Raw genomic sequence first — 105,525 nt, 5'->3', positions numbered from 1 at the left:
AGGTGCTGGTGACCGCAAGGTCGTGGAAGTTCGAGTCTTCTTCTGGGCACCAATTCAAGCTTCAAGGTAATTATCTTGAACCTCACAGAAACCCGCGAAAGCGGGTTTTTGCGTTTCCGGGTTCTGGAAATATTTGAGTCGCTGAAGTCGCTATCGCGAGCAAGCTCGCTCCCACATCGGATCTCTGTTCACTGCGATCCTTGCGGGAGCGAGCTTGCTCCGGGCGGCAATCCGACGATGAGGCCTGCCCAGCCGCCCGATCAAGCCCGGAACTGCCCCAGGCTCGCCTTCAACTGCGCCGCCAGGCTGTCCAGCACCTTGCCGCTGGCCGTGGTCTCGACCACTGCCTGGGCCGCCTTCTCGGCCTGGGCATGGATGGTCTCCACTCGCCCGCGCACCGCTTGCGCGCCCTGAGCTTGATGAGCCGCCGCCTGGGTCGCCAGGCCAATGGCCGCATGCACCTGTTCCACGGACGCCTGTACCGCTTGCTGCAGGCGCGCACTGTCGCGCAACACCAACAAACCTTCGCTGGCCTGCCGTCCGGCCTGGCCGATGGCGGTTACCGCCTCGCGAGCACCCTGCTGCAACGCCACGATATGGGCCTGGATGTCGCCGGTCGAGCTCTGGGTCTTGCTCGCCAGCGCCCGCACTTCGTCCGCCACCACGGCAAACCCGCGCCCGGTTTCCCCGGCACGCGCCGCTTCAATGGCTGCGTTCAACGCCAGGAGGTTGGTTTGCTCGGCGATGCCATGGATCACCGTCAACACCACTTCGATCTGCTCACTCTGCTGCGCCAGCCGCTCGATGACCTTCGCCCCCGTGTCCACCTGCACGGCCAGCGCCTCGATCAGCCCGCCGACCTTGGCCGACGTGCGCGTGTTTTCATCAGTGGCCTGGCGAATCTCCACCACTTGCTGCAAGGCGGCCTGCATCGCCTGGCTTTCCGACTGCGCCTCATCAGCCATTTGCGACAGCGCACGCAAACTCTCGGCCACTTCATCACGCTGCATCCCGGCAGCCGCATCGGCTCCCGAGTTGCGCAAGGTCATCGCCCCGATTTCCACGCCCGTGCGCTGAGCCACATCCCCCGCCTCCCGGACGATGGGTTGCAACTTATCCACAAAGCGGTTGACCGCCGAAGCCATGTCGCCGATTTCGTCCTTGCTGCTGATCTGCACACGCTTGGTCAGGTCACCCTCGCCCGCTGCCAGATCGTTCATTGCAGCAATCAACAGTTTCAGGCGATTGACGACTCGCCGCCCCAACACCACCGCCAACAGCAACAACACACCGAAACCCACCAGCGCCAGGCCAAGGCCGATGCGCCAACGCAAGGTGCCGGCGGCCTCCTGCACGGTCGACGCGGTATTGGTCTGCATTTGTGTCGCCGTGGCCTGGGCCGATGCCAGCCGGCCGCGCATGGCCGTGGCGCTGTCCGCGGCGGCACCCTTGAGACTGTCGCCGACCAGCTGGTCACTGCTGGCGATCAACGCCGAGAATCGCTGATCCAGCGCCTTGAGGTCGGTTTCCACCGACGCCGTGGAGACCCCCATCAGCACTTTGCCGATTTCCACGCCGTTAGGGTTGATGGACGCTTCAAGGTAATACACCGACGGATCGCTCTTTGCCGCGTCCAACACCTTATCGAGCGCCCGCTCACCCTTGCCTTTTTCCAGCAAGGCCTTGTTGATCGGGTTCTCCCGGTTCAGATAACGCGTCAGGTGCTCGCCCGCAGCGTCGTCATAGATGACGAACAGCACGTTAGGGTTGCGCTGGGCTCGACGGGCGAATTCGGAAAGGGTCGGCACATCGCCGTCCCACATCGCACGCGGTGCGACCGACGCCAGGAGCTGCGCCATATCGTTGGCAGAATCCTTCAGGTCCTTCTCCAACGCGCCACGCAACTGCGCCTGCTCGTCTTTCAGACGCGAGGACAAACCGACGTTCAGCCGCTGGCGAGTATTGGCAGACAGGCTGTCCAGGCTCGACGTCACCTCACGCCCTGCCTGCTCCAACTCGCCGGACAGCTTCTGGCTGTCCACGCCAAGACGGCTGCCCAAATCGGCTTCCAGTGCCGTGACCGTGCTGCGGGTCAGCGCAACGGCCACCAACACCTGCACCAAAAGGGCGATACCGAGAGTAACGAACACGGGCCGTAATAAACGGCTTTGTAACAGTGAGAGAACGGCCGACACGTGAAATCCCTCTACCAAACGCCATTAAATTGATAGCACTCATAAAAGCGGTGCCTTAACGCAGATGCGTAGCAAGTGTCGTGCCGGTAGGCAGGCAGAAACGACAAAGGGCCCCAACAGGGGCCCTTTGTGTTTTACATCAACAAGTTATCAGGCGAATGGATGACGCAGAACGATGGTTTCGTTGCGGTCCGGCCCCGTCGAAATAATGTCGATCGGCGCGCCGACCAACTCTTCGAGGCGCTTGATGTAGTTGCGCGCCGCCACTGGCAGCTCTTCCAGGGTCTTGGCCCCGACCGTGGATTCGGTCCAGCCCGGCATCTGCTCGTACACCGGCTCCAGGCCGATGTAGCTGTCGGCGTCGGTCGGTGCGTCGATGACGGCGCCGTCCTGGTTCTTGTAGCCCACGCAGATGTTGATGGTTTCCAGGCCGTCCAGCACGTCCAGCTTGGTCAGGCACAGGCCCGAGATGCTGTTGACGTCGATGGCGCGACGCAGGATGACAGCATCGAACCAGCCGCAACGACGGGCACGGCCGGTGGTGGCACCGAATTCATGGCCGCGCTTGGCCAGGAAGGCACCGATGTCGTCGAACAGTTCAGTCGGGAACGGACCCGAACCGACACGGGTGGTGTAGGCCTTGGTGATACCCAGGATGTAGTCCACGTACATCGGGCCGAAGCCCGAACCGGTGGCGATACCGCCGGCGGTGGTGTTCGAGCTGGTGACGTACGGATAGGTACCGTGGTCGATGTCCAGCAGCGAGCCCTGGGCGCCTTCGAACATGATGTCCTTGCCGGCGCGACGCAGCACGTGCAGCTCGGCGGTGACGTCGAGCATCATCGGCTTGAGCAGCTCGGCGTACTCCATGCATTCGTCCAGGGTCTTCTGGAAGTCGATGGCCGGCTCTTTGTAGTAATTGACCAGGACAAAGTTGTGGTAGTCCAGCAACTCGCCCAATTTGGCGGCGAAGCGCTCGCGGTGGAACAGGTCACCGATGCGCAGGCCACGGCGGGCCACCTTGTCTTCATAGGCCGGGCCGATACCGCGCCCGGTGGTACCGATCTTCAACTCGCCACGGGCTTTTTCACGGGCCTGGTCCAGCGCCACGTGATAGGACAGGATCAGCGGGCAGGACGGGCTGATACGCAGGCGCTCGCGCACCGGCACACCCTTCTCTTCCAGCTTGACGATCTCTCGCAGCAGGGCGTCGGGCGCCACTACCACACCGTTGCCGATCAGGCATTGCACGCCTTCGCGCAGCACGCCCGACGGAATCAGGTGCAGGACGGTTTTTTCACCGTCGATCACCAGGGTGTGGCCTGCGTTGTGGCCACCTTGGTAGCGCACTACGGCGGCAGCATGTTCGGTCAGCAGATCAACGATCTTGCCTTTGCCCTCATCACCCCACTGGGTGCCCAGGACTACGACATTCTTACCCATAACACTTGTCCTCATTCGCGCAAACTTGGTGCCGGCAGCCGCCGGCAGGAAAACTCAAGAAGCCAGCGGCAGTACCTGCCAAAGCCCATTCTGCAGAATCAATTGCCGGTCGCAGTCCGCTTCACGGGCGGCGGCCAGAGGTTGTCCAGGCAAGGCCTGGACGACGCGCTGACCCTCACTGCGCAACTGGCAGACTGCCTGCCAGAGTGCCGCATCCGTACTGTCAGGCATCCAGATACCGCCAGACGGTAGCTCGATCTCAGCACGCCCCAGGGTCACCAGGGTTTTCAAATCGGTGGAGAAACCCGTCGCCGGGCGGGCGCGACCAAAATCGGCGCCAATGTCGTCATAACGACCGCCCTGGGCGATGGACTGGCCCACGCCTGGCACGAACACGGCGAACACGACACCGGTGTGGTAGTGATAGCCGCGCAACTCGCCGAGGTCGAAGTACAGCGGCAACTGCGGGAAACGCACCGACAGGCGCTCGGCAATCGCCAGCAAATCGTCCAGCGCCGCCAGCACAGGCGCCGGGGCATGGGCCAGGCGTTGACGGGCCGCCGCCAGCACTTCACGACCGCCGCACAGGTCAACCAGCGCCCGCAACATGGCGGACAGGTCGGCCGGCAGGCCTTCGGTCAGGCTGATGACTTCGTCGATAGCCTTGCGCTGCAGGGCGTCGAACAGTTGTTGCTCCACTTCCCCGGACAGCCCGGCCGCGCGCGCAAGGCCGCGATAAATGCCGACATGTCCCAGGTCCATGTGGACATCCGGTACGTCCGCCAGTTGCAGCATGGCCAACATCAGGCTGATGACTTCCACGTCGCTGCTCGGGCTGGCGTCGCCATACAATTCGGCGCCCAACTGGATCGGACTGCGGGAAGAGGACAGCGCACGCGGCTGGGCGTGCAGCACGCTGCCGGCGTAGCACAGGCGGCTCGGACCTTCCCGGCGCAGGGTGTGGGCGTCGATGCGCGCCACTTGCGGCGTGATGTCGGCGCGAAAGCCCATCTGCCGGCCCGACTGCGGGTCGATCACCTTGAAGGTACGCAGGTCCAGGTCCTGGCCCGCGCCGGTCAGCAGGGATTCCAGGTACTCGATATGAGGGGTGACGACAAACTCGTAACCCCAGCTCTGGAACAGATCCAACACCTGCCGACGCGCTACTTCGATACGCGCAGCTTCCGGTGGCAGTACTTCTTCGATGCCATCTGGCAGCAGCCAGCGGTCTACCGTTGCCATTACGCCATTCCCCTATGGTCCGGGCGGCCAGCGTTCGGGCTGGCCCTGAGTGAAGCAGAAAATGCCTGCGCCCTGCGTAAAACACGCGCAAGAGCGACGTGACGAATGACCTGCAACCGGCCCCGCCCTGCACTTTCCTCGAAAAACCTGCCGGGTCATTCAACCCGACGCCTGCCGCAAAAACCGCAATCGAACGTGCAGACGCAAAAAAGCCGGGAATTTCCCGGCTGCCGCATCATACACACGTTTTCCCAAAGGATCACCCCGCCCGACGCTTTAGCCGCCGGGCGGAGTGTCTCAGGTCAACGCCGCATCAAGGCTTGGCCTTTTCCAGGAAGCGGAAGAACTCGCTGCTGGGGTCCAGGACCATGACATCGGATTTGTTCGCAAAGCTTTCACGGTAGGCGCGCAGGCTACGGTAGAACGCGTAGAACTCCTGGTCCTGGCCGAAAGCCTTGGCATAGATCGCAGCCGCCTGGGCGTCACCGTCACCGCGAACCTCTTCCGATTCACGATACGCCTCGGCCAGCAGCACACGACGCTGACGATCGGCGTCGGCACGAATGCCTTCGGCCAGCTCGTTACCCTTGGCGCGGTGCTCGCGAGCCTCACGTTCACGCTCGGTGCTCATGCGCTCGAACACGCTGCGGTTCACTTCCTTGGGCAGGTCGATAGCCTTGACCCGGACATCGACCACTTCGATACCCAGCTCTTTTTCCGCCATGCCGTTCAGCGAACGGGTGATATCGGCCATGAGCGCATCACGCTCACCGGACACCACTTCATGCAGCGTACGCTTGCCGAACTGGTCACGCAGGCCCGACTCCAGACGACGGGACAGGCGCTCGTCGGCGATCTGCTTGAGGCCGGAGGTCGCGGTGTAGAAGCGCTCGGCATCCTTCACACGCCACTTGGCATAGGCATCCACCATCACGGCTTTCTTTTCCAGCGTCAGGAAACGCTGCGTCGGCGCATCCAGGGTCATCAGGCGGCCATCGAATTTGCGCACCTTGTTGACGTAGGGCACTTTCACGTGCAGGCCCGGCTGGACATCAGGCTGGACCACGCGACCGAATTGCAGCAGCACCGCACGCTCGGTCTGAGCCACGATGTAGAAGCAGTTCCAGGCAGCGATCGCAACGACGACACCGACAATAAGGGCGATCAGTGATTTATTGCTCATCAGCGACTCTCCCTGGTACGCGTTTGCTGTTGCTGCAAGTCCGCCGCAGCACGGGCATTGGCTTCATTGCTGGCGGCAGCCGCGCTGCTCGGCGGCGCACTGGTGCTGCGACCACCCTCGACCATCTTGTCCAGCGGCAGGTACAGCAGGTTGCTCTGGCCGTTCTTGTTGCCGGTCACGAGGACCTTGCTGGTATTGCTGAAGACTTCCTGCATGGTGTCCAGGTACAAGCGCTCACGGGTCACTTCAGGGGCCTTGCGATATTCGGCCACCAGCTTGGTGAAGCGATCAGCCTCACCCTTGGCACGGGAGACCACTTCGCCGCGGTAACCGTTGGCGTCCTCGATGATCCGCTGCGCCTGGCCACGGGCTTCCGGCACCACGCCGTTGGCGTAGGTCTCGGCCTGGTTGCGCGAACGCTGCTCGTCTTCACGGGCACGGATCACGTCGTCGAAGGCTTCCTGGACTTCACGCGGCGCCGCCGCGCTCTGGACGTTGACCTGGGTGACGGTGATACCGGTGCGATAGGTGTCGAGGAAGCGCTGCAGGCGTTCCTTGATTTCGCTGGCCATCAGTTCACGACCCTCGGTCAGCACCTGGTCCATGGCGGTGGAACCCACCACGTGGCGCAGGGCACTTTCGGTCGCGTGTTGCAGGCTCACTTCCGGCTGGTCGACGTTCAGTACGAAGTCCTGCAGGTTGGTGATCTTGTATTGCACGGTCAGCGGCACTTCGACGATGTTCTCGTCTTCGGTCAGCATCTGGCCCTGCTTGGTGTACGCACGCTCACGCGTGACGTTTTCCAGGTATTTCTGGTCGATCGGCGGGAAATAGATATTCAGGCCCGGGCCGACGGTTTCGTAGTACTTGCCGAAGCGCAGCACCACGGCCTGCTCCTGCTCGTCCACGACATAGACCGCGCTGTACAGCCAGACGGCCGCAAGCACGACGAGACCGATGCCGAGCAGGCCGAAACCACCGCCATTGCCCGGGCGACCGCCACCGTCGTCGCTGCGTTTCTTACCACCGCCGAACAAACCGTTCAGGCTTTCCTGCAGCTTGCGGAAGGCCTCGTCGAGATCCGGTGGCCCCTTGCGGTCGCCGTTGTTACGACGCTTGCCACCCCAGGGATCCTGATTATTCGAGTTGCCACCCGGCTCATTCCAAGCCATAGCGCTCTCCATCTGATAAAGCTAAGACGCACCCACGGCGCGCCGGCCAATGCTACAGAATGCCTGACACAGCGTTCTCAGGCTTTTATTGCAAAGTGTGTTGCTCGATGAATTCCGTCGGCTGCAGCCCTTCGCGACTGACCAGTCGGTTCAACTCCGACCGGGGCAGGCGCACGGCCAGCAGGCACAGACCCTCTTCGTCGTGCTCCTCCTTCTGTACCGCCCCCAGCTCGAAGAACTGGGCTCGCAGCCGGGCAAAGCGCTGTGGCAACTTCAAGGTGCCCACAAACAGGTCGTCGCCCAACAGTTCCGCCACGGCCTGCTTGAGCAGGTCCAGGCCGGTGCCGTCGCGGGCCGACAGCCAGACCCGCTGCGGCTTGCCATCGGCATCGCGCTGGATCTGCGGTTCCACGCCTTCGAGCAAATCGAGTTTGTTGTATACCTCGAGGATCGGCAAGTCCTGGGCTCCGATCTCCCCCAGCACCACCATCACCTGCTCGATCTGCAGCATCCGGTCCGGCTCGGCGGCATCGATCACGTGCAGCAGCAGGTCGGAGTTGCTCGACTCTTCGAGCGTAGCCCGGAAAGCCTCGACCAGCTTGTGCGGCAAGTGACGGATGAAGCCCACGGTGTCGGCCAGCACGATCGGCCCGAGGTCGTCCAGGTCGAGCCGGCGCAGGGTCGGGTCGAGCGTGGCGAACAACTGGTCGGCCGCATAGACGTCGGAGTGGGTGATGTTGTTGAACAGGGTCGATTTGCCAGCGTTGGTGTAGCCCACCAGTGAAACCGTCGGGATCTCCGCGCGCTTGCGGCCGCGCCGCGACTGCTCGCGTTGGCTGCGGACCTTTTCCAGGCGTCCCTTGATCTGCCGCAGGCGAACCCGCAGCAGGCGCCGGTCGGTTTCCAGTTGGGTTTCACCCGGGCCGCGCAGGCCGATACCGCCCTTCTGCCGCTCCAGGTGAGTCCAGCCGCGAACCAGCCGGGTACTCATGTGCTCAAGCTGGGCCAGTTCGACCTGGAGCTTGCCTTCATGGGTACGCGCGCGCTGGGCGAAAATATCGAGAATCAGCCCCGTCCGGTCGATCACGCGACACTCGAACACACGTTCGAGGTTACGCTCCTGACTGGGCGTGAGGATGTGATTGAAAATCACCAGGTCGACGTGCTCGGCCTTGATCAGGTCGCGCAATTCCTCGACCTTGCCACTGCCGATCAGGAACTTGGCCGTTGGCCGATGACGCGGCACGTTGAAAAACGCGACGGTCTCGGCGCCGGCCGACAATGCCAGTTCCTGAAACTCCTGCGGATCTTCGCGCGCCTCAGGGTCCTGTCCTTCCAAGTGAACGAGAATAGTTCGTTCACCACCACCGTGGCGCTCAAAGAACAAAGGAGGCTCCTATCAGGCGTTACCCGGCTCAGCGTCACCGCCTTCGGATTCGGTTGCGCTAGGCAGACGGATTGGACGAACAGGCACGACGGTGGAGATTGCGTGCTTGTAGACCATCTGGCTGACGGTGTTCTTCAGAAGGATGACGAACTGGTCGAAAGACTCGATCGTGCCCTGCAGCTTGATCCCGTTTACCAGATAGATGGACACCCCAACTTTCTCTTTACGTAAAGTGTTCAAGTAAGGGTCTTGTAGCGAATGCCCTTTTGACATGTGCCGCACTCCTTTAAGGATCAATTATAAAAATCGGAATCAGATGGCTTGGGCCGTCACACCCCCAAGGATAGACGGCAATTGCAAGGACTCAGCTCAATATGGAGATGGTCCCGAGGTATTTCAAGGCGCGTGGCAGATTGTCGCAATCGAGGCTATCGAGCCAATGCAGGTCAGTCCAGCTACGCAGCCAGGTGAACTGGCGCTTCGCCAATTGGCGCGTGGCAATGATCCCACGCTCCTGCATCTCGGCTGACGTCAGCTTGCCGTCCAGGTAATCCCAGACCTGTCGATAACCCACCGCACGTATAGACGGCAACCCGGCATGCAGGTCACTTCTGGCGCGCAGGGCTACGACCTCGTCGATGAATCCCTGTTCCAACATTAATGTGAATCTTTGTTCAATTCGCCGATGCAGCACTTGCCGGTTCGCCGGGGCGATGGCCAGATTCGCGACAGTATAGGGCAATTGTTGCAGTCCCGAAGCGGCTGCTTCAGTACTTTGCGCAGATTGTCGCTGGCGCAGGGCGGTCATGCTCTGACCGCTGACCCGATAAACCTCCAGGGCCCGACTGAGGCGCTGCGGGTCGTTGGGGTGGATGCGCGCCGCCGACTCCGGATCGATGGCCGCCAATTGCTCGTGCAAAGCCTGCCAGCCAAGGCGCGCAGCCTCTTCCTCGATCTGCGCACGCACCTGCGGATCGGCCGCCGGCATGTCCGCCAGCCCATCGATCAGCGCCTTGTAATACAGCATCGTGCCGCCCACCAGCAGCGGAATCTTGCCCCGCGCGGTGATCTCGGCCATGGCCTGGAGTGCATCGCGGCGAAAATCCGCGGCCGAATAGGCCTCGGCCGGGTCGAGGATGTCGATCAGGCGATGCGGGAACTCGGCCAACAGTTGTTTCGACGGTTTGGCGGTGCCGATGTCCATGCCACGGTAAACCAGTGCCGAATCGACACTGATCAGCTCGCAGGGCAGGACCTTGGTCAGCTCGATGGCCAGGTCGGTCTTGCCGGCGGCGGTCGGGCCCATCAGGAATATTGCAGGAGGCAACTGGCTCATCAACGACCGCGCAGGAACAGTTTGTCCAGGTCGTCCAGGCCCAGCTGGGTCCAGGTCGGCCGGCCATGGTTGCATTGACCGCTGCGTTCGGTGTTTTCCATGTCCCGCAGCAGGCCGTTCATTTCCGGCAAGGCCAGGCGCCGATTGGCGCGAATCGCGCCGTGGCAGGCCATGGTGCCGAGCAGTTCGTTCAAATGCGCCTGGATCCGGTCGCTGGTGCCGTACTCCATCAAGTCGGCCAGCACGTCGCTGACCAGGCGATTGGCCTCGGCCTGCTTCAGCAAGGCCGGGATCTGCCGGATCGCCAGGGTTTCCGGCCCCAGGCGTTGCAGCTCGAAGCCCAGGCGCTGGAACCAGCTCATATGTTCTTCGGCGCAATCGGCTTCGCGCTGGCTGACAGCCAGGGACTCGGGAACCAGCAACGGCTGACCGCTCAGCCCTTCGCTGGCCATGGCGATCTTCAGTCGCTCGTACATGATCCGCTCGTGGGCTGCGTGCATGTCCACCAGGACCAGGCCCAGGGCATTTTCCGCGAGGATGTAGATGCCCTTGAGTTGCGCCAGGGCATAACCCAGCGGCGGGATATCGCCCTGGCCATCAGGCAACGCCGCCGGGCTGCTGTCCGACAACGGCTTGAAGAACTCGCGATAGGCCGCCTGGGCCTCGGCTGCCGGCACACTGGATTGCGGGCGCGGCGTGTATTGATACTGATAGCCGCTGCCAGCAGCACTGCCGGCCGTGTTGTAGCTCGGCTGGGGCTGGGGTTGTTCCAGCTGCGCATGGGCAGCCAGGCGCATTTCGCCCTGGGGCCCGAATTCGCCCGCTTCCAGCCCCGTTGGCCGGACCATGCCGCCCACCGCCGCCGGCGCCGCGAGTTGATCTTCGGGGCGCACATCGCCCAAGGCGCGGTGCAAGGTGCCATAGAGGAAATCGTGCACCATGCGCCCGTCGCGGAAACGCACTTCGTGCTTGGTCGGGTGCACGTTGACGTCCACCACCGACGGATCGACTTCGAAGAACAGCACGAAGGTCGGGTGCCGGCCGTTGAACAGCACGTCGCGATAAGCCTGGCGCACCGCGTGGGCCACCAGTTTGTCGCGTACCGCTCGGCCATTCACGTAGAAGTACTGCAAGTCGGCTTGGCTACGGGAAAAAGTCGGCAGGCCGACCCAACCCCACAGGTGCAGGCCATTGCGCTCCACTTCGATGGGCAACGCCTGCTCCAGGAAACCTGCGCCGCAGACCGCACCCACGCGCCGGGCACGGGCCGCGTCGTCGCGGGCCTCATGCAGGCTAAGGATGGACTTGCCGTTGTGGCGCAAATGAAAAGCCACGTCAAAACGCGCCAGGGCCAGGCGCTTGATGACTTCTTGCAGGTGATCGAACTCGGTCTTCTCGGCCTTGAGGAACTTGCGCCGGGCCGGGGTATTGAAGAACAGGTCGCGCACTTCCACCGAGGTGCCCACCGGATGGGCCGCCGGCTGGACGCGAGAGGCCATGTCGCGCCCCTCGGTCTCGACCTGCCAGGCCTGTTCGGCATCACGGGTACGCGAAGTGAGGGTCAGGCGCGACACCGAACTGATGGACGCCAGCGCCTCCCCACGAAACCCCAGGCTCATGACCCGCTCCAGGTCTTCCAGGTCACGGATCTTGCTGGTGGCGTGGCGCGCCAGGGCCAGCGGCAGGTCATCGGCGGCAATACCGCGACCGTCGTCGCGCACCCGCAGCAGCTTGACCCCGCCCTGCTCGACATCCACGTCGATGCGCTTGGCGCCGGAGTCGAGGCTGTTTTCCAGCAGCTCCTTGATGACCGACGCCGGACGCTCGACCACCTCGCCGGCGGCGATCTGGTTCGCCAGCCGGGGGCTGAGCAGCTCGATACGAGCGTTGCCAACGTTCACTTCGTCATCGCTCATTGCTGGGCCGCCACTTCATTGCCGGGAATGGTCAGGGTCTGGCCGATCTTGAGCTCGTCGCTCTTGAGGTTGTTGGCGCTGCGCAACAAGGCAGGCGACACCTGGTAGCGCACGGCGATCATGGCCAGGGTTTCACCTGGGCTGACCCGATGGTCCCGCGGGCCCTGGGCGATCTTGCCGGAGTCGCGCAGCCAGGCGATGTAGGTGCCTGGTGGCGGATTCTGCTGGAAGAACTGCCGCACGCCGCTGCTGATGGAGCGGGCCAGGGCTTGCTGGTGACTTGCCGAGGAAAGCTTGGAGGCTTCATTGGAGTTGGAGATGAAGCCGGTTTCCACCAGGATCGACGGGATGTCCGGCGACTTGAGCACCATGAACCCGGCCTGTTCGACGCGCTGCTTGTGCAGCGGCGTGACGCGACCGATGTTGCTCAGGACTTTCTGGCCGACGTTTAGGCTGGAGGTCAACGAGGCGGTCATCGACAAATCGAGCAACACCCCGGCAAGCATCCGGTCCTTGTCGTCGAGGCTGACGTTGCCGGCGCCGCCGATCAGGTCGGAACGGTTTTCGCTGTCGGCCAGCCAACGGGCGGTTTCGGAGGTCGCACCACGGTCGGACAGGGCGAACACCGAGGCCCCGAACGCCGCCGCCGACGGTGCCGCGTCAGCGTGGATCGAAACAAACAGGTCGGCGCCTTTCTTGCGGGCGATTTCGGTACGGCCGCGCAGTGGGATGAAGTAGTCGCCGGTGCGCGTCAGCTCGGCGCGGAAACCTTTCATACCGCTGACCTGGCGCTGCAATTCACGGGCGATCGACAGCACCACGTCTTTTTCCCGTTGCCCGCGCGAGCCCGAGGCGCCCGGGTCTTCGCCGCCGTGGCCGGCATCGATCACCACGATGATGTCGCGTTTGCCGGCCGGGGCCGGTGGCAGCTTGATCGCAGGTTCGGTCGGCGTCACCGGAACGGCTGGCACCGTGGCGACATTGGTCGGAGGTGGCGGCGTCGGGGCCGCATCAGCCGCGTTGTCGAACAGATCCACCACCAGCCGGTTGCCGTACTGGGCATTCGGGGCCAGGGTGAAGCTTTTCGGGGTCACGGCTTTTTTCAGGTCGATGACCACCCGCAGGTCGGTCGGTGTACGCTGGGCCGAACGCATCGCGGTGATCGGCGTATTGGCCGTGGCGACGTTCAGCGGCGCACCCAGGGTCGCGCCGTTGATGTCGATCACCAGGCGATCCGGGGCAGTCAGGGTGAATACGCTGTGTTGCACCGGCCCCGTCAGGTCGAAGACCAGCCGGGTGTTATCCGGCGCCCGCCAGAGGCGAACGCTGTTGACCTTTGTCTCGGCCACAGCATCGACGGCCAGTGCCGTAAGCAACAGTCCTACGACAGCAACCACCGCGCGAAAGCGCATACCAAACCCCATCATCAAATAGTTTCCAATGCCAAAGCGGCACACCACGACTCGCCACGCGAGCCTTGTGGTGTCAGTTTCAGCGAACGCCCGCCGTTATGGGCGCCAATGGTAATGGTCAGGTCAGGCTTTGGCAAAAAGCCTGCACCCTTTCGGGGCCATTCGATCAGGCACAGGGCGTCATCTTCGAAATAATCGCGAATACCGAGGAATTCCAGCTCCTCAGGATCCACCAGGCGGTACAAGTCGAAATGAAAGGCGCGGATGTCGCCGATTTCGTAGGGTTCGACCAGGGTGAACGTCGGACTCTTGACCGCGCCGGCGTGTCCCAGGCCACGAATGATGCCCCGCGACAGCGTGGTTTTCCCCGCGCCAAGGTCGCCCTCAAGGAAAATCAGGCCATGGCCTGCGGTGATTCGCGCAATGCGCCACCCCAAATCCGTCATGGCGGCTTCATCCGCCACGTACAGGGTTACTTCAGACACGGTGAATGCTCCTCCAACAACAAACGAATGACCGGGATCAGGTCGGTGGCCGCCAATCCTCGGCCCGACCGGCCGACTCGCGCGCCCGCGCTGGCATGCAGCCAGACCGCCAGGCACGCGGCTTCAAAATGCTCCATGCCCTGGGCCAGCAAGGCGCCCACCACGCCGGCCAGCACATCCCCCAGGCCCGCCGTGGCCATGGCCGGATGCCCCTGGCGGCACACCGCCAGGCGGCCGTCCGGGCTGGCAACCAGGCTGCCGGCCCCCTTGAGGATCACCGTGGCGGCGAATTTCTGGCTCAAGGCATGGGCCGCGGCCGGGCGGTCGGCCTGCACCTGGGCGATGGACATCCCTAACAGTCGCGCCGCCTCACCCGGGTGCGGCGTGATCACACAATGCTCAGGCAGACTGACCCCGCCGTCGCTCAGCAGGTTCAGCGCATCGGCGTCCCACACTTGCGGCAGCGCGGCATTGGCCGCCGCCGACAACAGGCTACACCCCCAAGCGGCCCGCCCCAGGCCCGGCCCGACCACCAGCACGCTGGCCTGCTGGAGCAAGCCCATCAGCTGATTCGCCGAATGGGTGCCCTGGACCATCACTTCCGGCAGACGCGTCAACGCAGCGGCGACGTGCTCGCTGCGGGTCGCCATGGAAACCATGCCCGCTCCGCAGCGCAGCGCGCTTTCGGCGCTCATCTGGATCGCGCCGCCAAAGCCCCGGTCGCCACCGATCAACAGCACATGACCGAACTTGCCTTTGTGGGACGTGGGCGCGCGCGGTGCCAGACGTGGCAGATTCTGCGGCGAGAGCAATCGGGCGCTGAACGGCGCCGACTCGACGATATCCGGGTCGGCGTGCAGGTCATTGAATACCCACTCGCCCACCCGGTCGGCCGCATCACCTGTGAACAACCCCAGTTTCAAGCCGATGAACGTCACCGTCAGGTCGGCCGTCACCGCCGTGCCCAACACCCGCCCGGTGTCGGCACACAACCCTGAAGGGATGTCCACGGCGACGACCGGCAGGCCACTGACGTTGATCGTGTCGATGGCCCGCACGTACGGCTCGCGCACCTCGCCACTCAGGCCCGTGCCGAGCAAGGCATCCAACAGCACGCCGCGCAGCTCGGACTCATCGGACCAATCATCAGACCAAGGCTCCACCGGCACACCGACCGCCACCGCCTCGGCGTGGGCATTGGCCGCGTCGCCCTGCAGATGCCGGGGTTCACCGACGGTCAGCACCCGCACCGACCAACCGGCGCGACGAGCCAGGGTCGCGACCAGGTAACCGTCACCGGCATTGTTGCCATGGCCGGCCAGGACCGTCAGCTCACCGGCCTCGGGCCAGCGCCGGACGATCGCTCGCCAGGTCGCGCGGGCGGCGCGCTGCATCAATTCGAAGCCCGTGGTGCCCGCCGCGATCAGTTGCGCATCGAGGGCTCGGACCTGCGCAGCACTGTACAGCGCGTCGGGAAAATCATCTTTAGTGTGCGGCATGCGTCTTCAGGCTCCGATGTCTGGCAGAATTATACCCATCTCAGCTCCGGTTTCTCTCGCCTCATGCCTGCTATCGCCACTGATCTCGACACCCTCGCCCAATCCATCAAGGAATGGGGCCGCGAGCTGGGTTTCCAGCAGGTCGGCATCAGCGGCCTGGATCTGGCCGAGCATGAGCAGCACTTGCAACGCTGGCTCGATGCCGGCTACCACGGCGAAATGGACTACATGGGTGCCCATGGCAGCAAACGCTCGCATCCCGAGGAACTGGTGCCAGGCACGCTGCGGGTGGTATCGCTGCGCATGGACTACCTGCCGGGCGATGCACAGATGGCGCAGATGCTAGGCCAGCCGGAGAAGGCCTACATCTCGCGTTATGCGTTGGGCCGCGATTACCACAGATTGATCCGCAAACGCGTGCAACAACTGGCGGAAAAAATCCAGGCCGTCATCGGCCCTTTCGGCTACCGCGCCTTCGTCGACAGCGCGCCGGTCCTGGAAAAGGCCATCGCCGAAAAGGCCGGGCTGGGCTGGATCGGTAAAAACACCCTGGTATTGAACCGTAAGGCCGGCAGCTATTTTTTCCTGAGTGAACTGTTTGTCGACCTGCCGCTGCCAACGGACCCGCCCCATGCCACCGGGCATTGCGGAAAATGCACAGCCTGCCTGGACATCTGCCCGACGAATGCCTTCGTCGGGCCCTATGTGCTCGATGCCCGCCGCTGCATTTCCTACCTGACCATCGAGCTGAAGAACGCCATCCCCGAAGAACTGCGCCCCTTGATCGGCAACCGGGTGTTCGGCTGCGATGATTGCCAGATCGTCTGCCCATGGAACCGCTTCGCCCGACCGTCCGGGGAAGGCGACTTCAAGCCGCGACACAACCTGGACAATGCCGGGCTGGCGCAACTGTTCCTGTGGGACGAGGCGACATTCCTCAGCAACACCGAAGGTTCGCCGCTGCGCCGCGCCGGCTACGAGCGCTGGCTGCGCAACCTGGCGGTGGGCCTGGGTAACGCGCCGTCAACGATTGCGGTGCTGCAAGCGCTCCAGGCGCGAAGCGACCATCCGTCGGAGCTGGTGCGCGAGCATGTGCAATGGGCGCTGCGCCAGCACGCAGAGCGTCAAACCTCGTCGTTGTAGACGAACTTGGGCATTTCCCAGTGAAAGCGAATCGCCAGGAGCCGCAGCAGGAAGCCGCCGAACAAGGTGATGAGGATGGCCTGTTCGCCGGGCAATTGCAGGTAGACACAGAATAGGTAACACCACGCGGCGGCAAACGAGACGCTGGCGTAGAGTTCGCGACGGAAGATCAGCGGAATATCGTTGCAAAAGATGTCCCGCAGGATACCGCCGAACACCCCGGTGATGACACCACTGACAGAGGCCACCAACATGCCATGGCCCATTTCCAGCGCGGTCATACAGCCGATCAAGGTAAATGCCACCAGGCCTGCGGCGTCGAGCACCAGGAACAACGAGCGCAAGTGGCGCATCCAGCGCGCCAGGAACACCGTCAGCATCGCCGCTGCGGTGGTCAGCACCAGGTATTCCGGGTGCTTGACCCAGGTGAGCGGGTAATGGCCCAGCAGCACGTCACGCACCGAACCGCCACCCAGCGCCGTCACGCACGCGATCAGCACCACGCCAAACCAGTCCATGCCCCGACGCCCGGCAGACAGGGCGCCGGTCATGGCTTCGGCGGTGATGGCGATCAGATAAAGCAACAACAGCATGATGGCGGTCCTTACAAAAAGGCGCGCAGTCTAGCCATTTCGGGCGGGCACCAAAAGGGGGCGACTGTTGACCCTGCCAAACACGGAACCTGTGCCCATGAGAACTGTGGGAGCAAAGCTTGCTCGCGAAACAGGCACCTCGATTCCTGAAAGACCGCATTGCCTTCATCGCGGGCAAGCCTTGCTCCCACAAGCGTTGCTCTCACCTTTGCCTGCAAGAGCGCCGCGAGCTTCAATCAGAACTTGATGAAGTGCTTGCGGTAGTGCTGCAACTCGGCAATGGACTCACGAATGTCGTCCAGGGCCAGGTGGCTGCCGCCCTTCTGGAAGCTGTCGCGCACCTGCGGGGCCCAGCGGGCAGCCAGCTCCTTGAGGGTGGAGACGTCCAGGTTGCGGTAGTGGAAATAGCTTTCCAGGGATTTCATGTGGGTATAAAGGAAGCGCCGGTCCTGGCAGATGCTGTTGCCGCAGATCGGCGACTTGCCTTTCGGCACCCACTGTTCCAGGAAAGCGATGGTCTGGGCTTCGGCCTCGGCCATGCTGATCTTGCTCTCGCGCACCCGCTGGGTCAGGCCCGAGCCGCCGTGCTGGCGAGTGTTCCATTCGTCCATGCCGGCCAGGATCTCGTCGCTGTGGTGGATCGCGATCACCGGGCCTTCGGCGAGGGTGTTGAGGTCACTGTCGGTGACGATAGTGGCCATTTCGATGATGACGTCGGTGTCCGGGTTCAGGCCGGTCATTTCCAGGTCGATCCAGATCAGGTTCTGCGGGTTTTGCATGGGGAGGCTCCTCGGCGTAGCCACGCAGTTTAGCCTAGCCAGCTCCTTGGGCGTGCTAAACTCGCGGCCGTTTTACCCTATTCGCAGCATTTCTTCATACGGAACACCCATGGCCAAACGCCAACTCAATCGTCGCCAGAACTGGCGCATCGAAAAGATCCAGGGCGAGCGCGCCGCCCGCGCCGCCAAGCGTGAATCCAGCGCGGTCGAAGCCCTGGAAGGTGGCGACCTGGGCCCGGAACAGACCGGTCTGGTGATCGCGCACTTCGGGGTGCAGGTCGAGGTCGAGGCCCGGGAGGGCGAACTCGCCGGCCAGGTGTTCCGCTGCCACTTGCGCGCCAACCTGCCAGCGCTGGTGACGGGCGACCAGGTGGTCTGGCGCGCCGGCAACCAGGGCATCGGCGTGATCGTGGCGCAATTGCCGCGTCACACCGAGTTGTGCCGCCCGGACAGCCGCGGCCAGCTCAAGCCCGTGGCGGCCAACGTCGACATGATCGTCATCGTGTTCGCCCCGCTGCCCGAACCCCATGCGAACCTGATCGACCGTTACCTGGTGGCGGCCGAGCACGCCGGCATCCGCCCGTTGCTGCTGCTCAACAAGTTCGACCTGATCGACGAGCACAACGCCCCGGCGCTGAACGCCTTGCTGTCGGTCTATCGGCAACTGGGCTACCCGGTGCTGGAAGTGTCTGCCCACCACGGCAACGGCATGGAGCAATTGCAACGGCAACTGGACGGGCGCATCAGCGTGTTCGTCGGCCAGTCCGGCGTCGGTAAGTCATCCTTGGTCAACAGCCTGCTGCCGGATGTCGAAACCCGCGTCGGGCCGCTGTCAGAGCTGTCCGGCCAGGGCACCCACACCACCACCACGGCGCGGTTGTTCCACTTCCCCGGCGGCGGCGAGTTGATCGACTCCCCGGGCATCCGCGAGTTCGGCCTGGGCCATGTCAGCCGGGCCGACGTGGAAGCCGGCTTCATCGAGTTCAACGACCTGATCGGCACCTGCCGCTTCCGCGACTGCAAGCACGACCGCGAACCCGGTTGCGCGCTGCTCAAGGCCCTGGAAGACGGCCGCGTGCAACAGCAACGGATGAACAGCTACCGCTCGATCATCGCCAGCTTGCCGGAGAATAGTTACTAAGCCGCACGCTCATTTGCGGCCAAGCGCAATTGTGGCGACAGGCCCTGTGGGAGCAAAGCTTGCTCGCGAAACAGGCAACTCGGTTTCTGATAGACCGCATCGCCTTCATCGCGGGCAAGCCTTGCTCCCACAGACTCCCTCGCCACAAAGGCAAGTCAGACTCATGTGAACAGTGACCTACAAAAAAGCCGACAGTGATGTCGGCTTTTTTGTAGGTCACGGTGCAGGTGAGCCACCCGGTTTCGGCGCAGCATCGTCGAACAAGTTCAAACGCTCGCGCAACTCGTGGGCCGGCACCGGCTGCTGGTTCGCCGGCAGGGCGTTCGGATCCGCCGCAGCACCTGGCGTTGCCGCCGGCGCTTCGCCGGGCGCGCCCTGGCCCTGGGCAGGGTCTGGCGCCGGGTCGTTGGTCTGCGAACCTTCGATGGCCTGCTGGGCCTTCTTGGTCAGGACCACGATATCGATCCGTCGGTTGACCGGGTTGAGCGGGTTCTTGCGGTCGAACAACGCCGACGACGCATAACCGACCACCCGCGCGACCTGCTCATCCGGATAACTGCCAGCCACCAGGGCACGACGTGCCGCGTTGGCGCGGTTGGCGGACAACTCCCAGTTACCGAAATCACCTTTGCCGGCATACGGCTGGGCATCGGTGTGGCCGCTGATGCTGATCTTGTTCGGCACCGCCTTGATGGTGTCGGCCATGGCCAGCAGGATGTCTTCGAAATACGGCTTCAGGCGCGCGCTGCCAGAGTCGAACATTGGACGGTTCTCGGCGTCCATGATCTGGATGCGCAAGCCGTTCGGTGTGATCTCGAACAGGATCTGGTCCTTGAACTTCTGCAGTTGCGGGTTTTCCTCGACCTTGTTCTGCAACTCCTGCAGCAGCAACTCCAGGCGCTCGCGCTCGATCTGCTCGGCCATGCCTTCGGCTTGGTTGACATCCACCGTCGACTTGTCGGGCTGGGGCTGGGATTTGACTTCAGGGTTGAGGGTCGTGTCCGGCGCCAGGGTCGGCGAACCGCCCAGGTCGATGATGTACGGCGTGCCGCTTTCGGAGAAACCGACCGGGTCCTTGAAGTAACCGGCAATGGCTATCTTCTGTTCCGGCGTGGCGGTGGACAGCAGCCACAGCACCAGGAAGAACGCCATCATCGCCGTCGCGAAGTCGGCGAAGGCAATTTTCCAGGCGCCGCCATGGTGCCCGCCGGCAATGCGCTTGACGCGCTTGACTATGATCGGCTGGTTATTTTCCATGACTTAACGACCGCGAACCGCTTGTTCCAGCTCGGCAAAGCTTGGACGGTGCGCCGGGTACAGGACCTTGCGGCCGAACTCCACCGCCAACGACGGCGGCATGCCCGAAGCCGAGGCCACCAGGGAAGCCTTGATGGCTTCGTAGGTGTTGAGTTCTTCCTTGGCGTCATGGGACAGCGAAGTGGCCAGCGGCCCGAAGAAGCCATAGGCGGCCAAAATACCGAAGAAGGTACCCACCAGGGCCGCACCTACGTGCAGGCCAATGGACTTCTGGTCGCCCTCGCCCAGGGACGCCATGGTGACCACGATACCCAATACCGCTGCGACGATACCGAAGCCGGGCATGGCATCGGCGACACCGGTGACGGCGTGGGAAGGGTGCTCCAGGTCTTCCTTGAGGCTGTACAGCTCCATGTCGAACAGGCCCTCGAGTTCATGAGGCGCCATGTTGCCGGACGACATGATGCGCAGGTAATCGCAGATGAACGCCGTCATGCGGTCGTCCTTGAGCACTGCCGGGTACTTGGCGAAGATCGGGCTGGCGGCGGCGTCTTCGATGTCGCCTTCGATCGCCATCATGCCTTCACGGCGGCTCTTGTTGAGGATCTCGTAGATCAGCCCCAGCACCTCGAGGTAAAAGGTGTGATTGAAGCGCGAACTGAACATGCCCAGGGATTTCTTGACCACGTGCATGGTCATATAGCCAGGGTTGGCCTGGAGGAAGGCGCCGAGGGCCGCACCGCCGATGATCATCACCTCGAACGGTTGGATCAGGGCGGCGATCTTGCCATGGGAAAGCACGTATCCGCCGAGCACGCTCGCGAACACGACAATGATGCCGATAATTTTAGCCATAGATAGAAGGTACTTACTTAAGTCGGGTTCAAGGTCATATTCGGAAGCTGAAAATCTCTTCTTCTACTTATCGGCAAAACTGCGCCAGACTATAGCCAGTTCTGGCGAAAAGCCAATTTGCCCCGCTCCGGGCGTAGACCTCATATGATGATCGCGTCCAACCATGGCTAATAAAACCAACGCTCCAATGCCCCGTCCCGCCACGCTCGAAGGCTGGGTAAAACTGCTCGAAGGCGTGCACTTGCCGGTGCCCCAGGCCAGTCACGACCTGGTCTGCAAGGCCATCGGCGACAGTCGACGGTCAATGCGTGACATCGCCGAGCTGATGCAGGACAGTCCCGCCCTGGCGCTGAGCGTCATCCGCGAAGCCAACCATCATACCCATGGCAGCCTTGCAGAGCCTGCAGAAAACCTCGAGGTGGCCATCAACCGCCTCGGCCTCAAGCGCACAGAAGAACTGCTCGCCCGCCTGCCCTCGTTGCCCGAATCACAGATACCCGTTGCCCTGCGCCAACTGCAATTGATCAGCCAGCACGCCACGCAACAGGCCAATGGTTTCTTTGCCAGCCGCCTGGCGCGGCTGTGGCAAGACATCCACTGGGGCAGCCTGCTGTTCCTGTCGCCGCTCTGGCCGCTGGCCCTGACTCACCCGCGCCTGCTCGCCGAGTGGGAGCTGCGGGTCATTCATAAAGGCCAATCAGCCAGCAAGGTGGAGCGTGAACTGTTCGGGGTTCCCTTGTTGAACATCTGCCTGGCCCTGGTAGAAGCCTGGCGCCTGCCGATCTGGGTCGTACAGGGTTATCGCCTGCTGCTCAATGAACGTCGCGAACTGGTTAAAGTGCTGCGCATCGCCCGGGACAGCGAACACCCGCTGCGCCAGCAGAACCGCCTGGACGACGACCCGACACTGCGGCGCTGGCTCAATCAACCGGCCAACACAGTGCTGCTGGCCAATGGCTTGGCCCTGTCGGCGCACCAGGCCTGGGACTGCCCGCACAGCACCCGTTGGCAATACCTCACCAGTTTGTACCTGCAGATATCGATGGACGAGGTCCAGCAGCAACTGCACCAACAAGCCGCCAACAGCGCCCGTCATCACGCCATGGCGGACCTGTGGCATCCGGCACAGGCACTGATCTGGCCCTGGGGCTGCCGACGCGTCCATCCGGACTTGCTGCCGGCCCCGCCGCCGAGCGCCCAAGACCTGACCCAATGGCGCAAACAGTGTTCGGCACTGCTGGTGGAACCGAGCCCGTTCAGCAACGCCATGCACTTGACCACCTCGGCACGCGATGCCCTGGCAGCGTGCGGCATGCGCCGGGTCATGATCCTGATGGCCGACCGCAGCCAGACCAGTGTCCGCGTACATCAAACCGCCGGCCTGCCCCAAGAGGCCGCGGCCATGAGCTTTCCCATCGGCCAAAGCAAGGTCTTGCAACGGCTGCTGGCCCAACAGGCCCAAGTTCGCCTGACCCCGCAGAACACTGCACAGTTTTCCGCGCTGCTGCCGCCAGGCTTGCGCAGCCTGTTCCGGGGCGAACACCTGCTGCTACGCTCCCTGGCCTGCAACGGCCGGGTGATCATGCTGGTGGTCGCGGATCAAGGCGGCGGACCGTTCTCGGACGTGACCGTGCAGGCCTTCGGCAAGACCGTGCAATGCATCGAGCGCGCCCTGCATACCTTTACCAACCGCGGCCGCTGAACTTGCTACAATCCCTTCCCTTTGCGCCCCTGGAGACCTCACATGCCTGACTTCTCTGGCTTGCCATTGGTGATCGAGCCGAGCGAGCTGCTCCCACGCCTCGACACCCCTGAACTGATCCTGGTGGACCTGACCAGCGCCGCCCGCTACAGCACCGGGCATATTCCCCGGGCACGCTTCGTCGACCCCAAGCGCACCCAACTGGGCCTGCCCCCGGCGCCGGGCCTGCTGCCGGCGAAAACCGATCTGGAAACGCTGTTCGGCGAACTCGGGCACAACCCGGATGCGGTCTACGTGGTCTACGACGACGAAGGCGGCGGCTGGGCCGGACGCTTCATCTGGCTGCTGGATGTGATCGGTCACTCGAATTATCACTACCTCGACGGCGGCCTGCTGTCGTGGCTGGACGAAGGCCTGCCAGTCTCCACCGAGGTACCTGCGCCCGTCGGCGGCCCGGTGAGCGTCACCCTGCTCGACGCGCCTACCGCCACCCGCGAGTACCTGCAAAGCCGCCTGGGTGCCGCCGACCTGGCGATCTGGGACGCGCGCGGCCCGCTGGAATATTCCGGCGAGAAAGTCGTGGCAGCGCGGGGCGGACACATCCCCGGCGCGGTCAATTTCGAATGGACCGCCGGCATGGATCCGGCGCGCAACCTGCGCATCCGCAAAGACATGCCGCAGATCCTCGAAAAACTGGGCATCACGCCCGACAAGGAAATCATCACCCACTGCCAGACTCACCACCGCTCTGGCTTCACCTACCTGGTGGCCAAGGCACTCGGTTATCCGCGGGTCAAAGGCTATGCCGGTTCCTGGGGCGAATGGGGCAATCACCCCGACACCCCTATCGAGCTTTGAAGGTTCTTAAGGACAGTTCATGAAAAACCGTTTGTTCATCATCTCCCAGTACCTGCTGCCCCATCACTTGCTGTCGCGGCTGGCCGGCTGCATTGCCGAATGTCGCGTGCGCTGGTTCAAGAATGCCTTCACCGCCTGGTTCGCCAAGCGCTACCAGGTGGACATGTCCCAGGCCCTCGTGGAAGACGTAACGGCCTACGAGCACTTCAACGCGTTCTTCACCCGCGCCTTGAAAGAGGGCGCCCGCCCGCTGGACGAAACCCCGGGCGCGATCCTCAGCCCTGCCGATGGCGCCATCAGCCAGCTCGGCCCGATCGAACACGGCCGTGTCTTCCAGGCCAAGGGCCACAGCTTCAGCGTGCTGGAACTGCTGGGCGGTGACGCGGCCAACGCAGCGCCGTTCATGGGCGGCGATTTCGCCACCGTCTACCTCTCCCCCAAGGACTACCACCGCGTGCACATGCCGCTGGCCGGCACCCTGCGGGAAATGGTCTATATCCCTGGACGGATTTTCTCGGTCAACCAGACCACCGCCGAAAACGTCCCCGAACTGTTCGCCCGCAACGAACGCGTGGCGTGCATTTTCGACACCGAGCGCGGACCGATGGCCGTGGTGCTGGTGGGCGCGATGATCGTTGCCTCCATCGAAACCGTCTGGGCCGGGCTGGTGACGCCGCCCAAGCGCCAGCTGAAAACCTTCCGCTACGACGAAGCCGCCCGTGCGCCGATCCATTTGGAAAAAGGTGCGGAACTGGGACGCTTCAAGCTGGGTTCGACCGCCATCGTGCTCTTCGGACCGGACCAGGTGAAATGGGCCGAAGGCTTGGTGGCAGGCTCGCCCGTGCAAATGGGCCAGGGCCTGGCGCTGCCCAAGGCCTGAGCCAAGCTGGACCTTTGAAGCAGGCCTCTAGCCAGAGGCTTGCAGGAGCAAGGCCGGTGGGAGCAAGGCTGGCCCGCGACGAACGATAACGCGGACGGGAAAAACCGCATCGTCGGCATCGCGCGCGATGCTTGGCTCCCACAGCCTATGAACATTCAGGACCACGCATTTCCCCATCAGCTGCTAGAGTTTGGAAACATCATTTTCATTTCCCGCCGGAGCCCGTCCACGGCATGAATGAGACCAGCCCTCTCCAGCTATTGCGCGTCCTGAACCCGACACAGCCCCGCCTGTCGTTCTGCGACGCTACGCCCCGCGATCTCAAGCGATGGATCGCCAACCTGCCCAAGGCCAACATTGGCGAGACCGCCCGCCTGTTGTATCAGGCCCTGGGCGAACTCAACCAACTGCTCACGCCCAGCGACAATCGCCTGCAACTGCTCGAACTGCTAAGGCCGGAGGTGCATTACGTCTGCAAGCACCTGGAGCGGCATTTCCTACAGCAGGCCATCGTGCTGGACGACCGCTCACGCAAGATCGTCAACCTGTGCCAGGCCCTGCAAAGCCATCTCGCGATGGGCTACAAGCAGGTCGTGGCCCGTATCGTGCCGAAATTCAGCAAGGACCGCGCCCGCCTGCTGAGCACCGCCCTGCAACGGGCAATGCAGGCGCTCAACGGTCCGCTGCTGCGCGCCAGCCAGCTATACAGCCCGGTGCCTGAAAGCTTGTGGCTCGATTTGCACCAGCTGTACCGGATCGCCTGCCAGTTGCGCCTGGAGCACCTGAGCGTGAGCGATGACCTGGCCAGCCAGGTCCATCAGTTGAACGTCGAACAGACTTACGTCGTCGCCCTGCTGCTGGGCGCGTCCCGGAGCAATCAACTGCGCCAAGGGCAAATCGCACGGCTGGCCGAAGTGCTCGAAGCCTGGAGCACATGGGTCAAGCTGGACCCACCCAGGGCCGCCGCGAACCTGTTCGCCGTGTCACCAGAACTGGATGTCGGGCCACGCTATCGCTCCAAGTTCCGGGCCGAGCAGCAGCCGACCCTGCAAGGGTTCGATCCGCAACCTTTGGTGCAGGCCATCGCCAGCTACCTGGAGCAACCGAACGACTCAACCCTGTCGGTTCCAAACGGCATGAGCAGCGACACGTTGCATCACCTGCAAGCCGCCTGGGGCGAAGCAGCCGAGCGCAGTTTCCAGCGCACCGAGGGCAACGGCATATTGACGCTGTGCGTAGGCATGAGCGCGTTGCACTATTACCTCGGCGGCGAACGCTCTTTCAGCGAGATTCTCAAGACCTCCGCGACGCGCAAGGCCCGCTTCGACGTCTCGCCGGGCAAATCGAACGACACCTGGAATCAAGCCTTCGATGCGACCCCCTCGGGCGAAAGCGACCTGCTGCCCTACGAGGAAATCGAGTACCCGGCCAATCCAAGCGATGACGACGGCACCGGATCGGACAACCAGCATCATTTTCCAACCTACGACCTGCCGATCATCAACCATAGCCCCGGTGGCTACTGTCTCGGCTGGCCGAAAGAGGTTCCGGAACAACTCCAGGCAGGGGAAATGGTCGGCATCCGCGATGCCAGCGAGCAAGCCTGGAGCATCGCCGTGGTGCGCTGGATTCGGCAAGTGCGCAACGGCAGCATGCAAATGGGTATCGAGCTGATCGCGCCCCACGCCCAGCCCTGCGGATTGCAGCTGGTGCGCGAGGAGAAAGAACAGAAGCACTACCTCAGGGGATTACTGCTGCCGGAAATCAGCGCCATCGACCTGCCCGCCACCATGATCGCCCCTCGCCTGCCGTTCCAGGAAGGCCAGCACGTCATGATCAATACCAATGGCGAAGAACATCGCGTGGGCCTGGACCGGCGGGTTACCAGCACCCACAGCTTCAACCAGTTCGCTTATCACCAGGAGGATGCAAGCACAGGAAGTGGCAGCGAAGCCGAGGGGGATTTTGATTCGTTGTGGAAGTCGCTTTAGGCAGCGCACTCCCCTTTGTGGTGAGGGGGATTATTTGTGGCAGAGGACTTTCTGTGGTGAGGGGATTTATCCCCTCACCACAGATATCTCAAAGCTGCCCGTCACGGTCCCTGAAGCCCAGCAGGTACAGCACCCCATCCAACCCCAAGGTTGAAATGGCCTGCCGGGCCGACTGCTTGACCAGTGGCTTGGCGCGGAACGCCACGCCCAACCCGGCAATGGCCAGCATCGGCAAGTCATTGGCACCGTCGCCCACGGCGATGGTCTGCTCCAGGCGCAGGCCTTCCTTCGCCGCCAATTCGCGCAGCAGGTCGGCCTTGCGCTGGGCGTCGACGATGGGCTCGACGGCCACACCGGTCACCTTGCCATCCACCACTTCCAACTCGTTGGCGAACACATAGTCGATGCCGAGCTTGGCCTGCAATTGCTTGGCGAAATAGGTGAAGCCGCCGGACAGAATGGCGGTCTTGTAACCCAGGCGCTTGAGTTCGGTGAACAGGGTTTCGGCACCTTCGGTCAAGCGCAGCGAAGCACCGATGGAGTCCAGCACGCTGACGTCCAGGCCTTGCAGCAGCGCCAGGCGCTCCTTGAAGCTGGCCCGAAAATCCAGCTCGCCGGCCATGGCCCGTTCGGTGATGGCCGACACCTTGTCGCCCACGCCTGCCGCCTTGGCCAGTTCGTCGATGACCTCGGCTTCGATCAGTGTCGAATCCATGTCGAACACCGCCAGGCGACGGTTGCGACGGAACAGCGAATCTTCCTGGAAAGCGATGTCGACATTCAGCTCCTGGGCCACGCTCAGGAATTCGGCACGCAACGCCTGCGGGTCGGCCGGCTCGCCGCGCACCGAAAACTCGATGCAACCCTTGCCCTTGTCAGCTGGCGTGTCCAACGGCATACGCCCCGACAGGCGGTCGATATGATCGATGTTCAGGCCGTATTGGGCCGTGATCGCACTGACACGCTGCAATTGTTCGGCGGTGACCTTGCGGGTCAACAACGTAACGATGTGGCGCTGCTTGCCCTGCCCGGCCACCCAATGCTGGTAGTCGGCTTCGGAGACTGGCGTGAAGCGCACCTGCTGTTCGAGTTCATGGGCGGCGAACAGGATATCCTTGAGCACCGACTTGCTTTGTTCGGCGTCCGGAATTTCGACCAGGATGCCGAATGACAGTGTGTCGTGAATCACCGCCTGACCGATGTCTAGAATGTTCACACCACCCTGGGCCAGAACGCCGGTAATGGCCGCAGTCAGACCCGGACGGTCGCTGCCAGTGATGTTTATCAGGACGATTTCGCGCAAGGCGCACCCCCGCAGGTGAAAAAAAACGCATTCTACCCACATTCAGTGACCATCGGGCACCGCCAATGCTTTGCCGGCCTTGGGCCTGTCGCTATACTGCGCGTCAATTTCACGGACAAAGAGCCGAGCTCAGTGAACCGGCCCACGCCAGTCAAAACCGACAATTTCTTCCTGCTGATCTTCCGTGCACTGCGCCACCGTCGCGTGCCGATTGCATTGCGCATTGCCAGCCATAACGTGATCCTGGTCGCCCTGGCCCTGGTCATCTATGCCTGCGTGATGGGCCTGCAGTTCAAGCAGGCCATGCATGAGCAGGCCGACGCCCTGGGTGAGAGCCTGACCACCCAGACCGCCACCTCCGCCACCGAGCTGCTGGTGTCCAACGACATCCTCAGTCTCAACGTGCTGCTCAACAACCTGACCAAGAACAAGCTGGTGGCCCACGCCGCCATCTACAGCGTGGACAACCGCATCCTCGCCGAAGCCGGCCAACGGCCCAAGCCAGGCCTGTTGGGCGAATCCGGCGGCATGTACCAGAGCAAGATCACCTTCCAGGACGTGACCGCCGGGCAACTGCGCATCAGCCTGGACATGGACCAGTTCCAGCAGCCGATGACCATCAGCCTGCAAAGCATGGGCATTCTCAGCGCCATATTGCTGGCACTGGCCCTTGCCCTGAGCCTGCGCCTGGGACGGCACCTGTCCACGCCGCTGTTGCAATTGCGCCTCTGGCTTCGGGACATCGACGAACACACCCCGGCCACGCTGCGCCAGGATGAAATCGGCGACCTGGCCCGGCAGCTGCACGCCAGCTTCGCGCCGGAACCTGCGCCGCTGCCCGAGCCGGAAGAGATCGACTACGTTGACGACGATGCCGAACCGGGCTTCGAAGTGCGTAACCTGCGCGATCCGGGCTTCGACGAAAGCCCGCCGATGCCGACTTCCAGGCCGGCGCCACGCCACGTGGTACGCACTGCGCAAGACGATGAAGACGACGACGCCTTTGCCGACCTGCGGGACGAGTCGATGAGCGGCGCGCCAACGCCAGCAGCCCAGGCCGTCGTTTCGAACGTTCCCCAGCACAGCGCCGTGCTGGCCATTCAACTGGGCGCCCAGGATCAGCTGCGTCGCCTGCCCCAGGCCCGCCTGAAGGAACTGCTCGAACGCTACCGCGACTGCCTCGACCAGGCCGCATCGCTCTATCAGGGCCATTTGCACACCCTGAACGACGGCAGCACGCTGATGCTGTTCCACACCGAAGACAGCGGCGACGATTACCTGACCAACGCCATCTGCTGCGGCGAACTGCTCCGGGCCCTGGGCCATCAGTTGCAGATCGAAGTCGCCGACAGCGGCATTACCCTGCAACTGCAGTTGGGCCTGACGCTGGGTGACGAACTGTTCGGCCTGAGTCAGATTGACCTGCTGCTGACCGAAACCGCCCAGGACGCCCTGGCCTTGTCGCAACACAGCCGCAACCTGCTGCTGGTTGAGCGCAAGGTCAACGACGACGCCCTGATCCGCCAGCGCGCCCGTATCCGCCCGATCGCCAGCCCCGAAGGTGCGTGCTGCGTGGAACGGCTGATGGAGCCCTATCCGTCGATGCTGGAGCGGCAATTGGCACGGATGCACGAACGGCAGGCCTGATATTCAGCAATTGAAACAAACCAAAGCCCGCAGATGAGTGATCAATGCGGGCTTTTTTATGGCCTTTGTCCCGTCCTGAATAAGGTTTACACCTTCTGACCTATCTTCAGGAGGAACCAATGGATTCAGGAAAAAAGCGCAGTCAACGCGATTACACGCTGGGCTTTAAATTGGCGGTCGTCGATCAGGTTGAAAAGGGCGAACTGAGTTATAAAGAGGCTCAACGGCGTTATGGGATTCAGGGGCGATCGACTGTGTTGGTGTGGTTACGCAAACATGGACGGCAGGACTGGAGCCAAGGCGCCTCCATTCGTGCCCAGAGGAACCGACCGATGGCCGAGCCAAATTTGCCGCTGACACCAGAGCAGCGAATCAAGGAGCTAGAAGAGAAGCTGGCCCTTGCCAACCAGAAAGCCCAATTTTTTGAAGCTGTCGTTGACGTGCTGAAGAACGATTACGGTGTTTCTGTCGTAAAAAAGCGATCCGGCAAGTCCTCACCCAAGGGCAAATCGAAGGCCTGAGCATTACCAGGGCTTGCCAGTTTCTAGGCATCTCGCGGCAGGCATACTACAAGCGCAATCGAGCTTACGACGCGCAAGCCAGCCATGCGCAAAGGGTGCTGGGATTTGTGTTGGAGACACGCCTTGAAATGCCCCGGCTGGGTACCCGCAAGCTGCACGGCCTTATGCAAGCCGAACCTGAGCTGACGCAAACGGTAGGCCGCGATCGGTTGTTCGATATTTTGCGAGACCATCGACAACTGGTCCCACGCAAACGTGCTTATCACAAGACTACCGACAGTCATCATCGCTTCCGTCGACATCCGAACCGGCTCAAACCCGGCCCTGATCAAGTCACTGCCACGGGGCCTGAACAGGTCTGGGTTGCAGATATAACCTACTTGCCGACCGAGCAAAGCGTCGCTTACGTAAGTCTGATCACTGATGCATTTTCGCGCAAAATAGTCGGCCATCATGTGCATGAAAGCCTGCATACCGAATCAGTCATCCAGGCGATGACGAAAGCTCTCCGACACCGAAGAACCAACCAGCCGCTGGTGCATCACTCAGATAGGGGCTCGCAATACTGCTCTGACCTTTACCAAAGGCTGCACGCCAAACACGACGTCAGGTGTTCGATGACTGATGGCTATGACTGTTACCAGAATGCTCTAGCGGAACGGGTGAATGGGATTTTGAAAACGGAGTTTCTTTTGCACCGCCCCAAAGACCTTGCCCAAGCCAAACGCATGGTCGAGGAGTCGATAGAAATTTATAACCGTAAGCGACCTCATCTGTCCCTTGAATACAAAACGCCCGATGCGGTGCATTGGGCGCTTTGAGACTGAAACAGGTGTAAACCTATTTCAGGACTAGACACAAAAAAAAGACCGCCAAGCAGCGAGCCAACATCATTCGGCGTTGGTATGACCTGATTGTCGAGAACAGGGAAGACCTGGCGTATCTGATCACCCTGGAGCAGGGAAAACCCTTGGCGGAGTCTCGGGCTGAAGTCGATTATGGTGCTGCCTACGTTGAGTGGTTTGCGGAGGAGGCCAAGCGCGTCAATGGCAATGTCATTCCTGGCCCTGCCGAAGACCGTCGCGTCGTTGTTGTGAAGCAGCCTATTGGTGTAGTCGCCGCTATCACACCCTGGAATTTCCCGGTTGCCATGATTACGCGAAAAGTGGCTCCAGCACTCGCAGCCGGCTGCACGATCGTGGTGAAGCCAGCAGAAGACACACCACTGGTTGCTTTGGCGGTGGCTGAGCTCGCTCTGCAGGCCGGAATCACGCCAGGTGTTTTCAACGTCATCACCGCAGCTCGTGGTCATGAAGTGGGCGAAGTGCTCACGACTCATCGCGATGTGCGCAAGGTTTCGTTCACTGGATCGACCCAAGTAGGCCGAATTTTGCTTCGCCAGTCTGCAGACACCATCAAGAAGGTATCGCTTGAGTTAGGCGGGAATGCTCCGTTCATTGTCTTCGACGATGCTGACATCGACGCAGCTGTCAGCGGGGCAATGGCTTGTAAGTTCCGCAACGGTGAACACTGGGCTGATTTCGAATGAGATGGCGCCGTTCGGGGGGATCAAGCATTCCGGCCTTGGGGGGGAAGGCTCGATGTACGGAATCGAGGATTATCTCGAGATCAAGTACATGTGTGTCGGCGGTATTTGATTGCCTGTGGGATAGCGTGTCACTCGGTTTCCCTCATCCCTGCCTGGGCAAGTAAGGACGGGCGCCAGGCCGTCGGCCTCGCGCCCGCCAAGGGAAGGATTACTTTAGCTTGCCAGAGCGCTTGGCTTCTTCGTACCGGGCCTTGTTCTCCTCGTTGGCCGGATACAGACCAGGCAAGGCTGCGCCACTTTTGACCTCTTCCATGATCCAGCCCTCCAGGCGCTCCTGCTCGACGGCGGCATCGACGACGTCATTCAGCAGCGCGGCAGGGATCACCACTGCGCCGTCAAGGTCGGCCACGATGACGTCGCCAGGGAAGACCGCTACACCGCCACAGCCAATGGGCTGTTCCCAGTCAACGAAGGTCAGGCCTGCCACCGAGGGCGGAGCCGCAATGCCACTTGCCCAGATAGGAAGTTCGGTCGACTGGACGCCAGCCATGTCGCGAACGGCGCCGTCGCTGACCAGTGCGGCCACGCCTTTCCTGGTCATGCGGGCGCAGAGGATGTCACCCCAGAAGCCGGCGTCCTTTACGCCGTTGGCGTCGACCACGGCGATGCAGCCTTCAGGCATGTGCTCGATCGCAGCACGGGTGGATTTCGGCGAGCTCCAGGACTCCGGAGTGGCCAGATCCTCACGCGCGGGGATGAAGCGCACAGTGAAGGCACGGCCAACGATACGGTGGGAGGCGGCGCTCAACGGGGATGCACCTCGGATCCATACGTTGCGCAGCCCTTTCTTGAGCAGCACGGTGGTAAGGGTCGCGGTGGTGACACCGGCCAGCGCTGCAAATGCTTGTTTGTCATTCATCGTGGACATGTCAGTCTCCTGGGCTTTAGATGCTTTGGATCAGGCCACCGTCCACACGGACGGTGGAGCCGGTTACATAGGCAGCGCGGTCGCTGGCCAGGAAGGCCACGACGTCGGCATATTCTTCTGGCTTGCCGTAGCGCCCCACCGGAATACTCGCGGCGCTCTCTGTTTCTACAGCTTCGACTGCGCGGTTTTCACGCTTGGCGCGAGCCTCGTCGAGGAAGCGAGTCCGGCGAGTTCCGATGCGACCTGGGATCACGATGTTCGAAGTGATGCCGTCACGCGCCACGTCTTTGGCCAGGGTCTTCGACCAGCCCAGGAGGGAGGCACGGGCGACGTTCGACATGGCCAGGTTAGCGATTGGAGCGACGACGCCCGAGGAAGTACTGGTGATCACGCGACCCCAACCACGCTCACGCATCCCCGGCAGCAACATATCGGTGATACCGATTACGGAGACCACCATGGCCTCGAACGCGGTTCTCCAACTTTCGGATTCGTGGCCGAAGGCTGGGCCAGGTTGCGGGCCGCCGGTGTTGTTGATCAGAATGTCGATGCCACCGACTTTCGCGAGCACTTGCTCCACGCCTGCTCGCCATTGCATCTCGTCAGCCAAGTCCCAGGCGAAGGTGTGGCAAGTGCCGCCAGCTTCCTGGATACGATTCGCGGCAACCTCCAGGGACTCCTGGTTACGATCTGCCAGGCTGACGATTGCGCCTTCTTTGGCGAGCGCGAGCGCGATCGCGCTACCCAACCCACCCCCCGCGCTCAGCACAAGAGCACGTTTACCTTTGATGCCAAGATCCATGTGTCCTCCGATATTTCAGTTGAGTTGTGCGCAGGCCTGACGGATGCGCCGACAGGCTTCTTCCAGCCGTTCAGTGGCTGTGGCGAATGAGATGCGGAAGTAGCCTTCAAGACCGAAAGCACTGCCCGGCACGACGGCCACTCGCGCCTGCTCCAGCAGATAGCGACTTACATCCAGATCGTTTTCCAGGGAAACGCCGGCAGGCGTCTTCAATCCATAAAGGCCGCTGCAGGAGGGGAACAGGTAGAAGGCCCCCTCAGGCCGGCGGCAACTGAGGCCTTGCGTGCCATTGAAGGCGTCGAGGCAGAGATCCCGACGTTCCCGGAACACCTCATTGCGATCAGCAAGAAAGTCCATCGGGCCGTCCAGGGCAGCGATCGCTGCCGCTTGGGAAACCGAGCAGGGGTTGCTGGTGCTTTGCGACTGGATGGTGGCCATGGCCGCGATCAGCTCACGGGGGCCACCGGCATATCCGATGCGCCATCCGGTCATCGAATAGGCCTTGGAGACGCCGTTGACGGTTAGCGTGCGAGCAAGAAGTTCCGGCACCTCGGCTGCAATTGTGGAGAACTGCCAGCCGTCGTAACGCAGGTGCTCGTACATGTCGTCGGTGAGCACATAGACGTGCGGATGTTTGAGCAACTCTGCGCCAATACTCTTCAGTTCATCAGCGGAGTAGCCGGCCCCGGTGGGGTTGCTGGGCGAGTTGAGGATCACCCATTTGGTGCGCGAGTTGATGGCTGCACCGAGCTGCGAGGCAGTGATCTTGAAACCCTGGGCTTCCGGGCAGGCAATCTCAACCGGCGTGCCTCCTGCAAGACGCACCATATCCGGGTAGGACACCCAGTAGGGGGCCGGAATGATGACTTCATCACCTTGGTTGAGGGTGGCCAGAAGCGCATTGAACAGCACTTGCTTGCCGCCTGTCCCGACACTGATCTGCGAGGTTGCGTAGGTGATTCCATTCTCGCGTTCGAACTTGCGAGCGATGGCCGCCTTCAGTTCAGGGGTGCCGTCGACATCGGTGTACCGAGTATTGCCATTGTCGATGGCTTGCTTTGCGGCATTACGAATGTGATCTGGCGTGGGGAAGTCGGGTTCTCCTTGGGAGAGGCCGATGATGTCGATGCCTTGGCGCCGCAATTCGGCGGCCTGTTTTGTGATTGCCAGCGTTGGTGACGGTTTGACTGCGTCCAAAAGCTTGCCGAGCAACTGCATTTCGGGCCTCTCTGATTTTGTTGAAGTGGGGGAGATTCTAGGGCGGTCAATGAAGTAAAAAAATCAATATATATTTCTTTAAATGATAAATAATATTTGTTGATTGGTCGCTGGCGAGATTAGGCAATCCAGGCTGGGGGTGAGCAGGATCGATACATGGGATAAAGGAATATTTGGAGGTTGGTTATAGGTTTGTAGGCGGTATTAGAACGTGTGTTGAAGTTGTGATCGGCTTTCGGGGTGAAATGATCTTTGGTTAATCAAATTGTTTTGTGTTTATCGAGAAAAATAGGAAAACGGGGCAGCTAGAGCTGCCCCGTATCCGTGGTTTAACGTTTCGGTGTCTTTTGAATCAGCCTCGCTCAGGCAAGGGTTTTGTGAGCCCCATGCCCTCCCAGCGAGCAATAACCAGAGGGGCTACAGCGTTGCCTAGAACGTTGAGTGTAGTTGTACCGCTATCGATTACGCGGAAAATACCCGCTACTAACGCCACGGCTTCAAGTGGAAGTCCTGCGGACGCCAGTGTGGCGGACAGGATGATGATTGCAAACCCAGGTACACCCGCTGCACCTTTGGAGGTCAGCACCATGGTTACGACCAGCAAGATTTGCTGACTGAGAGATAGATCAATCCCGTAGAGTTGAGCAATGAAGATAGTGGCGACGCCGAGGAAAATCGATGCACCATCAAGGTTGAATGCATAACCCACCGGTACGACAAAACTCACAATTCGCCGCGGGACTCCATATTTTTCGAGTTTCTCCATCAATTGCGGCATGACCGCAGCCGATGCGGCGCTGGAGCAAGCGAGAATGAGTTCATCTTTAAAGTAGCGAATCAGCTTAAAGACGTTCTCGCCCATCAGGTAGCAGATCCCACCAAGCACCACGAGTGCGAATAGAATCAGGGCAAGATAAACCACCCCAATCAGTTTGAGCAGGGGGAATAACGAGGCGAAGCCGAAAGTAGCTACCGTGGCGCCTATCATGCCGAATACACCGATGGGTGCATACGCCATAACATAATTAACCAGCTTGAACATTGCGTCCGCAGTTCCCTGTAGCGTTGCAATTACAGGAGCGCTTTTTTCGCGCGGCAGGGAATTGAGCGCCATGCCGAACATGACAGCGAAGAAAAGAATCGAAAGAAGCTTACCTTCTGAAAGCGATTGAAATAGATTGTCCGGCACAATATTTTGCAAGATGATCAATGCGCCTTTTGAAGGCTCCGCTTTCACAACGGTATCGGCGTGAGCCATGCCTGCAATCTGAGTCCCTGCACCAGGCTCCAGCAGATTACCCAGCGTCAGGCCCACAATAATGGCCAGCGTCGTGATTGCGAAAAAATAACCCAGCGACTTGGCGCCCATGCGACCGAATGATTTGTTGTCACCCCCTCCTGCGATACCAAGTACCATGCAGCAGAAAACGATGGGGACTACAATCATCTTCATCATTTTTATGAAGATGTCACCAAGTGGTTTAAGGATTTCGGCACTCACCCATTGCTGATGCTCGGGGTTAGTATTGAAGTAGCAACCTATCAGGATGCCGAGGAGCAGTCCGGCAACGATTTGCCAGACAAGTGGAAATTTTTTCATGACTCTAGCCTTTTTTTATAAGAAGGTGTGCTGCTTGGACGGCAGTAGCTAGATGCGTGAGCTACCCGCTCACGCGAAGGCAGGCATGCTCACTTGAACATGCCTGCTGCACGCTTACTTGGCGAATATTTGACTCATGTCCTTGAACGCTTTGAACTCCAATGCGTTACCACATGGGTCAAACAAGAACATGGTTGCCTGCTCACCAACTTGGCCCTTGAAGCGGATGTAAGGCTCAATTACAAACTTGGTTCCGAGGTCAGTCAGGCGTTTCGCAAGAGTTTCCCACTCACCCCACTTCAGGATGACACCAAAGTGTGGTGCAGGCACATTGTGACCATCAACCGGGTTACTCAGGGCGTTTTCCTGATAGGACATTTTTGGATGTTCATGGATGACCAGCTGATGGCCGTAGAAGTTGAAATCTACCCATTGGGCCGCCGAACGACCTTCTTCAAGGTTAAAGACTTCACCGTAGAATTTACGGGCTGCTGGGATATCGTAAACTGGGATCGCAAGGTGGAATGGGGAGAGACTCATCAGGAACTCCAAATAGCTATTATTAATATGGATTAAAGCGTGTCGCTTATAACGCGTTGATAACGTGAAACTCTGTCGAGTTACGCAAGCCAAACGATTTGTGGCAAATGGCCCGATCCCTTAGCCGCTCCATGCCCGACTTATTTCATTGAATACTCGCAGACACAGATCTCACGCAGGTACGACTGTGCTCTTGATATGAAATTTTCCAATAACCAACTGAAGTACTGCGTGTCAGTGCCATCGCACCTGCATGGCTGTCAAACGCCTGGGGTGCGCCTGGAGCGGAAGTTCTGATCCGTTCGGCTTACCCGCTGCTGGCTTGTCAATCCCACGTGCTGGGCGCTTTTTCGCCATTTCATGTGGGTTTCCTGGCTGCGGCCTCTGCCACCTCTTTTGTCGTTGGTTGAGATGATTTTAGAGCTGTATAATCGTAAAAAAAATCAATGTATTTTTGTTGATGTCACAAAGAGAATTTATTAATGATAAAAGAGCTCAAGACGCTTATCGCCGTTGCTCGAGAAGGTACGTTCGCCGCTGCGGGCACCAAGATAAATCTGACCCAAGCCGCCGTAAGCGCTCAGATGCAGCGACTTGAAGTTGAGCTGGGCTTCGAGATTTTTGAGCGAAAAGGGCGAAACGCTCATTTGAATCGCCGTGGTCAGCAGATTTTGCTGCAGGCGCAAGAGGTGATTCAGATGTACAACAACTTGGGCTCGACGGAGCCTGGGGCTGCGCCCTCCATTCAAGTGAATATCGGGGCCATCGCATCTATTCAGCGATCCTTGCTTCCGAGCGCCATGGCCCAGTTTCATCGGGCGCGGCCTGAATGCCGTACCCGGGTTATTCCAGGGGTGTCTCTGGAGCTGCTCAGTGCCGTCGACTCCGGTGAGATCGACTTGGCAGTAATCATCAGGCCGCCGTTCACTCTTCAAAGTGATCTGTGCTGGACTACCCTCGCAAGAGAGCCGTATCGGCTTATCGTGCCGCGAAAGCTGCCTGATGCAGACTGGAGCGAAATACTCACTTGCCAGCCGTTCATTCGTTATGACCGCTCTTCATTCGGAGGACGTCAGGTTGACCGCTTCCTGCGTCAAATGCACTTCAAGCCCAGAGAGGTTTGCGAGTTGGATGAGCTGGACGCCATCACGGAACTGGTGGGGAAGGGGGTAGGTGTTGCTCTGGTGCCTCAGACCTTAATGCGAAAGCGCTGGCCGTCGTCGGTCAGGGCGCTTGACTTGGGTAATAACACCTTCCACCGGGACATCGGGCTCGTTCATCACGCCAACATTATTTTGAGCGAGCAGGTCACACTCCTTGCGAGACTCATTGAGGGAATGGTGACCTTGGAAGAGGACGAGGATGTATCCAGCGAGGAAGGATAATCGAACCGAATGCGGCTCACTGCTCTTGGTTGGCTCGATGTGGTGATACTCCAGCTAAAGCGCGCTTTTCCATATGGCCGAGCTGTCGGTTCCTGGTGTGTAGACCGATACATTGGAGACCTGTCTTTTTTCAGTGGGAGCCCCTGCCATGAATGAGCTAGCAACGTATATCAAGGACGTCTTTGCCCCCTTCGGAGCTGTCTCCCTGCGACGAATGTTCGGGGGGCACGGTATCTTTCTTGAGGGTGTGATGTTCGGTCTGGTGTATGACGGAATGCTCTATCTGAAAACCGATGAACGGAACCTTCCGGCGTTCGAGAGAGAAGGGCTTGAACAGTTTGAATATACCCGCCAGGGAAAACGCATCGGTCTTTCGTATTATCGGGCACCCGATCAGCTCTACGAGGAGCCGGAAGAAGCGTTGCGCTGGGCTCGAAGTTCATTCGAAGCGGCACGGCGCGCCGAGGCTCAGCGTACCAGGCGCACCAGGTGCGCTGGTTCGCGATAAAACAACGCCTCGACAATGCTACAGGCTCGTATCTGTTCGGTGAGTCATTGGTCAGCACCTTCACTGCACTGAAAAATTGAGAGTACCGGGTAGTTGTCAAGGCGACCGCCGACCCTCAGCGGGGCAGTCGCCTCTCAAGTACCTGGGCCACGGTCAAGTAATAGTTTCTTGCAGTCGCGTTACTCTGGCGTTCACCCAATGCCCTCAGCGCGCTTATCTTGATGCCCAGTGCACGTGGTTCGTCCGGCTGCACGGCAAGCACATGATCGACTTGTTCAGCTGCCCACTGGAAATCCTGGTTCTTTATCGAGAGTTGGGCGCTGTCCAGCAATTTTTGCATGCCGCCAGCCATGGTGATCATGTGATTTGCTCTGTCCTTTTCGGAGAGGGGAAAGATATGGGTAGGATTGCCATCGAACCATCCGGCCTTCTGTGCATAAATGCCACGCACTGCCCATGCGACAGTCCCGTAGTACTCTTGCAGATACGGATGTTTCGCCAGATTCGGCGGGAGTTTTACGCGCTCCACCAGTTCGTCAGGAGTCATACCTGCGCTGATGCCTTTCAGGGTCTCGTCGTAGACGAACTTGATCCCGTCTCGGTAAGCCGCAAGTGTACTTTGTACCTGCCCGACCCCGCTAATAGTGCCCATGTGACCGGGTACCAGCACCTGAGCTCGCAGTGTCATGAGCCTCTCCAGGTTTTCTATCCATTTGTCTACTGGGCGAGTGGGCAGGCCTCGCAGCGGCGCTATGTTGGGAAACGTCTCGAGCAGGATGTCACCGGCCACGACGGTTTTTTTGTCGGGCAACCAGATCGCGATGTTTTCATCCGCTTCACCCGGCGTGTGAACGAACTGCATCCGCACGCCGGCAACGCTCAAGACTTCATACTCGCCGTCAAAAGTCTTCGTGGGCTGGAGATAGCCTTCTCGTGTTGGAGGTGTTTTCCTGCCGTATTCGAGCTGGGTACCTGCATTGATGAATTGCTCGTTTGATAGCGCCATCCCGAAGGCATCGCCGCCGTCCCGCTGGCCGCGGCCCTTTTCCGGCTTCGCCGTCACTAGCGACGCATGGCTGTAGATATCAGGCCTGTCTTCACCTGCGAACACCGTCGCCCCGCCGGAGTGATCAGGGTGGTTGTGGGTGTAGATGATTGCGCGGACCGGCCTGACCAGGCGGTCGCCGAATGCCTTCACGATCGCCTGCGCATCCACCGGGTTGGCCGAGGTGTCGACAATGATCGAACCTGACTCAGCCTGGATCAGGGTCACGTTGCTGGCTGAGTAGCCGATCGCCACGTAGACACCGTCGGCCACGTGCTCGATACGTTCATTGAAGGCTTTGGAGTGTGCTTCCAGCACAGCGCGAGCAGTCTCGGGACCTTCATGTGCCTGCACTGTGCAGGTCACAGTCGTTGCAAGTGTCATCAGTAAAGCCCCAATGGTCGTACGAGATTTCATTACGTCGATATTTCCTTCATCAGTATTCATAACCCTCGAGGCGCACATCCATCTGCTCGTCAAACGGTAACACATTGATGGCTGACGCCTCAGTCGGTCCTTTCGGTGCAGAATGCACATTGTTACCCTGATGATCAGCAGTGCCACCTTGAGGCGGTGGCGCTGCGTCGGAGACGGAGCGAACTCCGCGGGGGATGGGCGAGGTCAGTTATAGATATCGAACGTGAAGTATTTCTTCTGAATGGCGTCGTAGGTGCCGTTCTTGTGTATTTCGGCCAATGCGCCATTGATCGCCTGAATCAGTTCCAGGTCATCCTTGCGCAGGCCGATAGCGCCCCCTTCACCCAGCATCTTTTCATCCTTGACGACATCGCCGGCGAAAGCGAAACCGGTGTTCTGGGGCGTCTGCAAAAAGCCGATGTCCGCTGCGACGGCGTCTGTAAAGTTGGCATCGATGCGGCCACTCGCCAGATCCGGATACACCAGGTCCTGGTTTGCATAAGTCACCATGGCGACGCCGTGGGGTTCCCAGAGGGCCCTGACGTACGCTTCCTGGACAGTGCCTTGAGCAACGCCGATACGCTTGCCTTGTCAGTGACTCTACGATGGGTAGCAGGCCGCTGTCTTTCTTGGCTATCAAGCGACTAGGCGCGTTGTATAGGCGGTCCGAAAACGTGACATGCTCCCTGCGTTTCTCGTTGGCGCTCATGCCCGAGAGAATACCATCGAATTTTTTGCCATGAGTGCCGGGATAATGCTGTCGAAAGCCGTTTTGACCCAGACGCACTTGACTTTTAGTTCCGCGCAAATGGCTTTGCCCAAATCGATGTCGAAGCCTACCAGTTCTCCACTTGGGGCTTTTGACTCAAAAGGGGCATAGGTCGGAACTGCTCTTTGCTTAAGGAAAACTAAAGCATGAAAGAGAGAAGTTCTAACGGAGCATCCGCTTCGAGACAGACTTTCTGTCGGAGATCCAAATTTGGAAGGACGTGTGGAAAGTACAATTTTGGCTCTGGAAGGTGCATTTTTCAGCGGACTCGCTCTCTGCATAATCGCCCTGCATCCATTGCCGTTCCTCAATGTCAGGAGGCCAATGGACATCCGATAATAAAAGGGCCTCGTCCATGAAAAAGCCAAATCCGCTGCTCGAAGACCTCAAGCCCCTCCTGCCGGTCATTGCCGCCAACGCCTTCCAGGCGGAACAAGACCGTAGCGTGCCAGCCGAGAACATCGCCTTGCTCAAACGCATCGGCATGCACCGGGCCTTCCAACCAAAGAAGTACGGTGGCCTGGAGATGTCCCTGCCACAGTTCACCGATTGCATCGCGCTGCTGGCCGGTGCTTGCGCGAGCACGGCCTGGGCCATGAGCCTGTTGTGCACCCACAGCCATCAACTGGCGATGTTTCCGGCCAGGGCTCAGGATGACGTTTGGGGAAGCGATCCCGACGCCACTGCCAGCAGCAGTATTGCGCCGTTTGGCCGCACTGAAGAAACCGAAGGCGGCGTGATGTTCAGCGGCGAAATGGGTTGGAGCAGCGGCTGTGACCATGCCGAATGGGCGATCATGGGCTTTCGCCGCAAAAATGCCGAAGGGACCCAGGACTATTGTTTCGCGGTGCTGCCGCGCAGCGATTATTCGATCCGCGATGATTGGTACGCGGTCGGCATGCGTGGCAGCGGCAGCAAGACATTGATTGTCGAGCATGTTTTCGTGCCGGAGCACCGGATCCAGAAAGCCAAGGACATGATGGAAGGCAAGTCCGGCGGGTTCGGCTTGTACCCCGACAGCAAGATTTTCTACACCCCGTATCGCCCGTATTTCGCCAGCGGTTTTGCCACCGTGAGCCTGGGCGTGGCCGAGCGCATGCTGGAGGTTTTTCGCGAGAAAACCCGCAACCGGGTGCGGGCCTACACGGGTGCGGCAGTGGGGGCCGCGACCCCGGCCTTGATGCGCCTGGCCGAGTCTACCCATCAGGTGGCGGCGGCCCGGGCCTTCCTGGAGAAAACCTGGCAGGAGCACGCCGAGCATGGCGAGCGCCAGGAATACCCCAGCCGCGAGACCCTGGCGTTCTGGCGGACCAACCAGGCCTATTCCACCAAGATGTGCATCCAGGCGGTGGATCGCCTGATGGAAGCGGCGGGTGGCGGCGCCTGGTTCGAGACCAACGAACTGCAACGGCTGTTCCGTGATGCGCACCTGACCGGTGCCCATGCCTACACCGACTACGACGTCTGCGCGCAGATCCTCGGTCGCGAGCTGATGGGCCTTGAGCCTGATCCCACCATGGTTTGAGCATCTGCCTGCTGAACCTTAGAACAATAATCGAGGCCGTCGCTTGAGGCGGCCGGGAGTCTTGCATGTCCAATAGTTGCGCTACCGCTTTCGACACCCGCGCATTCCGCCGGGCCCTGGGCAACTTTGCCACCGGTGTGACCGTGGTCACTGCCGCCACTGAAGATGGCCGCAAGGTCGGTGTGACGGCCAACAGTTTCAACTCGGTGTCCCTGGACCCGCCGCTGATCCTTTGGAGCATCGATAAACGCTCCAGTAGCCACGGCGTGTTCGAAGTCGCCAGCCATTTTGCCGTGAACATCCTGGCGGCGGACCAGATCGACCTGTCGAACAACTTCGCCCGCCCCAGGGAAGATCGGTTCGCCGAAATCGAATACGACGCCGGCGAAGGCGGCGCTCCGGTGTTCGCCGACTGCTCGGCGCGTTTTCACTGTGAAAAGTACCAGCAGGTTGACGGCGGCGATCACTGGATCATGATCGGCAAGGTCGTGGCGTTCGATGATTTCGGACGTTCGCCGTTGCTCTATCACCAGGGCGTCTATTCGATGGTCTTGCCGCATACCCGCATGACCAGACGAGAAGAGGGCCAGGCCCCCAGCAGTCATTTCCAGGGCCGCTTGAGCCATAACCTGTATTACCTGATGACCCAGGCATTGCGGGCGTACCAGGCCAGTTACCAGCCGCGCCAGTTGTCTACCGGGCTGCGCACCAGCGAAGCGCGGATGTTGATGGTGCTGGAGAACGATGCCGGCCTGAACCTGGCGGACCTGCAACGGGAAGTGGCAATGCCGGTGCGCGAGATTGAAGAGGCCGTGGCCAATCTCAAGCGCAAGGGCCTGGTCACCGATGAAGGTGAACGGGTACGCCTGACCGTCAAGGGCATCGATGAAACCGAAGGGCTCTGGGCAATAGCCAGGGAACAGCAGGACAAGGTATTCGGTCAGTTCGGCGAAGCGCAGGTCGAGCATTTCAAGACCGTGCTCAAGGGCGTGATCAAGGACGCTTGAGCGCCCGGTGGCAGCGAGCTTGCTCGCGATGGCGGTGGACCAGCCAATATTGATGTCGACTGGCTGGGCCCTGTCGCGAGCGAGCTCGTTCCCACAGGTTTACGTGTGCGGTCCAGATTCGGATTCTGTGAACGGATAGTCCGGCAAGGGTGGAAGCTGTTAAGATTTAGTTAACTCATTAACTAAATCTTCCTCGCGAACGCATCCATGCTCAAACCCCGCCCATCTTTGACGTTGACCCTGCTACAGGCCCGTGAAGCGGCCATGGGTTTTTTCCGACCTTCCCTCAATCAGCACGGCTTGACCGAACAGCAATGGCGGGTCATCCGTATTCTCAGCCAGCACGACGAGCTGGAAATCAATCGCCTGGCCGAACTGGCCTGCATCCTCAAGCCCAGCATGACCGGCGTCCTGGTGCGCATGGAAGCGGCCGGCATGGTGGTGCGGCGCAAGGCCGAACAGGATCAGCGGCGGGTATTGGTCCGGCTGGCGACCCAGGGGCAGGCCTGCTTCGATTCGATGAGCCAGAGCATGGAGGAGAACTATCGGCGGTTGCAGGAGAAACTGGGGGAGGAAAAGCTGCAGACGTTGTTGGGGTTGCTCAATGAGTTGAAGACGATCAGGCGCTGAAAGCTCAGAGGCTTTTGTGGCGAGGGAGCTTGCTCCCGCTGGGCTGCGCAGCAGCCCCCAAGATCTTGGCATCAGTCAAGTACTTTAGGGCCGCTGCGCGCCCCAGCGGGAGCGAGCTCCCTCGCCACGGGGTTTGGGCGTGCCTGTGTCAGTAGACCCCGCCAGTCGCTGGCTTCGGCGCATCCTTGAACGTCGAGGCCAGTGCCTGCAAGCCGCGCATCAACACGGTCGTGTCCACACCCACCGCAACAAACGCCGCGCCGAGTTCGATATAGCGCCGAGCCAGCTTTTCATCGGCGCTGAGAATCCCGGCGGCCTTGCCGGCCCTGCGGATGCGAGCGATGGCGTCTTCGATGGCCGCTTGCACGTCCGGGTGACCGGGGTTGCCACGAAAACCCATGGACGCGCTCAGGTCCGCCGGACCGATGAAAACGCCGTCGACGCCTTCAACGGCGGCAATGGCATCCAGGTTCGCCAAGCCTTCGCGGTTCTCGATCTGCACCAACAGGCACATTTGCTCATCGGCCTTGTCGAGGTAGCCGGGGATGCTATTCCAGCGCGACGCCCGGGCCAGTGCGCTGCCGACCCCGCGTACACCGTGGGGTGGGTAGTGGATGGCGCGCACCAGTTCGCGGGCCTGGTCGGCGCTTTCCACCATTGGCACCAGCAGGGTTTGCACGCCGATGTCGAGCACTTGCTTGATCAATGCCGTGTCGCCGATCACCGGGCGTATCACCGGTTGGCCGGGGTAGGGCGCCACGGCCTGGAGCTGGCCGAGCATTGCGCGCAAGTCGTTGGGCGCGTGCTCGCCGTCGATCAGCAACCAGTCGAAGCCGGCGTTGGCGGCCAGCTCGGCGCAGTAGGCATCGGCCAACCCCAGCCACAGGCCGATTTGCGCTTCGCCGCTGCGCAGGCGTTGCTTGAAGGTATTGATGGGCATGTCCATGAACCGGTCTCCAGTCAGACGAAACGGCAAGCGATGGAACCGAGCATGTCGTAGTCGACATGGAAGGTATCGCCCGGCCTGGCCGCCACGGGGCGGGTGAAGGAACCGCCGAGGATGACCTGTCCCGGTTGCAGGGTGACGTCGTAGGCCGCCAGTTTGTTCGCCAGCCAGGCCACGCCTTTGGCGGGGTGATTGAGCACGGCCGCCGAGACGCCGGACTCTTCGATCACACCGTTGCGGTAGAGCACCGCCGGCACTTTGCGCAGGTCGATCTCGGTCGGACGTACGGCGCGACCGCCCATGACCACGCCAGCGTTGGCGGCGTTGTCGGAAATGGTGTCGAAGACCTTGCGGGTCGCCTGGGTCTGCGGGTCGACCTGCTGGATGCGCGCATCGATGATTTCCAGCGCCGGGATCACCCATTCGGTGGCGTCCAGCACGTCGAACACGGTCACGTTCGGGCCTTTCAACGGCTTGCCGAGAATGAACGCCAGTTCCACTTCCACCCGTGGCACGATGAAGCGCTCGAACGGGATGTCGGTGCCTTCGTCGAAGAACATGTCATCGAGCAGCGCACCGTAGTCCGGTTCGGTGATGTTCGACGACACCTGCATGGCTCGGGAGGTCAGGCCGATCTTGTGGCCGACCAGCTTGCGTCCGTCCTGGATTTTTTGCACCACCCAGGCTCGCTGGATGGCGTAGGCGTCCTCGAGGGTGATGTCTGGGTGGTCGAGGGAAAACTGCCGCACCTGTTCCCGGGAGCGCTCGGCGTGGTCGAGGCGGGCGGCGGCTTGCTGGATGAAGTTCTGGTCGAGCATGGCAAGGGGCTCTTGTTGAGAGTTGACGTGGGCGGCTCGGGTGCGCGGTACAGGCTTTGGGAGGCGGAGGCAAAAAGGGATTAACTCGCCTGCGCCTTGAGGAAGGCGTGGACGTTGTTGGCCTTGAAGTTGAGCTGTTCATGCAGCTCGATCATCTCGAACGACAGGGCCAGCAGGCGCTGGGCCTGGAGGTCGGAGAAGTGCTCGGTGATCACCTCGAAGAGTTGTTCCGCGACTTTGTGCCGGGTCGCCAGGTCGCGACCGTGGCCGACTTTCAGCGTCATATGGACGAAGGCGTAGTCGTGCTTGCCGTCGGCCATGCGCCAGGTGTCCAGGCGCACGCCACGGCTGCGGATGCCGCCCAGGGGAAACACGCCGCTGTCGCCCAGCAGGGTATGGACCTTTTCAAACAGGCCGGGCAGGTCGGCCTGTTGTTCGAGGTTGTCGGTGTATTCAGCGATGAAGTGGGGCATGAGGCCTCCTGCGTCGGCAGCTTTGAGTGGCGAGCTGCAAGCGGCAAGTTGAAAGCGATCGGCTTGTAGCTTGCGGCTTGCAACTGTTGTTCAGACTGGGAAAATGGCGTTGATCTGGCCGGTGCCGGAGCTGCCGAAGGGCTCGGTGATGATCTCGGCCGGCTTGTCGTAGTCCGGTCCGCCGAGCAGCCCCAGCAACATCGCGGTGTCATGCATCTTGCCTTCGCCGAAGCAGTGTTCGGCGTAGTCCGGGAGCATGGCGCAGAACTCCTTCCAGCGACCTTCGCGCCACATCTGCACCACGTGCAGGTCCACCTGCTTGTCGAACTCCCGGGTCCAGTTGTGGATGTTGGCTTCGGCGTTGCGATCATCGGAAAACCGGTGGGACAGCGAACCGGAGGCGAGCACCAGCACCTTGCGGTCGCTCTTCTCGATGGCCCGGCGCACGGCGGCGCCGAAGGTGAAACTGTCTTGCAGACGGTGCCAGGCGCACCAGGCGGCAATCGACACGACGTTGAGTTTCTGTTCCTGAGGGACGTCCATGTGCATGTAGCGCATGGGCACCAGCGTGCCGTATTCCAGCTCCAGGCTGGGGATGTTGTGGGCCAGGGTGCGGACGTCGGCGGCGTTGGCCTCGGCGGCGATCAACTCGCCCAGCTCCGGGGCACCCGAATATTCGTACGCCATGTTCTTGATGAAGTGCGGCAGTTCGTTACTGGTGTAGATGCCCTTGAAGTGCTCGCCACTGTTGACGTGGTAGGCGCTGTTAACCAGCCAGTGCACGTCGAACACCACGGCGGTATCGGCTCCCAGCTCACGGGCGCGGCGACCGATTTCTTTGTGCCCGGCGATCGCCGCTTCGCGGCAACCGTGGTGCTTGCCGGGCAGTTCGGACAGGTACATCGAGGGAACGTGGCAGATCTTCGCAGCCAGGACGACTTCGCCCATGATGATTCTCCTGAAAAATTGTTCTTGTTGAATCTCGGTTGTGGGAGCAAAGCTTGCTCGCGATGCAGGCGCCCCGATTTCTGAAAAACCGCATCGCCTTCATCGCGGGCAAGCCTTGCTCCCACAGGAACAGGGATAAATCCCCTCGTCACAGGGTTCATCACTTACCTTGGGTCATACCCCCCAACGCGGTATGTGATGACTGCCCATGGAAATACACACGTTCTTGATCTCGGCAAACACCTCAAAGCTGTACTGTCCGCCTTCGCGGCCGGTTCCGGAACCCTTCACGCCGCCGAAAGGCTGGCGCAGGTCGCGCACGTTCTGGCTGTTGATGAACACCATGCCAGCCTCGATACCATGGGCCAGGCGATGGGCCTTGCCGATGTCCTGGGTCCAGATGTACGAGGCCAGGCCGTATTCGGTGTCGTTGGCCAGTTGCAAGGCTTCGGCTTCGTCCTTGAACGGGATCAGGCACACCACCGGCCCGAAGATTTCTTCCTGGGCGATGCGCATCTTGTTGTTCACGTCGGCAAACACCGTCGGCTGGATGAACTGGCCACGGCTCAGATGCGCTGGCAGGTTGGCCGGGCGTTCCAGGCCGCCGGCCAGCAGGGTGGCGCCTTCTTCCAGGCCGATCTTGATGTAGCCAGTGACCTTGTCGTAGTGGGCCTGGGTGATCATCGAGCCGACCTGGGTTTTCGGGTCCTGCGGGTCGCCGACGATCAGGCGCTTGGCGCGGGCGGCAAACTCGGCGACAAACTGCGGGTAGACGCTTTCTTGAATGAAGATCCGACTGCCGGCGGTGCAGCGTTCACCGTTGAGCGAGAAGATGGTGAACAGTGCCGCGTCGAGGGCGCGTTCCAAGTCGGCGTCTTCAAAAATCAATACCGGCGACTTGCCGCCCAGTTCCATCGAGTACTTTTTCAATCCGGCGGTCTGCATGATTTTCTTGCCGGTGGCGGTGCCGCCGGTAAAGGAAATCGCCCGTACATCCGGGTGGCGTACCAGCGCATCGCCCGCCGTGGCGCCATAGCCCTGAATCACGTTGAGTACGCCGTTGGGAATACCGGCCTCGACGGCCAGACGGCCCAGCTCGTTGGCGGTCAGAGGAGACAGTTCGGACATCTTCAGCACGGCGGTGTTGCCCAGTGCCAGGCACGGCGCAGTCTTCCAGGTCGCGGTCATGAACGGTACGTTCCAGGGCGATACCAGGCCACACACGCCAACCGGTTGGTACAGGGTGTAGTTGAGCATCTGGTCGTCGACCGGGTAGGTGTGGCCGTCCATGCGGGTGCAGACTTCGGCGAAGAAATCGAAGTTATGGGACGCCCGCGGAATCAGCACATTCTTGGTCTGGTGGATCGGCAAACCGGTGTCGAGGGTTTCCAGTTCGGCCAGTTTCGGCACGTTCTGGTCGATCAGCTCACCGAGCTTGCGCATCAGCCGGGCACGTTCCTTGGCCGGGGTGTTGGCCCACTTCGGGAAGGCGTCTTTGGCGGCGGCCACGGCCTGGGCGACTTCCTCGGCGCCGCCGCTGGCGACTTCACCGATGGCTTCGCCGGTGGCCGGGTTGTAGTTGACGAAGACGTCTTTGCTTTCGACCTCACGGCCGTTGATCCAGTGTTTGATCATGGGGCTCAAGCCTCTTTACGGGATGCGAAGAACTCGGCTTCGCTGACAATACGGTTGACCAGGCGGCCGACGCCTTCCACTTCCACCACCACTTCATCGCCGGGCACCACGTCGGCCAGGCCTTCGGGCGTGCCCGTGGCGATCATGTCGCCCGGTTGCAGGGTCATGAAGCTGGAGAGGTATTCGATCAGGTAGGGGATGTCGAAGATCATGTCCTTGGTGCTGCCTTCCTGGCGCAACTCGCCGTTGATCCAGGTGCGCAGCGTCAGGTTGCTCGGGTCCGGCACATCGGCGACGTCGACGATCCACGGGCCGACGGGGGTGGTGGCGTCGCGGTTCTTCACCCGCAGGTTGGGACGGTAGTAGTTTTCCAGGAAGTCGCGGATCGCGTAGTCGTTGCACACGGTGTAGCCGGCCAGATAGTCCAGTGCTTCCTCGCGCTTGACGTTGCGGGCGGGTTTGCCGATGACCGCCACCAGTTCGCACTCGTAGTGCATGTAGGCGACGTTGTCCGGACGCCAGGTGACCTGGTTGTGACCGGTGTAGGTGCCGACAGACTTGACGAAGGCCAGCGGCTCGGTCGGCGGTTTGAAGGCCAGTTCGGCGGCGTGGTCGGCGTAGTTCAGGCCCAGGGCGAACATGCTGCCGGTGGCCGGTGGCAGCCACTCGACCTGGTCTTCTGCCAGCAGGCGACCGTCGGACAGGCGCACAGTGTTGTCAGCTTCGACAGTGACGGCGTGGATCTGGTCTTCGAAACGAATGCGCGCATGCTTCATGAACGAGCTCCCGTGTCCTGGGCCACAACGGTATTGACGAGACGGCCCACGCCGCTGATGTCCACTTCGACGCGATCGCCGGGCAGAACATCGACCCGGCCTTCGGGCGTGCCGGTGATCAACACGTCACCGGTATGCAGGGTCATGAATTCGCTGATCTCGGCGATCAGTCGGGGAATGTCGCGGACAAAATTGGCGGTGTTGTTTTGCTGGCGAACCTCGCCGTTCACATACAAGGTGATCGCCAGGTTATGCGGGTTGGCAACCTGGGCGACGGGCAGCAGTTCGGGCCCGATGGCGCAGAACCCGTCCCGGCACTTGGCCTTGACGGCAGGGCGGTAGTAGCTGTCTTCCGGCAGGCTGAACTCGTTGACGACGGTGTAGCCGGCCACGTAGTCCAGGGCCTCGGCGGCGCTGACGCGACTGGCCGACTTGGCCATCACCACGCCCAGCGCAGGCCCCGGTTGCAACCGTTCGCCGTGACCAGGATGAACCACTTCGCCGCCATGCCCGTTACGGGTATTGGGCGTCTTGATGAACAGCACCGGTTTGACCGGCGGTTTCTGATAGGGCGGTTGCTCGAACTCGGCGAGGCGCTGTTCCAGCAACCCCCGGTAGTTCAGCGCGACTCCGAACAGAGTGCCGGTCGCGACGTCATGCAGGGCACGGCTCATGCTTGTCTCCTGGCTGCGGCAGAGTGAGGAGGGCCCTGGCGCATTTTGTTAATGTGTTAACAGTTATAATTAAGATGTTAACTATCGTCAAGCGTGGCAGAATCGTCAGTGCTGGTTGCTTTGTCGAAACCGGCGCAGGATGCATATCGGGCCGTTGCCTGAACCAGAACAAGAACGAGTAATGCGTGATGACTGACCGCCCGCCGATTCCGAACATCAACATTGGCCAGGTGTACGACCAGCGCTACAGCGATGCCGAAGTGCACTACGACCGGCTGGCCAACCTGGCCGGTTTTTTTGGTCGAAACATGCCGGTTCACCGTCACGACCGTTTCTTCCAGGTGCACTACGTCAAGAGCGGCACCGTGCGGGTGTATCTCGACGACCGGCAGTACGTCGAGTCCGGCCCGATGTTCTTTCTCACGCCACCGACCATCCCTCATGCCTTCGTGACCGAGGCCGACAGTGACGGGCATGTGCTGACGGTGCGCCAGCAACTGGTGTGGCAGTTGATCGATGCCGATTCGAACCTGGCGCCGGCCGGCGCGCAGATGCCCGCGGCCTGTGTTGCCTTGGGACACGTGGCGCCAGATCAGGCGCAGGAGGTGCGACGGCTGGATTACCTGTTCGAGGTGCTGAGCGAGGAGGTGGCGGCCAGCAGGCCGGGGCGCAGCGTGGCATTGGATAGTTTGACGCGACTGATCATGACCAGCCTGCTGCGCCTGTGTTCCAACTCTCTGGAGGCCCGGCCGGCACGGCATGAAGACCTGAAGATCTTTCACCGCTTCAACGAGTTGATCGAGGCGCACTACCTGCAGCATTGGCCCCTGTCGCGCTACGCTGAGGGCATCGGCGTCACCGAAGCGCGCCTCAACGACGTGTGCCGGCGCATCGCCGACCTGCCATCCAAACGCCTGATCATGGAACGGCTGATGCAGGAGGCCAAGCGCCTGTTGTTGTTCACCGGCAGCTCGGTCAATGAAATCTGCTACCAGCTCGGCTTCAAGGACCCGGCCTATTTCAGCCGGTTTTTCCAGCGCTATGCCCAACTTACCCCGGGCGAATATCGCCAGCGGCAATCGGGGTTGCGCTGAGCGCTCTTGCTTCTTGCAGCAGCCTGGCGACGCCACTAAGCTGCCGGTTCGTTCCTTGAAACCATCCGAACATGGCCAACCCCAGACCTTCATTGACCCTGACGCTGTTGCAAGCCCGCGAAGCCGCGATGGCTTTTTTTCGCCCCGCGCTCAACCAGCATGACCTCACGGAGCAGCAGTGGCGGGTGATCCGTATCCTGCATCAGCAAGGGGAACTGGAAAGCCACCAGCTCGCTCACCAGGCGTGCATCCTCAAGCCAAGCATGACCGGCGTACTCAGTCGCCTGGAGCGCGATGGCCTGGTGCGTCGGCAGAAATCCAGCCAGGATCAGCGTCGGGTTTTCGTCGGCTTGACCGAGCAAGGGCAGCAGTGTTTCGTGTCCATGAGCGAAGGCATGGAAAGCAATTATCGGCGGATCGAAGAACAGTTTGGCGCGGAGAAAATGCAGCAACTGCTGGAACTGCTCAATGAACTGAAGAACATCAAGCCCTGACCGTTGCCCGGGGGTGTCCAGTGCGTGGCGAGGGGTGATATCCGTTTTCGGCACACTTGAGCGAGCGGCCGCCAAGGCGGAATGGAACTTGCCTGACCTTTGACCCATTAGCCCTGGAATCATCGAAGGTCGGGTCAATGAACCACTCCAATATGGCACCGCCAGCGGTTTCGTCGGACGTGCCGCCGGTGTTGCCGATCAATCGGTTCCGCACCGCAGACATCGACGAGCATGCCCGGAACATGGGGGGATGGCAGGTTTGCTATGACCAGTTGACCCCCGGACGCTTCGAAGGCGAGCTGGTCGAGTTTCGTTCAGACTGGATGCAACTGGTGCGCGACCGCTCTAATCAGGCCATGACCAAGCAAGGCATGGCTTGGGAAGGCGCCATTACCTTCAGCGTACCGTTGAGTGCCGATGGACCGGTGTTTTGCGCCGGGCATCCGATCAACGAGCCGAGCCTGCTGGTGGCTCGCGGGCAGAACCTGCCTGAGCTGCGCACGCCCCAACACATGGACCTGCTCGGGCTGGCGGTGGAGGAGCAGGCCCTGGAGCATGTGCTGGAGCGCCAGGGTAGCCGCTTTCGAATTACCGATCTTCCCAAGTGTTACCGCCTGGGCGACTCAACACTGCCGGCCGAACTGGCGGCGCTGTTCGATGAACTCGGCGGCGGCGAACAGGGGCGTGAATCCTTGCTGGCCTACGAGTCGATCCGTCGTGGCTTGCGCGATACGGTCATGTTGCATGTGCTGGAGCTGGTTGCGCCGGACCAGGCGCCCCCCTTGAACCCCACCGCTCGCAAGCGCATGGTCGATCGCGCCCGGGAGTACGCCCTGGCCCATGTCGATGAGCCGCTGTCGATCCTCGACCTGTGCAACCACATCGGCGCCAGCCGGCGCAAATTGCAGTACTGCTTCCAGGAAACCCTGGGTATCAACCCGGTGGCTTATTTGCGTGCACTGCGCCTCAATGCCGTGCGTCGTGAACTGCGCAACAGTGAGCAGGTCCAGGGTGTGCAAGAGGTGGCGGCACGCTGGGGGTTCTGGCATTTGAGCCGGTTTTCCAACGACTACCGGGTGCTGTTCGGCGAAACCCCGTCACAAACCCTGCGTCGCACGCATCTGTGCTGAAAACGGATAACGGCTGACAGGCCGGCTCCCTAGGATGACCCTCACAACACTTGGTTGGCAGGGGCATTCGATGAATCAGAATAATAAAACCTACGTCTTGCGCTGCACGTGGCTCACCCTCGGGTTGATCGGCTTTTGTGCCGGCGCCCAGGGCACCGAAAACGGCGCGCCGACCACTGCGGTCGGGGTCTATGATTTCGGCGCCGGCATGATGCCGCCGGCCACGCCCTTCGGCACGGTCGGGCTGCGTACGGCGTTCTACTCGGCCAACGTGCAGAAGGACCGCCACGGCAAATCGCTGGACAACAACTTCTCCCTGGACGTGCTGTCGATCGGCGTGGCCTACATGCGCATGACCGATTACACCGTGCTGGGCGCCAAGTATGGCTTCGGCACGGTGGTGCCGTTCTTCCAGATGGACGCCTCGGTGCAGGTGCAGACCCCGGTGGGCCCGTTGGATCTTGAGGCCGATCCGTTTCGCCTGGCCGACGTCCAACTGTTACCGGTGATCCTGCAATGGACGCTGTCGCCGAACCTGTTCGTCAACACGCAATTGCAGATCCAGGCGCCGACGGGGGACTACGACAAGAATCGCCTGATCTCCCCAGGGCTCAACCACTGGACGTTCTCCCCGATCGTCAACGCTACCTACATTTCCGACACCGGCTTTGAAGTGTCCTCGAGCTTTGAAGTCGACGTGAACACTCGCAACCACGCCACCGATTACAAGAACGGCGTCGAATACCGCCACGAATTCGCCATGGGCCAGCACGTTGGGCCATGGACCGTGGGTATGGGCGGCTATTACTACCGCCAGTTCACCGATGACGATGCGCCAGGGCTGGAGGCTGGCAATCGTGCCCGGGTGATGGCGGTCGGGCCAGCGGTGAGCTACTTCAAGCCCGGCATGCCACCGGTGTGGCTGCATGTCTACAAGGAGTTCGACGCGCACAATCGCGCCGAGGGCTATACCACGGCATTGCGCATTTCTCACAGTTTCTGAAGGGGCCCGTCATGAACCGATCAAACTCCGTTTCAACGGCTGCGGCCCCCTTGCGTCAGGCCAGTGGCCGGCGTGAAGGGCTGGTGCTGATGTTGGGCAGCAGCCTGACCATCATGGGCTCGGTGATGGTGGCGCCGATCCTGCCACGATTAGGGGCCGAATTCGGCCCCGTCGAGCCGCGTGCCGAGTTGTTGGTGCCGTTGGCGATCACCGGCCCGGCCCTGGCCATTGCGCTGTGTGCGCCGCTGGCAGGGTGGCTGGCCGATCGAGTAGGGCGCAAGGCCTTGCTGGTGCTCGCTACGCTGCTTTACGCCTTGCTTGGCGCACTGCCGGCGATGCTCGACAACCTCCCGGCGATTGTCGGCACGCGATTGTTGTTCGGTTGCGCCGAGGCGGCGGTCATGACCTGTTGTGCAACGCTGATCGCCGACTATTGGCATGGGGAGGAGCGCCTGCGCTACGTCAACCGGCAGGTGGTCACCATCGGCCTGGTGGGGGCGCTGTTCTTTGTGGTGGGCGGTGCGCTGGGTGAGCAATCGTGGCGTGCGCCGTTCCTGCTGTACCTGCTGCCGTTGTTGCTGGTGCCGGCGATGATAAAGGTGCTGTGGGAGCCACCGGTGGCGCGGCGCCAGCCGCTTGAACAGCCAGTCGAACCGGGTGCTTGCAAGGTTGCCGTGCTGCCGCTGGTGATCGGCTACCTGATGATTCTGGGCGGCATGGTCCTGACCTTCGTCGTGCCGATCCAGGCGCCCATGCTGTTGGTCAGTATTGGCGTCACTTCCAGCACGCTGATCGGCCTGGCGGCGGGATTGAGCTTGTTGGCCACCCTGGGCGGCTCGTTGATGTGGCCGTTGCTGCGTCGTCGCTTCGGCATCGCCGGTTGCAATGCGCTGATGCTCGGGCTGATGGGGCTCGGGCTGTGGCTGTTGATGCGCGGGCAGAGCTACAACGCGGTCCTGGTGGCCGTGCTCGTCCAGGGCCTCGGGGCCGGGCTGTTGGTGCCCAATGTGATGGCGCCGGTGATGAATGCCTTGACCGCCACCACTCGGGGGCGAGGCTTGGGTGGGTTCACCTCGTGCCTGTATATCGGCCAGTTCGCCAGCCCGCTGGTGGTGGCCTTCGTCGGCACCGTCGCCGGTGACCTGCGCCACTCCATTCAATGGCTGGCCCTGGCCAGTTTCATCCTCGCGCTGCTTTGGGTCGCGGCCGGCCTGCGCGCTCGCGGTGATGGTTCGGCCAGCACCGTCGAATCCCGTCAATCGTCATGAAATAAGGAAACGCAAGCATGGGTATGCAAGACATCCACCAGTTGATGGACTCTGAAGATGCCACGGCGCTGGCCGAGTGGGTCAGGCGTGGCGAGGTCCGCCCCGGTGAGTTGCTGGAAACGGCCATCGAGCGCCTGGAGCGGGTTGAACCGCAACTCAATGCGGTGGCCGAGCGCTTGTACGATTCGGCGCGGGAGGCCGCCGGTACGTCGCAGGTCGGGCAAGGATTGTTGGCCGGTGTGCCGACCTTGATCAAGGACCTGTTTTCGCCCGTCAACGGCGCGGCGATGACCAACGGCTCCCGCTCCCTGGGAGACTTTCGTGCGGATTTCGAATCGGAAGTCGTGACGCGCCTGCGGCGTGCCGGATGCCAGGTGATGGGCACCAGCACGTCACCGGAATTCGGCACGTCCTACTCCACCGAGTCCGCACGTTTTGGTGCGACCCGTAATCCGTGGAGTACCGACCATAGCCCTGGCGGATCCAGTGGCGGCGCGGCGGCCTTGGTGGCGGCCCGCGTGGTGCCGTTCGCCCATGGCAATGATGGCGGCGGTTCGTTGCGGGTGCCGGCGTCTTGTTGTGGTGTGTTCGGCTTCAAGCCCAGCCGTGGTCTGCTGCCGTCGGGCCCGATGGTGGGCGAGGGCTGGGCCGGCATGGGCACGCCCCATGGGATCACCTTGTCGGTTCGCGACAGTGCTGCGCTGCTGGACGCCACCGCCGGGATGGACCTGGGCGCTCCCTATGCCGCACCGGTCCAGGCGCAGCCCTACGTGAGCGCGTTGCAGCGCGATCCAAAACCGCTGCGCATTGCGTTGGTCGAGCAACTGGGCCCCTGGCCTACCTCACCGCAAAGCCTCGTGGCGGTGGGCGAGGCCGCGCGGCTGTGCGAGTCGTTGGGACACCGTGTCGAACCGGTCAGCCTGCCGGTGGTGTTGCCGGAGTTTCTGGATCAGGTCTTCACCATTATCGGCGCCAGCACGCGGCATTACGTCGACCTGCTGGGCCAGATGCGCGGGTGTGCGGTCCAGGCCGAGGAACTGGAAGTGCGCACCCGGATCATCCTGCGCGACAAGGGCAACGTCAGCGGTGCCCAGTACGCCGCTGCGGTGGAGTGGATTCATGCCCTGGGCCGGCAACTGGCGGGGTTCATGCAGGATTATGACGTGATCCTGACCCCGGTCCTGACCCGTGAGCCGATGCCGATCGGCGAGCTGGACCTTCAGGATGTGTGCATGGGCCTGGATCAGTTGCTTGAGCGCTACCACAGCTATTCGCCGTTCACCGCGCTGTTCAATGCCAGCGGCCAGCCGGCCATGTCGGTGCCGTTGTTCTGGAGTGCCAGCGGTTTGCCGATGGGCGCGCATTTCGCCGGTCGTTTTGGCGAAGAAAGTACCTTGCTGGCCCTGGCCGCCCAACTGGAGCGCGCCCAACCGTGGCGCGGCCGAATCCCGCCGGTCAACGCCTGCCGGTAGTTGACCTCATGGGCCATTGCGAGCTTGCTGGCAATGGCCCTGTCCATCCTCGTAAATCTTCGTCGCGAGGGAGCTTGCTCCCTCGCGATGGCTGTACTGCCTTGCGTATCAGTACCTGATCATCACCGACTTCAGTTCCGTGTAGTCGTCGATGAAAGCGCTGCCGAATTCACGGCCCAGTCCTGACGATTTATTGCCCCCAAAGGGCACGGCCGGGTCGAGCAGGGTGTGCATGTTCACCCACACGGTACCGGCGGCGATGGCCGGGACCATGCGCAGGGCTTTGCTCAGGTCGTTGGTCCAGAGGCTAGCGCTGAGGCCGTACGGCGTATCGTTCATCAGTTCCAGCAGTTCTTCTTCGCTGTCATAGGGGAAGAATGTCGCCACCGGGCCGAAGGTTTCTTCGTGCAGCAGGGCCGCGTCGCGGCGATGGGCGAGGATGATGGTCGGTTCAACGTAGCAACCGGGCCTGTCGATGAGATGACCGCCATGGACGATGGTGCTGCCTTGCGCCCGGGCCTTGGCGAAGCACGCCCCGAGTTTCTGCTGATGCGGGCGGTTGGCGACCGGGCCGAACGTGGTGCTTTCGTCCAGGGGCGAGCCGATCTTGAACTGGTCCAGCCGCCGGGCGAGCTTGTCCATGATCGGCTCCAGTTGCGAGCGATGGACAAAGAACCGCTCGGCTGCCGCACAGATTTGGCCAGAGTGCAGGAACCCGGCTTCGATGATGCCGTTGACCGCCACGTCCGGGTCGACATCTTTCAGGAATCCCGCCGCATTCTTGCCGCCCAGTTCCAGGGTCGCGCGGGTCAGCCCCGCACCCATGGCCGCCTGGCCCACCGCCAGCCCGGTCGACACGGAACCGGTGAACGATACCTTGTCGGTGCCGGGGTGCTCGATCAGCCTCTTGCCCACCTGGCCGCCGCCGGTCAATACGTTGAGCGCGCCCGCTGGCAACCCCGCCTCGATGGCCAGTTCAGCAATGCGCAGGATCGTCAGCGGTGTGAACTCGCTGGGCTTGATGATCACGCTGCAACCCGTCACCAGGGCCGACGCCAGCTTCCAGATGGCGATCATGGTGGAGAAGTTCCAGGGCACGATGCCGACCACCACCCCGACCGGTTCGCGCAGAGTGAAGGCGGTGTAACGTTCGCCGGCGAAGGACGGCAGCGATGGGGTGAGCGTCTCGCCGCCGATCTTGGTGGCCCAACCGGCGTAGTAGCGCAGGAAATGGGCAGCCTGGTCGACCTCGAAGGCGCGGGAGATGTGGATGATCTTGCCTGACTGGCAGGTTTCGATCTGCGCCAGTTCTTCGCGATGCTGCTCCAGCAAATCGGCCAGTTTGAGCAGTACGTGGCCACGGACCGCTGGGGCTGTCTGGGACCACTGCACGAAGCCGCGACGGGACGACGCCACGGCGGCATCGATGTCGTCGCAGGTGGCGTCGCTGACTTGGGCGATGACCTGGCCGGTCGCGGGGTTGATGACGTCCAACGTCTGGCTGCCCTGGCTTTCGAGGTAGGCGCCGTCGATGAACAGGGCGTGAGGTCGACGGAGAAAGGCTTCGACCTGGGGCAGCAGGGCAATATCGCTCATATGGGTTTCCTGATCGCGGAGAGGGGAAAACCCCGAGCTTAATGGCGAGGTGGTTGCTCAGGCTTGACCGTGCCTGCCGAGCTGCATGTCTGTGGCTGCCAGCCCCAAGATCCGGCATGCAGGAGCAAGAGCTCGTGCAGGCAGGTACAAGCCAGCGCTGCCGCTTTGCGCTCAGATCAACGCCGCTATCGAAGCGGCCAGGGCCGGCGAAGTCGGACGTGGTTTTTCCGTGGTGGCCGATGAGGTGCGCAAACTGGCGGAAAGTACCCGACAGGCCACCCATCAGATCCAGACTATGTTGCATCAGCACAAATAGAAGCGGCCGGAGGCTGCGATCTTTTTTACGGTCCATCGAACCCCAGGCCGCCAGCGTGACGATGTTGGCAGGCAGCAACAAAACCGGCGGCATACATGGGCAAGACGGCCAGGGTGGGGGCGCGCAGAGTAATGCTGTACGCAACGCCGTTTCGATCAGGGACCGGGGGAAGGCACGATTGCCGGTTCCACATCCGTACCCATGGATGGCAGTGGCATTCATACTAAAAATTAGCTTTCGAGGACCTTGCACCATGTCGATCAATGACAGGCTCACCGAGCACTTGAATCGAGGTTCGGTGGGCTTCCCCACTGCGTTGGCCAGTACCATCGGCCTGATCATGGCAAGCCCGGTGATCCTGACCGCGACCATGGGCTTCGGTATCGGTGGCAGCGCCTTTGCCGTGGCGATGCTGATCGCCGTGGTCATGATGCTGGCCCAGGCGAGTACCTTCGCCGAGGCGGCGTCGATCCTGCCCACCACCGGCTCGGTCTATGACTACATCAACTGCGGCATGGGACGTTTCTTCGCGATCACAGGCACGCTGTCGGCCTATCTGATCGTGCATGTCTTTGCCGGCACCGCGGAAACCATCCTGTCCGGGGTCATGGCCCTGGTGAACTTCGAACATCTCAACACCCTGGCTGAGTCGGCGGGAGGCTCCTGGCTGCTGGGGGTGGGCTTTGTCGTGGTGTTTGGCGTGTTGAACGCGTTCGGCGTCAGTGCCTTTGGCAGGGCTGAGATCATCCTGACATTTGGAATGTGGACCACCCTGATGGTGTTCGGTGTGTTGGGCCTTGTCGCGGCGCCAGCGGTGCAATTGCAGGGCTGGTTCGGTGAGTCCGTGGTCGGCACCGACCTGGTCACGGTGTTGTCGCTGGTGGGCATGGCCATGTTCATGTTCGTCGGTTGCGAGTTTGTCACGCCTCTGGCGCCGGACCTGCGCCGCTCGGCCACGACAATGCCCCGCGCGATGATGCTGGGCCTGTTCGGCGTGGCCAGTTGCATGTTCATTTATGGCGCGGCGATGAAGCGCCAAGTGGAAAACGTCCTGCTCGATGCGGCCACCGGTGTGCACCTGCTGGACACCCCCATGGCGATCCCGCGGTTTGCCGAGCAGGTCATGGGGGATATCGGCCCGATGTGGCTGGGGATCGGCTTCCTGTTTGCCGGGGCGGCGACCATCAATACCCTGATGGCCGGGGTGCCGCGGATCCTGTATGGCATGGCGGTGGACGGCGCGTTGCCCAAGGTCTTCACCTACTTGCACCCGCGCTTCAAGACCCCTCTGTTGTGCATCCTGGTGGCGATGCTGATTCCTTGCCTGCACGCGCTGTGGCTCGGTGGCAATACCGACAACATCATGCACCTGGTGCTGGCCGCGGTATGCGCCTGGAGTTTTGCCTACCTGCTGGTGACCGTGTCGATCGTGAGCCTGCGGCTTCGCCGTCCCGACTTGCCTCGGGCTTATCGTTCGCCGTTGTTCCCGTTGCCACAGGTCCTGTCCAGCGTCGGCATTGTGTTGGGCATGTGGTTCATCACCCCGCCCGGCATGAACCCTGCCGACATCTACGTGCCCTTTGCGGTGATGCTCGGTGGCACTGCGGCGTACGCCCTGTTCTGGACCCTGGTGGTGCAGAAGGTCAATCCATTCACGCCAGCGTCTGTCGAAGACGTGTTGGCCAAGGAGTTCTCCCATGAGCCAGGGCAACCTGCCGACGGGTATATCGACCCTGCGGCAAAAGCTGTCTGAGTGGTTCTGTGCCCCTCGCGTGCCGGCCGGCTATCGGCCCGGCACGACCCTGGAACACCTGCGACGCAATCTGCGGTTGGCGCGCTTCGAGAAGCTGGCTCCGGCAGCGGCCACCGTTGTTACCGACGACGGCCACCTGCAGTTGGAAATAGTCGAGCGCACCGAGTCGCAATGGCTGATGCACCTGGTGATGACCGAGTTCGTGCTGCGTGTGCCTGCGTCGAGAGCGGGCACGGGACGCTGGGAACTGCACCACAGCGGGGCCGTTCGGCGCACGGGCATTCGTTGTCGGCAACACGGCGGGGACGTCGGGCTTTCTGGCGCGCTACAGGCGGCGATAGAGAACGACGTCGCGCTCTACCAGGCGCTCATGCCGCTGGACTTCAAGCGCCTGTGCATCGACCTGCAAGACGGCCAGTGGTGTGTGCGGCTGGAACACATGGGAGGCAGCGAAGTGGTGAACCGGATGCCGGCCTTTCGTCGATACATTGCACTGAGCGGTGAGCAGCGTGACGCGTTGCTGGCGACCTTGAAGGGGTTGCAGCAGGTACTCATGACTTTCTGATTCTGTGGCTTTGTCCTGGCATCAATCCTGCTGCTGTCCTGGCTGTCAGGTACTTGTTGCGTGCATATAGATAACATGTTAACTATTGCCGGACAAAAACAATAAGCCACTGCGGAGAACGTCATGAGCGTGCAACAGATCGGACAAGACGGACTGGATGCCTGGAACCGGGACCTGCGAGCCACTTGCGGGCATTTCGATACAGCGTTGGCCTTCAATCGCACGCTGTTTATTGGCCAAGTGTCGAATGTCTGCCGCGGCGGCCTTTCCCTCGCCAACCTGCGCACCAACGCCGGCTCCATCAGGCGCCAGGTGTCCAACCCGGATCATGACGACGATCAGGATTGCTTCCTGGTCAGCCAGCGCAGCGGCTTCTCACGGATTACCCAGAACGGCCTGAGCATCCAGCTTGCGCCCGGCGAGCTGTTGCTGATGGATTCGGTCGGTTCCCTTGAAATCAATCCGTTCGGCCTGATGGAACACGCCGTGCTGTCGCTGTCGCGCCAGGACGTGTCCAGGCAACTGGGCGGGGAAAGGAACACGTTTGGCAAGATTTCTTCAAGCAAGGCCTGCGGGAGAATGTTGCATGTGTTGATGAACCAACTGTGCAAGGACACCCCGGACGGTGAGGGCGCTGCCGGGGAGGGCGAAGCCTTGCAAAGCGCGTTCGTTTCGCTGTTGGGGTCGGCCTTGGAACAGGGCAGCGGCTCCACCGCTGACGGCAGCGCGTTGCAAGGCGGCCACTTGCGCAGCTATGTCCAGAAAGTCATCGATGAATCCCTGACCCAACCCGGCCTGAGCCCGGTGAGCCTGGCCAACCGGCTGAACATTTCGGTGCGCCACCTGTACCGTTTGTTTGAAGAGCAGGACGACAGCGTTTGCCGCTACATCCAGCGCGCTCGGCTCAAGCGCAGCGCCGATGACCTGAGCAACCCGTTCTTGCGGGACGAGTCCATTACTTCGATCGCCTACAAATGGGGCTTCACCGATTCGGCTCACTTCAGCCGGTCGTTCAAGAAGCAGTTCGAGCTGTCGCCCAAGGCGTTTCGTTCCAGCCGTTTGCAGGTGGGGCAGGGGGTGGTTTGAGCGAGGTCGTCGATGGTTGGACGAGCGTTATCGCGAGCAAGCTCGCGATGACGATGTGACATCCACCGTCACCGCAAGCTGACTCACCCCATACCGGCTCAGACTTCCGGCAAAGTCGAGCCGCCGTCGACCACCAAGGTCTGCCCGGTCACATAGCCGGCCAGGTCCGATGCCAGGAACAGCATGGCGCCGGCGATGTCGCTCGGCTTGCCCAGTCGACCCAGTGGTACCCGGCGGGCGATGTCCTGGTTGACTTCATCGTCGCCAAGATTCGCCATGGCTGGTGTTGCAATCATGCCCGGCTCGACGCCGTTGACGCGGACATTCTCCGCCGCCAGCTCCAGCGCCGCGTTGCGAATGAAGCCGTTGACCCCGGCCTTGGACGCGGCATAGTGGCTCAACCCCGGATAGGCGACCCGCGGGCCGGTGACCGAGGACGTCACCAGCACGCAACCCTGGCCCTGGCGCCGGAACATCGGCAGTGCGGCCTGGGTCAGCCAGAACAGCGCCGAGAGGTTCACTGCCAACGTGCGCTCCAGCATCGAGGGGGTAATCTGCGCAAACGGTGTCAGTGGAAAATACCCGGCGTTGTGCACCAGCACATCCAGCCGACCCAGGCGTTGCTCCAGCTCGCTCATCATTGCCTGGATCGCCGCCGCGTCGGCGAGGTCGACCCCCATGGCGTCTACCGGGTAACCCGCGTCGGTCAGTTCGCGGGCCAGCGTCTCGGCCAGCGCCAGGCCCAGGTCGGCGATGACCACGTGGGCGCCACGCTGGGCAAACGCTTCGACAATGGCCCGGCCGATGCCCTGGGCACCGCCGGTGACCAGCACGGTTTGACCGCTGAAATCCAGATCCTCACGCATGGGCGGCCTCCATTCGACTGAAAGCCAGTGTCGGCACGTCGACGATGCTCGATCCCCCGTCGGCCACCAGCGCCGTACCGGTGATGATCGAGGCGTCAGGCGAGGCGAGGAAGCGGCAGGCGCGGGCGATTTCCTCCGCGCTGGCGGGCCTGCGCAACGGCACATCGGCGCAGACCCGGTCATAGGCTTGCTGGAGTGTTTCGCCGTGGAACTGCATCAGCCCCTGCATTTCCTCATCGGCCATGGGCGTGCGTACCCAGCCTGGGCAGACCGCATTGACCCGCACCCCGTGCGGGCCGTAATCGCGTGCCAAGGATCGGTTCAGCCCGAGCAATGCATGCTTGGCGGTGGTATAGCCGCACACCTCGGGGCCGGCCGCCAATGAAGCAATGGAAGCGACCAGGACGATGCTGCCGCCGTGCGCCTGCAACAGCGGCAGGCAGGCGCGGGCGCTGTAAAAGGCGCTGTCGAGGTTGCTGCGCATGGCCGCGTCCCAGGCCGCCGGGCTGGTCCCGGTGGCGCTGCCCAGCCCCATGCCGCCGGCGCAGGCCAGCAGTACATCGAGCCGGCCAAAGCGTTCGCTGATCTGTGCGATGAAACCGTCCCAGGTCGCCGGACACGCCGCATCACCCACCAATACCAGCCCGCCGATTTCTTCGGCGAGGCTTTCCAGGGGTTCGCGGCGCCGGCCGATCAGCACCAGGTTGGCGCCTTCGGCGGCATACAGGCGGGCGCAGGCGGCGCCGATGCCGGTGCCCGCGCCTGTGATCACCACGGTGCGTAGTTCAGCCATGGGGATACTCCGTGCGGTTGAGAACCTGGCAATAGGAGGCGACCGGGAAATTGGAGAACGCGTCGAACGTTGCACCGGCATAGCCGAAAATCTTGCCGTCGCTGCGGTGCTGTTGCAGGTCGATCAGCACCAGGCCCAGGGTTGGGATGATCTTTTCCCGCCAGACGAACAGGTACAGCTCCTCGGCGATCCTGTAAGTGTCGCAGCGGTCGGTGTCGCACAGGCCTTGTTCCACGCCCTTAAGGCATTGCCAGGCGTAGAACCGCTCATTGAGGTAAATGTGTTCGTAGACTTCGCTCGGGCTGTAGCGATACAGGTTGCGCAGGCCCACCAGCTCAGTGGTCGGGGCGTGAGGACACAGGCCGGGTTGCCACGGACGATCGAGGCTGCCGTGCAGCAATTGTGCATCCACCGACGTCAGGGGCTTGCCGGCCAGGGCGCGGCTATAGAGGCCTTCGTGGGTTTGCTCCGGCTCAGGCATGCGGCCGATCACGGCGGTAAACGCGGCCTGGACGGTATCGAGCACCAGACTGACCGAGAGCGTCCGGGCACCTTCGTGCTTGAGGAAATCCACCAGGTACAGGCCAGGGCGTACCGACGTGGCCCGGTAGGTCGCCGTGCCGCTGGCGTGCCCATCGGTGGCGTCCCAGCTCAAGGTGTCCTGTTCGAAGCGATGTTCTATCTGCCAGCCGTTGGCGAAATGAAGGGTGAAGGTTTTGCCGTCCAGGTCGGCCAGGTTTGGCAGGATGAAGGCTTCGGGGGCGAATCCGTCGGCCAGGGCGCCGACGGTGATCCAGTCTGAAGATGTGCTCATTGCAAGGCTCCGGTGGTTGAAATAGCCACTCGGATCATGCGGTGCCGGGAAACGGCGGCCTATCAACCAGAGGGTTGACAGGTGGAGCGGCTGATCAGCGAAGCGGCTGATCGAAGGGGCTCTGGGTCACAGGGCAATGGGTCACAGGGCTCTGGATCACAGGAACAAGGCGCTGACCAGCTCGGTACGACTGCTCACGCCAACCTTGCGGAACAGGTGGATCAGGTGGGTCTTGATGGTCGGCAAGCCGACATCCAGCTCCCGGGCCAATTGCTTGTTGCTGACGCCCTGGCGCAGCAGCAAGGCAATCTGGCGCTCCTTGGGGGTCAAGTGGCTCAAGGCGTCCTCATGGGCGGGCCAATGGGCCACGGCCAGTTGCAGCAAGGCCTGCAACGCGCTGAGTTGGGTCAATTGCTGGCTCGTGAAAGCACCTTGCTCGGCGGTGCGCAGCATGGAAATGGCGGCTTGGGGCTGGCCGTTTCGATGGGCAAAAATTTCTACAACGTCCATCACACCGTAACGCTGCAGGAAGTCGCGGTAACGCCGGTTATCCCGCATCGGCTGGCGGGTCATTGCCAGGCCCAGCGGAACCACGGCCAAGTCATTGGACACGCAGTGGCGCGGCTGCAGTGGGTCGAACTGGCGATAGTGGTCCAGGTAGTCGCGGTGCATCTCGCCGCTCATCCCATGCAGGCTGAAGTCATGGGCTTGCAAATGCCGGTCGACGCAATAGAACGCCGCCCGACTGACGGGAACGAGCTGGGTGAACGCGTGCAAGCAATGGCGGGCAATGTCCTGGGTGGGGATGACGCTCATGGTTGCAACCTCGCAGGAGGGCCGCCGACAGGGCCGGCAGCCCGGTGCGGTCAGGCTACCGCGAAGTAGTGCTTGACGAAACTGTCGCTGACCACTTCCCACAGCACAGGCGTGCCCTTGGTCACGAACCAGCTGTCGCCGGCCTTGTAACGGGTGCTCTGGCCGGTGGTTTCGTCGGTGAGCACCACTTCGCCGGTGACCACGGTGGCCTGTTCGGCGAACGGATAGACCATCCGGAACTTGCCCTGGGTGGTGCCGAAATAGGCGCTGCTGATGGCATCGGTGGGCGCGCCGAAAGTCATTTTGCCGAAGGCTTTGACGTCGCCTTCAAGGATTTGCGAGCCGAGATCGGCAACGGAGCCCCAGGCGTCCAGTTCGGACAGCTGGATGTCTTTTTCGAGGGTGATGAGGGGCATGGCAGTGACTCCTGATGATTGAAAAAACAGAGAGGGTGTGTGTCCAGAACCCGTCAGCGGCGGCCGTTCCAGTAACCCGACAGCTGATGCCAGGACTTGCCGGCGGTCAGCAGCAAGGGGCGGATGGCGTCTTTGCCGATGATGGTCGGCCGCCTGACGGAACTGACCAGGTCGTAGCGCACCGAACCTTCGCTCATGCCTTCGGCCAGCACCTTGCAGATGATGTGGCTGGGGGTGACGCCGAAGCCTGAGTAGCCCTGGACGAAGAACGCATTGCTGCGACCGGGCAGGGTGCCGATCTGTGGGAACAGGTTCGGGCTGCACGCCATCGGGCCGCCCCACGCCAAGTCGATTTTCACATCCTTGAGGTAGGGGAAGATCTTCAGCATCAAGCGCCGGTTCCAGGCCTTGAGGTCCTGGGGGATGTGTTCCACCAGCGGCGTGGCGGCACCGAACAACAGGCGGTTCTCGTTGGTGACGCGGTAGTAGTCGATCACCGGGCGGATGTCGCTGTAGGCGCCGCGAATCGGGCTGATGCGCTGGATCAGTTCGTCCGACAACGGCTCGGTCATCATCTGGAAGGCATAGGTGTTGATGGTCGACCGATGCAGTTCCGGCTCCAGCTTGTTGAGGAAACTGTCGCAGGCCCACAACAGCTTGCTGGCTTTGACCGAGCCGCGACCGGTACGCACGGTGATGCGTTCGCCATAGCTGACTTCCAGCGCCGGGCTGTTTTCGAAGATCCGCACGCCGTGGCCAGCCAGGGCCGTGGCTTCGCCCAGCAACAGGTTCAACGAATGCACATGCCCGCCGCCCATGTGCAGCAAGGCGCTGCCGTAGGCCTTGGAGCCAATGATCTGCTGCACCTCGGAACCGCCGAGAAAGCGGATCTCGTGCTTGCTGTTGATCGACTTGAAATCCTTTTCCCAGGCACGCAGGGTTTTCTCCTGGCGGGCGTTGAAGCCCATGTAGCCGTAGCCGTGGCAGAAGTCGGCGTCAATGTTGTACTTGGCGATGCGGTCCTTGATGATGTCCGCGCCCAGGTCGCTGATCTCGAACACCTGGCGCAAACCGTCCTCGCCCACGTCCTTCTTGATTTTTTCCAGGTCGTGACCGATGCCGGCCATGATCTGTCCGCCATTGCGTCCGGTGCCGCCGAAGCCCAGGTAACGCGCCTCCAGCACCACGATATTGGTGATGCCTTTTTCGGCGAGCTCCAGGGCGGTGTTGATGCCGGAAAAACCGCCGCCGATCACCACCACGTCGGCTTCCACATCCTGTTCCAGCGTCGGGAAACTGAGGTTGTATTTCTTGGTCGCCGTGTAATAGGTGGGCGTTTCGATATTGATCATGGCGCAACCTGAACAATTGATAGGAGACGTCGCGCAGAGCCTCAGGCTCTGTACGAAAAGCCTTGATACTCGTTCATGCTGCGTTGAAAACAGCCTCGCAATGCTCATGTACTCCAGTACATTGCGCTTGCTCGGCAGTTTTCGCCTTGCCTGACCTTCGTCTCAAGACTTTTCGCGCAGAGCCTTAGCAGGGCGCCGCATTCGATGGCCCTATTAAGAGCCCAGGCGCAGGTGTTTGTCTTGATCATCCGTGCCGGGGGTTTTGATCGAACGCGCCATGCGCCGTCGCGGGCGTCCTGAACAATCCAAAAACTACGACTACACTCGCTCTTGCTGGCCCCGAAGGATCGACGGCAGCCCTGTGAGTTTTCGTTGGTCCCATTGGACGTTAATTTCTTTGAGACAAGGAACGGTCATGACTTCTCCAGACACAACGCTGCAACGGCAAATCAATCTTACCCACGCTTTCGTAGTGAATAACGCAGCGAAGGATTCGCTGTCCTGGCAAGACATCAAGAACCCTTGGCCGAGCCAGGTCAAAGACAACATTCTCACGCGTCTTAACGCCTCCAAGGTAGGCGGCGGCTATGGCGTAGCCTGGGGCCCGGCGCTGGTGATGGATGGCGATTACGTGGCTCACATCACGGTGGTGCTGATGGGGGGCAAAGGCGAGAACGATATCGTCGTGGTGACGAGTGGAACCCTCAGCCATTCCCTTAAGGATCAGTTCGACGATCTGGATATTTTCCCCATGGTGCCGTTACAGACAATCGTCAAGGGCTGCGCGGTGCCGGCAAATGTATCGCCGGGAACAGCAGCGGCTGTAAACGCGATATTGAGTACGCCTTCCACGATCGGCGTTCAGGGCACGCTGTGCGATTTTCTGGGACGGCTGCGGAGCGGGTCGACAATTCGAATGGTCGGACATAGCCTTGGCGGTGCCCTGATGTCGGTTGTCGCGCTGTATCTGAAGGACAAACTTGCAGGTTTTAATTTTGCTTGCGAAACGATTGCTGCCCCGACGGCTGGCGACGGTTTTTTCGCAGCCTATTTCAATAGGCAAATGGCGGGTAATGCGTTGCGCATATACAACACGTTGGATGTTGTTCCGATGGCCTGGTGTGCGACGTCGCTGGATTATTCCTTGACACTCTATGAACCCACCAACGTCATAGATGATGGCATGAAGGAATTGGTCTGTTTGGGAATCGACACGGTGACCAATAACAACTTGAACTACACGCAATGGGGCATGGGCAGCGCAGACATGGAGCTGCGGCTTCGCGGAACGCTTCAATCCAAATGCACAAGTTATGAGGCCCAATCCGGTTACCAACATATCTACGCGTACATGACGCTGTTGGGGCTGCAGTTGGGCGATATTCCCATGCCGCCACCGTTCGGCAGCTAATACGCTAGCCTCGTCGACCTAGGCGAGTTGCAGTCGGCGGCATCTCTTCGGGAGGCCGCCCCGTGTAACTCGCCTTCTGTCCGGGGCAAGTCAGCCTTGGGCGATCAACGGCCGTTCAAAAAAATCGCGTCAGACTGTCGATTTCTCCCTTCACCATTCGATTACCCCGTAGAGCCGCCACACGGACGGCTTGATCCATCCATCTTCAGGAGATAAGCACATGCGATTTATGGTGATCGTCAAAGCCAGTCCGGAATCGGAAGCCGGGGAAATGCCCAGCGGGGAACTGTTGGCCGCCATGGGTGCCTACAACGAAGAACTGGTCAAGGCAGGGGTGATGCTCGCCGGTGAAGGCCTGCACCCCAGCCGCGAAGGGGTGCGCGTGCGGTTTTCCGGCAAGAGCCGGACCGTTGTCGACGGGCCTTTCGCAGAGACCGGGGAGCTGATCGCCGGCTTCTGGATTTTCAAGGTCCAGTCATTGCAGGAGGCGGTCGACTGGGTCAAGCGCTGTCCGAACCCGATGGTCAGTGACAGTGAAATCGAAATCCGCCAGATCTTCGAACTCGAGGAGTTCGGCGAGAGCTTTACCCCCGAGTTGCGCGAGCAGGAAGAACGCCTGCGTGCGCAGATGTCCGGTCAATCGTGAAACCGCAGACAGGAGATCCCACCATGAGAATCATTCCCTACCTGACCTTTGACGGCCGCTGCAAGGAAGCCTTTGCGTTGTACAAGGAGGTGCTGGGCGGCGAGCTGTTTGCCATGTCCTTTGCCGAGGCGCCCGAGGATGTCGGCATGCCCAAGGATGCGAACCTGATCCTGCACACCTGCCTGACCGTGGGTAATTTCAGCCTGATGGCATCCGACTGCCCACCCGGCCAACCGTACCGCAAGCCGCAGGGCGTGTCGGTGTCCCTCAATGTCGACAGCGTGGAGGAGGCCGAGCGGTTATTCAATGGCTTGAGTGCCGGTGGCAGCGTGCACATGCCCTTGGCGAAGACGTTCTGGGCGGAGCGCTTTGCCATGTTCGAAGACCGTTTCGGGATTGCCTGGATGGTCAATTGCGAGGGGCGCAAATAAGTCGAGCGCGGCCTTTTAGCCTTGAAAAACCTGATGCCAGCAGAACCGACTATTCTTTTGCAATACTGCGTTCTTGGCAAAAGGAGACGCCATGCCAGACCATGCTCGCGCTACCGGCCCCGGCCTTACCTGCGGTCATCGGGCCCATGCGATTGGCCCCAGGCTGTTCAGGATGGCCACGGTGGTGGTTGCCGGTTTTTTCACGGCAACTTCCGGCTATGGCCAGGACCTGCCAGCCGCAGCAGGGGTGGAAAGCGCCACGGTCACGGTGACCCAGGCGCAGGATATCGTTTCCCGGGCCAGCCTCGGCGCCGTTCGCTGGAGCGGGCCTGAGTCCGGCCCACCCGCCCAGCGGGGCAAGAGCATCGCGCTGGTCGCGGAGGATTTGCGTAACGGCGGCATTGTCGGTGTCGCCCAGGGTGCTCGAGAGGCCGCCAGCGCGTTGGGCTGGACGCTGAAGATATTCGATGGGGCGGGGTCAGCGGCCGGGCGTGCCAAAGCCTTTGCCGATGCCCTGGCAGCCAAGCCCGATGGACTCATTCTGTGCGGCTCCGATGCCCTTGAGAACAATGCGTCGTTGAAGCGCTTCGCCGACATGGATGTTCCGGTGGTGGGCTGGCACGCAGGGGCTCGCCCCGGGCCGATCGACGGCACACCGGTGGCTATGAACGTCACCACCGACCCGCTTGAAGTGGCGCGCCTCACGGCCATGGCGGCCGTGGCCCAGTCGAAGGGGCACGCTGGCGTGGTTATCCTGACCGACTCCAAGTACAGCATTGCCATGGCGAAAGCCAAGGTCATGGAGAACGTCGTTCGGGCCTGTAAGGACTGCGCATTGCTGGATGTACGCGATGTCGCGATCTCGGAAAGTGGCGAGAAGATGCCGGTGATCACCAAGGAGCTGCTTGAACGCTACGGCAAGCGTTGGACCCATACGCTGGCCATCAACGACATCTATTTCGATTACGCGGTGGCCTCATTGACCAGCGCCGCCGTACCCAGTGACGGCATCAGCCTGTTGTCTGCCGGTGATGGCAGCACGTCGGCTTTCTTGCGCATACAGGCGAAAACCTACCAGACCGTGACCGTGGCCGAGCCGCTCAACCTGCATGGCTGGCAAGCGATGGACGAGTTGAACCGGTTGTTTGCCGGTCAGCCCGTGAGTGGTTTCGTCGCGCCGATTCACCTGGTCAATGCCGACAACATCGCTTTCGATGGCGGGACAAAATTCCAGTACGACCCTGACAATGGCTATCGAGACATCTATCGCCACCTATGGAACCCCTGACGTTGGACATCTTTTCCCGGCTTGGACGCCAGCTATTGCCTCAATCGCTGCGGGCACAGTTCACGCTGGCATTTCTGACATTGGCGCTGCTGATCCTGGCAGGGGGCGCCACTGCGGTCTACGCGCTGCGCACCTCGAACTACGCCACCCGGCAACTGACCGATGAGCGACTGGTGCGCATGCAAGATGGCCAGGACATGGTGCAGCACACCTTGCTGATCGAGCGCCAGACCGATCAGCTCCTGACCACCCGTTCCCCTGACACCCTGCGAGCCAGTTTTGCCGCGACGGTCGAACAGCTGGAGGCCCTCGATCAATTGGTGCAGCAGCTGACCGCCGCGAATAGCGGCGTCGCAACACTCGACATGCACCAGTCCAGCCAGATGTTCCGCAATACCACCAACATCGTTGCGCAATTGCGAGAAAGCCTGCTGCAAACCGAGATCGCCTTCGAACAGGCCCTGGACGCTCACATCGACCGGTTGACCGCGACCCAGACCCGGAGCGGCCTGGAACTGGCGGCGGTACTTTTCGAGCTGCCGGGGGCGGTGGACCGTGACGACGTGCAACGGCTGCGGACCCGATATGAGCACCTGCTACGCATCGCTGGGCCGTTACCTGACGTTGACGTCGACAAGCCCGATCTTTTCGCCCAGCGCCAGGCACTCATCGACCAGCACAGCGTCATTCAGCGCTTCAACGAAGAACTGAAGAATGAGACCGGCGTCCTGGTCGCCTTGGCCCGTGCGCAATCCAATGCCTACAACGAAGACTATCGCGAAGCCGTGCAGCGCCTGGCCGAGGCCTCGAACCGCAGCCAGCAATGGGTGCTGATCATGTTGGGCGCCAGCCTGGTGTTCGCCTGGTTCGTGACCCGGGTCTTCATGGGTCGCCATGTACTCGTGCGCTTGAATGAAATCAGCCGGCAGTTGCGCCAGGAACACACGGCGAAAACCCACGTGATGATGGCGGACCACGGGAAGGACGAGATCGGCAACATGGCGCGCGCGGTGAATCAGTTCCTGGAAGACCGGGTTCAGTTGGAAAAAAGAACGGTCCAGTTGAGTATCGCCACCGAACGCCTGGCGATACAGAACAACCGCCTGGAGCAAGAAGCGATCATCCGTGCCGGCCAAGGTCATGTTTTGGAGCTGATTGCCCGGAGCACCGAGCTTACGGAAGTCCTCGACAGCCTGGCGCACCTGGTCGAGTCGCAGCTCGAAGGCATGATCGTGTCGATCCTGTTGCTGGATGAGGAGGGCAAGCACCTGCTGCACGGGTCCGCGCCGAGTTTGCCGAAAACCTACAGCGAGCTGATCGACGGGATCGAGATCGGTCCGAACGTCGGTTCCTGCGGCACCTCGGCGTATCGGCGAGAGCCAGTCATCGTCACCGACATCGAACAGGACCCGCTGTGGGAGGCGTACCGTTCAGTCGCCGCGACCTATGGGCTTCGCGCGTGCTGGTCGACGCCGATCCTGTCCCATGAGCGAAAGGTTTTGGGTACGTTTGCCTTGTATGCCAAGACCGTCCGCAGCCCACGCCCCTCCGAGACGCAACTGATCGACCTGGCAACTCCGCTGGCCGGCATTGCGATAGAACGCCAACTGACCGAAAAACGCATTCGCTACATGGGCGACCATGATGCCCTGACCGGGCTGCCCAATCGCATATTGCTCGAAGACCGGCTCAAGCAGGCAATCCTGTATGCCCAGCGTTACGAGCGGCTGGTGACGGTGGTGTTCCTGGACCTGGATAAATTCAAACTGGTCAATGACAGCCTCGGGCACAACGCCGGGGACGAACTGCTGAAAACCGTGGCCCAGCGCTTGCTGGAGTGTGTGCGCCGCACCGACACCGTCGTGCGGTTGGGGGGCGACGAGTTCGTGATCGTCCTGTTCGACCAGCCTTCGGACCTCGACGGCGTGACGCCCGTCCTGCACAAAGTCCAGGAAGCTATCCTGCGGCCGATTCACCTCGGCGGCCACACGCTCCACGTCACCTGCAGCATGGGCTTGGCCACGTACCCTGCCGATGGCGGCGATACCGACACGCTGCTCAGCAACGCGGACGCGGCCATGTACCGGGCCAAGGAGCTGGGTCGCAACAGCTTCCAGTTCTATACGAGCGAGATGAACGACAAGGTCCAGGGCAAGCTCGCCATACAGGACGGGCTGCGCAATGCGCTCAACAATGACGAGTTCCTGCTCTTGTACCAGCCACAGGTGGATTTGCAGTCGGGGCAGGTCATCGGCGTGGAAGCATTGATCCGCTGGCAGCATCCAGAGCTTGGCATGGTGTCTCCCATCAAGTTCATTCCCCAGGCTGAAGAGACCGGGCTGATCGTGCCCATCGGCGACTGGGTGATCCACGCCGCGTGCAGGCAGAACAAGGCCTGGCAGGATGCCGGCGGGCCGCTGATCACCATGTCGGTGAACATTTCAGCCCGCCAGTTCATCGAACGGGACCTGATCGACCGGGTCAAGCACGCCTTGCAGGAAACCGGCCTGGACCCGATGTACCTTGAGCTGGAACTGACCGAAAGCCTGATCATGCAAGACCTTCAGCAAGCCATCAGCAAAATGAAGGCACTGCAGGCCATGGGCATCCGTCTCTCGATCGACGACTTCGGCACGGGCTACTCCAGCCTCGCCGCATTGAAGACCTTCCCCATTGCGCGACTCAAGATCGACCAGTCTTTCGTGCGCGATCTGCCCGACAACGAGAACGACAAGGCCATCGCCACCGCCGTGATTTCGCTGGGGCACAAACTGAACCTCAAGGTCATTGCCGAAGGGGTGGAAACCGAAGAGCAGTTGACCTTCCTGCATGAAAACGGCTGCGATGAAATTCAAGGCTACTTTTTCAGCCAGGCGGTCAGTGCAGCGGAAATCACTGCGCTACTGCACACGCCCAGGTTGCCTCCACCCCAGCGCATTGCGAGCCCTGAATCGGTGAGGCAAAACCACGGGGTGAAACGCCCAGGCCGACCGATGCCCAGGCATTGAGGGTGCAGGGGAGAAGTTCACCCCTGCGGAAAGGACAACCCCAACAACCACTCACTGAACGCCACCAGCGACGGCAGGTTCTGGTAGCGATTGGCATACGCCAGGTAGTAGCTCTTGCCGCTTTCCATCGGTTCGAACAGCGCGACCAGGGTGCCCGCCTGGATCTCATCCTGCACCAGCACGCTCGGCACCAGCCCGATGCCGATGCCGGCGGCCACCGCCTGGATGAGGTGGCTCGTCAGTTCGAAGCTGGGGCCTTGGCGCATGAGGCGATGGTCCAGGCCGTTGTGTTCGAACCAGTCGGACCAGGCGTTGGGCCTGGACACGACGTTGAGCAGCGAGTGGCTGGCGGCGATGTCGGCGGGTGTCATGGCAGGGTATTCGGGCAGTGCCGAAGGGCTGGCGATGACCACGAGTTGCTCCGTCAGCAGCTTGTGGGCGATGAACCCCGGCCAGGATCCGGAACCGGCGCAGATGATGGCGTTCATTTCGTCGGCGGCGCTGGCCAGGTCCGCCTGCATGATCCGGGAGTGGACGTGCACCACGATATCCGGGTGCTTGGTATAGAAGTCACTCATTCTGGGCAGCAGCCACTTCGACCCGAACGTGGGGAGGACGGCCAGGTGCAGCGTGCCTTCCTGGGCGCTGAAGGCGATGGTCTTGAGCGTCGCGCTGCGAATCCGGCCCAGGGCGGCCGAGAGCTCGTGCTGGTACAGCGCCCCGGCTGCGGTCAGCTCGATGCGGCGGCCGTCGCGGTGGAACAGGTCGACGCCCAGCAGCGACTCCAAGGACTGGACTTGCCGGCTGACGGCGCTTTGGGTCAGCAGCAGCTCATCGGCCGCTTTGGTAAAGCTGCCATGCCGGGCCGCCGCCTCGAAAGCCACGAGCACCGACATCGAGGGGGTGAGGCGTCTAGGGTTCATTCATAAACCTCATGCAAACACTGCGGGTTTTACGCTTGTCTTACGCGCCGCTTCTTTAAACAATAGGGCCTAATGCAGTTTGCCCGCAACGCCGCTCAGGCTTGAGCATACGTTAAGCGAATTGAAAAAAGAATTTAGCCTGCCGGAAAGCCCTCAATGATTGCGCGCCTTAACCCCGCAAACGGTCAGACCGATCGATACGAACGCTTCCTGAGCCAACTGGGTGTTGAGGGGTTCAAGGGCGAAATCGCCAGCGACTATGGCTCCAGGACGGTGCTGGCGACCGATAACTCGATCTACCAGCGCTTGCCGCAGGCGGCGGTGTTTCCCAAGGATTACGCCGACGTCGAGCTCGTCGCGACCCTTGTGGCGCGGCCGGAATACCGTTCGGTTGTCCTGACGCCACGGGGCGGCGGCACGGGCACGAACGGCCAATCGCTGACCGACGGTGTGGTGGTCGACCTGTCGCGGCACCTCAATGCGATACTGGAAATCAACGTCCAAGAGCGCTGGGTTCGCGTCCAGAGTGGCGTGGTCAAAGACCAGTTGAACGCCGCGCTGAAGCCCCATGGCCTGTTCTTTGCGCCGGAACTGTCCACCTCCAACCGGGCCACCGTCGGCGGCATGATCAACACCGACGCCAGCGGGCAGGGCAGTTGCACCTATGGCAAGACGCGTGACCATGTGTTGGCGCTTTCCACGGTTCTGCTGGGTGGGCAGCGGCTCGACAGCCAGGCGCTGGATGCCGAACAGACCGCCGGGCAGGCTTCGCGGCAAGATGGCATCGGCAGCGTCTACCGCTGCGCCCGGGATATCGCCGACGGCCAGGCGCAACTGATCCAGGAGACCTTTCCCAAACTCAACCGCTGCCTGACCGGCTATGACCTCGCGCACCTGCGCGAACAGGACGGCCGCTTCAACCTCAACAGCCTCTTGTGCGGTTCCGAGGGTTCCCTGGGCTTCATTGTCGAAGCCAAGCTCAACGTGCTGCCGATCCCGCGCCACAGCATCCTGGTCAACGTGCAATACGCCGGTTTCATGGATGCGTTGCGCGACGCCAAGGCGCTGATGGCGCTCAAGCCGCTGTCCATCGAAACGGTGGACTCCAAGGTGCTGATGCTGGCGATGCAGGACATCGTCTGGCATGGCGTTGCCGAGTATTTTCCGGCGGTGCCCGGCCGGCAGACCCTGGGCATCAACCTGATCGAATTCAGTGGCGATGAGCTGGAGGACCTGGAACGGCGCGTCGAGGCCTTCATCGAACACCTGAGAACCGATCAGACCGTCGAGCGCCTGGGTCATACGCTGGCCATCGGCAGCGAGGCGGTGAAGCGCGTCTACACCATGCGTAAACGCTCCGTGGGCTTGCTGGGCAACGTCCAGGGCGAAGCCCGGCCTCAACCCTTTGTCGAGGACACCGCCGTTCCGCCGGAAAACCTCGCGGATTTCATCGCCGAGTTTCGTGCGCTGCTCGATGCCAACCACCTGGAGTACGGGATGTTTGGGCACGTCGATGCCGGCGTCCTGCACGTCAGGCCGATCCTGGACATGAAGGATCCCCGGCAGGCCGCGGTGATCCGGCCGATTTCCGACGCGGTGGCGGCGCTCACGCAAAAGTACGGAGGATTGCTGTGGGGTGAGCACGGCAAGGGGCTTCGCTCGGAGTACTCTCCGGGTTACTTCGGTGCCCTTTACCCATCGCTCCAGGCGATCAAGGCCGCGTTCGACCCGTTCAACCAGCTCAACCCCGGCAAGATCGCCACGCCGTTGAGCATCGCCGACGCCCGGTTGACCAAGGTCGACGAAGTTCCGTTGCGGGGCGAGTTCGATCGGCAGATCAACGAAGGGGTATGGCAGAGCTACCAGGCCGCCGTGCAATGCAACGGCAACGGTGCCTGCTACAACTTCGACCCTGATGACGCGATGTGCCCCTCGTGGAAAGCCACGCGCAACCGCATCCATTCCCCCAAGGGCCGTGCTTCCCTGGTGCGCGAGTGGCTGCGCCTCCAGGGCGAGCAGGGCGCGGACATCCTCGGCAGCCGTCCTGTCAGTTTCACCCTCGGGGGAACGCTGGCCAAGGTACGGAACACCCTGGGCAAAAAGCTCGGCGAAAAGGATTTCTCCCACGAGGTCTATGACGCGATGGCCGGCTGCCTGGCGTGCAAGTCCTGCGCTGGGCAATGCCCGGTGAAGGTCAACGTCCCGGATTTCCGGGCGCGGTTCCTCGAGCGTTACCACAGCCGCTACCTGCGACCGCTCAAGGACTACGTGATCGGTTCGCTGGAATTCAGCATTCCCCACATTGCGCGCTTTGCGCGGCTGTACAACGCAATGATGAGTGCCCGCCCGGTGAAGTACATGCTCCAGCATGTCGTGGGCATGGTGGACAGCCCGTTGCTGAGCCTGGTGGATTTCCAACAGGTCTGCACCACCTGGAACGTGGAAATGGCGACGCCCGAGAAACTGGCGGCGTTGACTGAAGCGCAACGCCTGCGCAGTGTCATCATCGTCCAGGATGCGTTTACCCGCTATTTCGAGACGCAGGTTGCCGCCGAGTGGATAGAGCTGATCGCGCGGCTGGGCTACACGATTTACCTGGCGCCGTTTTCCCCCAACGGCAAGCCTCTTCAGGTCCAGGGCTTGCTCGGTGCCTTCAAGAAGACCGCGACCCACAGTGCCAAAGGCTTGCGGGCACTTCAGGCCCATGGCGTGCCCCTGGTCGGCCTCGATCCGGCGATGACCCTTGTCTATCGGCAGGAGTACGCCAAGACGCTGGGCGCCGACTCCGCGCCTCACGTCGCGCTGGCCCAGGAATGGCTGGTCACGGCACTTCCCGCGCTGCCCACGCGCGCCGAGCCGGTGGTGTTCCAGTTTCTGCCGCACTGCACCGAGCGCACCAACGAGCCCGGTAGCGTCGATCTCTGGAAAAAGGTGTTCGAGGGGTTCGGTTTGAAGTTGCAGGTATTGGCCAGTGGCTGCTGTGGCATGTCCGGTACGTATGGGCATGAAACCCGGAACGTGAAGACGTCGCAGGTCATCTACGGGCAATCCTGGCAGCCGCTGGTAGAGCGCTATCAGGCCGGCGGCAGGTTGGTGGCCGACGGTTACTCCTGCCGTAGCCAGGTCAAGCGCCAGGCGGGAGAGGTGGTGTTGCACCCGCTCCAGGCGTTGCTTGGCCAGTTGCGCGAAGAAGGTTTTGCCAAGGCCAGCCCGGCGCAGTAATCCACCTCATCGCGCCCTGAGCGTGTCGCAGGGCCGAACCCCGCGACATTGGCGTTCAGCCCCTCAGAACTGCTCGGGTTGCAGTTGGAACAAGGACGCGCTGCCGGCGCGAATGCTCTGTTCCAGGCTGAGGACGCGCGGCAACAGACGGTCGAAGTAGAAGCGCGCGGTGGCGAGTTTGGCGCCATGGAAGCTTGGGTCTGTGGCGTGCCGCTGCTCGGCTGCCTGGGCCATGCGGGCCCACATGTAGGCATAGGCGACGTAACCGAACAAGTGCAGGTACTCGACGCAGGCGCTGCCGATGGCGTGGGGGTCGAGGCGGGCTTGTTGCTGCAGCCAGTCGCTGAGGTTTTCCAGGCGTAGCACCGCCTCCAGCAGCTCGCTGGCGTAGGGCGCGTCGGGCGTGCAGGCGACAGCGCGGATCTGCGCGGTGAACAGGCGCAGGGCCGTTGCATCGTCGCCCACGACTTTGCGTCCCAGCAGGTCGAGGGCCTGGATGCCGTTGGTGCCTTCGTAGATCTGGGCAATGCGCACATCGCGCACCAGTTGCTCCTGGCCCCATTCGCGAATATAGCCATGGCCGCCAAACACCTGTTGGCCCTGGATGCAACTGTCCAGTCCGGTGTCGGTGAAGAAGGCCTTGGCCACCGGCGTCAACAGCGCCACCAGGGCCTGGGCGTCCTGCCGTTCCTGGGGTTGGTCGCCGAATTTGGCCAGGTCCAGTTGCTGGCCGACGTAGCAGGCGAAGGCGCGACCGGCCTCGGTCATGGCCTTCATGCTGAGGAGCATCCGGCGCACGTCGGGGTGGACAATGATCGGGTCGGCAATCCGGTCGCTGGCCTGGGCGCCGGCGGGAGAACGGCTCTGGAGGCGGTCCTGGGCATAACGGCGGGCGTTCTGGTATGAGTTCTCGGCGCAGCCGATGCCCTGGATGCCAATGGACAGTCGCTCGTAGTTCATCATCGTGAACATTGCCGCCAATCCCTTGTTGGCCTCGCCGATCAGCCAGCCACGGGCACCGTCGAAGTTCATCACGCACGTGGCCGAGGCCTTGATGCCCATCTTGTGTTCGATCGAGCCGCAGCTGACGGCGTTGGCTTGCCCCAGCGCACCGTGCTCGTCAACGCAGATTTTCGGCACGAGGAACAGCGAGATGCCCTTGGGCCCTGCCGGGGCGTCCGGGAGCTTGGCCAGGACCAGGTGAATGATGTTTTCGGTCAGGTCCTGCTCGCCGCCGGTGATGAAGATCTTGCTGCCGGTGATCCGGTAACTGCCATCGGCCTCGGGTTCGGCTCGGGTACGAATGAGACCCAGGTCGGTGCCGGCATGGGCTTCGGTCAGGCACATGGAGCCGGCCCAGCGCCCTTCGTACATCGCCGGCAGGTACAGGGCCTTGAGCACGTCGCTGGCGTGAGCGTCGATGGCCAGGCAAGCGCCGGCACTCAGCGCCGAGTACAGGGCGAAGCTTGCGTTGGCGGCATAGAGCATCTCTTCGAACTGCACCGCGAGCATCTTCGGCATACCCATGCCGCCGTAGGCCGGGTTGCCGCTGAGCCCGACCCAGCCGCCCTCGATGTAGGTCGAATAGGCCGCCTGAAAGCCGCTCGGCGTGCTGACCCGGCCGTCGTGCCACTGGGCACCTTCTTCATCGCCACTGCGATTGAGCGGAGCGATCAGGCTGTGGGTGACCTTGGCGGCTTCTTCGAGGATCGCGTCGGCGGTGGCGGCGTCGACGGTATCCGTCAGCGCGGGCAGGCGTGCCCAGAGACTCGGTGCATCGAAGACATCGTGCAGGACAAAGCGCATGTCGCGCAGCGGGGCGTTGAACTCGGGCATTACAGTGAGCCTCATGCAAGGAAAGTCAGGTTGGGGGCGTGCAACTGCGCGGCACACGGAGCACGCCCCCCATCGTTGATGTGCGGGTGCTCGCGTGCCTGCGAGACGGTGCTGCGCACTTGAATGCGTCGCAGGATCGGCCTAGAGGTTCTTCGCCATGTCGCGCAGCACGAACTTCTGGATCTTGCCGGTGGACGTCTTCGGCAGCGCGGAGAAGACCACGGTGCGTGGCACCTTGAAGCCGGCCAGGTGTTCGCGGCAGAAGCTGATGATCTCGGCTTCGCGCACGTCTGCACGGTCGGCTTTGAGGGTGATGAAGGCGCAGGGTGTCTCACCCCATTTTTCATCGGGGCGGGCCACCACCGCGGCTTCGAGCACCGCAGGATGTCGATAGAGCACGCCTTCCAGCTCGATGGTGGAGATGTTTTCGCCACCGGAAATGATGATGTCCTTGAGCCGGTCGCGGATCTCCACATAGCCGTCAGGATGGGTCACGGCCAGGTCGCCGGTGTGGAACCAGCCGCCGTCGAAGGCTTCGGCGGTGGCGCTGGGGTTCTTCAAATAACCCTTCATCACGGTGTTGCCGCGCATGAAAATCTCGCCGATGGTCTGTCCATCATGGGGTGTCGGTTCGAGGGTCCGGGGATCGGCCACCATGACCCCTTCCAGGGTGGGGTAGCGCACGCCCTGGCGCGCCTTGATCTGGGCTCGCTGCTCCAGGGGCAATTCGTCCCAGGCTGCGTGCCAGGCGCAGAGGGTCACGGGGCCATAGACTTCGGTCAGGCCGTAGACGTGGGTGACCTTGATGCCCATTTCCTCGACGGCACCGATCACCTTGGCCGGTGGTGCCGCGCCGGCCACCATGGCGTTGACCGGATGATCGATGGCGGCCTTGGCCGAATCGGGCATGTTCACCAGAGCATTGAGCACGATCGGCGCACCGCAGAGGTGTGTGATCTGGTGTTCGCGAATCAGGTTGAGGATTCGCTGCGGGTCAACCCGGCGCAAGAACACGTGGACGCCCGCCAGGGCGGTCACGATCCAGGGGTAGCACCAGCCGTTGCAGTGGAACATCGGCAATGTCCAGAGGTACACCGGATGGTTGCCCATGGCCCAGATCATCTGGTTGCCGAGAGAATTGAGATACGCGCCACGGTGGTGATAGACCACGCCCTTGGGATTGCCCGTGGTGCCGGACGTGTAGTTCAGGGCGATGGCCTGCCATTCGTCGTCCGGCCACTGCCAGGCGAAGTCCGGATCGCCCTCGGCCAGGAACGCCTCGTAGTCCAGGTCGCTGACCGCCAGGCCTTCACCGTATTCCGGATCGTCGACGTCGATCACCAGGGGCGGGTGGTCGAGCATGCCGATGGCCGCTTGCACCACATCGTGGAACTCACGGTCGGCGATCAACACCTTCGCCTCACCATGGGCCAGCATGAATGCGATGGCCTCGGCGTCCAGCCGGACGTTGAGCGCATTGAGCACCGCACCGATCATCGGCACGCCGAAATGCGCTTCAAGCATGGCGGGGATATTGGGCAGCATGACGGCCACGGTGTCGTTTCGACCGATGCCGCGTCCGGCCAGGGCCGAGGCCAGGCGTCGGCAACGGCTGTAGGTCTGGGCCCAGGTGCGACGGATCGAGCCGTGGATCACCGAGGGGTAGTCGGGATAGACACTGGCGGTGCGCTCGATAAAGCTCAGGGGTGTGAGGGCGATGTGATTGACGCCGGTTGGCGCAAGACCTTGCTCGTAGATGGACATGGTTCGGGTACCCGGTGGCTGATTATTAGCTCTATTGGCCGTGGCTCTTGTGGTCCTGATTGCGGGCCGGCGACGTGACGGTGTGACAGTCGACAAGCACGCAAACAAACAAAAAGCCCGGTGATTTATCCGAGAGAATTTATATACTGTTTGCCAATTGATATGGAAGTACTACCTGAGTTGTATAGTAAATGTACTATATGTCGCATTCCCAACCTTCTCGACAGGTTCTCCGATGATCTCAACCTCCGTTCGCTTGCTTGGCTGGCTGCGCCTGCAACGTGAAGGCATGGCGCTGGCGGCTTGTGCCAATGCCTTGTGCCGGGCTTTGCAGGATTGCCCGCAGATTCGTCGGGCGGTCTACCTGAGCTGGCATGCGCCCAGTGGCATCTATCGCCATGAAGGCCGCGCCCGACACTTGCCGCCGGGATTTGGCGAGGCGCTGCAAAGCAGTGACCGGGTCCTTTTCGAGTGCTTGCAAGAGGCGGGGCGACTGGAGTTGGCGCGTGTGCGCGGGCTTGATTGCTGGCTGGCCGGTCGTTTGCGTCGCGCGGCCCTCGATCATGGCCAGGTGTTAGCGTTGTCCTTGCAGCCGGGGCAGGAAGGTTTGCTGCTGGTTGAGTTGCAGCCTGACACGAACCAGGACTGGCTGGTGGCGGTACATGAGTTGCTGAGCCTGCTGGTGGCCAGTGTCGGCGGCCAGCTACGCGGTTCGCCGCTGCTGGGGCATGACCCGCAGCCCAGCGCTTTGCTCGACCCTACGGGGCGCGCGCAGGAACTCAACGAGGCGCTGGTGGCGCTGCTCGAACAGTTGTCGCTGGCCGATGCCTTGAGCCTCTTGCCGGTCAGCCATGCGCACCTGGTGCAGGCCTGTCTCGCCCAGCGGCGAGCCATCGAGAACGTCGAGGTGCAAGTCGCCGGGCAGGTGCTGGTCTGGACCTTCATTCCCGACCCCAAGGCCAATCGCGTGCTGGCGCGCTGTCGCCAGGCCACCGCGCAGATCCTTGCCGAGCGTGAGTCGGCCAAGGCCCGGCGCCTGTACCGGCTGATCACCGAAAATACCACCGACCTGATTTCCCGCCACACCCCGGACGGCTGCTTTCTCGATGCCTCGCTGGCCTCCTGGACCCTGCTTGGCTACTGGCCGCAGGAGCTGCATGGGCTCCAGGCGCGAAGGCTGTTCCATCGCCAGGATCAGGTCAGCCTGATGCAACGTGCGCGCGATGCCCTGGAACAGGACGGCTACCACACCATGACCTATCGCATTCGCCACCGTGATGGCCACTATCTGTGGTTCGAGACCGCATGCCGCGCCATTCGCGAGACCTATACCGGTGCGGTGGTTGAAGTAGTCAGTGTGTCCAGGGACATTACCGCCCGAGTCCAGGCCGAAGAAACCAAGCGTCGCCTGGCGGAGGTGGTGGAAGCCAACACCGACCCGGTGCTGTTCATCCAGCCCGATGGCGCGGTGACCTATCTCAACCCGGCGGCGCGGCGCACCCTCGGCCTGGACGCGCAGCACAGCCTGCCGAGCCTGGACACGTTCCTCAGCGCCGAGGTGCTGGCCAGCCTGGAACGCGAGGGTTGGGATTATGCCGAGCGCACCGGTCGCTGGAGCATCGAGGCTCGTCTGCAACCACCGGCCGGCGGTGCCTCGGTGCCGGTGTCGCTGATGCTTCTGGCCCATCGCGCGGCCAGCGGCGAACGATTCTATTCGCTGGTGGCGCACGACCAGTCCGAACGGGAACTGCGTGAAGCCCAGCAGCGCCATCACCAGGATGAACTGGCGCACACGGCACGCCTGGTGACCCTCGGTGAGCTGGCTTCGGGCATCGCCCATGAAATGAATCAGCCGCTGGCGGCGGTCGTCAATTACGCCCATGCCAGCCAGCGCTATTTGCAGGCCCTGGGCCGCAATGGCGAGGCCGCCGAGAAGGTCGCCCAGGGGCTGGAGCGCATCGCCGTGCACGCCAACCACGCCTCGGAGGTGATCAAGCGCCTGCGTGCCTTCCTGCGCAAGGGCCGCCGCCGCATGGAAGCCCTGGACCTCAGTGAAGTGGCCCGGGCCACCGTCCGCCTGTGTCTCTGGGAAGCTGGCAGTTGTCAGGTGGAGATCGTGGAGCGACTGCCGGATAATCTGCCGCCGATCTACGCCGACCGGGTGCTGTTGGAACAGGTGCTGCTCAACCTGTTGCGCAACGCCATCGAGGCCAACCGCGAGGCTCACCCTGGCGAGCCGTCGCAGATCGTCCTGGCGGCCGAGCCGGGTGCCGATGGCGGGGTGCAGGTCAGCGTCAGTGACCAGGGGCATGGCGTGCCGGCCGCGCAACTGGAGCAGATCTTCACCCCGTTCTATTCCAGCAAGGCCAACGGACTGGGGTTGGGGCTGTCCATGAGTCGCAGCATCATCGAAGGTTTCGGAGGCGAATTGCAGGCGTGGCCGCTGACCGAGGGCTTGCAGATGCGCTGCCACTTGCCGGCGCCGACCCTGGCTGGCGTGAACCGATTACAAGAGGAGTAACGACAATGGCGGGTGTGGCAGAGCAGGTGGTGTATGTGGTCGATGACGACCAGGGCATGCTCGATTCGACGGTCTGGCTGCTGGAGTCCGTGGGCCTCAAGGCCGTGTCGTTCACCAGTGGCCGGGCGTTTCTCGACGCGTGCGACAACCGGCTCAACGCCTGCGTGTTGCTGGATGTGCGCATGCCGGGCATGGGCGGTCTCAACGTACAAGAGGAAATGCGCAACCGTGGGCTGCGCTTGCCGGTGATCTTCGTCAGCGGGCATGCCGATGTGCCAATCGTGGTGCGGGCGTTCAAGGCCGGGGCCCATGATTTCATCGAAAAGCCGTACAACGAACAACTGCTGCTCGACAGCGTGCAGCAGGCCTTGAGCCAGGTCGATGATAGCCAGACCGTCAGCGAAGGCCTGGCACGGGTACAGGCGCGGCTACAGGGTTTGACGCCGAGGGAAAACGACGTGCTGCTGCCGCTGGTGCGGGGCTACACCAACCGCGAAATCGCCGAGCAACTGGGGGTCAACGTCAGGACCATCGACCTGTATCGTTCCCGGGTAATGAAGCGCATGCAAGCCCAAAGCCTGCCGGAGCTGGTGGGCATGGCCATTGTCGCGGGCCTGGTCGACCCGTTGCAGTTGCGCTGAGGGCGCGGTTCAGGCCGCTGTGACCTGCAACGTCGGGCCTGCGCCGCCCCTGGGCAGCAATACCCGTTCGATGGCGCCGGTCAGCAGGTTTTCCAGCAACGCATCCTGCGCGTGTTGCTCCAGCGGCTGGTGCGCCAGCCAGCTGGGTGAGCTGTTGAGCAGGGTGGCGATGGCGTGTCCGGCAGCGGCCAAGGCCTGGGACGGCAGGCGCCTGGGGCCACCGAGCATCCGCAACAGCTGCCGCTCATACTGCTCGCGCAAATGTTGGACGCGCCGTTGCTGCTCGACGTTCAGGCAACCGTTGTCGCGCTCCACCAGGCGAAAATGCCAGGGCATTTCCCGGTGCAGCTGGAGGTGCGCGCGAATCAGCCGTTGCAGGTTGCCGCGCTTGTCCCGAGGCTGCTGCTCAACGCGTCCGAGCGTGGCCAGCAGCTCTTCGAAAAACTCCTCGATCAGGTCGGCCAGCAGGTGTTGCTTGCTTGGGTAATGGTGGTACAGCGAGCCGGGCGTCAGCCCCAGGTAGGCGGCCAGTTCCCGCATGCCGACCTGGCCGAAACCCTTGCTCGCGAACAGTTCCAGGGCTCTGTCCCGGCTCTCGGCGAAGCGCGAGCAACGCTCAGCCATAGGCATGGAAACCTCGTCCCGACTTGCGTCCCAGGTAACCGGCGGCCACCATTTCCTTGAGCAGCGGAGCGGGGCGATATTTGCTGTCGTTGAAGCCTTCGTAGAACGCCTCCAGGATCGCCAACAAGGTGTCCAGGCCGATCAGGTCGGCCAGGGCCAGCGGCCCGATAGGCTGGTTGCAGCCCAGGCGCATGCCCGCATCGATGTCCTCGGCGCTGGCCAGGCCTTCCTGCAGGACCAGGACGGCTTCGTTGATCATCGGCACCAGGATGCGGTTGACCACGAATCCCGGGCGGTTGCCGGCGGTGATCGCAGTCTTGCCCAACCGTTGGGCCATTTCCAGGGCCAGGGCGTGGGTTTCATCGTGGGTTTGCAGGCCGCGAATCACCTCGATCAAGCCCATCACCGGCACCGGGTTGAAAAAGTGCAGGCCGATAAAACGCCCCGGATGACTGACGCCAGCCGCCAGTTGGGTGATCGAGAGGGACGAGGTGTTGGAGGCAATCACGCACTCGCTGCTGACGTGCGTGGCGACCTGTTGCAACAAGCGCTGTTTGAGCGCGAGGTTTTCGGTCGCGGCCTCGATCACCAGTTGCGCATCGGCCAGGCTGGCGTAGTCGGTGCTGGTGCGGATCTTATCCAGGGTGCGGCGTTTGTGTTCTTCGCTCAAGGCCTGTTTGGCGATCTGCCGGTCAAGGTTCTTGGCGACGGTCGCCAGGGCCCTTTCCAGGGCTTGGGGGGCGATGTCGAGCAGGATCACCTCGAAACCGGCCTGCGCACAGACTTGTGCGATGCCGTTGCCCATGGTGCCGGCGCCGATCACGCCAATGGAGTGCAGATGCATGTGGGTGTTTTCCTTTTTTCAAGCGCGTTTCCCATTGAACAGCCTGTGGCTTACCCTGGGCGCAGTCTGCTGGAAGGGCTCGACACCTGCTGTGCCGTGCCCCTTAATGCCGCCAGTCTAGGGCTCGCCATCGGGCGGGCCTATGCCATAACTGTTCACGGATAATGGCGTTTTTTGCCATTTCAGAAAGTGGGGAAACGGGGATTTATGCGGGAAAAGGATTCGGTCGCGGTCTACTTCGTGCACACCATGACCCACGCGCTGCGGGACCAACCCCAGCGGCGGGCGGCGATACTGGTCGAGGCCGGCATCGACCCGGCGCTGTTGGACAAGCCCGAAGCCCGTGTCCCGGCGAGTGCCTTTGCCGCCTTGTGGCTGATCCAGATTCGCGAACTCCAGGACGAGTTCTTCCGGCTGGACTCCCACGGCATGCCGGTTGGCAGCTTCGCCCTGATTTGCCGGGGGCTGATCCAGGAACCCGACTTGGGCAAGGCCTTGCGCCAGTGCCTGGCCAATTTCGGTTTGTTCCTGCGGGACTTTCGCGGCAGCCTCAGCGTGCGTGGCAAGCGGGCGGTCATCAGCCTGCAGACGCAGGCAACGGATCCGGAAATCAGCCGTTTTGGCGAGGAAACCTTCCTCGTGCTGATGATCAGCCTGCTGTGCTGGCTGGGCGGGCGGCGCATCCCCATCGACCGCGCAGACTTTCGTCAGTCGCGCCTGTCTCTCAGTGACGATGCGTTGTTATGGGGCCCCAACCTCAGCTTTGGCGCCGGGCACACGGAAATCGAATTTGCCAGCCGCTACCTGCGCTTGCCGGTCGTCCAGGACCTGGCGTCCCTCAAGGTATTTCTGCGCAGTGCGCCACAATGGCTGGTGATCCGCTTTCGCAACCAGCATGGCCTGGCCACCCAGCTGCACCAGTGCCTGCGCCGCCACCACTACAGCCAGTGGCCCACCCTGGATGCCTTTGCCGCCGACCTGCGGATGAGCCCCAGTACCGTGCGCCGCCGCCTGGAACGCGAGGGGTGTTCGTTCCAGGAAATCAAGGACGAGGTCCGTCGAGGCCTGGCCGTCGAGCTGCTGCGCCAGACGGGCAGCAGCATCAGCGACATCGCCGAGCAGACCGGTTTCCAGGAGCCCAGCGCCTTTCATCGTGCCTTCAAGAAATGGACCGGCGAAAGTCCGGGTCGGTATCGGGCGCGCTTCCAGCTCACGGAGGACTAGGGTTTGTACACCGGCGCTAGTCGCGACATCCGTTCTGCGCCGGTGCAAGTTCGGGGAATTCAACCAGCAAGGCCTTGTTGCCCCTGGCAATGAGCTTCGTCACGGCCAGGGTGATGTTGACCCGCACCGTCCCGGCCGAGATGCAATACATGGCCCAGGCTTGTTCGGGCGTGCAGTGGTCGATCTGTTCTTCTATTTCCTTGTAGGCCTTGTATTCGTCCGACTCGACGTTACATGGGCAATGACCCTGGTGCATGATGTTTTCCTTCCTTGGAAACGCGATGAAATCCTTGATCAAGTTGGGCGCTCAGGTGCCACTTTTAACTTTGGTCCAGACGCGGGTGCGGATGCGCTCCAACTTCAATGGCAATGGCTCCAGGGGGACCAGGGTGGCGAGGGTCTTCTTGTCTGGGTAGATCCACGGATTGTCGCGCAGTTTGCGCTCGACAAATTCAGAGGCATCTTTGTTGGCGTTGGGGTACAGCGTGTGGTTGGAACTCTTGGCGATAATTTCCGGCCGCAGCATGTAGTTGATGAACGCCATGCCTTCCTTGGGATGAGGGGCATCTTTCAATAGCACCAGGTTTTCCGACCAGACCAATGCGCCTTCGCGAGGAAGGCTGTAGGCAATCGTGCGTCCGGTGTTGTTTTTTTCGTTGAGGGCTTGTGCCGCCAGGGCGCCATTTGCCCAACCGACCACCGCGCAAATATTGCCATCGGCCAGGTCGGTGTCGATTCGGGATGAGTCGAAGTAAAGAACGTAGGGACGGATTTTCAACAGCAAGGCTTGGGCCTTGCGGTAATCGTCCGGGTTCTTGCTGTTGCTTGGGAGTCCAAGGTAATTCAACGCGATCGAAATGATCTCGCTGGGAGAGTCGAGCATCGCCACGCCACATGACTTGAGCTTGCTGATGTTCTCTTCTTTGAAGATCAGGTCCCAGCTGTTGACCGGCGCATCATCGCCCAAGGCCGCCTTGACTTTGTCCACGTCATAACCGATGCCGGTGGTGCCCCATAGATAGGGTACGGCGTAGCGATTGCCCGGGTCGTTGACGGCCAGCTGGGCCAGGATGTCAGGATCGATGTGCGACAGGTTGCTCAGTTGCGTGCGATCGAGCGGCTGGAGCACGCCCGCCCGGATCAGGCTCGGCAGCACATTGGACGTGGCCACGACCACGTCATAGCCCGAGCGCCCGGCCATCAATTTGCTCTGCATGATCTCGGCGCTGTCAAACGCATCCATCTGGAGCCGGGTGCCGGTTTCCTGCTCGAACTCCTTCGGCGTTTGCGGGGCGAGGAGCTCGAACCAGTTGTACAGGTGCACCGCCGGCTCTGCTGCCCCCACTGCGGTACTGATGCCCATACAAAGAAGCGACGCAGAAAAAATGCGTCGCAGACGCGACTTATTCATATAACGGTCCTTGTTCAAGCCGACAACCTTCATGGCCGTCGTAACCCCGGGTAGCGAATATACCGGGCATTGACGAATAGTAAATACCTACGAATACTTATCCGCGCCCGATGAATCCGTAACCCTAAAGGGGTAGAAAATGTCGCTTGACCTTCATAGCCTGGCTTGGCATCGATCAATTGGCAAATTGATCATGCAATTGAATCGCCCGGAATTCTGGAGTTCATTGATTCGCGTATTGAATGAGTATGTGCAGATCGATAATTGGGTAGTGTTGATCTTTTGTGATAGCCAAGTGCAAGTCGTGAGCCTTCCGGAAGTGGCGGACACGGAAGAAGTGAATGCATTCATTCATCGCTATGTAAAAGGACTCTACATGCTGGATCCTTTTTATATTGCGGATCGGGAAAATCCCCAGAGTGGGTTCTTTCATCTGTTGGATGTGGCCCCGGAACACTTCCTCGAAACCGAGTATTACCATCAATATTTCGAGCAATTCATCTCTGTGGATGAGGCGCAATACAATGTTCGGCTCGACGCGCAAAGAACGTTGTGCATTTCGTTTGGCAGCGGTGTGCGTTTCAGCCAGGAACAAATTACCACGCTGGATATCATCAAGCCCTGGGTCACGGCATTGATGCACCAGCGCATGGGTTTCGAAGTGGATCTGGCAAAGAACGCGACCGAGTCCACGGCTCGGCCTGAAGCGATTTTTTCGCTGGGTCCGCCAATCACCGCGCGAGAGAAAGACGTGCTCAAGTTGTTGCTCAGTGGTTTCTCCAACAAGGAAATCGCCGGCAAGCTGTCCCTGTCGGCAGAAACCATCAAGGTTCATCGGCGCAATATCTACAGCAAACTCAATATCCGCTCCCAGTCCGAGCTGTTTGCCCGTTTTTTCATGCCCAGGCAGGAGGTGGCTGCGGTCCAATGATGGGCAGGATGATTACCCGTTCACCTTGGCCGGGTAACTGATGGAACAGGCCGTTGTTTCGTGTGATGAAGTGATCGCGCACCCCGGCGTCAAATATTTTTTGGGCAAAGCCCCGTCGAGGCCGATGTGGATCGAAACCGTGATCGTCGTAACAACCTGTCCCTGGATGGCTTGAACTTTTTCCTCGCCGATGTGCGCGACGGATTGGGTCCCTACCTGGCGATCTACCTGTTGGCGGTGCACCGCTGGGATCCGGCCAGCATCGGCGTGGTGATGACCGTGGCAGCGATGGCCGGGCTCGTGGCCCAGGCGCCGGCCGGCGCGCTGATCGACCGGGTGCGCAGCAAACGCGCCGTGGTGGCCGTGGCGGCCTTGTTGGTGACGCTGGGTTGCCTGGTGCTGCCGTTCACTTCGTCCTTCGGCCTGGTGGCTCTGGCCCAGGCGATGGGTGCTGTGGCGGTGTCGGTGTTCGCCCCGGCCATCGCGGCGATTTCCCTGGGCATTACCGGGACCAAGGCCTTTACCCGGCGCACCGGACGCAACGAAACCTTCAACCACGCGGGCAACGCCTGCGCCGCGCTGCTGGCGGGTGGGTTCGCCTGGTTGTTCGGTCCCATCGCCGTGTTCTACCTGATGGCCGCGATGGCATTGGCCAGCATCGTGGCGGTCAGTTGCGTGTCCGCCGAGGCGATCGACCATGACGTGGCCCGGGGCCTGGAGGTCGGCCAGCGAATCCAGGGCAAGGCGCCGTCGGCGCTGCGGGTGTTGCTGGATAACCGCACGCTGCTGTTGTTCGCCCTGTGCTGCGCGCTTTTCCATCTGGCCAATGCCGCGATGCTGCCGCTGGTCAGCCAGAAGCTCGCCCAGGCCAATACGCACCTAGCCACGCCGCTGACGTCGGCCTGCATCGTTGCGGCGCAACTGGTCATGGTGCCCATGGCGTGGCTGGTCGGCGTCAAGGCCGATGCCTGGGGACGCAAGCCGCTGTTGCTGGCCGGCTTCCTGATCCTGCCGATTCGAGGCGTGTTGTATGTGCTCTCCGATGACCTCTATTGGCTGGTGGCGGTGCAACTGCTGGACGGTGTCGGTGCCGGCCTGTTCGGTGCGTTGTTCCCCTTGGTGGTCAAGGACCTGACCCAGGGTACCGGGCGTTTCAATCTCAGCCTCGGCGTGTTGTCGACGATGTTCGGGTTCGGCGCTGCGTTGAGCAACGGCCTGGCCGGTTTCGTCGTGCAAGGGGCTGGCTACAACGCTGCATTCCTGACGCTGGCGGCGATTGCAACGGCCGCCTTCGGCCTGTTACTGGCCATGCCGGAGACGTTGACGCCACGTCGTGCTCGGCAGATCGGCGCGCTTGCCGTACCTGACAGAAGCGGTGCCTGAAGTCTGTATCGCCTGGCGCCTGCCGTTCGATCCAGCGATGTTCAGATCCCTTTTACTTGCCGAATGCTTGATCCTGGTCAAGGCAATTATAAATTCACGCGTCGAAAGACGAATAAGTGGCAAACAGTGCAATATCGGGGGTGATGGCTATTTGGTATTGCGTTAAGATTGCGCCTGGATCGGCGTGTATAACAGCAGCATTACAATAAGTTCACGCTTCACTCAGATAGTATTAAACGAGGCTTGAACGCGAATGCTCAGGAATGCACCGCTGCGTCTGAAACTTTTATTGATTCTGCTACTTCCCTTGTTGGGTTTCCTCACGTTGGCCGGTGTCTTTGTAGCGGATAACTACAAGACACTACAGGACATGAACGCTACGGTGACAGCCAGCGCCACGGCCCAGAAGTTGAGTCAGCTGATCACCGCCCTGCAACGCGAGCGCGGCGCCAGTGGGGTGTTTCTGGGCAGCAGCGGCAAGTCCATGGGTGAGCGCATGTTCCAGGCGCGCAAGGATTCCAATACCGCAGTAGACGTGGTACGTGGATTGTCCGCGTCGGGGAACCGGCAGTTGGACACTGTACTTCGGGCACTGGACGAGTTGCCGGTGATCCGTGGGCAAGTTGATAAGTTGGGTATCAGCAGCACCGAATCGGGTGTGCGTTATACCGACGTCATTCAAACTCTCATGGGCTATACGCACTCGCTGGAAGCAACGATCAACAATGCGGGTATTGTTCATGCGCTCGGTGCGCTTAATCAGTTTATCGAGATGAAAGAGCGGGCCGGACGTGAGCGGGTCGTGCTGGGCCTGGTGTTCAGCCAGGACCGTTTCGACGCGACGTTGTTGTCACGTTTCAGCCGCAACCTCGGCGAGTTTTCCGCCTATTCCGACGGGTTCCGCCGCAAGGCACAGCCCTCGTTGCTCCAACAGTTCGATGCGCAAATGCTCAAACCCGCGGCGGTCGACGTCGGCAAGTTGCAGCGCCTGGCGTTCGAGGTGCCATTGGGGCAGACGCTGGGCATCAAGCCAGAGGCCTGGTTTGAAATCTCCACCCAGCGCATCGACATGATGGGCCAAGTGGAAGAAGCCTTGGGTCAGAGCGTCAGCCGCCTGGCGATACACGAGCGTGATAATGCGAGCCGCGCGCTGTGGCTGACCATCGGTGCCGTCGTCGTGGCGCTGCTGGCGGTGACGGTGCTGTCCTACCTGATCATCCGCATGATCGACCTGGCGGTACGCGACGTGAATCGGGTCCTGGATGACCTGGCGCAGCGTGACCTTACCGCCAGGGCCACCTACCAGAGCCGGGACGAGTTCGGCCAGATCTCGGGCAACCTCAACCGCATGGCGCAGGAAATCAGCGGGGTTGTGCAAGAGATCGGCAACGCCACGGCGCAAGTTGCAACGGCGGCGCAAGAGTCTTCCACGGTGACGGTCCAGACCAGCGAGAGCGTCGAACAGCAACGCCAGGGCACCGAACTGGTGGCAACGGCGATCAACGAGATGAGCGCGACGGTGCGCGAGGTGGCGCAAAGCACCAATGACGCGGCTCACATGTCGCAACAGGTCAATATCAGCACCGCCCAAGGGCGCGAGGAGATCGAAGGCACGATCGGGCTGATTCGCCAGTTGTCCGGGCAGGCCGAGGAGACCGCGCAGATCATTGACGATCTCAAGCATGAAAGCGATGCCATTTCCTCGGTGCTCGATGTGATTCGCGGCATTGCCGAACAGACCAATCTGCTGGCCCTCAATGCGGCGATCGAAGCGGCGCGAGCCGGGGACCATGGTCGCGGTTTCGCGGTGGTTGCCTCCGAGGTGCGCACCCTGGCGCAGAAGACGCAAGAGTCCACCGGCAACATCCAGCAGATGATCAGCAACCTGCAGGCCGGCTCGGACCGTGCCGCCCTGTCCATGCAGCAGACGCTGGGCAAGGCGCAGGACGGCGCCAGCAAAGTCGAGCGGGCGGGTGCCTTGTTGGTGGAGATCGCCGAGGGCGTGGCAACGATCAGCGACCGCAACATTCAAATCGCCTCTGCGGCAGAAGAGCAGAGCGCGGTGTCCGAGGACATCAATCGGAACGTGAATGAGATCAACGACCTGGTGATCCAGGTCAGTGCCGGTGCCGAGCAGACCGCGATCACCAGCCAGGAACTGGCGCGCCTGGCCGAGTATCAGCAACAGTTGGTCAGTCGCTTCAAGGTGGCGTAGCGCGTCGCTCGCTGACGCGCTGCTGTGCGTGGCCCGCTTAAGCCAACCGACCTGGACCAACGGGGTAACGCTCGCCCTGATGAACCGCTTGGGCACTGCTGCCGCGAAGACGTGCGCAGAGGGAATGAAGTAAGACACTGGCTGGAGGAAGAGGGTAGGCGCTGACGGCATTTCAAGTGGTTGATGACCAATTAATAGTTTGGTCACAAGTTGTCAAGCGCCTTGGGGATGCGTAAGCTGCTGGCATGAATCAGCCATCTACCTCTTCCCCCAGCGCTCGTGGCCCAGCCGATCACGACATCCGAACCCAGATCGTCGCGGCGGCCAACGAACATTTCAGCCAGTACGGTTACGCTAAAACCACCGTTTCCGACCTGGCCAAGGCCATTGGTTTCTCCAAGGCCTACATCTACAAGTTCTTCGATTCCAAGCAGGCCATCGGCGAAGCCATCTGCGCCAACTGCCTGGGAGAAATGATCGCGGCCGTCGAGCAGGCCATCAATGAAGACGGCATCTCGCCGACAGAACGCCTTCGACGCCTGGTCAGGACCCTGACCACCACGGGCGTGAACCTGTTCTTCAATGAGCGCAAACTCTATGACATCGCCGCGTTTTCCGCCTCGGAGCGCTGGCCCAGTTCGCAGGGATATGACGCACGGATCAAGAGCTTCATCGTGCAAATCATCCGGGAGGGACGCGAGCTCGGAGAGTTCGAACGCAAGACCCCCCTGGACGAAACCGTGGACGCCATCCATTTCGCCCTGCGGCCTTTCGTCAACCCGTTGCTGCTGCAATACAACCTCGATTACGTCGAAGAAGCGCCGACCCTCACGGCCAACCTCATCTTGCGTAGCCTCATGCCCTAGGCTATGTACAATTTCGTACACAGCCTAAGCGTCCGCTGACGCCTTCCCTGCATCCGTAAAACCAGACAGCACGTTCCGGCCGGGTTCATTCCCGGCCTGGGTGCTGGCTTTTACGCGTCATTCGTTTGTGACTATTGACACAAATGGTCACTTGAATAAACATGGCGCATCTGCCCCTGGGAGGATCGCCATGATCCCGTGCCGTTGCTGCCTCTTCGTTCTGTTGCATGGCGTGCGCCCTCAGTCAGGACCGGGAGCCTCGCGATGACAAGCTTCGCCCAGGTGCTGGCGCAATTTGACCCGGACGCGCCGTTCGTTGCCCCGTCCAACTGGGCGCAGGGCCGTACGATCTTTGGTGGCTTGTCCGCCGCGTTGTCGCTGCAGGCAGTCTTGCACCAGCAACCCTTGGGATTTCCTCCGTTCAAATCCGCGCAGGTGTCGTTCATCGGCCCGGTCAACCAGGGCCAGACATTCGATGTCGGCGTACTGCGTCAGGGGCGATCGGTCACCTCGGTTTCTGTCGACTGTCTGTCGGGTGATGACCTGGCGTTGCGCACGACCCTGCTATTTGCCAGGCCGCGCGAAAGCCGGATCATCCACGACGCGTGGGGGCGTCCACTGGTCGATGGGCCATCCCGGTACGCGACGTTGCCGCTGGACAACAGGGTCGCGCCCGCATGCGCCTACAACTTCGAAATGCGCCCGGCGGGTGGCTCGTTGCCGGTGTCCGGCGCGGACAACCCGGAATTATTGATGTGGGTCCGCCACCTGGATGCCCAAGGCGTAGACCCGGCCGTTGCGCTGATTGCGCTGGCCGACAGTCTGCCGCCAGCCGCCATGACCTGCTTCACCGAGCCCGCCGCCATCAGTTCCGCGTCCTGGATGATCGACCTGCCGCAGCCGGCCACCGCTGGCGAATGGTTTCTGATCAACTCCTTCAGCCTGCAGGCGCTGGAAGGTTATTCCCTGCAGGACATGGAGATCTGGGACGAAAGCGGTCGGCGCGTGCTCTGGGCGCGCCAGACCGTGGCGATTTTCACGTAACACAACACAACCGTTCCATGCCCCCTGGCTACACACCTAAGAGCTCCAATAATGAAAAAAACAATACTCAGGACCCCATTGGGTCTCGCTGTCGCGCTCGCCACTTCCCATGTACTGGCGAGCGGTTTCGCCCTGAATGAACAAAGTGTCAGTGGGATGGGGGCGGGGTTTGCCGGTCGCTCTTCTGCCGCAGAAGACGCAAGCACCGTGTTCGGTAACCCGGCGGGCATGTCTCGATTGAAGCAAGAGCAGGTCAGCGTAGGGAGCGCAGCGTTGTTTGCGAAGTCTGACATCAGCCAGACCCGCAGCACCTTCGGTGGGCAGGAAGATGGGGACATGGTGCCAACGACCACGGTGCCTATGGGGTACTACGTCAAGCCCATCGATGAACATTGGGCGTTCGGCGTCGGGTTCTACGTGCCGTTCGGGTTGAGAACCGATTACGGCAGCGGCTTTGCCGGGCGCTACTACGCCAACAAGAGTGAAGTCACGACACTCACGTTCCAGCCCACCATCAGTTATGCCTTCAACGACAAGGTCTCGATCGGGTTCGGCCCGACCATCAACCGTATCAGCGGTGAGCTGACCGGGATGGTGCTCAACCCACTCAGTCCTGGTCGTAATGACGGAAAACTCAAAAGCAACGGTGACGATACGGCCCTGGGTTTCAACGCTGGTGTCCTGGTGCAGGCTACGGACCGAACTCGCCTGGGCATGACCTACCACTCCAAGGTCAGCTATGAATTGGATGCCAAGACCAAGGTGACTGACGGCATCTTCAGCGTGTTGGGCCTCAGCGGCCGCAGCTATGACGCTTCGCTGGAGGTGGACACCCCGGAGTCCGTGGATTTGTCGATGACTCATCAGTTGAATAGCGACTGGACCCTGTACCTGGGGAGCACCTGGACGCGCTGGAGTCGCTTCAAGGAACTCACCATCGAAAACAGTGGGTTGCCGCCCATACTGGCCGGCCAGTTGGGCACTGTGTCCGAAGAGCAGAACTGGCACGATACCTGGGCTCACGCCATCGGAACGGCGTATCGGCTCAATGACCAATGGGTGCTTCGCACCGGCTTTTCGGTGGATCAGTCGCCGGCCAACAACACCAATCGTGGACCGCGCATCCCTACGGGTGACCGCAAGGTGATCAGCTTCGGTGCGGGATGGACGCCGGTGGACGATGTCACGATCGACGTCGCCTACTCCTATCTGTGGGAAGAGAGCGTTCGCGTGAACGACAGCTCTGCCACCCGGGGCGCCTACAGTTCCAAGTACAAGAACAGCGCCAGCGGTCTGGGTGCGTCGGTCAGCTACCGTTTCTGACGCGCTCGTCCCGATGACTCAACGCGGTGGACGCGGTGGTGCGCCTGTGTCTTGCGGTTGGCCCGAGTACGGTGTGGGGAGCTTGCTCCCGCTCGGCTGCGCAGCAGCCGTAAAACCGCGGCCCAAGGCGTGCCTGGGGAAACGAGGTGTCTGGTTTGGGGCCGCTTCGCAGCCCAGCGGGAGCAAGCTCCCTCGCCACGGGAGGTAAATTCCTACGAGATTTTCGGAAGGCCTGTTGCCGCGTGGGTTTCTTCTGTGGGAGCAAAGCTTGCTCGCGATACAGGCACCTCGGTTCCCCGGAAAACGGCGTCAACTTCATCGCGGGCAAGCCTTGCTCCCACAGGGCCTGAGGTTGTTACCCAGCGCCACAAAACATTTGCCAGCCGAACGCCTACAAGCCAAGCTGCAAACCGTTTCAATGCGCCTTTCAAACTGGAGTGATCAAATGGCCGGCTATGGACTTTTCCTGATTTTGGCGACCCTGACGGTGCTCAGCCCCGGGCCCGGTGTGGTGCTGACGCTTTCCAATGCCTTGCGCCATGGCTGGAGCGGTGCGTTGCCGGGCATCCTGGGTATTGCTTCAGGCGCTTTTATCGTGGCGGGTATTTGCGCCAGCAGCCTGGGTTTGATCCTGGCCGCGTCGGCGACGGCCTTCACGGTGCTCAAGTACATTGGCGCGGCGTACTTGCTGTACCTGGGGATCAAGATGTGGCGCACCCAGCGCTTCATTCCGGAACTCAAGGACACGTCGCCGCGTCCATGGCGGCGATTCATCGAGGCGTTGTCGATCCAGTTGCTCAACCCCAAGGCGGGTTTCTTTTTCCTGGCGGTCTTCCCGCAGTTCATCCACGCCGAGGGGGAGTACTACCGCCAGTTTTTCATGCTGGTCTCCTCCTACAGTTTGATCGTGATATTGGTGCATTCCGGCTATGCCCTGATGGCGCACAGTGCCAGGGGCTGGCTCACCTCGAACAAGGGCGCGAGGATCGTTGGCCGGCTGTCGGGTGCCACCTTCCTGGGCTTCGGCGTGCTGATGGCCTCTGCGAGCAAGTGACGCCGGTCGGTCAACGCCGCCCCGTCCGCGTACTCACGTCCACCCACACCGCCAGCACCAGAATGCTGCCCTTGACGATCATCTGCCAGTAGCTGTCCACGTCGAGCATCGACATGCCGTTGTCCAGGCTGGTGATGACCAGGGCGCCGAGGAGGGCACCGTAGACGGTGCCGGAGCCGCCGCGCATGGAGGTGCCGCCGATGAAGCAGGCGGCGATGGCGTCGAGTTCGCCCATGTTGCCCGCCGACGGTGAGCCGGCGGCCAGGCGGGCGGTGTTGACCACGCCGGCCAGGGCGCACATCACGCCCATGATGCCGAAGATCCACAGTTTCACCGCCTGCACGTTGATCCCGGACAGGCGCGTGGCTTCCATGTTGCTGCCCACCGAATAGACCCGCCGACCGAACACGGTCTGGCTGGTGACGTAGCTGAACACCCCCAGCAGAATCAGCAGAAGCAGCACCGGCACCGGAATGCCGTCGTAGCTGTTGAGGGTCTGGACGAAACCGGCCAGCACCACGCCGATCACCACCACGCGCAATACGTCCCGCGCCAGGGAGTGGGCTGCCAGGCCATGGAGCGCGCGATTGCGCCGCTGTTTCCAGGTCAGGAAAAGGGTCAGGGCGAACAGCAGGATGCCGAGGCCGGTCCCGACCGTGTGCGGCAAGTAACCCTGGCCGACGTAGACCAGTTGCGGTGACACCGGGGCGATGGTGGTGCCGCCTGTCACCCCAAGCAGGACCCCACGAAACGCGAGCATGCCGCCCAGGCCGACGATGAATGAGGGGATGCGCAGGTACGCGGTCATGTAGCCGTTGCCCAAGCCAATCACCAAGCCGCACAGGGCCACCAGGCTCAGGTTCGCCAGCAGCGGAATGTGATAGACCACGTCGAGAATCGCCGCCAGCCCGCCCAGCAGGCCGAGCAACGAGCCGACCGACAGGTCGATCTCGCCGCTGATGATCACCAGCACCATGCCGCAGGCGAGGATCCCGGTGATGGACATCTGCCGCAGCAGGTTGGAGAGGTTGCGCGGGGTCATGAACCCACCGTCGGTCTGCCAACTGAAGAACAGCCAGATCACCGCGACGGCGATTACCAGGGCGAGCATCTTGTAGCGGGAAAAGAGTTGTTTGACCTGATTCATCTACGCGGACTTCCGATCATTATTGTTATGGCTGAGCGCGGCGGCGAGCACCTGTTCCTGGGTGAGTTCGTGGTTGATGAAGTCGCCGCGCAACTGGCCTTCGCCAATCACCAGCACGCGGTCGGACACCCCCAACACTTCGGCCAGTTCCGAGGAAACCATGATGATCGACACGCCCTCGGCCGCCAGCGCGCCCATCAGTTTGTAGATCTCGTACTTGGCGCCGACATCCACGCCACGGGTGGGCTCGTCGAGAATCAGTACGCGGGGTTTGGTCAGCAGCATCTTCGCCAGCACGGCTTTCTGCTGGTTGCCGCCGGAGAGGCTGGTGATGGGCAGGAACGGGCTCGCGGTCTTGAGGTGCATGCGCGAGATTTCCTTGTCGATGCTGCCCAGCTCGGCCTCGGCGTCGATGCGGGTCAGCTTCGAGAAATTCTCCAGCACGGCCAGGGTGATGTTCTGACCCACGCCGAGGTCCGGAATGATGCCTTGGCGCTTGCGGTCCTCGGGGACCATGCACAGGCCGGCGCGAATGGCTTTGAGCGGGGTGCGGGTGTCGATCGGCTGGCCGTCCAGCCAGACCTCGCCCTCGTAGCGCCCGGGGTAGGCGCCGAACAGCGCCGAGACCAGTTCCGTGCGCCCGGCGCCCACCAGCCCGGCGATGCCGAGGATCTCGCCGCGCTTGAGGACGAAGGAAATGTCGTCGACCCGTTTGCGCCGGGGGTTGTCGACGTCGTAGCAGGTGACGTGGCGCGCCTCGAAAATCACCTCACCGACGGCATGGGGTTCGGTGGGGTAGAGGTTGTTCATTTCCCGCCCGACCATCTGGGTGATGATCCTGGGGATGTCCATGTCCGCCATGGCGGTCGTGGCGATGTGCTTGCCGTCGCGGATCACTGAGATGGTGTCGCACACGGCGGCCACCTCATCGAGCTTGTGGGAGATGTAGACGCAGGCGACGCCCTTGGCCTTGAGGTCGCGGATGATGTCCAGCAGCACCTCGATTTCGGCGCGGGTCAGGGCCGAGGAGGGCTCGTCGAGAATCAGCAGCCGCGCCTGCTTGTTCAGCGCTTTGGCGATTTCCACCAGCTGCTGGTAGCCACCGCCATACTGCGACACCGGCAGCGAGACGTTCATGTCCGGCACTTTGAGCTCGCGCATCAGGGCTTCGGCGCGGTGGATCATCGCCGGGTAGTTCATGCGCCCGCCGGGCAGCGTCAGCTCGTGGCCCATGAAGATGTTTTCGGCCACCGACAGGTCGGGGACCAGGGTCAGTTCCTGATGAATGATGACGATCCCGGCGGCTTCGGTTTCGCTGATCGATTGCGCCTTGAGCGGTTGGCCGTCCCAGAGGATTTCACCGTCCCAGGTGCCATGGGGATAGACCGCCGACAGCACTTTCATCAGCGTGGATTTGCCGGCGCCGTTCTCACCGCACAGGCCGACGCATTCCCCCGGCCGGACCTTGATGTCGATGCCGTTGAGGGCTTTGACACCGCCGAAGGTTTTGACGATGCCGTTCATTTGCAGCAGGTAGTCGGACATGGGGAGGGCTCGTATGAAAAGGGCTCAGGCATCACCCCGATGCCAGTCAGTCACGGAACCTGTGGGAGCGAGCTTGCTCCCACAGGATCTTCGCTTAACCAAAGATTTGTGCTTTGGTCACTGCCCAGCCAGTTGCGCCTTGGTGTAGAACCCGTCCTTTTCCAGCAGGTCGATGTTGTCCTTGGTCAACGGCGTCGGCGTGAGCAGGATGGTGTCGACTTTCTTGCTGCCGTTGTCGTACTGCGAGCTGAAGGTCGGTTTTTCGTTGCGCGCCAGTTGCACCGAGAGCTTGGCGGCTTCGCTGGCGATCAGTTTCAGCGGCTTGTAGACGGTCATGGTCTGGGTGCCGTCGAGCACGCGCTTGACCGCCGCCAGGTCGGCGTCCTGGCCGGAGATGGGCACCTTGCCGGCCATTTGCTGCGCGGCCAGGGCCTGGATCGCGCCGCCAGCGGTGGCGTCGTTGGAGGCGACGATGCCGTCGATCTTGTTGCCGTTACGGGTCAGGGCGTTCTCCACGATGCTCAGGGCTTCAGTGGGGTTCCATTCCTTGACCCACTGCTGGCCGACAATCTTGATGTCACCCTTGTCGATGGCCGGTTGCAGCACCTTCATCTGGCCTTCGCGCAGCACCTTGGCGTTGTTGTCGGTGGGAGCCCCGCCGAGCAAGAAGTAGTTGCCCTTCGGTGCTGCCTTGAGCACGCCGCTGGCCTGCATCTCGCCGACCTTTTCATTGTCGAAGGAAATGTAGGCGTCGATGTCGGCGTTGAGGATCAGCCGGTCATAGGACACCACCTTGATCCCGGCCTTCTTGGCTTCGGCGACGGCGTTGGTCAGCACGGTGGCGTTGAACGGCACGATGACGATCACGTCGACGCCACGGGAAATGAGGTTCTCGATCTGCGAGATCTGCTTCTGCTCGTTGGCGTCGGCCGATTGGACGAAGACCTTGGCGTCGAGTTTTTCCGCCGCCGCCACGAAATAATCGCGGTCCCGCGACCAGCGTTCCAGGCGCAGGTCATCGATGGAAAAACCGATTTTCGGGTGGGCTGCGTCGGCCATGACCGGCAGGGAGAGCAGGGCGAGGGCGCCGGCGAGCAGGGTGCGTTTGAATGTTTTCATGTGGTGCGTCCTTTTATTGTTGTTTGAAAGACACTGCCTGACGATGAGCGTGATACCGGTAGAACTGTAGAGAGTCGCGGGGCGCCGTGGGCACAGATTTGTCGCGAGAATGTAACAACCCCGACGCCCCTCGCATTGCCCATGGTCAGCGATGGATAAACCGGTTGACCACGTTCTCGAGCATCTCCTGCCGCCCGCTGACGGCCTGGGGATTGAGGTCGTTGGTAAAGGCGTGCTCGGCCAGCGATTCAAGGCTGAAATCACCGGCCAGCACCGCTTGGCCAAACGGCAGTTGCCAGCCGGCATAGCGCTGGTCCTTGAAGGCCTGCAACTGATCGTTCTGCACCATGGCCGCTGCGCGCTCCAGGGACAGGGCGAGTACGTCCATGGCGGCGACGTGACCATGGAACAGGTCGAGTTCATCCAGGCTCTGGCGCCGGACCTTGGCGTCGAAGTTGAAGCCGCCGTGACCGAACCCCCCGGCCTTGAGGATTTCGTAGGTGGCCAGGGTCATCTCCTCGACGCTGTTGGGGAACTGGTCGGTGTCCCAGCCGTTCTGTGGATCGCCACGGTTGGCGTCGATGCTGCCGAAGATCCCCAGCGAAATGGCCGTGGCGATTTCGTGGTGGAAACTGTGCCCGGCCAGGGTTGCATGGTTGGCCTCGATGTTGACCTTGATTTCCTTCTCCAGGCCGAACTGCTGCAAAAAGCCGAACACCGTGGCGCTGTCGTAATCGTACTGATGTTTGGTCGGCTCCTGGGGCTTGGGTTCGATCAGCAAGTCACCCGAAAAGCCGATCTTGTACTTGTGTTCGACCACCATGCGCATGAAGCGACCCAGTTGTTCGCGCTCGCGTTTCAAGTCGGTATTGAGCAGGGTTTCGTAGCCTTCACGGCCGCCCCACAGCACGTAGTTGGAGCCTTTGAGGCGCTGCGTGGCGTTCATGGCGCTGAACACTTGCGCGGCAGCGCAGGCGAACACTTGCGGGTCCGGGTTACTGGCGGCGCCGGCGGCAAAGCGCGGATTGCTGAAGCAGTTGGCGGTGCCCCACAGCAGCTTGATCCCGGTGTGTTCCTGGTGGCGCTCCAAGTGATCGACCATCTGCGCGAAGTGGTTGCGGTACTCCTTGAGCGAATGACCTTCCGGAGCGACATCGGTGTCGTGGAAGCAGTAGTAGTCGATGCCCAGCTTGGAGAAGAATTCGAACGCCGCTTCGGCCTTGCCGATGGCCATTTCCATCGGATCCCCGGTGTGTTGCCATGGGCGCCGGAAGGTGCCCGCGCCGAACACATCCGACCCCGGCCAGACGAAGGTATGCCAGTAGCAGACCGCCATGCGCAGGTGTTCGCGCATGGGTTTGCCGAGGACGAGCTTGTCGGCGTCGTAGTGCCGGAACGCAAGGGGCGTGTCGCTGGCGGGGCCTTCGTAGCGGATCTTGTCGACACCGGGAAAGTACGGCATGAGCGGTTTCCTTTTTATTCTTGGCGGTGTCTCGATACTAACGCTGGCCCCTGGGCTGCTGATTATGAAAATCACCAATTGGTCGTTCGATTTTGAGTATTGAGATTCGCCGTTTGCGCGCCTAGTCTGTGTGCACTCGTACAGGGTGAAACCCATGAAGACCGTCCCGCCCGTTCACCGCATCGCACTGTTGTTCAACGGCAGTAAGATCTACGACCGTGGCATCATCAGCGGCATCGGTAACTACCTGAGCAGCACGCGCGCGTCCTGGGACTTGTTCCTCGAGGAGGACTTTCTCTGTCGCCTCAAAGGCATCGAGCGTTGGCAGGGCGACGGGATCATTGCCGATTTCGATGACCCGCTGATTGGCGAGGCACTGGCCGGGATCAAGTTGCCGGTGGTGGCGGTGGGCGGTTCTTACCAGGATGAGCGGGCCTATCCCAAGGGCATCCCTTATGTCGCCACCGACAATGAGGCATTGATCCGGCTGGCCTACGCGCACCTGATCGAGGCCGGATTGACGCGTTTTGCCTGCTTCAGCCTGCCCGAGGCGCAATCCAATCGCTGGGCCCAGGAACGGGAAAAAGCCTTTCGCCGATTGCTGCAACGCGACGGCTTGCCGGTCGAGATCTACCGGGGCATGGGCACCAGCGCGCCGCTCTGGGACAGCGCCGTCGAACAACAGATCGCCTGGCTGCAAAGCCTGCCCAAGCCCATCGGCATCATCGCCGTCAGCGACGCGCGCGCAAGGCAACTGTTGCAAGCCTGCCTCACCGCCGGCATTGCCGTGCCGGAGCAAGTCGCGTTGATCGGCATCGACAACGACCCGCTGACCCGCAGCCTGACGCGGGTGCCACTCAGTTCGGTGATCCAGGGCACCGAAACCATGGGCCGTACTGCCGCGCGCCTGCTCCATCAAATGCTGCACGGCATGCCCTCCACCGGCACGCAGATACTGGTGCCGCCCGACGCGATCAACGTCCAGGTGTCGAGCCTGCATCAACCGTTGGGCAACCCTTATGTGATGCAGGCCTTGCTGTTCATCCGCCAGTACGCCTGCCAGGGCATCAAGACCGCGCAGGTGGCGGCCTATGTGGGGGTGTCGCGCTCATCCTTGGAAGCGCACTTTCGCAAGGTGCGGGGGTGCAGCGTCCACGACGAAATCCTGCGCTTCAAACTCGCGGCGGCCGCCAACAGCCTGGAAAACACCGACTTGCCGATTGCCGACATTGCGCAGGATTGCGGCTTCAAATCGGCGCAGTACCTGCACACGGTGTTTCGCCGCGAATTTGGCTGCACGCCTCGGGAATATCAGCAGGGGGTAAATACGGTCACTCAGTGATTCACTGCCGAACCGCTCTTGTGGCGAGGGAGCTTGCTCCCGCTGGGGCGCGAAGCGGCCCTGAAATCTACCACCCAGGTGTGTCAGGTTATTGAGTTTATGGAGGGAGAGGGGCTGCTGCGCCCGAGGCGTCGGACCAGCCCAGCGGGAGCAAGCTCCCTCGCCACAGGAGCGCCAAATTATTAAGGCATGAATGGATGTCTACAAAGCGCTTGGTTTTCCGGATAATGCCCTTGCTCCAGCGTCAAAGGGCGCCCGAAAGGGTGGCTCGACCCAGATGACTTCAAGAGCATGATCTGATTCATGAGTGACGACACCTACACATTGTTTAAGCGCTTTCAAACCCCGGACCCCGGCGTCGGCCCCCGGGAACAGGCGCCGATGCTGCCCCAGGAGCAGGCGTGGGCGCATGAGCGGGCGTCCATGCACCGTTTCAGCTGGATCATGGTGCTGGTGCCGCCGTTGTGCCTGGGCCCTGTGCTGCCGGCTATCGTGTTTCTACCGGGCCTGCTGCTCTATCAAGGGTTATTCGCGCCCAGCGCCGACCTTGATCGGATCGCCGGGGCCTCCCTCGGTTGGCTTGCGCTCGCCACCTTGCTGTTCATGGCGGCCTGGGGCCTGCGTAATTTCTTGCGCGATACACGCGACCCGACCCAGCGTTATTGGCAATCGATGCCAGCGCAAGGACAGGTCGAGCTTGAACGCCACACCTTGGCCTCCGGCATCAACCTGTGGTCCAACAACTATGATCCGGACTGCAACACCCTCATGCAGTGGATCGACGGCAAGCTGAAATGTGTGCAAGACAGCGGTGTATCGCAATGGATTCTGGCCAAGACCGCGGCGGGGCACTGGCTGGTGCTCACGGAGCAATTTTCGGGCGACTTCACCTACGGGCGAGTAGGGCAAATGCCGGCGCCGGACAAGCGCCTGCAACCCCATCAGCAACTGGCGATTGCCTTCGCCCCCGGCACGAACCTGGCGCTGGGGCGGCGTTTCGACGGTGCGCCGATGCCGTTGGTGGACACGTCGTACTGGCTGTCAGCCGATGAGATCAAGCGCCTTGCCGAGGCTGCCCACCATTGGAATTTCTTACCGCCGAATCGCTATGGCGTGGTCAACGAACAGGACGCCGCGTGGGTGCAACGGCTGGTGGACCGGGCGCAAGCGAGTGTTGGGTCGCAGCCACAATGAGTCCAGCCTGCTGTCACTAAAGCCAGGTATTCACCACCCGCCGATCCAGCTCCTCCCAGTCCGCCATCCCCAGCACGCGCGTGGTGTTCAACCCGCGCAGGTAACCGCGCAACTGATGAGCCGTAGCCCGTTTGAGCTC

General features: G+C 61.6%; 90 protein-coding genes and 4 pseudogenes (1 of these 94 cut by a window edge). 43 read left to right on the top strand and 51 right to left on the bottom strand.

Annotated features, from left to right (window positions below):
• Positions 1-260: 260 nt before the first annotated feature.
• The 12 genes from ACODSJ_RS07750 to ACODSJ_RS07695 form a co-directional block, all read right to left on the bottom strand.
• The gene (locus ACODSJ_RS07750; RefSeq protein WP_489101156.1) at positions 261-2,195 is read right to left on the bottom strand and encodes a methyl-accepting chemotaxis protein; all 1,935 of its coding nucleotides are present in this window, start codon (positions 2,193-2,195) and stop codon (positions 261-263) included.
• Positions 2,196-2,345: 150 nt separating this feature from the next.
• A complete protein-coding gene (locus tag ACODSJ_RS07745; RefSeq protein ID WP_489101155.1) occupies positions 2,346-3,638 on the bottom strand; it encodes an adenylosuccinate synthase in 1,293 nt (430 codons plus the stop codon).
• A gap of 54 nt (positions 3,639-3,692) precedes the next feature.
• A complete protein-coding gene (locus ACODSJ_RS07740) occupies positions 3,693-4,880 on the bottom strand; it encodes an ATP phosphoribosyltransferase regulatory subunit (RefSeq protein ID WP_489101154.1) in 1,188 nt (395 codons plus the stop codon).
• 313 nt (positions 4,881-5,193) lie between these two features.
• Positions 5,194-6,063, bottom strand: coding sequence for a protease modulator HflC (hflC, locus tag ACODSJ_RS07735; RefSeq protein ID WP_260958927.1), 870 nt, complete (start codon positions 6,061-6,063; stop codon positions 5,194-5,196).
• Positions 6,063-7,235 carry an FtsH protease activity modulator HflK gene (hflK, locus tag ACODSJ_RS07730; RefSeq protein ID WP_489101153.1) on the bottom strand — a complete coding sequence of 391 codons (1,173 nt, stop codon included), beginning with the start codon at positions 7,233-7,235 and terminating at the stop codon, positions 6,063-6,065. The genes hflC and hflK overlap by 1 nt, the downstream gene beginning before the upstream one ends.
• An 85-nt stretch (positions 7,236-7,320) precedes the next feature.
• A complete protein-coding gene (gene hflX, locus ACODSJ_RS07725; RefSeq protein WP_489101152.1) occupies positions 7,321-8,622 on the bottom strand; it encodes a ribosome rescue GTPase HflX in 1,302 nt (433 codons plus the stop codon).
• 12 nt (positions 8,623-8,634) lie between these two features.
• A complete protein-coding gene (hfq, locus tag ACODSJ_RS07720; protein WP_003186419.1) occupies positions 8,635-8,895 on the bottom strand; it encodes an RNA chaperone Hfq in 261 nt (86 codons plus the stop codon).
• A gap of 91 nt (positions 8,896-8,986) precedes the next feature.
• Entirely contained in the window at positions 8,987-9,958 is a 972-nt protein-coding gene (gene miaA, locus ACODSJ_RS07715; RefSeq protein ID WP_489101151.1) for a tRNA (adenosine(37)-N6)-dimethylallyltransferase MiaA, read from the bottom strand.
• A complete protein-coding gene (gene mutL, locus ACODSJ_RS07710; protein WP_489101150.1) occupies positions 9,958-11,874 on the bottom strand; it encodes a DNA mismatch repair endonuclease MutL in 1,917 nt (638 codons plus the stop codon). The genes miaA and mutL overlap by 1 nt, the downstream gene beginning before the upstream one ends.
• Entirely contained in the window at positions 11,871-13,301 is a 1,431-nt protein-coding gene (locus ACODSJ_RS07705; protein ID WP_489101149.1) for an N-acetylmuramoyl-L-alanine amidase, read from the bottom strand. Before ACODSJ_RS07705 ends, mutL begins: the two co-directional genes overlap by 4 nt.
• On the bottom strand, positions 13,301-13,771 hold the full coding sequence (gene tsaE / locus ACODSJ_RS07700) for a tRNA (adenosine(37)-N6)-threonylcarbamoyltransferase complex ATPase subunit type 1 TsaE (protein ID WP_489101148.1): 471 nt from the start codon (positions 13,769-13,771) through the stop codon (positions 13,301-13,303). The genes ACODSJ_RS07705 and tsaE overlap by 1 nt, the downstream gene beginning before the upstream one ends.
• Positions 13,759-15,270, bottom strand: coding sequence for an NAD(P)H-hydrate dehydratase (locus ACODSJ_RS07695; RefSeq protein ID WP_489101147.1), 1,512 nt, complete (start codon positions 15,268-15,270; stop codon positions 13,759-13,761). The genes tsaE and ACODSJ_RS07695 overlap by 13 nt, the downstream gene beginning before the upstream one ends.
• A 63-nt stretch (positions 15,271-15,333) precedes the next feature.
• Between ACODSJ_RS07695 and queG the strand changes: the two genes are divergently transcribed.
• Positions 15,334-16,413, top strand: coding sequence for a tRNA epoxyqueuosine(34) reductase QueG (queG, locus tag ACODSJ_RS07690; RefSeq protein ID WP_489101146.1), 1,080 nt, complete (start codon positions 15,334-15,336; stop codon positions 16,411-16,413).
• Here queG and ACODSJ_RS07685 read toward each other — a convergent pair.
• Both ACODSJ_RS07685 and orn read right to left on the bottom strand, forming a co-directional pair.
• A complete protein-coding gene (locus tag ACODSJ_RS07685) occupies positions 16,395-17,009 on the bottom strand; it encodes a trimeric intracellular cation channel family protein (protein WP_489101161.1) in 615 nt (204 codons plus the stop codon). The two genes, queG and ACODSJ_RS07685, sit on opposite strands and share 19 nt — an antisense overlap.
• Positions 17,010-17,242: 233 nt before the next feature.
• Entirely contained in the window at positions 17,243-17,785 is a 543-nt protein-coding gene (gene orn, locus ACODSJ_RS07680; RefSeq protein ID WP_003197208.1) for an oligoribonuclease, read from the bottom strand.
• Between the two features lie 109 nt (positions 17,786-17,894).
• Between orn and rsgA the strand changes: the two genes are divergently transcribed.
• Positions 17,895-18,926 carry a small ribosomal subunit biogenesis GTPase RsgA gene (gene rsgA, locus ACODSJ_RS07675; RefSeq protein ID WP_489101145.1) on the top strand — a complete coding sequence of 344 codons (1,032 nt, stop codon included), beginning with the start codon at positions 17,895-17,897 and terminating at the stop codon, positions 18,924-18,926.
• A 216-nt stretch (positions 18,927-19,142) separates the two neighbouring features.
• Here rsgA and motB read toward each other — a convergent pair whose 3' ends face one another.
• Positions 19,143-20,183 (bottom strand): flagellar motor protein MotB, encoded by a 1,041-nt coding sequence (motB, locus tag ACODSJ_RS07670; RefSeq protein WP_489101144.1) that lies wholly within the window; start codon positions 20,181-20,183, stop codon positions 19,143-19,145.
• Positions 20,184-20,186: 3 nt separating this feature from the next.
• On the bottom strand, positions 20,187-21,038 hold the full coding sequence (motA, locus tag ACODSJ_RS07665) for a flagellar motor stator protein MotA (protein ID WP_489101143.1): 852 nt from the start codon (positions 21,036-21,038) through the stop codon (positions 20,187-20,189).
• A gap of 163 nt (positions 21,039-21,201) precedes the next feature.
• Here motA and ACODSJ_RS07660 point away from each other — a divergent pair, with 163 nt between their 5' ends.
• From ACODSJ_RS07660 to ACODSJ_RS07645, 4 genes are all read left to right on the top strand, one after another.
• Positions 21,202-22,740: an HDOD domain-containing protein gene (locus tag ACODSJ_RS07660; RefSeq protein ID WP_489101142.1), complete on the top strand. Its 1,539-nt coding sequence runs from the start codon at positions 21,202-21,204 to the stop codon at positions 22,738-22,740.
• A gap of 42 nt (positions 22,741-22,782) precedes the next feature.
• Positions 22,783-23,598, top strand: coding sequence for a rhodanese-like domain-containing protein (locus ACODSJ_RS07655; RefSeq protein ID WP_489101141.1), 816 nt, complete (start codon positions 22,783-22,785; stop codon positions 23,596-23,598).
• A 19-nt stretch (positions 23,599-23,617) separates the two neighbouring features.
• On the top strand, positions 23,618-24,478 hold the full coding sequence (gene asd / locus ACODSJ_RS07650; RefSeq protein ID WP_489101140.1) for an archaetidylserine decarboxylase: 861 nt from the start codon (positions 23,618-23,620) through the stop codon (positions 24,476-24,478).
• Positions 24,479-24,711: 233 nt separating this feature from the next.
• On the top strand, positions 24,712-26,469 hold the full coding sequence (locus ACODSJ_RS07645) for a molecular chaperone (RefSeq protein WP_489101139.1): 1,758 nt from the start codon (positions 24,712-24,714) through the stop codon (positions 26,467-26,469).
• Positions 26,470-26,557: 88 nt separating this feature from the next.
• On the opposite strand, the gene serB is transcribed toward ACODSJ_RS07645, so the two are convergent.
• Positions 26,558-27,772, bottom strand: a complete 1,215-nt coding sequence (gene serB / locus ACODSJ_RS07640) for a phosphoserine phosphatase SerB (RefSeq protein ID WP_489101138.1) — start codon at positions 27,770-27,772, stop codon at positions 26,558-26,560.
• A gap of 132 nt (positions 27,773-27,904) precedes the next feature.
• On the opposite strand from serB, the gene ACODSJ_RS07635 reads away from it, so the two are divergent.
• The 4 genes and pseudogenes from ACODSJ_RS07635 to ACODSJ_RS07620 all read left to right on the top strand — a co-directional run bounded on the left by ACODSJ_RS07635 (position 27,905) and on the right by ACODSJ_RS07620 (position 31,598).
• Complete coding sequence (locus tag ACODSJ_RS07635; protein ID WP_489101137.1) at positions 27,905-29,419, top strand: AhpA/YtjB family protein; 1,515 nt, start codon at positions 27,905-27,907, stop codon at positions 29,417-29,419.
• A gap of 119 nt (positions 29,420-29,538) precedes the next feature.
• Positions 29,539-30,795, top strand: a pseudogene (locus ACODSJ_RS07630) (IS3 family transposase).
• Positions 30,796-30,808: 13 nt separating this feature from the next.
• Positions 30,809-31,462, top strand: a pseudogene (locus ACODSJ_RS07625) (aldehyde dehydrogenase family protein); the annotation flags it as partial.
• A complete protein-coding gene (locus ACODSJ_RS07620; RefSeq protein WP_489101136.1) occupies positions 31,386-31,598 on the top strand; it encodes an aldehyde dehydrogenase family protein in 213 nt (70 codons plus the stop codon). The pseudogene ACODSJ_RS07625 and the gene ACODSJ_RS07620, both read left to right, overlap by 77 nt.
• A gap of 99 nt (positions 31,599-31,697) precedes the next feature.
• On the opposite strand, the gene ACODSJ_RS07615 is transcribed toward ACODSJ_RS07620, so the two are convergent.
• The 5 genes from ACODSJ_RS07615 to ACODSJ_RS07595 all read right to left on the bottom strand — a co-directional run bounded on the left by ACODSJ_RS07615 (position 31,698) and on the right by ACODSJ_RS07595 (position 36,577).
• A complete protein-coding gene (locus ACODSJ_RS07615; protein WP_489101135.1) occupies positions 31,698-32,417 on the bottom strand; it encodes a ribonuclease activity regulator RraA in 720 nt (239 codons plus the stop codon).
• Positions 32,418-32,433: 16 nt separating this feature from the next.
• Complete coding sequence (locus ACODSJ_RS07610; RefSeq protein ID WP_489101134.1) at positions 32,434-33,219, bottom strand: SDR family oxidoreductase; 786 nt, start codon at positions 33,217-33,219, stop codon at positions 32,434-32,436.
• Positions 33,220-33,234: 15 nt separating this feature from the next.
• Positions 33,235-34,437: a pyridoxal phosphate-dependent aminotransferase gene (locus ACODSJ_RS07605; protein WP_489101133.1), complete on the bottom strand. Its 1,203-nt coding sequence runs from the start codon at positions 34,435-34,437 to the stop codon at positions 33,235-33,237.
• Between the two features lie 352 nt (positions 34,438-34,789).
• Entirely contained in the window at positions 34,790-36,037 is a 1,248-nt protein-coding gene (locus ACODSJ_RS07600) for a cation:dicarboxylate symporter family transporter (RefSeq protein ID WP_489101132.1), read from the bottom strand.
• Positions 36,038-36,151: 114 nt separating this feature from the next.
• The gene (locus tag ACODSJ_RS07595; RefSeq protein WP_489101131.1) at positions 36,152-36,577 is read right to left on the bottom strand and encodes a VOC family protein; all 426 of its coding nucleotides are present in this window, start codon (positions 36,575-36,577) and stop codon (positions 36,152-36,154) included.
• A 482-nt stretch (positions 36,578-37,059) separates the two neighbouring features.
• Here ACODSJ_RS07595 and ACODSJ_RS07590 point away from each other — a divergent pair, with 482 nt between their 5' ends.
• A complete protein-coding gene (locus ACODSJ_RS07590; RefSeq protein WP_489101130.1) occupies positions 37,060-37,962 on the top strand; it encodes a LysR family transcriptional regulator in 903 nt (300 codons plus the stop codon).
• 148 nt (positions 37,963-38,110) lie between these two features.
• Positions 38,111-38,470, top strand: coding sequence for a TfoX/Sxy family protein (locus tag ACODSJ_RS07585; protein ID WP_489101129.1), 360 nt, complete (start codon positions 38,111-38,113; stop codon positions 38,468-38,470).
• A 115-nt stretch (positions 38,471-38,585) separates the two neighbouring features.
• Here ACODSJ_RS07585 and ACODSJ_RS07580 read toward each other — a convergent pair whose 3' ends face one another.
• From ACODSJ_RS07580 to ACODSJ_RS07570, 3 genes and pseudogenes are all read right to left on the bottom strand, one after another.
• The gene (locus tag ACODSJ_RS07580) at positions 38,586-39,962 is read right to left on the bottom strand and encodes an alkyl sulfatase dimerization domain-containing protein (protein WP_489101128.1); all 1,377 of its coding nucleotides are present in this window, start codon (positions 39,960-39,962) and stop codon (positions 38,586-38,588) included.
• 174 nt (positions 39,963-40,136) lie between these two features.
• Positions 40,137-40,442, bottom strand: a complete 306-nt coding sequence (locus tag ACODSJ_RS07575) for a transporter substrate-binding domain-containing protein (RefSeq protein ID WP_489101127.1) — start codon at positions 40,440-40,442, stop codon at positions 40,137-40,139.
• A 163-nt stretch (positions 40,443-40,605) separates the two neighbouring features.
• Positions 40,606-40,982, bottom strand: a pseudogene (locus ACODSJ_RS07570) (transporter substrate-binding domain-containing protein); the annotation flags it as partial.
• 74 nt (positions 40,983-41,056) lie between these two features.
• On the opposite strand from ACODSJ_RS07570, the gene ACODSJ_RS07565 reads away from it, so the two are divergent.
• The 3 genes from ACODSJ_RS07565 (at position 41,057) to hpaR (ACODSJ_RS07555) (ending at position 43,863) form a co-directional block, all read left to right on the top strand.
• A complete protein-coding gene (locus tag ACODSJ_RS07565) occupies positions 41,057-42,226 on the top strand; it encodes a p-hydroxyphenylacetate 3-hydroxylase oxygenase component (protein ID WP_489101126.1) in 1,170 nt (389 codons plus the stop codon).
• 65 nt (positions 42,227-42,291) lie between these two features.
• Positions 42,292-43,233, top strand: coding sequence for a p-hydroxyphenylacetate 3-hydroxylase reductase component (locus ACODSJ_RS07560; RefSeq protein WP_489101125.1), 942 nt, complete (start codon positions 42,292-42,294; stop codon positions 43,231-43,233).
• Between the two features lie 207 nt (positions 43,234-43,440).
• Positions 43,441-43,863, top strand: a complete 423-nt coding sequence (gene hpaR / locus ACODSJ_RS07555; RefSeq protein ID WP_489101124.1) for a homoprotocatechuate degradation operon regulator HpaR — start codon at positions 43,441-43,443, stop codon at positions 43,861-43,863.
• 148 nt (positions 43,864-44,011) lie between these two features.
• Here the strand turns inward: hpaR (ACODSJ_RS07555) and hpaI are convergent, their stop codons facing one another.
• The 7 genes from hpaI to ACODSJ_RS07520 all read right to left on the bottom strand — a co-directional run bounded on the left by hpaI (position 44,012) and on the right by ACODSJ_RS07520 (position 50,133).
• Positions 44,012-44,809 carry a 4-hydroxy-2-oxoheptanedioate aldolase gene (hpaI, locus tag ACODSJ_RS07550; RefSeq protein WP_489101123.1) on the bottom strand — a complete coding sequence of 266 codons (798 nt, stop codon included), beginning with the start codon at positions 44,807-44,809 and terminating at the stop codon, positions 44,012-44,014.
• Between the two features lie 14 nt (positions 44,810-44,823).
• The gene (gene hpaH / locus ACODSJ_RS07545; RefSeq protein ID WP_489101122.1) at positions 44,824-45,627 is read right to left on the bottom strand and encodes a 2-oxo-hept-4-ene-1,7-dioate hydratase; all 804 of its coding nucleotides are present in this window, start codon (positions 45,625-45,627) and stop codon (positions 44,824-44,826) included.
• Between the two features lie 80 nt (positions 45,628-45,707).
• On the bottom strand, positions 45,708-46,100 hold the full coding sequence (locus tag ACODSJ_RS07540) for a tautomerase family protein (RefSeq protein WP_489101121.1): 393 nt from the start codon (positions 46,098-46,100) through the stop codon (positions 45,708-45,710).
• Between the two features lie 90 nt (positions 46,101-46,190).
• Positions 46,191-47,048 (bottom strand): 3,4-dihydroxyphenylacetate 2,3-dioxygenase, encoded by an 858-nt coding sequence (hpaD, locus tag ACODSJ_RS07535; protein ID WP_489101120.1) that lies wholly within the window; start codon positions 47,046-47,048, stop codon positions 46,191-46,193.
• Positions 47,049-47,222: 174 nt separating this feature from the next.
• A complete protein-coding gene (hpaE, locus tag ACODSJ_RS07530; protein ID WP_489101119.1) occupies positions 47,223-48,683 on the bottom strand; it encodes a 5-carboxymethyl-2-hydroxymuconate semialdehyde dehydrogenase in 1,461 nt (486 codons plus the stop codon).
• Positions 48,684-48,688: 5 nt separating this feature from the next.
• On the bottom strand, positions 48,689-49,459 hold the full coding sequence (locus tag ACODSJ_RS07525) for a fumarylacetoacetate hydrolase family protein (RefSeq protein WP_489101118.1): 771 nt from the start codon (positions 49,457-49,459) through the stop codon (positions 48,689-48,691).
• The gene (locus ACODSJ_RS07520; protein WP_489101117.1) at positions 49,456-50,133 is read right to left on the bottom strand and encodes a fumarylacetoacetate hydrolase family protein; all 678 of its coding nucleotides are present in this window, start codon (positions 50,131-50,133) and stop codon (positions 49,456-49,458) included. The genes ACODSJ_RS07525 and ACODSJ_RS07520 overlap by 4 nt, the downstream gene beginning before the upstream one ends.
• Before the next feature lie 188 nt (positions 50,134-50,321).
• Between ACODSJ_RS07520 and hpaA the strand changes: the two genes are divergently transcribed.
• The 6 genes from hpaA (at position 50,322) to ACODSJ_RS07490 (ending at position 56,594) form a co-directional block, all read left to right on the top strand.
• Positions 50,322-51,227: a 4-hydroxyphenylacetate catabolism regulatory protein HpaA gene (gene hpaA, locus ACODSJ_RS07515; RefSeq protein WP_489101116.1), complete on the top strand. Its 906-nt coding sequence runs from the start codon at positions 50,322-50,324 to the stop codon at positions 51,225-51,227.
• A gap of 71 nt (positions 51,228-51,298) precedes the next feature.
• Positions 51,299-51,721: a homoprotocatechuate degradation operon regulator HpaR gene (hpaR, locus tag ACODSJ_RS07510; RefSeq protein WP_489101115.1), complete on the top strand. Its 423-nt coding sequence runs from the start codon at positions 51,299-51,301 to the stop codon at positions 51,719-51,721.
• Between the two features lie 137 nt (positions 51,722-51,858).
• Positions 51,859-52,851, top strand: a complete 993-nt coding sequence (locus ACODSJ_RS07505) for a helix-turn-helix domain-containing protein (protein WP_489101114.1) — start codon at positions 51,859-51,861, stop codon at positions 52,849-52,851.
• 70 nt (positions 52,852-52,921) lie between these two features.
• A complete protein-coding gene (locus ACODSJ_RS07500) occupies positions 52,922-53,854 on the top strand; it encodes a SphA family protein (protein ID WP_489101113.1) in 933 nt (310 codons plus the stop codon).
• Positions 53,855-53,865: 11 nt separating this feature from the next.
• The gene (locus ACODSJ_RS07495; protein WP_489101112.1) at positions 53,866-55,122 is read left to right on the top strand and encodes an MFS transporter; all 1,257 of its coding nucleotides are present in this window, start codon (positions 53,866-53,868) and stop codon (positions 55,120-55,122) included.
• Positions 55,123-55,139: 17 nt separating this feature from the next.
• Positions 55,140-56,594, top strand: coding sequence for an amidase (locus tag ACODSJ_RS07490; RefSeq protein ID WP_489101111.1), 1,455 nt, complete (start codon positions 55,140-55,142; stop codon positions 56,592-56,594).
• 108 nt (positions 56,595-56,702) lie between these two features.
• Here ACODSJ_RS07490 and ACODSJ_RS07485 read toward each other — a convergent pair whose 3' ends face one another.
• Positions 56,703-58,190: an aldehyde dehydrogenase family protein gene (locus tag ACODSJ_RS07485; protein WP_489101110.1), complete on the bottom strand. Its 1,488-nt coding sequence runs from the start codon at positions 58,188-58,190 to the stop codon at positions 56,703-56,705.
• A 175-nt stretch (positions 58,191-58,365) separates the two neighbouring features.
• On the opposite strand from ACODSJ_RS07485, the pseudogene ACODSJ_RS07480 reads away from it, so the two are divergent.
• The 4 genes and pseudogenes from ACODSJ_RS07480 to feaR all read left to right on the top strand — a co-directional run.
• A pseudogene (locus ACODSJ_RS07480) lies at positions 58,366-58,497 on the top strand (methyl-accepting chemotaxis protein); the annotation flags it as partial.
• Between the two features lie 262 nt (positions 58,498-58,759).
• On the top strand, positions 58,760-60,259 hold the full coding sequence (locus ACODSJ_RS07475) for an APC family permease (RefSeq protein ID WP_489101109.1): 1,500 nt from the start codon (positions 58,760-58,762) through the stop codon (positions 60,257-60,259).
• Positions 60,204-60,824: a DUF3156 family protein gene (locus ACODSJ_RS07470; RefSeq protein ID WP_489101108.1), complete on the top strand. Its 621-nt coding sequence runs from the start codon at positions 60,204-60,206 to the stop codon at positions 60,822-60,824. Before ACODSJ_RS07475 ends, ACODSJ_RS07470 begins: the two co-directional genes overlap by 56 nt.
• A 123-nt stretch (positions 60,825-60,947) precedes the next feature.
• Positions 60,948-61,910, top strand: coding sequence for a transcriptional regulator FeaR (gene feaR / locus ACODSJ_RS07465; protein ID WP_489101107.1), 963 nt, complete (start codon positions 60,948-60,950; stop codon positions 61,908-61,910).
• Between the two features lie 98 nt (positions 61,911-62,008).
• On the opposite strand, the gene ACODSJ_RS07460 is transcribed toward feaR, so the two are convergent.
• From ACODSJ_RS07460 to ACODSJ_RS07435, 6 genes are all read right to left on the bottom strand, one after another.
• Positions 62,009-62,776, bottom strand: a complete 768-nt coding sequence (locus ACODSJ_RS07460; protein ID WP_489101106.1) for an SDR family oxidoreductase — start codon at positions 62,774-62,776, stop codon at positions 62,009-62,011.
• Entirely contained in the window at positions 62,769-63,569 is an 801-nt protein-coding gene (locus ACODSJ_RS07455; RefSeq protein ID WP_489101105.1) for an SDR family NAD(P)-dependent oxidoreductase, read from the bottom strand. Before ACODSJ_RS07455 ends, ACODSJ_RS07460 begins: the two co-directional genes overlap by 8 nt.
• The gene (locus ACODSJ_RS07450; protein ID WP_489101104.1) at positions 63,562-64,383 is read right to left on the bottom strand and encodes a molybdenum cofactor biosynthesis F family protein; all 822 of its coding nucleotides are present in this window, start codon (positions 64,381-64,383) and stop codon (positions 63,562-63,564) included. The genes ACODSJ_RS07455 and ACODSJ_RS07450 overlap by 8 nt, the downstream gene beginning before the upstream one ends.
• Positions 64,384-64,539: 156 nt before the next feature.
• Positions 64,540-65,199, bottom strand: a complete 660-nt coding sequence (locus ACODSJ_RS07445; RefSeq protein ID WP_489101103.1) for a helix-turn-helix transcriptional regulator — start codon at positions 65,197-65,199, stop codon at positions 64,540-64,542.
• Between the two features lie 50 nt (positions 65,200-65,249).
• Entirely contained in the window at positions 65,250-65,615 is a 366-nt protein-coding gene (locus ACODSJ_RS07440; RefSeq protein ID WP_489101102.1) for a cupin domain-containing protein, read from the bottom strand.
• 53 nt (positions 65,616-65,668) lie between these two features.
• Positions 65,669-66,967 (bottom strand): NAD(P)/FAD-dependent oxidoreductase, encoded by a 1,299-nt coding sequence (locus ACODSJ_RS07435; protein WP_489101101.1) that lies wholly within the window; start codon positions 66,965-66,967, stop codon positions 65,669-65,671.
• A gap of 415 nt (positions 66,968-67,382) precedes the next feature.
• Here ACODSJ_RS07435 and ACODSJ_RS07430 point away from each other — a divergent pair, with 415 nt between their 5' ends.
• The 5 genes from ACODSJ_RS07430 (at position 67,383) to ACODSJ_RS07410 (ending at position 73,751) form a co-directional block, all read left to right on the top strand.
• Positions 67,383-68,378: a lipase family protein gene (locus ACODSJ_RS07430; RefSeq protein WP_489101100.1), complete on the top strand. Its 996-nt coding sequence runs from the start codon at positions 67,383-67,385 to the stop codon at positions 68,376-68,378.
• Positions 68,379-68,598: 220 nt separating this feature from the next.
• Positions 68,599-69,024 carry a YciI family protein gene (locus ACODSJ_RS07425; protein ID WP_489101099.1) on the top strand — a complete coding sequence of 142 codons (426 nt, stop codon included), beginning with the start codon at positions 68,599-68,601 and terminating at the stop codon, positions 69,022-69,024.
• A gap of 23 nt (positions 69,025-69,047) precedes the next feature.
• On the top strand, positions 69,048-69,455 hold the full coding sequence (locus tag ACODSJ_RS07420) for a VOC family protein (RefSeq protein WP_489101098.1): 408 nt from the start codon (positions 69,048-69,050) through the stop codon (positions 69,453-69,455).
• Between the two features lie 268 nt (positions 69,456-69,723).
• A complete protein-coding gene (locus ACODSJ_RS07415) occupies positions 69,724-70,743 on the top strand; it encodes a substrate-binding domain-containing protein (protein WP_489101160.1) in 1,020 nt (339 codons plus the stop codon).
• Positions 70,731-73,751: an EAL domain-containing protein gene (locus ACODSJ_RS07410; RefSeq protein ID WP_489101097.1), complete on the top strand. Its 3,021-nt coding sequence runs from the start codon at positions 70,731-70,733 to the stop codon at positions 73,749-73,751. The genes ACODSJ_RS07415 and ACODSJ_RS07410 overlap by 13 nt, the downstream gene beginning before the upstream one ends.
• A 17-nt stretch (positions 73,752-73,768) precedes the next feature.
• On the opposite strand, the gene ACODSJ_RS07405 is transcribed toward ACODSJ_RS07410, so the two are convergent.
• Positions 73,769-74,674, bottom strand: coding sequence for a LysR substrate-binding domain-containing protein (locus ACODSJ_RS07405; RefSeq protein WP_489101096.1), 906 nt, complete (start codon positions 74,672-74,674; stop codon positions 73,769-73,771).
• A gap of 156 nt (positions 74,675-74,830) precedes the next feature.
• Here ACODSJ_RS07405 and ydiJ point away from each other — a divergent pair, with 156 nt between their 5' ends.
• Positions 74,831-77,896 carry a D-2-hydroxyglutarate dehydrogenase YdiJ gene (gene ydiJ / locus ACODSJ_RS07400; RefSeq protein WP_489101095.1) on the top strand — a complete coding sequence of 1,022 codons (3,066 nt, stop codon included), beginning with the start codon at positions 74,831-74,833 and terminating at the stop codon, positions 77,894-77,896.
• A gap of 63 nt (positions 77,897-77,959) precedes the next feature.
• On the opposite strand, the gene ACODSJ_RS07395 is transcribed toward ydiJ, so the two are convergent.
• Both ACODSJ_RS07395 and ACODSJ_RS07390 read right to left on the bottom strand, forming a co-directional pair.
• Positions 77,960-79,732: an acyl-CoA dehydrogenase C-terminal domain-containing protein gene (locus ACODSJ_RS07395; RefSeq protein ID WP_489101094.1), complete on the bottom strand. Its 1,773-nt coding sequence runs from the start codon at positions 79,730-79,732 to the stop codon at positions 77,960-77,962.
• 141 nt (positions 79,733-79,873) lie between these two features.
• Complete coding sequence (locus ACODSJ_RS07390) at positions 79,874-81,496, bottom strand: acyl-CoA synthetase (RefSeq protein ID WP_489101093.1); 1,623 nt, start codon at positions 81,494-81,496, stop codon at positions 79,874-79,876.
• 235 nt (positions 81,497-81,731) lie between these two features.
• Between ACODSJ_RS07390 and ACODSJ_RS07385 the strand changes: the two genes are divergently transcribed.
• Together ACODSJ_RS07385 and ACODSJ_RS07380 are read left to right on the top strand one after the other, a co-directional pair.
• Positions 81,732-84,017 carry a PAS domain-containing sensor histidine kinase gene (locus tag ACODSJ_RS07385; RefSeq protein ID WP_489101092.1) on the top strand — a complete coding sequence of 762 codons (2,286 nt, stop codon included), beginning with the start codon at positions 81,732-81,734 and terminating at the stop codon, positions 84,015-84,017.
• Between the two features lie 5 nt (positions 84,018-84,022).
• A complete protein-coding gene (locus ACODSJ_RS07380; RefSeq protein ID WP_489101091.1) occupies positions 84,023-84,658 on the top strand; it encodes a response regulator transcription factor in 636 nt (211 codons plus the stop codon).
• 9 nt (positions 84,659-84,667) lie between these two features.
• Here ACODSJ_RS07380 and ACODSJ_RS07375 read toward each other — a convergent pair whose 3' ends face one another.
• Together ACODSJ_RS07375 and ACODSJ_RS07370 are read right to left on the bottom strand one after the other, a co-directional pair.
• Positions 84,668-85,282 (bottom strand): TetR/AcrR family transcriptional regulator, encoded by a 615-nt coding sequence (locus tag ACODSJ_RS07375; protein ID WP_489101159.1) that lies wholly within the window; start codon positions 85,280-85,282, stop codon positions 84,668-84,670.
• Entirely contained in the window at positions 85,275-86,126 is an 852-nt protein-coding gene (locus ACODSJ_RS07370) for a 3-hydroxybutyryl-CoA dehydrogenase (protein ID WP_489101090.1), read from the bottom strand. The genes ACODSJ_RS07375 and ACODSJ_RS07370 overlap by 8 nt, the downstream gene beginning before the upstream one ends.
• A gap of 207 nt (positions 86,127-86,333) precedes the next feature.
• On the opposite strand from ACODSJ_RS07370, the gene ACODSJ_RS07365 reads away from it, so the two are divergent.
• Positions 86,334-87,350, top strand: a complete 1,017-nt coding sequence (locus tag ACODSJ_RS07365; RefSeq protein WP_489101089.1) for an AraC family transcriptional regulator — start codon at positions 86,334-86,336, stop codon at positions 87,348-87,350.
• Positions 87,351-87,366: 16 nt separating this feature from the next.
• Here the strand turns inward: ACODSJ_RS07365 and ACODSJ_RS07360 are convergent, their stop codons facing one another.
• Both ACODSJ_RS07360 and ACODSJ_RS07355 read right to left on the bottom strand, forming a co-directional pair.
• Positions 87,367-87,606, bottom strand: a complete 240-nt coding sequence (locus ACODSJ_RS07360; RefSeq protein ID WP_489101088.1) for a hypothetical protein — start codon at positions 87,604-87,606, stop codon at positions 87,367-87,369.
• 51 nt (positions 87,607-87,657) lie between these two features.
• Entirely contained in the window at positions 87,658-88,761 is a 1,104-nt protein-coding gene (locus ACODSJ_RS07355) for a polyamine ABC transporter substrate-binding protein (protein WP_489101087.1), read from the bottom strand.
• A 139-nt stretch (positions 88,762-88,900) separates the two neighbouring features.
• On the opposite strand from ACODSJ_RS07355, the gene ACODSJ_RS07350 reads away from it, so the two are divergent.
• The 7 genes from ACODSJ_RS07350 (at position 88,901) to ACODSJ_RS07320 (ending at position 97,577) form a co-directional block, all read left to right on the top strand.
• Positions 88,901-89,692, top strand: coding sequence for a helix-turn-helix transcriptional regulator (locus tag ACODSJ_RS07350; protein WP_489101086.1), 792 nt, complete (start codon positions 88,901-88,903; stop codon positions 89,690-89,692).
• A gap of 126 nt (positions 89,693-89,818) precedes the next feature.
• On the top strand, positions 89,819-91,075 hold the full coding sequence (locus ACODSJ_RS07345; protein WP_489101085.1) for an MFS transporter: 1,257 nt from the start codon (positions 89,819-89,821) through the stop codon (positions 91,073-91,075).
• A 253-nt stretch (positions 91,076-91,328) separates the two neighbouring features.
• Positions 91,329-93,290 carry a methyl-accepting chemotaxis protein gene (locus ACODSJ_RS07340; RefSeq protein ID WP_489101084.1) on the top strand — a complete coding sequence of 654 codons (1,962 nt, stop codon included), beginning with the start codon at positions 91,329-91,331 and terminating at the stop codon, positions 93,288-93,290.
• Between the two features lie 245 nt (positions 93,291-93,535).
• The gene (locus ACODSJ_RS07335) at positions 93,536-94,156 is read left to right on the top strand and encodes a TetR/AcrR family transcriptional regulator (RefSeq protein WP_489101083.1); all 621 of its coding nucleotides are present in this window, start codon (positions 93,536-93,538) and stop codon (positions 94,154-94,156) included.
• A gap of 264 nt (positions 94,157-94,420) precedes the next feature.
• On the top strand, positions 94,421-95,200 hold the full coding sequence (locus ACODSJ_RS07330) for a thioesterase family protein (protein WP_489101082.1): 780 nt from the start codon (positions 94,421-94,423) through the stop codon (positions 95,198-95,200).
• Positions 95,201-95,251: 51 nt separating this feature from the next.
• Positions 95,252-96,523 (top strand): OmpP1/FadL family transporter, encoded by a 1,272-nt coding sequence (locus ACODSJ_RS07325; RefSeq protein WP_489101081.1) that lies wholly within the window; start codon positions 95,252-95,254, stop codon positions 96,521-96,523.
• Between the two features lie 445 nt (positions 96,524-96,968).
• Positions 96,969-97,577, top strand: a complete 609-nt coding sequence (locus ACODSJ_RS07320) for a LysE family translocator (RefSeq protein WP_489101080.1) — start codon at positions 96,969-96,971, stop codon at positions 97,575-97,577.
• Positions 97,578-97,587: 10 nt separating this feature from the next.
• Here the strand turns inward: ACODSJ_RS07320 and ACODSJ_RS07315 are convergent, their stop codons facing one another.
• From ACODSJ_RS07315 to xylA, 4 genes are all read right to left on the bottom strand, one after another.
• Positions 97,588-98,724 carry a sugar ABC transporter permease gene (locus ACODSJ_RS07315; RefSeq protein ID WP_489101079.1) on the bottom strand — a complete coding sequence of 379 codons (1,137 nt, stop codon included), beginning with the start codon at positions 98,722-98,724 and terminating at the stop codon, positions 97,588-97,590.
• The gene (gene xylG / locus ACODSJ_RS07310) at positions 98,725-100,269 is read right to left on the bottom strand and encodes a D-xylose ABC transporter ATP-binding protein (protein WP_489101078.1); all 1,545 of its coding nucleotides are present in this window, start codon (positions 100,267-100,269) and stop codon (positions 98,725-98,727) included.
• Positions 100,270-100,386: 117 nt separating this feature from the next.
• Positions 100,387-101,388: a D-xylose ABC transporter substrate-binding protein gene (gene xylF, locus ACODSJ_RS07305; RefSeq protein WP_489101077.1), complete on the bottom strand. Its 1,002-nt coding sequence runs from the start codon at positions 101,386-101,388 to the stop codon at positions 100,387-100,389.
• 145 nt (positions 101,389-101,533) lie between these two features.
• Positions 101,534-102,850 (bottom strand): xylose isomerase, encoded by a 1,317-nt coding sequence (gene xylA / locus ACODSJ_RS07300; RefSeq protein ID WP_489101076.1) that lies wholly within the window; start codon positions 102,848-102,850, stop codon positions 101,534-101,536.
• A gap of 154 nt (positions 102,851-103,004) precedes the next feature.
• On the opposite strand from xylA, the gene ACODSJ_RS07295 reads away from it, so the two are divergent.
• A complete protein-coding gene (locus tag ACODSJ_RS07295; RefSeq protein WP_489101075.1) occupies positions 103,005-104,192 on the top strand; it encodes a XylR family transcriptional regulator in 1,188 nt (395 codons plus the stop codon).
• Positions 104,193-104,495: 303 nt separating this feature from the next.
• On the top strand, positions 104,496-105,386 hold the full coding sequence (locus ACODSJ_RS07290; protein ID WP_489101074.1) for a hypothetical protein: 891 nt from the start codon (positions 104,496-104,498) through the stop codon (positions 105,384-105,386).
• A gap of 16 nt (positions 105,387-105,402) precedes the next feature.
• On the opposite strand, the gene ACODSJ_RS07285 is transcribed toward ACODSJ_RS07290, so the two are convergent.
• Positions 105,403-105,525: the 3' portion of a hypothetical protein gene (locus ACODSJ_RS07285; RefSeq protein WP_489101073.1), read on the bottom strand. It continues 114 nt past the right edge of the window; the window shows 123 of its 237 coding nt (coding positions 115-237); its start codon lies beyond the right edge, outside the window; its stop codon occupies positions 105,403-105,405.

Source organism: Pseudomonas sp. FG6, from assembly GCF_057809015.1.
This window is presented reverse-complemented; position numbering and strand designations above follow the sequence as displayed.

What these genes read in the sequence shown, in the direction of transcription:
- ACODSJ_RS07410 (WP_489101097.1), top strand. Translation starts at nt 70,731, where the DNA reads ATGGAACCCCTGACGTTGGACATCTTTTCCCGGCTTGGACGCCAGCTA.
- ACODSJ_RS07470 (WP_489101108.1), top strand. Translation starts at nt 60,204, where the DNA reads ATGAGCCAGGGCAACCTGCCGACGGGTATATCGACCCTGCGGCAAAAG.
- hpaI (WP_489101123.1), bottom strand. Translation starts at nt 44,809, where the DNA reads ATGGACATGCCCATCAATACCTTCAAGCAACGCCTGCGCAGCGGCGAA.
- xylF (WP_489101077.1), bottom strand. Translation starts at nt 101,388, where the DNA reads ATGAAAACATTCAAACGCACCCTGCTCGCCGGCGCCCTCGCCCTGCTC.
- ACODSJ_RS07520 (WP_489101117.1), bottom strand. Translation starts at nt 50,133, where the DNA reads ATGAGCCGTGCCCTGCATGACGTCGCGACCGGCACTCTGTTCGGAGTC.
- ACODSJ_RS07340 (WP_489101084.1), top strand. Translation starts at nt 91,329, where the DNA reads ATGCTCAGGAATGCACCGCTGCGTCTGAAACTTTTATTGATTCTGCTA.
- ACODSJ_RS07425 (WP_489101099.1), top strand. Translation starts at nt 68,599, where the DNA reads ATGCGATTTATGGTGATCGTCAAAGCCAGTCCGGAATCGGAAGCCGGG.
- ACODSJ_RS07500 (WP_489101113.1), top strand. Translation starts at nt 52,922, where the DNA reads ATGAATCAGAATAATAAAACCTACGTCTTGCGCTGCACGTGGCTCACC.
- ACODSJ_RS07380 (WP_489101091.1), top strand. Translation starts at nt 84,023, where the DNA reads ATGGCGGGTGTGGCAGAGCAGGTGGTGTATGTGGTCGATGACGACCAG.
- ACODSJ_RS07605 (WP_489101133.1), bottom strand. Translation starts at nt 34,437, where the DNA reads ATGCAGTTGCTCGGCAAGCTTTTGGACGCAGTCAAACCGTCACCAACG.
- ACODSJ_RS07395 (WP_489101094.1), bottom strand. Translation starts at nt 79,732, where the DNA reads ATGCCCGAGTTCAACGCCCCGCTGCGCGACATGCGCTTTGTCCTGCAC.
- ACODSJ_RS07695 (WP_489101147.1), bottom strand. Translation starts at nt 15,270, where the DNA reads ATGCCGCACACTAAAGATGATTTTCCCGACGCGCTGTACAGTGCTGCG.
- ydiJ (WP_489101095.1), top strand. Translation starts at nt 74,831, where the DNA reads ATGATTGCGCGCCTTAACCCCGCAAACGGTCAGACCGATCGATACGAA.
- ACODSJ_RS07655 (WP_489101141.1), top strand. Translation starts at nt 22,783, where the DNA reads ATGCCTGACTTCTCTGGCTTGCCATTGGTGATCGAGCCGAGCGAGCTG.
- hpaH (WP_489101122.1), bottom strand. Translation starts at nt 45,627, where the DNA reads ATGCTCGACCAGAACTTCATCCAGCAAGCCGCCGCCCGCCTCGACCAC.
- ACODSJ_RS07450 (WP_489101104.1), bottom strand. Translation starts at nt 64,383, where the DNA reads ATGAGCACATCTTCAGACTGGATCACCGTCGGCGCCCTGGCCGACGGA.
- hfq (WP_003186419.1), bottom strand. Translation starts at nt 8,895, where the DNA reads ATGTCAAAAGGGCATTCGCTACAAGACCCTTACTTGAACACTTTACGT.
- hpaE (WP_489101119.1), bottom strand. Translation starts at nt 48,683, where the DNA reads ATGATCAAACACTGGATCAACGGCCGTGAGGTCGAAAGCAAAGACGTC.
- hflK (WP_489101153.1), bottom strand. Translation starts at nt 7,235, where the DNA reads ATGGCTTGGAATGAGCCGGGTGGCAACTCGAATAATCAGGATCCCTGG.
- ACODSJ_RS07330 (WP_489101082.1), top strand. Translation starts at nt 94,421, where the DNA reads ATGACAAGCTTCGCCCAGGTGCTGGCGCAATTTGACCCGGACGCGCCG.
- ACODSJ_RS07585 (WP_489101129.1), top strand. Translation starts at nt 38,111, where the DNA reads ATGAATGAGCTAGCAACGTATATCAAGGACGTCTTTGCCCCCTTCGGA.
- ACODSJ_RS07525 (WP_489101118.1), bottom strand. Translation starts at nt 49,459, where the DNA reads ATGAAGCATGCGCGCATTCGTTTCGAAGACCAGATCCACGCCGTCACT.
- ACODSJ_RS07295 (WP_489101075.1), top strand. Translation starts at nt 103,005, where the DNA reads ATGAAGACCGTCCCGCCCGTTCACCGCATCGCACTGTTGTTCAACGGC.
- xylA (WP_489101076.1), bottom strand. Translation starts at nt 102,850, where the DNA reads ATGCCGTACTTTCCCGGTGTCGACAAGATCCGCTACGAAGGCCCCGCC.
- mutL (WP_489101150.1), bottom strand. Translation starts at nt 11,874, where the DNA reads ATGAGCGATGACGAAGTGAACGTTGGCAACGCTCGTATCGAGCTGCTC.
- ACODSJ_RS07615 (WP_489101135.1), bottom strand. Translation starts at nt 32,417, where the DNA reads ATGTCCACGATGAATGACAAACAAGCATTTGCAGCGCTGGCCGGTGTC.
- motA (WP_489101143.1), bottom strand. Translation starts at nt 21,038, where the DNA reads ATGGCTAAAATTATCGGCATCATTGTCGTGTTCGCGAGCGTGCTCGGC.
- motB (WP_489101144.1), bottom strand. Translation starts at nt 20,183, where the DNA reads ATGGAAAATAACCAGCCGATCATAGTCAAGCGCGTCAAGCGCATTGCC.
- ACODSJ_RS07430 (WP_489101100.1), top strand. Translation starts at nt 67,383, where the DNA reads ATGACTTCTCCAGACACAACGCTGCAACGGCAAATCAATCTTACCCAC.
- ACODSJ_RS07485 (WP_489101110.1), bottom strand. Translation starts at nt 58,190, where the DNA reads ATGAGCGATATTGCCCTGCTGCCCCAGGTCGAAGCCTTTCTCCGTCGA.
- orn (WP_003197208.1), bottom strand. Translation starts at nt 17,785, where the DNA reads ATGCAAAACCCGCAGAACCTGATCTGGATCGACCTGGAAATGACCGGC.
- ACODSJ_RS07390 (WP_489101093.1), bottom strand. Translation starts at nt 81,496, where the DNA reads ATGTCCATCTACGAGCAAGGTCTTGCGCCAACCGGCGTCAATCACATC.
- ACODSJ_RS07420 (WP_489101098.1), top strand. Translation starts at nt 69,048, where the DNA reads ATGAGAATCATTCCCTACCTGACCTTTGACGGCCGCTGCAAGGAAGCC.
- ACODSJ_RS07490 (WP_489101111.1), top strand. Translation starts at nt 55,140, where the DNA reads ATGGGTATGCAAGACATCCACCAGTTGATGGACTCTGAAGATGCCACG.
- ACODSJ_RS07595 (WP_489101131.1), bottom strand. Translation starts at nt 36,577, where the DNA reads ATGAGTCTCTCCCCATTCCACCTTGCGATCCCAGTTTACGATATCCCA.
- ACODSJ_RS07335 (WP_489101083.1), top strand. Translation starts at nt 93,536, where the DNA reads ATGAATCAGCCATCTACCTCTTCCCCCAGCGCTCGTGGCCCAGCCGAT.
- rsgA (WP_489101145.1), top strand. Translation starts at nt 17,895, where the DNA reads ATGGCCAAACGCCAACTCAATCGTCGCCAGAACTGGCGCATCGAAAAG.
- ACODSJ_RS07315 (WP_489101079.1), bottom strand. Translation starts at nt 98,724, where the DNA reads ATGAATCAGGTCAAACAACTCTTTTCCCGCTACAAGATGCTCGCCCTG.
- ACODSJ_RS07290 (WP_489101074.1), top strand. Translation starts at nt 104,496, where the DNA reads ATGAGTGACGACACCTACACATTGTTTAAGCGCTTTCAAACCCCGGAC.
- hpaR (WP_489101124.1), top strand. Translation starts at nt 43,441, where the DNA reads ATGCTCAAACCCCGCCCATCTTTGACGTTGACCCTGCTACAGGCCCGT.
- ACODSJ_RS07590 (WP_489101130.1), top strand. Translation starts at nt 37,060, where the DNA reads ATGATAAAAGAGCTCAAGACGCTTATCGCCGTTGCTCGAGAAGGTACG.
- ACODSJ_RS07560 (WP_489101125.1), top strand. Translation starts at nt 42,292, where the DNA reads ATGTCCAATAGTTGCGCTACCGCTTTCGACACCCGCGCATTCCGCCGG.
- xylG (WP_489101078.1), bottom strand. Translation starts at nt 100,269, where the DNA reads ATGTCCGACTACCTGCTGCAAATGAACGGCATCGTCAAAACCTTCGGC.
- queG (WP_489101146.1), top strand. Translation starts at nt 15,334, where the DNA reads ATGCCTGCTATCGCCACTGATCTCGACACCCTCGCCCAATCCATCAAG.
- ACODSJ_RS07405 (WP_489101096.1), bottom strand. Translation starts at nt 74,674, where the DNA reads ATGAACCCTAGACGCCTCACCCCCTCGATGTCGGTGCTCGTGGCTTTC.
- miaA (WP_489101151.1), bottom strand. Translation starts at nt 9,958, where the DNA reads ATGAGCCAGTTGCCTCCTGCAATATTCCTGATGGGCCCGACCGCCGCC.
- ACODSJ_RS07320 (WP_489101080.1), top strand. Translation starts at nt 96,969, where the DNA reads ATGGCCGGCTATGGACTTTTCCTGATTTTGGCGACCCTGACGGTGCTC.
- ACODSJ_RS07620 (WP_489101136.1), top strand. Translation starts at nt 31,386, where the DNA reads ATGCTCCGTTCATTGTCTTCGACGATGCTGACATCGACGCAGCTGTCA.
- hpaA (WP_489101116.1), top strand. Translation starts at nt 50,322, where the DNA reads ATGACTGACCGCCCGCCGATTCCGAACATCAACATTGGCCAGGTGTAC.
- ACODSJ_RS07745 (WP_489101155.1), bottom strand. Translation starts at nt 3,638, where the DNA reads ATGGGTAAGAATGTCGTAGTCCTGGGCACCCAGTGGGGTGATGAGGGC.
- ACODSJ_RS07505 (WP_489101114.1), top strand. Translation starts at nt 51,859, where the DNA reads ATGAACCACTCCAATATGGCACCGCCAGCGGTTTCGTCGGACGTGCCG.
- ACODSJ_RS07575 (WP_489101127.1), bottom strand. Translation starts at nt 40,442, where the DNA reads ATGGTGACTTATGCAAACCAGGACCTGGTGTATCCGGATCTGGCGAGT.
- ACODSJ_RS07540 (WP_489101121.1), bottom strand. Translation starts at nt 46,100, where the DNA reads ATGCCCCACTTCATCGCTGAATACACCGACAACCTCGAACAACAGGCC.
- ACODSJ_RS07565 (WP_489101126.1), top strand. Translation starts at nt 41,057, where the DNA reads ATGAAAAAGCCAAATCCGCTGCTCGAAGACCTCAAGCCCCTCCTGCCG.
- ACODSJ_RS07375 (WP_489101159.1), bottom strand. Translation starts at nt 85,282, where the DNA reads ATGGCTGAGCGTTGCTCGCGCTTCGCCGAGAGCCGGGACAGAGCCCTG.
- ACODSJ_RS07385 (WP_489101092.1), top strand. Translation starts at nt 81,732, where the DNA reads ATGATCTCAACCTCCGTTCGCTTGCTTGGCTGGCTGCGCCTGCAACGT.
- ACODSJ_RS07445 (WP_489101103.1), bottom strand. Translation starts at nt 65,199, where the DNA reads ATGAGCGTCATCCCCACCCAGGACATTGCCCGCCATTGCTTGCACGCG.
- ACODSJ_RS07325 (WP_489101081.1), top strand. Translation starts at nt 95,252, where the DNA reads ATGAAAAAAACAATACTCAGGACCCCATTGGGTCTCGCTGTCGCGCTC.
- ACODSJ_RS07440 (WP_489101102.1), bottom strand. Translation starts at nt 65,615, where the DNA reads ATGCCCCTCATCACCCTCGAAAAAGACATCCAGCTGTCCGAACTGGAC.
- feaR (WP_489101107.1), top strand. Translation starts at nt 60,948, where the DNA reads ATGAGCGTGCAACAGATCGGACAAGACGGACTGGATGCCTGGAACCGG.
- ACODSJ_RS07705 (WP_489101149.1), bottom strand. Translation starts at nt 13,301, where the DNA reads ATGATGGGGTTTGGTATGCGCTTTCGCGCGGTGGTTGCTGTCGTAGGA.
- ACODSJ_RS07355 (WP_489101087.1), bottom strand. Translation starts at nt 88,761, where the DNA reads ATGAATAAGTCGCGTCTGCGACGCATTTTTTCTGCGTCGCTTCTTTGT.
- ACODSJ_RS07370 (WP_489101090.1), bottom strand. Translation starts at nt 86,126, where the DNA reads ATGCATCTGCACTCCATTGGCGTGATCGGCGCCGGCACCATGGGCAAC.
- ACODSJ_RS07365 (WP_489101089.1), top strand. Translation starts at nt 86,334, where the DNA reads ATGCGGGAAAAGGATTCGGTCGCGGTCTACTTCGTGCACACCATGACC.
- ACODSJ_RS07455 (WP_489101105.1), bottom strand. Translation starts at nt 63,569, where the DNA reads ATGGCTGAACTACGCACCGTGGTGATCACAGGCGCGGGCACCGGCATC.
- hflC (WP_260958927.1), bottom strand. Translation starts at nt 6,063, where the DNA reads ATGAGCAATAAATCACTGATCGCCCTTATTGTCGGTGTCGTCGTTGCG.
- ACODSJ_RS07495 (WP_489101112.1), top strand. Translation starts at nt 53,866, where the DNA reads ATGAACCGATCAAACTCCGTTTCAACGGCTGCGGCCCCCTTGCGTCAG.
- ACODSJ_RS07475 (WP_489101109.1), top strand. Translation starts at nt 58,760, where the DNA reads ATGTCGATCAATGACAGGCTCACCGAGCACTTGAATCGAGGTTCGGTG.
- ACODSJ_RS07740 (WP_489101154.1), bottom strand. Translation starts at nt 4,880, where the DNA reads ATGGCAACGGTAGACCGCTGGCTGCTGCCAGATGGCATCGAAGAAGTA.
- ACODSJ_RS07350 (WP_489101086.1), top strand. Translation starts at nt 88,901, where the DNA reads ATGTCGCTTGACCTTCATAGCCTGGCTTGGCATCGATCAATTGGCAAA.
- ACODSJ_RS07610 (WP_489101134.1), bottom strand. Translation starts at nt 33,219, where the DNA reads ATGGATCTTGGCATCAAAGGTAAACGTGCTCTTGTGCTGAGCGCGGGG.
- ACODSJ_RS07660 (WP_489101142.1), top strand. Translation starts at nt 21,202, where the DNA reads ATGGCTAATAAAACCAACGCTCCAATGCCCCGTCCCGCCACGCTCGAA.
- ACODSJ_RS07600 (WP_489101132.1), bottom strand. Translation starts at nt 36,037, where the DNA reads ATGAAAAAATTTCCACTTGTCTGGCAAATCGTTGCCGGACTGCTCCTC.
- asd (WP_489101140.1), top strand. Translation starts at nt 23,618, where the DNA reads ATGAAAAACCGTTTGTTCATCATCTCCCAGTACCTGCTGCCCCATCAC.
- hpaD (WP_489101120.1), bottom strand. Translation starts at nt 47,048, where the DNA reads ATGGGCGAAGTCGTCCTGGCTGCGAAGATCTGCCACGTTCCCTCGATG.
- ACODSJ_RS07435 (WP_489101101.1), bottom strand. Translation starts at nt 66,967, where the DNA reads ATGATCAATATCGAAACGCCCACCTATTACACGGCGACCAAGAAATAC.
- ACODSJ_RS07360 (WP_489101088.1), bottom strand. Translation starts at nt 87,606, where the DNA reads ATGCACCAGGGTCATTGCCCATGTAACGTCGAGTCGGACGAATACAAG.
- ACODSJ_RS07580 (WP_489101128.1), bottom strand. Translation starts at nt 39,962, where the DNA reads ATGAATACTGATGAAGGAAATATCGACGTAATGAAATCTCGTACGACC.
- ACODSJ_RS07645 (WP_489101139.1), top strand. Translation starts at nt 24,712, where the DNA reads ATGAATGAGACCAGCCCTCTCCAGCTATTGCGCGTCCTGAACCCGACA.
- hpaR (WP_489101115.1), top strand. Translation starts at nt 51,299, where the DNA reads ATGGCCAACCCCAGACCTTCATTGACCCTGACGCTGTTGCAAGCCCGC.
- ACODSJ_RS07460 (WP_489101106.1), bottom strand. Translation starts at nt 62,776, where the DNA reads ATGCGTGAGGATCTGGATTTCAGCGGTCAAACCGTGCTGGTCACCGGC.